A 115,343-nucleotide genomic window follows, 5' to 3' on the forward strand; every position below is an offset into this window, starting at 1 on the left:
TTATCCAGATATTCAAGTACAAAAACCAATTATTAAGGAGCATTTAAATATATACGCAGGTATAAATGGAAAATTAAAGACTAATACTTACAAAGAATTTACAGAAAACAATCCATATGTTTCTCCAACTTTATTTATGACTCAAACATCAGAAAAAAACAATGCTTTTATAGGGTTTAGTGGTGTTTTAAGCAACGATATTAGTTTTAATATTTCTGCAAGTATTAAGGAAGAAGAAGACAAGCCTTTATTTATTCGAAACAATTCGAAGTCTAATGGAGTTAACAACACATCAAATAGTCAACCTTTAAAAGGTTATGAATACGGAAACTCTTTTAATATTGTTTATGACGATATAAAAACAACGTCTTTCTTTGCAGAAATTGAATACGAATTTCCTAAGAGAATTACACTTGCTTCAAACGTTCAATTTAATAATTATTCCACTACCAATCAAATAGAAGCTTGGAACTCACCAACTTTACAAACTTCATTTATTGGTAAATATAAAAGTAATAAATGGTACGCAACTACCAATATTTTTTACCTAAATGATAGAAAAGATGTATTGTATAAAACAACATTTCCTTCAACATCAAATTCTATTCAAAAACTAGACTCTTTTATAGATGTTAACCTTAATGGAGGCTATCATTTTAACGATAGTTTCTCTGTTTTTATCAAATTAAACAATATCCTAAATAACAATTATGAGCGTTTTGCAAACTTTAATACCCAGGGTTTTCAAGCATTAGGTGGTGTTACTTACAAATTTGATTTCTAACTCAAATATTTTTAACTTTTTTATCGTTTCATTTATGTAGATTTATAGAATCTAAAACCTACCTAAAAAATGAAAAAAAGTACTCTTATTTTACTACTCTCTGTATTAATGATTTCTTGTTCACAAAAACAGGAAAAACTAGTAAATACAAAATTATTAACTATTGAAGAAAAGATTGATTCTACGAATCTTAAAAAGCTTTTTAATTCGGCATTAACAGAAGGCAAATCTTATGAATGGTTAAGAGATTTAACACAAAATATTGGTAGTAGATTATCCGGGTCTAGTGGAGCTGCAAAATCTGTTATTTGGGGAGAAAAACTCATGAAAGAAATTGGGTTAGATTCTGTTTGGTTACAACCAGTTATGGTGCCACATTGGGTTAGAGGTGAAAAAGAAATAGCTAATTACACCACAAAAAGCACTAAAAAAAATGTGCCAATTTGTGCTTTAGGTTTTTCTGTTGCAACACCAAAAAATGGTATTACTGCAGAAGTAATTGAAGTTAAAAGTATCGAAGAAGCAAAAGCTTTAGGTAGTAAAATGAAAGGTAAAATTGTTTTTTTTAATAGACCTTTTGATGACACATTGATTAATACATTTAGAGCCTATGGTGGTTGTGTAGATCAAAGAGTTAATGGAGCAAAGGTTTGTGGAGAATTTGGTGCTAAAGCAGTCATAGTAAGATCTATGACTAACTCTATTGACGATTATCCGCATACTGGTACAATGAGTTACGGAGATTTACCAAAAGAAAAACAAATTCCTACTGCTGCTATAAGTAGTAGAGCTGCCAATATTTTAAGCGTAGATTTAAAACAAAACCCTGAATTAAAATTTTACTTTAAACAAAGTTGTGAAACACTGCCAGACGCACCTTCTTTTAATGTTGTTGGCGAAATAAAAGGTAGTGAAAATCCAGAAAATATTGTAGTAGTTGGTGGTCATTTAGACTCTTGGGATTTAGGCGAAGGAGCGCATGATGATGGAACAGGAATAGTACAGTCTTTAGAAGTTGCTTATCTATTCAAAAAAAATAACATAAAACCAAAAAACACTTTAAGAGTAACTTTCTTTATGAATGAAGAAAATGGTACACGAGGTGCAAAAAAATATGCTGAATTAGCAAAACTAAATAAAGAAAATCATATTGGCGGTTTAGAATCTGATGCTGGCGGTCATACTCCAAGAGGTTTTTCTATTGATGCCAATACTGTTAATACTAAGTTGCTACAAAGCTGGAAAAAATTACTTTCTCCATACGGACTTCATGATTTAGACAAAGGAGGTTCTGGCGCAGATATTAGCCCTTTAAAAGGAGAAAATGTTACACTCGTTGGTTACAGACCAGATTCTCAACGTTATTTTGATTATCATCATACAAGTACAGATACTTTCGACAAAGTGAATAAGCGAGAACTAGAACTTGGAAGTGCTTCTATGGCGAGTATCATTTATTTAATGGATAAATATCTTTACAGTAACGAACCAGTAAAGCCATAAAAAATGGAAAATTTTATACTTATTCTAAGAATTGTTTTTGGTTTGTTTTTTGTTTATGCTGGTTTTATGCATTTTAAAAAACCAAAGTTCTTTAACGGTTTTATTCCAGATTTTTTACCCAAAATAACAGTAAATTACGTTTTTGGGGTAATTGAAATTATTCTAGGTCTGAGGTTGTTTTTTAATCAAACAACTAAAACAGCAGGTTTAGGAGTTTTTATTTTAATGATTCTTTTTTTACCATTACATATTTGGGACTTATTTAAAGAAAAACCAGCTATAGGTTCAAAGAAAAAAGCCATAATACGTGTATTTATTCAATTTATATTAATGTACTCAGCTTATCTAATTCACACAAAATCATGAGAAAAATTATTCTAACACTTGGTCTTATCGGTTTATTTACAGCTTGTAAACAACAAGAAAAAGCAGATTTAATTGTTATCAATGCAAATGCGTATACCGTAAATAAAAATTTTCAAAATGTAGAAAGTTTCGCTATAAAAGACGGTAAATTCATAGGTACAGGAACAAATAATGAAGTACAAAAAAAATACGAAACTTTAGAAACTATTGATGCAAAAAATCAAACGATAGTTCCTGGTTTCATAGATGCTCATTGTCATTTTTATGGTTTAGGCTTACAACAGCAAAAAGTAAATCTAAGAGGCACTAAAAGTTATGACGAAGTTTTAGAAAAACTTGTCGCTTTTCAAAAACAAAAGAATTCAACTTTTATAACGGGTCGTGGTTGGGATCAGAATGATTGGGAAGTTAAAGAATTTCCAACAAAAGAAAAATTAGATAAATTATTTCCAAAAATTCCTGTTGCAATTGGTAGAGTTGATGGACATGCTTTATTAGTAAATCAAGCGGCAATTGATTTATCAAGAATAACAAAAAACACAAAAGTATCTGGTGGTGAAATTATTATAAAAGAAGGAAAAATGACTGGTATTTTAATTGATGCTGCCATGGATTTTATTAAATTTCCAGAGACCTCAAAAAAAGAAGCTATTCAAGGTTTACTAGATGCCCAAAAAATTTCTTTTTCATATGGATTAACAACAGTTGATGATGCAGGAATTGATAAAAAAACGATTGAGTTAATTGATAGTTTACAGCAAGCAGGAAGCTTAAAAATGCGAATTTACGCAATGGTTTCTGGTGATGATCAGCAAGAAATAGATTATTACATTAACAAAGGTATCATAAAAACAAATAGACTAAATGTTCGATCTTTTAAAGTTTATGGTGATGGTGCTTTAGGCTCTAGAGGTGCTGCAATGCGTAAACCATATACAGATAGAAACAATCATTTTGGTGCAATGATTTACACTCCAAAAAGATATAAAGAATTAGCAAAGCAAATTGCTGCTTCAGATTTTCAAATGAATACTCACGCCATTGGAGATTCTACTAATACTTGGTTATTAAAAACATACAAAGAGGTCTTAAAAAATTCAAAAGATAGACGCTGGAGAATTGAGCATGCACAAATAATTGCTCAAGAAGATTTTAAAAACTTCGATAACATTTTACCTTCTGTACAACCTACACATGCTACATCAGATATGTATTGGGCAAAAGATAGAATTGGAAAAGAAAGAATGAAAGGCGCTTATGCTTATAAAAATTTACTTAATACTTATGGAAAAATTGCTTTAGGCACAGACTTTCCTGTAGAAAAAGTAAATCCGTTTTTAACTTTTTATGCTGCAACTATTAGAAAAGATTTAGAAAATTATCCAGAAAACGGTTTTCAAATGGAAAATGCTTTATCAAGAGAAGAAACTTTAAAAGGAATGACTATTTGGGCAGCTTATTCTAATTTTGAAGAAAATGAAAAAGGCTCTATTGAAGTTGGAAAGTTTGCAGATTTTGTAATTTTAAATCAAGACATTATGAAAATTGAAGGAAAAGAAATTCCAAAAACAAAAGTAGTATCTACTTTTTTAAATGGAGAGAAAGTTTATTAAAATAATCAAAGTATCTTCGTCAAAAATTTAAAAATTACAATTAATGAAATCTTATATTTACTTATTTATTTCCCTTTTTATTTTTACATCTTGTACTTTAGAAAACTCGATAGAACTAGAAACAGAAGCTGATATTATTCAATATATTTCAGATAATAATTTAAATGCTACAAAAAGTAGCACTGGTCTTTATTATGTAATTAATAATGAAGGAACTGGTACAAGACCAACTAGCAGTTCTAACGTAACCGTAGCTTATAAAGGTTATTTCTTAGACGGTGAAGTGTTTGATCAAAGTGATTCTGATGGAATATCTTTTGGTTTAAATCAAGTTATAAAAGGCTGGACAGAAGGAATTACTTACTTTAAAGAAGGTGGAGAAGGTATTTTATTAGTACCTTATAATTTAGGATATGGTCCTAATAATTATAGAACTATACCTGGTGGATCAGTATTAGTTTTCGATATTAAATTAATAAGTGTTAATTAAACACATTAAATTTTCACAAAAAAAGCGAAACTTAATAAGTTTCGCTTTTTTTATGAATTTATTGGCTTTATAAAATCACCTATTTTATCAACACCATTTTTTCCTAAATTCTTTATAAATGCAGAACCAATAATAGTTCCATTAGCATATTTACAAGCAGTTGTAAAAGTTTTTTTATCAGAAATACCAAAACCAATAATTAAATTGCTTTGTAAATTCATGTTTTTAATTCTCTCGAAATAAGTAATTTGATTGTTAGAAATATCTCCTTTTGCACCTGTAATAGAAGCTGATGCAACCACATAAATAAATGCTTTAGAATAAGAATCTATTTTTCTAATTCTTTCTTCTGATGTATGAGGTGTAATTAAAAACACATTCGTAATTCCGTATTTTTCAAATAACGCTTTATAGTGATTCTCAAATTCTACCATTGGTAAATCTGGAAGAATCACAGTATCAATTCCGCAATCAACTACTTTTTGGCAAAACTTATCTTCACCATATTTTAGCATTTGATTTAAATACCCCATTAAAACTAAGGGTGTTTTATTGGAGTCTTTTATCGTTATTAGCTGATCAAAAATAAGATCTAAATTAATTCCGTTTTCTAACGCTTTTTGACTACTATCTTGTATCGTTGGCCCATCTGCTAAAGGATCTGAATAAGGCAAACCAACTTCAATAAAATCTACACAACTTTTTTCTAATTCTGCAATTATTTTAGTTGTATCATCCAGTTTTGGGTATCCACAAGTAAAATATATAGACAATAGGTTTTTATCTTTTTTCTGAAATAATTCTTGAATTGAATTCATAGTTATAATATTTTGTCATTTCGAGTGATTTTCGATTTTAAGAGAAAATTGTATCGAGAACTTATTGCATCTCGATACTAATTTATTCATTCCTCATAAATTCACTCGATGTAACATAAGTTCTATTCTTCTAAATGTTTGATATAAGTACTTAAATCTTTATCTCCTCTTCCAGATAAATTAACCACCACAACTTGACCTTTTTTGAAATCTATTTTTGGTAAAACAGCCAAAGCATGTGCACTTTCTAAAGCAGGAATAATTCCTTCAATTTTCGTTAATTCATAAGCAGCTGCTAAGGCTTCTTTGTCAGTTGCATCCATAAACTTGGCTCTTTTAGAATCAAAAAGATATGCATGTAAAGGTCCAACTCCAGGATAATCTAATCCTGCAGAAATAGAATAAGGTTCTACAATTTGGCCATATTCATCTTGCATTAAAATGGTTTTAGAACCATGTATAATTCCTACCTCACCTAATTGAGAAGTTGCAGCACTTTCTCCAGAATTTACACCTAAACCAGAAGCTTCTACTGCAATTAATTCTACATCTTTATTATTCATATAGTGATAAAAAGCACCTGCTGCATTAGAACCTCCACCAACACAAGCAATAATTGTGTCAGGATTTTCTTTGCCAGTTTTTTCTTTTAATTGCCATTTCATTTCTTCTGAAATTACAGCTTGTAAGCGCGCAACCATATCTGGATATGGATGTGGACCAACTACAGAGCCAATTAAATAAAAGGTTTCTGGGTTTTGAATCCAATAACGAATTGCTTCGTTAGTTGCATCTTTTAAAGTTCTACTTCCACTTAAAGCAGGAACAACCTTTGCTCCTAACATTTTCATACGAGCAACATTTGGTGCTTGACGTTCTATGTCTTTTTCCCCCATAAAAACAGTACATTCTAAACCCATTAAAGCACAAACTGTGGCAGTTGCAACTCCATGCTGACCTGCACCTGTTTCTGCAATAATTTTAGTCTTTCCTAATTTTTTTGCGACTAAAATCTGACCGATTGTATTATTTACTTTATGTGCGCCTGTATGGTTTAAGTCCTCTCGTTTTAAATAAATAAAAGCGCCATATTTTTCTGATAAACGCTTTGCTAAATACAACGGACTTGGGCGACCAACATAATCTTTTAATAACGATTTATATTCTTCTTGGAATTCGTCAGATTCTAATATTTGAATATAATTATCTTCTAATTCTTTCACATTGGGGTATAACAATTCTGGGATAAATGCGCCTCCAAATTGTCCGTAATAACCATTTTTGTCTGGGTGAAATTTTGATTTCATATTGTCTTATAATTCTGTCATTGCGAGGTACGAAGCAATCTGTTATTGAATAAGCAGATTACTTCAGTCATACTTCCTTCGTAATGACGTTATTTTTAAATTCCTTTAACGCTTCTATTTTCTTTACTCCAGGTTTGCTTTCAAATTTACTATTTACATCTAGAGCATAAATTGACAAATCAGATTTCATTATTTTTTGCACTTCTTCAACATCATTTAAACCAATTCCTCCGCTTAAAAAGAAAGGTTTATCAAAAGGATATTTTTCTAAAACAGACCAATCGAATTTTGTGCCGTTTCCACCTCTTTCTTTTCCTTTTGTATCAAACAAAAAGAAATCTACAACCTCTAAATACGGTTTTAAAACATCAAAATTAAACTCATCTTTAATGCCGAAAACTTTTATAATTTCAACTTCGCTTTTTGAAATATAATGTTTGTTTTTTTGCTTCTTTATTGTCTTATTTTCTTCAACCTTTAGTTCTCTACTGCTCTCGAAATGACGTTTTAACTCTTGTATATATTCTACAGATTCATCACCATGTAACTGAATTGCATCTAATCTATATTCTTCAACTAAAGAAATTAAAATCTCTACATATTCATTTACAAAAACTCCTGTTTTTTTTATTGAATTTGAAAATTCTGGAATAATTCCTTCAAAATTTCTTTTTGATTTTTCATAGAAAATAAACCCTAAATAATCAGGTTGCAATTCAGCAACTTGTAGAATATTTTCTGTAAATTTCATTCCGCAAACTTTCAGTTTCATAGTATTATCTTTTTATCTCTTCGAGTGATTTTCTACTTTAAGGGGAAATTGTATCGAGAAACTATAATGTTCTTGTTACAAATTGTTCGTTCTTCAAAATTCTCTCGAACTTACATAACTTTATCTTATTTGACTTATGAATTCTTGACAAGCTTCACCTGGGTTTTCAGTTTTCATAAAATTCTCTCCAATTAGAAAACCTTGAAAACCAAATTCTTTTAATCCTGTTATAATTTTAGGATCAGAAATTCCACTTTCTGAAACTTTTAAACAAGTATCAGGAATTTGACCAGCTAATTTAATAGAATGCTCTAAATCAACCTCAAAAGTTTTTAAATTACGATTGTTGATTCCGATGATTTTATTATCTAAATCATTAATCTTATCTAAATCTTCTTGCGTATGCACTTCATATAAAACCTCTAAACCTAAATCTGTTGCTAAGTTTCCGTAGTTTTTGATTTCTGTAGCAGTTAAACAAGAAGCAATTAATAAAATTACATCTGCTCCAATTGCTTTTGCTTCAACAATCTGAAATCCATCAACAATAAAATCTTTTCTTAAAATTGGTTTTTGTTGATTGATAATTCTCGCTTCCATTAAATCTGCCATCGTACCGCCAAAGAAAGAAGTATCTGTTAAAATAGATTGTGCAGCAACATTAGCGTCTAAATAACCATTAGTTACATCAGCAATTGTTGCTTTGTCATTAATAATTCCTTTTGATGGAGATTGACGTTTATATTCTGCAATAATTCCTGTAGAACCAACTTCTAACAAAGATTTTTTTAAAGAAAAAATTTCTCTGCCAAAACTTGGACTTTTTACTAAATTCTGAACAGGAACTTCTGCTTTTATCTTTGCAATTTCCTTCTTTTTAAATGCGATTATTTTATCTAAAATTGTCATTTCTTATTTCTTCTGTCATTGCGAGGCACGAAGCAATCTGTTTTTCGATTTGTAGATTACTTCAATCGTTCCTCATTCGTAATGACGTTTTAATTATTTATTTAATTTTCTATTTCTCTGTTTTAAGAAAACGTAAACTATGATTCCAACAATAAAACCAACAATTGTATGTTTAAACAACTCTTTTGTTTGAATACCAACTGCCATTCCCATCAATAGAAAAGCTGGAATAATCAAAATTATGTTTTTCTTCTTTTTTGCCATTTTATTTTTTTGTCATTGCGAGGAACGAAGCAATCTCTTTTTTAATTTGCTAATTTAATCATCTCGATACAAATTTGTTCATTCTTCTCAAAATTCACTTGATGTGACATTACATTATTCTCATTATGTCAGTTCGAGTAAAATTTCTTTTTCAGAAATTTTGTATCGAGAACTTTTTATTTTAAAGACTCACTAGTTTCTCTAATGTTTGTTTAGCTTTTAATCCAAATAACGAATCTTTAGCTTCTGCAAAAGCAGTTTCGAAAGATTTAGTTTCATCAACAATTGTTAAAGCAAAAGCAGCATTGGTTAACACTACATTATTTTGTGCATCTGTTCCTTTTCCTTCTAAAATAGATTTAAAAATCTTTGCAGCATCTGCAACTGATCTTCCTCCAAAAATTTCTGATTGTTGAATTCTTTTCTGACCTAAATCTTCCGGATTTATAATTTGTTCTCCGTTTTTAGTAAAGAATTTAAATCCGCTTGTTAATGAGATTTCATCATAACCATCTAATGCATGTATAATTCCGTAATTGATATCTTCTTCTTGTAAAATGTAATTATACAAACGTGCAATTTCTAAATTAAAAGTACCTAACATGTGGTTTTTTGGCGAACTAGGATTTACCAAAGGCCCTAACATATTAAAAAATGTTTTTAAAGCCAAAGCTTTTCTTGTTGGTCCAACCGCTTTCATTGCTGGATGAAATTTTGGCGCATGTAAAAAACAAATATTTGCTTTTTCTAAATGTTCTTTTAAAACAGTTTCATCATTGGTAAAATTGTACCCAAAACTTTCTAACATATCAGATGAACCCGATTGAGAAGACACCGAATAATTACCGTGTTTTGCTACTTTTTGACCTGTTCCTGCAACAATAAATGATGTTAAGGTTGATATGTTGAATGTATCTTTTCCGTCTCCACCAGTTCCTACAATATCTATGGTGTTATAATCTGATAAATCTACTTTAATTGATAGTTCTTTTAAAGCATCTCTAAAACCTGCAAGTTCATCTGTTGTAATAGGGCGCATCATAAAAACAGTCATAAACGACGCTAAATGTGCATCATTGTATTTTTCTGCAGCAATATCTTTTAAGATTTGTTTTGCTTCAGATTTAGACAGTCTCTCGTGATTATATAATTTGTTTAAAATTGCTTTCATTTTATGCTGAATTTATTTCAGTATCTATGTTTGTCTGTTCGAGCGCAGTCGAGAACTTATTATTTACTATTTGCGTTGATAAAATTAGTCACCAATTGCTCACCAACATCTGTTAAAATAGATTCTGGATGAAATTGAACTGCTGAAATATTAAAACGCTTGTGTTCTATTGCTTGGATTAGCCCATCTTCATCTCTTGCTGTAACTACTAATTCTGATGGAAAATCGATGTCTGTTGCTGCCCAAGAATGGTAACGTGCAGCTAAAAATGTTTCCGGAACATCTTTAAAAATTTCTGCTTCATCGTTTACAACTCTCATTTCTGTAGCAACTCCATGAAAAACTTCTTCTAAATTTATAATTGTTCCTCCAAAAACTTCTGTAATTGCTTGTAAACCTAAACAAACTCCGAAAATTGGTTTGATACCTGCATAGGTTTTAATTACTTCTTTTAAGATTCCTGCTTCATCCGGAATTCCTGGTCCTGGTGATAACATAATCATATCGTAGTTTCCTACATCTGCAATACTGATTTCGTCATTTCTAAAAACTGCAAGGAATTTTCCTGTAATTTTTTCTACCATGTGCACCAAGTTGTAGGTAAACGAATCGTAATTATCTAAAATTAATATTTTCATATTTTTCTAATTGTCATTGCGAAGAAAGTTTTTTACTTTCTGTGGCAATCTGTTTATTGATTAAGAAATTACTTAGTCGTTTCAACCTCGTAATGGCTTAAAACTCACTTTTGCGTTAGGGATTGAAATGGCATCCTTTTTTCTTTTTCGGAAAAAAGATATAGTGGAAAGCCCGCTCGAACGCCCTAAATATTCTCTGCTAAAAACAACGCTTTTTTTAACGCTGCTAACTTATTATTTACTTCTTGTAATTCTTTTTCTTCATCAGAATGAATTACAATTCCTGCTCCTGCTTGATAATACAAAACGTTGTTTTTACTCACAAAACTACGAATTGCAATTGCTAAATTTACAGATCCATCCAAACCAATAATACCAACTGCTCCTCCATAAAACCCTCTAGATTGATTTTCATATTTGTCAATCAATTGCATTGCTTTGTATTTAGGCGCTCCACTTAACGTTCCTGCAGGAAAAGTATCTCCAACAATTTCTATTGGATTCCCTTTTAACTGACCAGAAACTGTTGAAACTAAATGAATCACATGACTGAAGTATTGTACTTCTTTAAAAACCTCAACCTCAACATTATTGGCGTGTTTACTTAAATCGTTTCGCGCTAAATCTACCAACATTACATGTTCTGCAGTTTCTTTTTTATCTGCTGATAATTTTTTTCCTAATAAAATATCTTTTGCCATATCGCCAGTTCTTCTAAATGTACCAGCAATTGGATTTATAGTTGCTTTACCAGCAGAAATTTTAATTTGTGCTTCTGGTGAAGACCCCATTAATTTAAAAGATCCATAATCGAAATAAAATAAATAAGGTGATGGATTTATAGATCGTAACGCTCTGTACACATTAAACTCGTCTCCTTTAAATTTCTGTTGAAATTGGCGAGACAATACCAATTGAAAAACATCTCCTCTTTTACAATGTGATTTTGCTTTCTTTACATATTCTATAAATTCTTCGCCTTTTACATTGGAAGTTTCATCGCCAACAATATCAAATTTTTGTGTATTAAAAGTTTGAGCATCTATTATTGTCTGAATTTCTTTGATACGAGATTCTGTTCCTTCTTCAATATTTTCTATTAAGGTCATTTCATCATTAAAATGATTGATAGCGATAATAAAACGATAGAAACTGTATTGCATTAATGGAATTGCAGAAGGAGCTTCTTTTACTTTTAAGTCGATATTTTCGAAATACTGAACAGAATCATACGTTGTATAACCATACAAACCATTAAATGATTTTAATTCTGAAGGACAATCTAAAGCTATTGTTTGACTATAATTTTCAAAAATTGAATTAAAACTTCTGCCAATTTTCTTTTTCTCTAATTCAATTCCTTTATGAGAAAAGCTTAAGTGATGATTTTCTGCTTTAATAGAAATAACAGGATCAATTGCTATAAACGTAAAACTTTCATCTTTACTGTGATAATCTGAACTTTCTAAAAGTAATGTATTTGCGTATTTATCTCTAAAACGTAAGTACAAACCTACCGGAGTAATTGTGTCTGCAATTGTAGTTTTAGAAATTGTTTTAAAGTTTATTTTTTTCATTATTCTATTATGTCATTGCGAAGCAAATTTTCTTTTGCTCTGGCAATCTGTTTGTTGATAAAGAGATTACTTCTTCGTAAACTCATCGTAATGACGCTTTGTAAAAAGCAAAAAGGCTTATCGTGAGATAAGCCTTTTTTAATATATTATATACATATAGGTTTTTTCTCACTTATTAGATAAGAGAGTTCCACCACCAAGTATTGTTTGTATTGTGTTTCATAATTGAGTTACAAATGTAGAAAGGGTTTTTAATTTGAACAAATTTTATTGTGTTTTTTTTCAGTAGGTTAGTTTTTTTTAAGTAAAAAATAAATCAATCGTTTTCGTACTTTCATTTTAAAACTAGAAAATCTCTAAAATCTACAAATTAAAACTAATTACTTAGTTTCTGTTTAAATAATAAATAAAAACTGTTTTATTTGTATTTCCAAACAGATGTTTGATTTGAATTTACTGAATTAATGAATGCACCAATAATTTATAATTTAAATTGTTGGTGTTTTTTCTCTTTTTTTGTTGAATCAATAATTAGACTTCAATATTTTATTAATATAATAAGTAATATTTAAAATCACAAAAAAGAAATTTTAGTCCCACTATTTCTACATATATTTGTTTTTTAAAGAATTTATAAAATGATAATTAATAATAACAATCGTAATTTCAATAATCCTAATTGTTAGGGTAAGAAGGTTGTTGTTTAAAATGTATACATAAAGCCTTCCGAATTCGGAAGGCTTTTTTTAAACCTAAAATTAAAGTAATGAGTAAAATAATGACGGTAGACATTCTGTCTAGTATTAAAGGAGCAAAACCATCAGATTCGGTTAACAAATTATTCGATGTAATAAAGAATGCAAATTCAGCTAATAATAACTCTTTTAATATAAATCATAATAATGCTGTTTCTTTAAATGAATTAAGAGAAGACATTGCTATAGATAGTTCTAAAGCAGAAAAAGAAATTATTATTGAAAATTTCCCAAGAGAAAAAGATGGATATTTAGTAGTTGCTAAAGTGATAGAAGAATAATATGGAATCGCAAATACATAAAATTCATCAACAATTGATGAACAAAGAAATTTCATGTACAAAATTAGTGCAAGAAAGGTTAGATTTATTAAAATCGAATACACACAATACGGTCAATTCACTTTTAGACACTTTGGCGTTAGGTTTAGCGGCAAAAGTAGATGCTAAAATTGCAAATGGACAAGAAATTGGCTTGTTAGAAGGAATACCGTTCGGAATTAAAGATGTGTACATGGTTCAAGGAACGTATACAACAGCAAGTTCAGATTTGTTGAAGAAATATAAATCGCCTTATACGGCAACAGCTATTCAGAAATTATTAGATGCAGGTGCAATACCGTTAGTAAAAGAAAATTGCGATTCTTTTGGACATGGTTCATCATCAGAAAATACCATTTTTGGAGCTGTTAAAAATGCAATAAATCCAGATTTAGTTTCTGGAGGTTCTAGTGGTGGTTCTGCGGTAAATGTAGCAAAAGACTTTACTGTATTTTCGATTGGTGGAGATACTGGTGGTTCTGTTCGTCAACCAGCAGGATATAATAAAATCTACGGATTAAAACCAACATACGGAAGAATTTCTCGTTTTGGTTTAATGGCATATACTTCTTCTACAGATTGTGTTGGCCCAATAACAAAATCTATAGAAGATATTAGGATTATTTTAAATGTAATGAGTGGTAAGGATATTAAAGATCAAACTACTTATCAATCTAAAACAATATCAGAACAAAATATTTTAAATGCTGATGGAATTAAAACCGTTGGATATTTTAAAAATTTCATTGAAACGGATGCAATTGATGTAAAAGTAAAAGCAGATTTTTTATCAGCAATTGAAAAAATAAAAGCCAAAGGAATTGAAGTTAAAGAGTTAGATTTCTTTGAATCGGATACCTTAGTTTCTACCTATTATACATTGGCAATGGCAGAAACGGCATCTAACTTATCTAGATTAGATGGTACCAATTACGGAAACAGAATAGAAGGTGCTAATTTAAAAGATACGTATTCTATAACAAGATCAGATAATTTCTCTGAAGAAACAAAACGTAGAATTGTTGGTGGTAATCAAGTATTATCTCAAGGTTTTTCTGATGAAATCTATTTAAAAGGATTGAATTTAAGAGATCAGATTTCTGAAAATTTTGAAAAAGATTTTAAAGAAGTCGATGTTATTTTATCACCAGTTACACCAAATTCACCACCAAAAATTGGCGATAGTTTAAAAGATCCATTAGCTATGTATTTGTCTGATGCGTATACGGTTGGGTTTAGTTTAGGACAATTACCAACGTTAACAGTGCCACAAGGAACAGAAACTGGTTTACAAATTACAGCCGCAAAAAATAACGAAGAACTTGTATTGAAGTTTGCTAACTTCTTAAAACACACAATATAATGGAACTAGATCAATTAAATAAATTGCTAAAAGCAAACGATTTAGAGTTAGTAATTGGGTTAGAAACTCACGTTCGATTAAACACAAAATCTAAGTTATTCTGTTCTTGTGCAAATCAAGAAATAGAGCAACCTAACCAGAATATTTGCTCTGTATGTACTGGACAAATGGGTGTTTTACCTTCAATAAATAAAGAAGCAATAACAAAAGCTATATATTTTGGTAAGGCAGTAAAATCTACTTTTAAAAACGAAGTAATTTCTTGGGATCGTAAACATTATGAATATCCTGATAATCCGAAGAATATTCAAATTACACAGTTTCATAATCCTGTAATTCCTGATGGGCAAGTTTCTTGCTTTAGAAATGATGGAAGTCAATTTACAGTGAATTTAACCCAAGTTCATATTGAGGAAGATGCTGCAAAATTGATGCACGAAAAGAAAGTTTCTTTAGTAGATTTTAACAAAGCAGGTGTTCCGTTAATTGAAATAGTTACAGAACCTTGTATTCGAAATATAGAAGATGCTTCTATCTATGCGCAATACATTCAAAGAATTGTTCAGAATTTAAAAATATCTGAAGCTAATTTAGAAAAAGGGGAATTTAAAAGTGATGTTTCTGTATCACTTAGAAAAAAGCACACTTATGGATTAAATCCAAGAACAGAAATCAAAAATTTAAATTCGTTTAAGTTTATGGTTGATGCTTTAAAGGAAGAAATCGAAAAACAATTAAATTATTACATAGAAAATAAAGCTTTTAGACCAGACCAAACTACGGTTTTATGGGATGCTGATTTAAAGCAAACCAAAACAATGCGTAAAAAGGAATTTGAAGCAGATTATCGTTTTATTTCTGAGCCAGATTTACCTTTTGTAAGCATAAAAAATGTTGTAGAAAGTATTGATGTTGATATTAGTTCTTTACCTTTTGCTGTAGAATCTATTTTAATAAAAGGAAAAGTTTTACCACAAGATGCTAAGTTTTTTACAGCAAACTCACTTCGTTCTGAAACTTTTGTTGCCATTAATAATGTTTTAAAAGACCCTTCTTTTGTTGCAAAAACTTTGGTAAATAATATTGGAGCAGATGAATATACAGATATTCATGATGTTAATCATTTAATAGAAATTTTTCAGTTGTTTAAAGCTGAAAAAATTACTGCTGTTTTAGTACAGAATGCAATTATTCGCTACTTAAAAGACAGAAAGTTTGATTACAATAAGTATTTTGAAGAAAATACCATTTCTGAGGAAAAAATTAAATTGGCAGTCATAAAGGTAATTACAGAAAACGAAGTTATTGCAAATGATATTAAAAATGGAAACCAAGGTAAAGCTGGTATTCTTGTAGGTAAAGTAATAGGAATTATTGGAAAAGGTGCATCTGGAAAAGTAATTCGTCAGGAAATCTTATCTTCTCTTTCTGGGGATGAAACAAGATCCAAGATTCAAGAATCAAGAAATCAGACAGATTTATCAAAAGACCCAAAGTCCAAAAATAAAAATGTAGAAGAAGAATTACAACAAGTTCCAATCATCATAAAAGAAGAGTATAGAACTCACAAAATATCAGATTTATCAGAAAAATCAATCAAAGAAGAAGTAACTTTATCTGGTTGGGTTTCTAGTGTAAGAGATCATGGAGAGTTAATTTTTATTGATTTACGTGATTCTAGCAATCAAATTTTTCAAGTTCGTTTAAGTAGAGAAACGTTTCCTAATTTAGATGAATTGGTAAAATTAAAACCAGAAACTGTAATTATGGTGACTGGTATTGTGGTTCAAAGAAATGAAGATGATTATAATGCTGGTTTAAGAACTGGAAAATTAGAATTAGAAACTGCAGCATTAGAAATTTTAAATCTATCTAAAACATTGCCTTTTGAAATAAAAAGAGCAATGAAAACAAACGAAACTACTCGTTTTCAATACAAGTTTTTAGATCATAGAAATGACGAAGTTCGCAAGGCAATTGTAAATCGTCATAAAGTAATAAAGTTATTACGTGATATTTTAGACGAAGAAGAATTTTTAGAAATAGAAACTCCGATTTTAACTGCAGGAACTGATGAAGGTGCAAGAGAATTTATTGTACCAACCAGAAAACAAGCAGGCTCTTTTTACACCTTACCACAAGCACCTCAACAATTTAAGCAGATGCTAATGGTTGGTGGATTTGAGAAGTATTTCCAAATTGCTCGTTGTTTTAGAGATGAAGATTCTAGAGGTGATAGACAACCAGAATTTACACAATTAGATATTGAAATGGCATATGCAAGTATGCAGCAGATTATCGATTTAAACACCAAAATGTTTAATGAAATTGTACTAAAAATTTATGGTAAAAAATGGATTTTACATCCTTTTGAAGTCATCACTTATAAAAACGCGATGGATAAATACGGTTGTGACAGACCAGATTTACGTTATGGCTTACAAATGCAAGACATTACAGAAATTGTAAGAGAAACTACTTTTCAAGTTTTCAGCAAACCAATTGATGATGGTGGAATTGTAAAATGTATTAAAGTTTCTGCAGAAGAACAAGGAAACAAACGTATGTCTAAAGGCCAGATTGAAAACTTAACTGCAATTGCACAACAAAACGGTTTAGGTGGTTTGGCATATATCATCGTAAATGAAAATGATTTACAATCACCAATTATTAAGTTTTTAGGTGAAAAAATTGCAGCAAATATTATAAAAGCAACAGATGCTAAAATTGGTGATATTGTATTTTTCTCTGCTGCAGATTATGCAACTGCAAATAAAGCTTTAGATGCTGTGCGTCAAGAAATGGGACGTATTTTAAAGCTGATAAATCCGAAGGAATTAAGACCTGCTTGGGTTGTAGATTTCCCAATGTTTGAAAAAACAGATGAAGGCAGATGGACCTTTACACACAATCCTTTTTCTATGCCAGCAATCTACGATTTAGAAAAGCACATGACAGGTGAAGGAGAAGAGATAGGAACCATTATTGCACAGCAATACGATTTAATCTTAAACGGTTATGAAATTGGCGGAGGTTCTGTTCGTGCTCATAAAGCAGAAATCTTAGAAGCAACCTATAAAAATATGGGTTATAATAAAGAAGAGATGATGAAAAGTGTGGGAACCATGTATAAAGCTTTCCAATACGGAGCGCCACCTCATGGAGGAATTGCCTGGGGAGTTGATCGTTTAATGATGATTTTAGAAAAGAAAGCATCCATTAGAGAAGTAATGGCATTTCCTAAAACAGGTTCATCAGAAGATTTATTATTCAATGCTCCTTCTATTTTATCTGATAAAAAAGTAGAAGAAATGAATGTGAAAATTATGAGAAAGTAATTTTTCTTTCAATTTTTTAAAAACATAAAAATCTCGCAAATGCGAGATTTTTTGTTTTATATTAGCTTAAAATCCCTATAAACACTATAAATGACAGATAGGTGACACTTAAATGACATGTAAAAAACCAAGAGTTGTGCATACATTTGTATCATCAAAACAGCTAAAATGAAACAGCAAACTATTAAAGAAAATTTATTGTATCAACGAAAGTTAAAAGGGTTTACTCAAGATCAACTTTCAGAAAAAACTACTGTGGGTGTTCGAACAATTCAAAGGATAGAAAAAGGTGTTGTTCAACCTCATTTACAAACTGTAAAACTACTTGCTGCTGGTTTAAATATAGAAGTCGAAGACTTAATAGTTATAGACAACCCAAATGAAGAAAAGATTGATAGAAAATGGATGCTTATACTCCACTCTATACCTTTTTTAGGTTTAATTATTCCTTTTGGAAATATTATTTTTCCAGTTTTTCTCTGGATTCAAAAATCTAAAGACAATAAAACTTACGACAAACACGGTAAAGCTATCATAAATTTCCATTTATCAATCAATATCTATTTTATTCTCTCATTATTACTATTCTTTCCGTTTCCTGGATTTAATTTCTTTTTAACAGGTGCAATTTTTCTATTTGGTATAATAACTACCATTATAAATATTATGTCTGCTACAAATACATCACAATACAAATACCCTCTTTCCATTTCCTTTTTAAAGTAGAAACAAACACCTTAAAAGATACCCTTTATTAATATGAACTAAAATAATTAGTTCTAATAACACCTGCATCAAAATGAAAGCAATAATAAAAAAACATCCAATTTTAACGAAATACATTTTCAGTATTTTAATACTATTCATAGCTCTTTTTATTTCTGGCTTACTAAATAAAGGTGTTATAAAACAATACTTCCCATATTCATCTGCAATCTGTCTTTTAATAGCTACTTGGGTTTTATTAAAATCTGACAATAAAAAGCTGAGTAGTTTTGGAATAGATTTTAAGACTAAGAACTTAAAATTCTTTCCTTTAGGAATTTTAATCGGAGCCCTAGTATTTTTATTTGCTAAATATTTAAGAGCACTTTGTTTTGGAGAAACTTTGAGTTTAAGCACAACCTTTAACTATAAAAACATTTTAAATGGTTTTTACATAATGTTACCAATGGTTGCTGTAGAAGAATTTCTTTTTAGAGGATACTTATTTAAGAAAACTATAGAAGTAAGTTCCATTCTAAAAGCTAATATTGTGTTTTCTATCCTATTTATGCTAGTTCATGTTTTTGATAGCGGAGTAATTAATAGCGTTCCAATGATTATTTTTACCGTAATTACAATTCCAGTAGGCCATTTACTGTTTGCAACCTCTTTTTTAAAATCTAAATCGTTATATCTACCTATTGGTATTCACTTAGGTAATAATTGGGGAACAAACCATTTAGTTCATAAATTAAATGATGGAAATAGCTTCTTTTATATTACAAATTCGGCTCGTTTTGATACTTGGCTTTCTTTTATCGTATTCATTTTACTATGGAATATATTTTATCTTTTAATAACATATATTATATGGAAATGGAAAGGATTTAACTATAATTAAACAAAATCCAAAATAGAAATATAACTTCTAAAGAGTTTTAATTAATTACAAACTTCAATTCTATATTAAAATTCTTAAAATCAAAAATAAAATCAATTTTAGACGATTTAAGACACTTTTTTGTTTTTAACAAATGTTGATAATTTTAAAAGTTAATCGCTAAAAAAGGCTCAAATAAAATGATAAATTCGTAAATTTGAGATTAAGAACCTCATTTTATCAAGATGAGTTTCATCAACCTTAAAATAAATAATTCACTTTTATAATGAGCGAAGAAAAAAACATAATTACTCTGCCGATAGTATTCAGGCATTAGAAGGAATGGAGCACGTAAGAATGCGTCCTTCAATGTATATTGGAGATGTTGGTATACGTGGTTTACACCATTTAGTTTACGAAGTTGTAGATAACTCAATTGATGAAGCAATGGGTGGTTATTGTGACACAATTGATGTAACAATAAACGAAGATAACTCAATAACAACCAAAGATAACGGACGTGGGATTCCTGTAGGAATCCATAAAAAAGAAGGCGTTTCTGCATTACAAGTTGTAATGACCAAAATTGGTGCTGGTGGTAAATTTGATAAAGATTCTTATAAAGTTTCTGGTGGTTTACACGGTGTTGGTGTCTCTTGTGTGAATGCATTATCTGAACATTTAACAGCAACAGTTCATAAAGAAGGGAAGGTTTGGCAACAAGAATATTCTAAAGGAAAAACTTTATACCCAGTAAAAACTATTGGAGATACAGATTTTACAGGAACGATTGTTACTTTCTTACCAGATACTTCAATTTTTCAGCAATCTACTGTTTATAATTACGAAACGTTAGCAACTCGTATGCGAGAGTTAGCATATTTGAATAAAGGAATTACAATTACTTTAACTGATAAAAGAAACACAGATGATGAAGGAAACTTTATTTCTGAAACGTTTCACTCTAAAGAAGGATTACCAGAATTTATCAAATATTTAGATTCTACTCGTGAGCAACTAACAGCTACCGTAATTTCTATGGAAGGTGAGAAAAATGGAATTCCTGTTGAAGTTGCCATGGTGTATAATACGTCGTATTCAGAAAATTTACACTCGTATGTAAACAATATTAATACACACGAAGGAGGAACACACTTATCTGGTTTTAGAAGAGGTTTAACTCATACATTAAAAAAGTATGCAGACGAATCTGGTTTATTAAAAAATGTAAAATTCGAAATTGCAGGTGATGATTTCCGTGAAGGATTAACAGCCATCGTTTCAGTAAAAGTTGCAGAACCACAATTTGAAGGACAAACAAAAACCAAATTAGGAAACAGAGAAGTATCTTCTGCAGTTTCTCAAGCAGTTTCAGAAATGTTAACTGACTATTTAGAGGAAAATCCTAATGATGCAAAAACGATTGTTCAGAAAGTAATTTTAGCAGCAACTGCTAGACACGCAGCACGTAAAGCCAGAGAAATGGTACAACGTAAAACTGTGATGAGTATTGGAGGTTTACCTGGTAAATTATCTGACTGTTCAGAAACTGATCCTGCTCAATGTGAAATTTTCTTAGTTGAGGGAGATTCGGCAGGCGGAACAGCAAAACAAGGTAGAGACAGAAACTTTCAAGCAATTCTTCCACTACGTGGGAAAATTTTAAATGTTGAAAAAGCAATGCAACATAAGGTTTTTGAAAACGAAGAAATCAAAAACATGTTTACCGCTTTAGGAGTTTCTATTGGAACTGAAGAAGATCCAAGAGCTTTAAACTTATCAAAAATAAGATACCATAAAGTAGTTATTATGTGTGATGCCGATGTAGATGGATCGCATATTGCTACCTTAATATTAACATTCTTCTTTAGATATATGAGAGAAATGGTTGAGCAAGGTTATATTTACATTGCTACTCCTCCATTATATTTAGTAAAGAAAGGACAAAAAAGAGAATACGCTTGGGATGACAATCAACGTGATTTAATTGCTCAAAAATTAGGTGGCTCTGTAAATATCCAAAGATATAAAGGTCTTGGAGAGATGAATGCAGAACAACTTTGGGACACTACTATGAATCCTGAATTTAGAACTTTACGTCAAGTTGTTATAGACAACGCCACTGAGGCAGATAGAGTTTTCTCTATGTTAATGGGAGACGAAGTTCCACCACGTAGAGACTTTATAGAAAGAAATGCAAAATACGCTAATATAGACGCGTAATAAGCTAATTTTCATACAGATTACACACACTTCTTTATAAGGAGTGTGTTTTTTTTATATATTAGCTTATAATACCAAACTTAACTTTACACAAGTATTAACCTAAATCAACTACAAAATGAAAAAGTTTATTTTAATTTTTATTAGCGTATTTGCCCTATCATTTAACACAAAAGCCCAGGATGGCTTCGAAAACATTTTATTGGCACCTTCTTCTGATTCTAACAAATTAATGCAAGCATATTTTGCTCCTGCAATGGAAGGATTTATATACTCAATGAATAACAGTTGGTATCATACAGCAAAAGTTCATAAAAAATTTGGTTTCGATCTTTCCATAGGATTAAGTGCTTCAATGGTACCAAGTGAAAAAGAAATGTTTAGTATTTCTGCTTTAGGCTTATCTAGTGCTTTAAGTACAAATGCTACTGAAGGCTCAACTTTTGCAGGACCAGATACACCAACAACATTTACCGTTTCTAAAACAGTAACAATTAACGATCCAACTTCTCCTGCTAACGGGCAATCGAGAACAGTAACTGCTAATTTTGAGACACCAGGTGGTGTTACTGGAGACCTTCCATTAAATGCTGTTCCAGCACCTGTTGCTCAATTTAATTTAGGTTTACCATTTAAAATGGAAGCTATGGTACGTTTTTTTCCTGAAACAGATTTAGGAGACGATGGTGGCTCTGCTAAAATGCTTGGTCTTGGACTAAAGAAAGAAATTACAAGTTGGTTTGGCCCCTTAGATAAACTACCACTACATGTTTCTTTATTAGCAGCTTATACTTCTATGGATGTAAATTATGCTTTTGCTGATGTAAATTCTGGAAATTTCCAAATGGCAAATGCTGCAGCAGTTTTTGAGTTACGTTCTTATACAGCACAAGCAATAGCTTCTCTTAACTTTCCTTTTATAAATGTTTATGGAGGTCTTGGTTATAGTAGCGGTACATCTAAATTTAAAATGACCGGTAGTTATGAAGGTCAATTTACATATTCTGAAGGAGGATTAACATACACATACGAAGAGTCATTAACCCCACCAAATATGGAGTTTGATGCTAGTGGTTTTTCTACTACTGTTGGAGCAAGAATAAGCTTAGGCTTTTTCAAAATATTTGGTAGCTACACATTGCAAGAATACAATACTATTTCTGCAGGTATCGCAATTAGTATTAGGTAACTAATACTAAAATAGAACAAAAAAAGACATCTAGTTTAGATGTCTTTTTTTTGTTTTTAAAGAGTTAAATCTTAGCTTATTTTTGTATTTTTGCTCCACTTTAAATTAACACAATTAAAAATATATTATATGAAAGTTACAGTTGTAGGAGCAGGTGCAGTAGGTGCAAGTTGTGCAGAATACATAGCAATTAAAGACTTCGCATCAGAAGTTGTTATTCTAGACATTAAAGAAGGTTTTGCAGAAGGTAAAGCAATGGATTTAATGCAAACAGCATCATTAAATGGTTTTGACACTAAAATTACTGGTAGCACAAACGATTATTCTAAAACTGCTGGTTCTGATGTATGTGTAATTACTTCTGGGATTCCTCGTAAACCAGGAATGACTCGCGAAGAGTTAATTGGTATAAATGCTGGTATTGTAAAAATGGTTTCTGCTAACTTAATAGAGCATTCTCCAAATACTATTATCATTGTTGTTTCTAATCCTATGGACACAATGACATATTTAGTTCATAAAACAACAAATTTACCAAAAAATAGAATTATTGGAATGGGTGGAGCATTAGATTCTGCACGTTTTAAATATAGATTAGCTGAAGCTTTAGGTGCACCTATTTCTGATGTTGATGGAATGGTAATTGGTGGTCATTCTGATAAAGGAATGGTACCTTTAATTGGTAAAGCAGTAAGAAATAGTGTTGTTGTTTCAGAATTTTTATCTGAAGAACGCATGGAGCAAGTAGTACAAGATACTAAAGTTGGTGGAGCTACACTTACAGGTTTATTAGGTACATCAGCTTGGTATGCACCAGGTGCAGCAGTTTCTGCAATGGTACAGGCAATTGCTTGTGATACTAAAAAAATATTCCCATGTTCTGCTTTATTAGATGGTGAATTTGGTTTAAACGATTTATCAATTGGTGTACCTTGTGTATTAGGTGCTAACGGAATTGAAAAAATAGTTGAAATCAGTTTAACTGATGCTGAAAAAGCAAAATTATCTGAATCTGCTGTTGGTGTTAAAGCTACTAACGGTTTATTAGAGTTATAATAAAAAGTATCTAGTTTTTAGTAATTAGATATTAGTAAATAGTAAAAATCCAACTCAAAAGAGTTGGATTTTCTATTTTTATCAAAACTCTTCTCTAAATTTAAGACAACCCAGAAATAACACCATTGTTATCAATGGTCATTCCTTCGGATGCTGGTATTGTTGGCAACCCCGGCATTCGCATCATTTTACCCAAAATAGGGATTACAAATTGTGCTCCTGCCGCTATTTCTATTTCTCTAACCGTTACCGTAAATCCTTCTGGCCTACCTATTAAAGAAGCATTATCAGAAAAAGATTTTTGAGTCTTAGCCATACAGATAGCAAAATCATTAAAACCTAATCTATCAATTCTTCTTAAATTTAGCTGTGCTTGTTTACTGTATTCTACATTTTTAGCCCCATAAATTTCTTTAGCAATAATTTCAATTTTATCAGTAATTGGAGATTTCCAATCATACAAAGCTGTGTATTGAGTTGCTTTGTTTTCTACAACATTTACAACGGCAGAAGCTAACTTTTTTGTTCCTTCACCACCTTTAGCCCATCCTTCAGACAAAACTGCTTCAACACCCAAACTAGCACATTTTTCTATAACAAAATTTACCTCGTCTTCAGAGTCTGAAATAAAAGAATTTATAGCTACTACAGGTTCGATATTATATTTTCGAATATTCTCTATATGCTTTTCTAAATTTTTAAACCCTTTAGTAACTTTCTCTAAACTTGGTGTATTATAATCAACTGTTTTTGCACCTCCATGATGACGTAAAGCTCTAATGGTTGCCACTAAAACCACACATTTAGGATTTAACTTTGCAAAAGCAGATTTTATGTTCAAAAATTTCTCTGCTCCTAAATCTGCACCAAATCCAGCTTCTGTTACTACATAATTAGATAATGACAATCCCATTTTAGTTGCAATTATTGTATTTGTTCCTTGTGCAATATTGGCAAATGGGCCTCCATGAATAATTGCTGGATTTTCTTCTAAAGTTTGAACTAAATTTGGTTTTATTGCATCTTTCAACAAAATAGCCATTGCATTTTCTGCTTTTAAATCTCTTGCAAATACTGGTTTATTTTCAAATGTAAAACCAATAAATATGTCACCTAACCGTTTTTTTAAATTTTCTAAATCTGATGCCATACAAAGAATAGCCATAACCTCAGAAGCTGGTGTTATATTAAAACCATCTTGCCTTGGAACTCCATTAGCAGTACCCCCTAAACCAATTGTAATATCCCGAAGAGCCCTATCATTCATATCGATAACACGTTTCCAAAGAATAGTTCTAGGATCTATATTTAAATTGTTTGTTTTACTCTGAATGTTGTTATCAATTAAAGCAGAAAGTAAATTATTAGCTTTCTCAACAGCATTAAAATCGCCTGTAAAATGTAAATTAATGTCTTCCATTGGTACAACTTGTGAGTTACCACCACCAGCAGCACCACCTTTTATTCCAAATACGGGACCTAAAGAAGGTTCTCTTAAAACAACAGTTGCTTGTTTTCCTATTTTATTTAACCCTTCGGTTAATCCAATTGATACAGTTGTTTTTCCTTCTCCAGCAGGAGTTGGTGTTAATGCAGTTACCAACACTAAATTATTTTTATCAACCTTAGCATCATCAATTAAAGACAATGGTAATTTAGCTTTGTACTTCCCATACATTTCTAAATCATCCTCATTTACACTTAATTTTTGAGCTATATTTTTTACATGAACAAGCTTTTTTGCTTGGGCTATTTGAATATCAGATAAATGCGTCATATATAATAATTAAAAATTTTATGAATTTATAAATTTAATATATTCATATTTAATAATATGACATAAAAACCTCTATTTTTATTAAAAAAATGAAGTATTCATAAAAGACAAATCAATTATCTATTCAAATAAGATTAATTTTTACAAGTTTACGCTTGTAATCTTTTTTATATATTTGGCTCATGAATTCAAAATGGTACTCTTGTACATTTTTTTTAATATTATTTATACTTTTTGGAGCATTTCAAGAAAAAGGTTCTACACCTAATCAAGAAATAGTTTTAGAATTTGTAAACACAAATATTAATAAACAAGAAATTAAAAACACCATTTCCGATGTAAAAGAAAAACTTCTAAAAGTTGGTGTAGAGAACATTTTAATTATAGAAACAAAAGAAGGGAAATTAAAAATTTCTTATTTCTGCACTCTTAATGTAGATAAGGTAAAACAAGCTCTAGAAAAAGAAGACTTACTTAGTTATAATAACCAGAAAGAGAATAAAGACAATAAGAGTTCTTCAAATAAATACAAAATTGATATTCATCAATTAAATAATGGCACTTTTATTTCTAGTTTAGACGATACATTTATATTTGAAATTAAATATAATTCAGATCGATTTAGTACAAAAAATTTAACAGCTTCCCTAAAGAACTTAGAAATAAATGGTGTAAATAAATTACACAAAACTGCTTTTAGAATAAGTCGAAACGATCCTTTTACTAAAGATCATACTTCATACAAAGAGCCGGAGGTAAGAGCTGGACCTAATTCTCATTTCACTAAAAATAATTAGTTATTGTTTATATTAAACTAATTAAAATCTTTTGAAAATCAATCTTATAATAAACAAAACAATCAATAAAATAATTGTCAAGTTTTTAGAGAAACTATATATTTGCTCGTTTTTTAAAAATTGACAACTAAACATATATAAAATGCAAAATAAAGGACTTATTAAAGTATTCGCTATCCTTTTTGGATTAGTGAGTTTGTACCAATTATCATTTACTTTCTTAGCAAACAAAGTTGAAAGTGATGCAGTGGATTATGCTGTGACTAAAGGTGCAGATAACAATGCAAGACAGAAAGCTGTTTTAGAAGGGAAATATATAGATAGTGTTGCCAACAAAGACATTATAAATTTAGGTATTGCAAAATATACTTATAATGATGTTAGAGATAAAGAAATGAATCTTGGTCTTGATTTAAAAGGTGGTATTAACGCAATTTTACAAGTTTCTGTAAAAGAAGTTTTAAAAAGTTTATCTAACGACTCAAAAAATGAATCATTTAACAATGCTTTAGCAGCAGCTGATAAAAGACAAAAAAGTAGTAATGCAAATTATTTAGACTTATTTTTTGAAGAATTTGAAAATATTGCAGGTACTACTAAATTAAGTGACCCTTCTATTTTTGGAACTAAAGCTTTAAGCGATAAAATTTCATTTGATGAAGCTAACGTTACAGTAAAAGAAACTTTACAAAACGAAATAGACAGTTCTATTGGTACTGCTTTTGAAGTATTAAGAAGTAGAATTGATAAATTTGGTGTTACTCAGCCAAACATTCAAAGAATTGGAAATTCTGGTAGAATTCAAATAGAATTACCTGGTGCAAAAGACATTGAGCGTGTAACCAAATTAATTACAAGTAAAGCCGAATTACAGTTTTGGGGAGTATATACAAATGCCGAAGTTCAAAACTTTTTCTTTGCAGCAAATGCTAAAGTAGCAGATTTATTAAAAGATACTTCTGTTTTAGAAACAGAAAAAGATTCACTTAAAAAAGATGATATTGATAACTTATTAGGTGAAGACTCAGACTCTACTAAGGTTCAAAAAAATCTTTTTACCTATTTATTTCCAAATGTTGCTCAGTCTCAAAACCAATTAAGTTCTGTAGTTGCGCAAGCTAGAGTATTAGATACGGCAACTGTGAACGACTTATTATCTAAAAAAGAAGTAAAAGCTTTATTACCATCAGAATTAAGGTATGCTAAATTTCTATGGAATTATAAATCTAACAAAGGTACAGATGGTACAGAATTAATTGAATTATATGCTATAAAAGGTAACAGAAATGACAAACCAACAATTGAGGGTGATGTAATTTTAGATGCAGGTCAGGTATTTGATCAATTAAACAAACCAGAAGTTTCTATGACAATGAATAGTTCTGGAACTAAACAGTGGGCAAAAATGACTGCAGATAATGTAGGTAACTTTGTAGCCGTTGTTTTAGACGATTATGTGTATACAGCACCTTCTGTTAACTTAGCAATTACTGGTGGTAGAACTTCTATTTCTGGAGGAACTATGACAGTTGCAGAGGCAGAAGATATATCAACAGTATTAAAAGCTGGTAAATTACCTGCAGCTGCAAGAATTATTCAAGCAGAAGTTGTAGGACCATCATTAGGTCAAGAATCTATAGATGCTTCTATTAGCTCATTTGGTTTAGCTATTTTATTAGTTTTAATATGGATGATTTTATACTATGGTAAAGCTGGTTTATATGCAGACATCGCTTTAGTGGTAAACATTTTATTTATTTTCGGAATTTTAGCTTCATTCAACGCTGTGTTAACATTACCTGGTATTGCAGGTATTATTTTAACAATTGGTATGTCTGTGGATGCGAACGTTATTATTTTCGAAAGAATTAAAGAAGGACTATTTAAAAAGAAAGGATTAAAGCAATCTGTTGAAGAAGGTTTCTCTATTAAAGGAGCATTATCTGCTATTATTGATGCAAATATTACAACATTATTAACAGGTATTATTTTATATATTTTTGGAACTGGACCAATTAAAGGTTTCGCTTTAACATTAATGATTGGTATTGCAACATCTTTATTTACTGCTGTTTTTATTACTCGTCTTTTAATTGACAGATCTGTAAACAAAGGTTCTAACTTAACGTTTAATACTTCTGTTTCTAAAGGATGGTTCCAAAACATAAGTGTTGAGTTCTTAAAAAAACGTAAAATAGCATACATTATTTCTGGAGCAATTATTGTTGCAGGTATCGTTTCTATTTTCTCTATTGGTTTAAAACAAGGTGTAGACTTTAAAGGAGGACGTTCTTACGTTGTACGTTTTGAGCAATCTATGAACGCAACAGAAGTTGCTTCTAACTTAAAAGAAGCATTTGGTACAGCTCCAGAGGTAAAAACTTATGGAGACGATAATCAATTAAAAATAACAACTGTTTATAAAATTGATGAAGAAGGACAGGAAGTAGATGAGCAAGTTCAAAATGCTTTATATACAGGTTTAAAATCTTATTTAGGAACAACAACTTATAATGACTTTAAACCAGGTTTTGAAAAAGAAGGAGCTGGTGTAATGAGTTATATGAAAGTAGAACCTACAATTGCCGATGATATTAAAACATCTGCATTATATGCTGTATTTGGTTCTTTACTTATCGTTTTCTTATACATCTTATTACGTTTTAGAAAAGTTTCTTTCTCTATAGGTGCTGTAGTTGCAGTTTTCCACGATGTATTAATAGTATTAGGTGTATTCTCAATTACATACAGTTTTATGCCTTTTGATATGGAAATTGGTCAATCTTTTATTGCGGCTATTCTAACAGTAGTTGGATACTCTCTAAATGATACCGTGGTAATTTTTGATAGAATTAGAGAGTTTACAGGTACGCACCCAAATTGGAAATATAGTGAGGTTGTAGATAAAGCTTTAAGTTCTACTTTAGGAAGAACAATAAACACTTCTTTAACTACATTATTAGTAATGTTAGCAATCTTTACATTTGGAGGAGATTCTATTAAAGGATTTATGTTTGCATTAATTGTAGGTGTAGCTGTTGGTACATACTCATCTTTATTTGTTGCAACACCAATTATGTTTGATACTTCTAAAAAAGAAGAAAAAATAACTAGTAGTTATACTAAATAAATTAAAACCGTTTTTAATTACTGAATATCAGATTAAAAACGGTTTTTTCATTTAAGATATAGCAACTATATTTGCACTCTTATGAAAATTATAAAACTTCACGATTTATATTTTAAACCTTTTATTAATGAAAAGGAAATTTCTGCAACCGTAAAACATTTAGCGCAACAGGTTAAAGAAGATTTACCTAAAGATGAAATACCAATATTTGTAGGTATTTTAAATGGCTGCTTCTTATTTGCTGCAGATTTTATAAGAGAATACAAAGGAAATTGCGAAGTCTCTTTTGTTAAGCTAGCATCATATAATGGAACTGCTTCTTCAGACAATGTAAAACATTTAGTAGGCATTAATGAAGATTTAACAGGAAGAACTGTTATTATTTTAGAAGATATTATTGATACCGGAAGAACATTACAAGAAATTTATAATATTTTTAGAGATAAAAACGTAAAACAACTAAAAATTGCTACTCTTTTCTTTAAACCAGATGTGTTTAAAAAAGAACTCCCAATAGATTATATCGGAAAAAGCATTGAAGATAAGTTTATTGTAGGTTACGGATTAGATTATAACGGTTTAGGAAGAAATTACCCAGCAATATATCAACTAACAACACAACCCAAAATGAAAAACATCGTATTATTTGGCCCTCCAGGTGCAGGAAAAGGAACGCAAGCAGAATTCTTAAAAGAGATGTATAATTTAGTACATATTTCTACAGGAGATGTTTTCCGTTTTAATATCAAAAATAAAACAGAACTTGGTTTACTAGCTAAAAAATATATGGACGAAGGAGATTTAGTGCCAGATGAAGTTACCATAAATATGTTAAAAGCAGAAGTTGAAAAAAATGCTGAAGCTAATGGTTTTATTTTTGATGGTTTTCCAAGAACACAATCTCAAGCAGAAGCTTTAGATACTTTTTTAGCAGAAAAAGGTGAACAAATAAACGGAATGATAGCCTTAGAAGTACCCGAAGATACTTTAGTAACTCGTTTATTAGAAAGAGGAAAAACTAGCGGTAGAACAGACGATACTGATGAAGCAAAAATTAGAAATCGTTTTAATGAATACAATACCAAAACTGCTATTTTAAAAGATTATTTTGATGGACAACAAAAATACTACGGAGTAAATGGAGTTGGTTCTATTGAAGACATTACACAACGTATTGCTAAGGTTTTTAATACACTTTAAGAGTGTAACTGTGTAATTTTGTTCTAAGAATTAATTACACAAATAAACTAACACAAGATTAAACAACTATTATGACTGAAGGAAATTTTGTTGACTACATAAAAATATATGCTTCCTCTGGTAAAGGCGGACAAGGTTCTGTGCACTTACACAGAGAAAAATTTATTACAAAAGGTGGTCCGGATGGAGGAGATGGTGGAAGAGGTGGTCACGTAATTTTGCGTGGGAACAAAAATATGTGGACTTTATTTCACTTAAAATTCAAGCGTCATTTTAGAGCAGAAGGTGGTGGTGCAGGTAGCGCTAGTAGAAGTACTGGACATGATGCAGAAGATGTTTTTATTGATGTACCGTTAGGTACAATTGTGAGAGACGCAGATACAGATGAAATAATTGTAGAAATTACAGAGGAACAAAAAGAAGTGGTTTTATTACGTGGTGGAAAAGGTGGTCTTGGAAACTGGAATTTTAAATCTTCTACTAATCAAACTCCAAGATATGCTCAACCTGGTATAGACGGTCAAGATGGTTGGTTTCGTTTAGAATTAAAGCTTTTAGCTGATGTTGGTTTGGTTGGTTTCCCTAATGCTGGTAAATCTACCTTATTATCTGTTTTAACAGCTGCAAAACCTAAAATTGCAGATTATGCTTTTACCACTTTAAAGCCAAATTTAGGTATTGTAGAACATAGAAATCATAGCACATTTGTTATTGCAGATATTCCTGGTATTATAGAAGGTGCAGCAGAAGGAAAAGGTTTAGGACATCGTTTTTTAAGACATATAGAACGTAACTCTGCTTTGTTATTTTTAATACCAGCAGATAGTGACGATATTAACAAAGAATATGATATTCTTTTGAATGAGCTTAAAAAACACAATCCGGAGTTATTAGATAAAGAAAGATTGTTAGCTATTTCTAAAACAGATATGTTAGATGATGAATTAAAAGCAGAAATTAAAGCTGAATTACCTAAAGGTGTTGAAGCTTTATTTATATCTTCTGTTGCAGAAATTGGATTGCAAGAATTAAAGGATAAACTTTGGAAAATGCTTAATTAAGCAAATCGAAAAATTTATTTAATAATAAAAAATGAGAAACCCTTTATTTAGGTTTCTCATTTTTTTTCAACACACAAAGCTTATTCATTTAGAACAATTCTAATTGGTAATGTATATTTTGTAGTTACAGGAATACCTCTCTTTATTGCAGGATAAATAGTGGATAACTTTATAGCACTCTGCTTTAATAAACTATCTAATTGAGGCAATTGGTCTTTTAAATTTTGGGTAGATGTTATTTCTTGAAAAGATATTTTCCCAGTATAATGTATTAAAATATCTACAAAAACTACTTCATTAATTGAATCTTTAATAGTTAATGGATATTTTTTTAATTCCTCTCCTATTTTTTGATGCATCGTACTTCTAAAACAATCCGATTTTTTTGATTTATCAATTAAAGAATCACATACTTTAAATGAAGGCGAAAAATCTACAGATGTAAAATCTACAATTGTATCTAGAGCTTGTAAATTATCACCTTTAGAATACGAAAAATAGTCACATGAAGTGAAAAAAATAATTAGTAATAAAAAAGAAAGAAAACGTTTAAACATAAATTTAATTTTTCTTTTCTAATTCTTTAGAATCACCTTCTACAATTAGAGTAAAAGGTATATTATATTTAACACCTACATCTTTTCCTCTTTGTTTACCTGGTTTCATTATTGGTAATAACTTCATAACTCTATTAACCTCCTCTTTTATTTTAGGATGTGGTGCTTTAGTATGTATATTTTTAACTTCGCCTGTTTTACTTATTAAAAAACCAATCAAAACTCTTTTTCTTCCCGCTGATAAGCCTAATTGATTAGGTAAATCTGCATTAAATTTTCTAATAAAATGCTGTTGAACTTTTTTACTAAAACATAATTTTAAATCCTGTTTTGTTCCAAAACAACCTGGATAAACAGGAACCTCTTCGATAATCATAAAAGAAACATCTTCAACAATTTCTTCTTCTACCATTACTTCTACCCCAGAAACATCATTATTAACTAAATCCTCATTTTTAGTTTCTAAAACTGGTAATTCTTCAACTTTCTTTTTATTTACCTTAATTTTAGCCTCGTAATTTTCTAACGCATCTAAATTCTCTGTAAACAATAATAACATGCTGTTATATTCTTCTAAGCTTTTATCCTTATTTAATTTAAAAAAAGCTGATAAGTATTCTTTAGATTTAGCATGCTTTTTTATCGAATAAAAAAATTAGCTCCAAAAATAGACATTTCTTGTTTTGAGATTCCTCCAAAGAATTCTTTAGCTTTGTTTAAATACTTTTCCGTTTTTAAAGTATCTTTTTCTACTAAACTCTTTTTTGCTTTTTTAAAATAAATTTCTGCAACAGCTTTTTTATCTTGAGAAAAAGAATTAAAAGTAAACAAGAACAATAAAATAAGTATATAATTTTTCTTCATAATCATTAAAAAATAAAACGCTTTAATTTAAAATAAATTAAAGCGTGAATTTAATAAATATTGTCGACTTTTACTCTAAGCTTTCACCTCTTAAAAAGTAATCCTTTTTAATATCTTTTATTCTTCTTCTAACAAAGGCAGAAATGCCTTCATCTGTATCATAAAAATTTTCTATATATTTTACATAATGTTTGTAAGCTATTTTCTTATCTTTATAATAATCGTCGGATATTTTTGCTAGTTGGTATAAAGCTCTATAATTTTGTCGATTCTCTTTATAAGCCAATTCAAAATATTTTATTGCTTGTTTAGGCTTTTTAATTTCAAAATGCACAGATGCTAAACCATAATATTCTTCATCTCTTTTAATTTTTCCTTTAAAAGTAGCAATCATATAATTTATTCTTGCTGCCATGTAATCCTTTTCTTTATAAGCAATATGACCTAAATAGGTGTTTGCCTTAAAAGCTTCAGAATCTTTAATAGATAGTTTTTTAAAATACTTTTTTGCTTTTTCTAAGCTATCTAAATTATAATATGCTTTACCTAACATAGTCATACTATACGTATCTTTCTTATCAATACTATCTAAATTTAATAATAGAGGCAAAGTTTCTTTATACTTTTTATCTTTGTATAATTGATTTATTTTTAATCTATTCAAATCTTTATGATTTTTATTTATAGCCAAACCTTTATCTACAAACAATTGTGTAGAATCTTTATCTTTCAATTTCTGAAAACTTTTTGCTAATCTTGCTATTGCTTTTAAGTGTAAAGTATCTTTCTCATAAGTATCAATAAAACTATTAATCATAGGATCTCTTTGTCCGTTTATAGCATAAGACAACCCTAAATGATAAGAATAATTGGCATTTAAAGTATCATTTTTAATTAAATATTTGAAAGTTGATATTGCTTTTTTAGGATTTCTTGTGATGATATACAGTTTTCCTAATTGATATTTTAAAACTAAATTTAATGAATCTTTTTCCAAGATTTCTTCATAAATTTTAACTGCCTTTTTAGTTTTTTTAAACGACGATAATTTTTTGCAAGTTTTAATTTTGCTTTATAATCGTTTGTAAATGTTAAAGATTTTTCAAGGAAAATGGTGGTGTTTTTATAACTATCTATAGATTCGTAAATAGTCGCTTTTTTATAGTTAGATAAAAAAGAAGGTTCCATTTTATCTAGTTCTTGTAGAGCTAATTTATACCTACCTTTTGCAAATAAACTATCCGAAACCGTAAAAGTCGAAGTTTGGGCTTCGACTTTTATAATACAAAATAATAGTACTATTAATAAATTCTTTTTCATAGATTCATTTTATTCTACTAATATAGTAAAAGGTATATTATATTTTACCGCTACTTTTTCCCCATCTTTAAGTTCTCCTGGTATCATTTTTGGCAAAGAGTTCATTACAGTTAATACCTCATTTTTAATATCTTCATGAGGTGCTTTTGCTTTTACATCAACTATAGCACCATGTTTATCAATTTTAAAACCAATAAAAACTCTTTTCTTTCCTTTACTTAAACCTAGAGTTTTTGGTAAATCTGCATTAAAATTTCTAGAAAAATGTTTTTGCACCATTTTAGAAAAACATTTTTTATCTCCAGTTTCACAACCTGGGAAAGTTGGTGCTTTATGGATGTTCATAAATGAAACTTCTTCAGTTTCTAATCTTACTTCACTTTTTACATCATAATTTAATTTTGGTTTTTTAGATTCATAATTAAACTCAGTTATCAATTTACCATCTTCAAAATTTAAAGCAACTACACTTTCTGGCAATAAACTTAAAATATCTACTTTTTGTCCTTTACTACTAAAACCGATAGTTTCTCCTAGCTCATTTTGTTTAATAAAATAAACCTCATTTTCAATTTTTATTTTACCTTGATATTCATTAAAAGTAGTTTCCGCTACATCATTTTCTGATTGTGTACATGCAACATAAAAAAGCATACTAGCTAATACAGGAATCAATAACAAATACTTTAATTGATTTGTTTTTTTCGATTTGTTTTTTGTCATCATAATAATTCTTTTTTTAATTAAACTTTGTTTGTAAAATTGATTGATAAACGAAATGTTTTCAACCTGAAAAAAGTTGGATAGTAAGTTGTTTATATAGGTTTCTTTTTCTTCTGTTTTTGCAACAACAGCATCAGAAATGTATTCGTGTACAAGCGTAATTCTTCTTTGATAGAAATAAATCATAGGGTTAAACCACATCACAATTTTTAAGAATTCAAAGAAAATTAAATCTAAAGAATGATTTTGTTTGCTATGCACTAATTCATGCTCAATTACTTTTTCTTGTTGATTTTTTGGTATTTCTTTTCCTAAAAAAATATATCTAAAAAATGAAAATGCTTTTGAAACTTTTGGAATAAATATTAATGTAAAATTAGAATTCTTTACAGTTTCATTTTTACGAATTAGATTGATAATTTTTATCAACTTCATCATAAAAATTAGAGAAAAAATTGATACTCCAATCCAAAATAACATTGTAAAAATTGTAAAAGAAGATTGTAACACACTTTCCTGAAATGTTTGTTGAATCGCTTTTTCTGGTGATAAAAAGATCTCTGGTAAATACACAATAAATTCTTGCGGAACAGCCTTTTGAAAACTTGGTATTCTTATAAATGGAATTAAAAAAGACAAAACTGGCGTACTTAATAAATACCATCTGTTTTTGATGAAAAATGTTTCTTTGCTTAAAAAGAAATCATAAATAGCCAAGAATAAAACTTGAAATAATATGACTTGAAGGATGTAGTTTATCATTGGTTTTATTTTTATATTATTGAGAAAGTAATAGGTAATACATACTTTGCTTTAATAGGTTTCCCATATTTTTCTCCATGAGTCATTTTTGGTAATAAACTCATTATTTTTATTACTTCATCCTTGATAATTTTACGAGAAGCTCTAACTTTTAAATCAGTAACATTTCCATTTAAATCAATATTAAATTCTAAATTAACCTTTTCTTTTCCTGGTCTTAAACCTAAATTCTTAGTTATTTTACTATTAAAATTAGTATCAAAATATTCTTGTAACTTCTCTAAGAAACAATCTGAATCTCTTTCTTCACATCCTGGAAAAGTAGGTGTTTTTTCTAATCTTGTAAATAAAAGTTCATCACCAATATCATCAGGATGAATAGAATTTAAGCCCTTAAAAACAACCCCAATACAAACCCTACCATTTGGCATTCTAAAAAATCTAGATTTGTTATTGTTTTTAAACTTAGGATTTTTTTAAGAGCAGCAATCAGTCTCCTGTTAAATACATTAAACTCTTCCTGTTCGTTTTTTGATAAATTTTGAAATAATATTTCTTCAACTTCTTCTGGAGGCTCATCTCCAAAATATGAATCTAAATAAGTTTCTTTGTTTCCTTTAAAACTAAATAATCTCCCTTTACTACTTCTATAAATTGATTGAAGTTTCATTTCTGATGAAATTTCTTTCTCAGAAGAATTCTCAGAACAAGAAGAATAAAATAACATACTTGCTAAAACAGGGATTAAAACCAAATACTTTAATTGATTCATTTTTTTAGATTTGTTTTTTGTCATCATTAATATTCTTTTTTTAATTAACGAATTCTTATGAAATTGATTGATAAACGATATGTTTTCAACTTGAAAAAAGTTGGATAGTAAGTTATTTATATACTGGTCTTTGCTTTCCGATTTAGCCACAATTGAATCAGAAATATATTCGTGTACAAGTGTTATTCTTTTTTGATAGAAATAAATCATAGGATTAAACCACATGGCTATTTTTAGAAACTCAAAAAATAAAAGATCTAAAGAATGTTTTTGTTTACTATGCACTAATTCGTGTTCTATAATTTTTGTTCTTTTCGATTCTGTAATTTCCTTACCTAAAAACACATAGTTAAAAAACGAAAATGCTTTTGTCTGATTTGGAATGAGAATCAACGTAAAATCTGAAAGTTTTTGAGCTTCATTTTTTCTAATTAAATTAAAAATCTTTACCAGTTTTATAAAAAATAATATTGAAAAAACTGCGACACCAATCCAAAATAAAATAGAAATATAGTTTATCGATTGATAAAAAGAAGTTTCAGTAATTACATTTTGAATTACTTTTTCTGGTGATAAAATAAGTTCTGGTAAATACACAATATATTGTTGCGGAACTTCTTTCTGAAACGTAGGTATTTTTATAAACGGAATTAAAAAAGACAAAACTGGTGTACTTAATAAATACCATCTGTTTTTGATGAAAAACGTTTCTTTGCTTAAAAAGAAATCATAAATAGCCAAGAATAAAACTTGAAATAATATGACTTGAAGGATATAGTTTATCATTGTTTTTTATTTATTGTTATTTTTTTACTCTGTCACTTCGAGTGATTCAGCTTTTTTTGCTGAATTGTATCGAGAAGTCATTTGTATTATCAAAAAGTACTCGATACAAATTTTTCGTTCCTAAAAATTCACTTGAACCGACAACACTGAACACTGTGACTGCCGTATAAAAACTTACTTTCCTTTATTCACTTCTTTTAAAATAGACTCTAATTCATTAACATCCATCTTATTTTCTTTCACAAAAAAGGAAACCATGCTTTTAAACGAACCATTAAAATAACCATTCATTAATTTGTGTAAACTTTGATTACTGTAAGTTTCTTTATCAATAATAGGATAATAAATATAGCCTCTACCTTTGGGTTTATGTGCAACAAATTCTTTGGTTTCTAAGATTCTAATAATGGTAGAAACAGTATTGTAAGCAGGTTTAGGAATTGGTAATTTTTCTATAACCTCTTTTACAGAGGTTTCGCCTAAATCCCATAAAACTTGCATTATTTGCTCTTCTGCTTTTGTTAATTGTTTACTCATAATTTTTATTTTTTACTTAACCAGAAAATTAAATTTCTAATAAATTGAATGTTATTTGGAGCTTGTTCAGCATGAAAACCGAACTTAAAAGTACCTGAGTTGTTAGTAATTGTTTGTGCAGTAAACATTGCTGCTTCTCCAAAAACAGCTATTTTTCCTTTTCCGAATTCTAAAATAGCCCCTTGATAACTGTTTTCTAAATCTGTACTCGGTGTATCATCATTAAATCTCCATGCAATTTCTGGAGCCAAACAATAATCTCCTTTTTTAAACTTTAAAATACCTTTTGCATTTTTAGGAATTGTAAATGATGAGCCTGTAAATGTGGTAATGTTATCTATTTTTTCTCCAAAAGTTCCATCAGAAATAACCGTGTTTAAAAAACGATTGTTTTTTATAGAAAAAACATCTGGAGCATTTCTATTTTCTTTCATTTGATAAGCAAAACCATCACAAAAGCTAAAACCAAAAGCATTTGCTAATTTATTTGCAGCACCAGAAAAAGGCATATGATCTGCAATTAATAATAATCTACCTCCTTTTTTAACCCATTTTTTTATAAAGCTGATATCTTCCTTTGAAAAAGCATTGTAAATAGGTTGTCTCCAATTGCGAATATTTTTTTGATTGATAGGATTAGAAATCACTAAAACATCATTTTTAAGTAATGCCTTAAAATCAATAATGCTATCTAATTGATAACCATCAGAAGTCATTAAATCTGCAAAAGGTTTAAATCGTCCATTTAGTTGATGAAAATTATGATGACTTTGATCAATAAAAATTCTCGCTCCTTTCCCTTTTTCAAACCTTGGATTTTCTATTTTAGGAATAATAATTTCATCTGCTCTTTGTTGAGAATAATTTACATCAACCATTAAAAGAGCTATTAAAAATAAAATTTTAGGCACTATTTTCTTCATTATTAACATATTCGATTACACAAATATAACTAAAAAATTAGTTTAAACTAATTTTTTAGTTACAAAGTAATTGTAACAAACTCACTTTTTGATCGTCAAACAAGTAAATTAAGTTATGGATATTTTATTTTTAACAGTAGGTTTTGTCTTTGTAATACTAGGTATTATTGGCGCTTTCTTACCAATATTACCAGGACCATTAACAAGTTGGATAGGTTTATTATTTTTGTATTTTACTAAGATTGTTCCAATAGATTATACCTTTTTAGGAGTTACCTTAGCTATTGCATTATTAATTTGGGTGCTAGATTATTTTATTCCTGCAATTGGTACAAAACGTTTTGGAGGCACAAAATACGGGGTTTATGGAACAACAATTGGTTTACTTATTGGCTTATTATCTCCTATTCCCTTCGGCATGTTATTAGGTGCTTTCTTTGGTGCTTTTTTTGGAGAATTACTATATGACAAAAAAGACACCAATAGAGCGTTAAAAGCTTCATTTGGTGCCTTTGTAGGCTTTTTAGCATCAGCAACTATTAAATTTTCTATAGCAACTGTTTATCTAATTTTATTTTTTATAAAATTCTGGGAGTATAAAAGTGAATTCTTTTAAGAAAACTACTCTTTCTCTGCCATTTTTTTAACGTAATCTGTAATAATTACAATTTGTGTAGGTCCAACTTTACCTTCAATAAATTTAGCATTTTCATGATCTAAAGAAATTCTACGCACTGCAGTTCCTTGTTTTGCAACCATACTTGAACCTTTTACTTTTAAATCTTTAATTAAAACTACAGAATCTCCAGCTTGTAAAATTGCACCATTTGCATCTCTATGTATAATTTTTTCACTTTCATCTAAATGATCTCCAGATTCTTTAGCAAAACGTAAATCGTCATCTTCTAAATACATCATATCTAATAAATCTTGAGGCCAACCTTCTTTTCTAAGACGAGATAACATTCTCCAAGCAACTACTTTTACAGCTCTGTGCTCAGACCACATAGAGTCATTTAAACAACGCCAATGGTTTGCTTCTGTTTCTTGTGGATTATCAATTTGAGTTACACAAGTTTCGCATGCCAACAAACTTCCATCATTTCCACCACCACCTGTAATTGTAGGTTTTACATCATAAACTGATAAATTAGTTGTTGATGCACATAGCTCGCACTTATTACCGCTCCTATTTTCTAAATCTAGTTGTAAACTCATCTTTCTTTTTTATTGATAAAAAGCAAAAGTACAGTATTAAATGCTAAAGTTTAATTAATTTAACTATGGAAAATTGAAGATTTTAAGTAATCCTAAAAATTAATTTAAAAGCCACGTAAATGCACAAATTCATTCCAAGATTTCCAACCAGTACTCTTTTGCTTTAAAAATATAGTTTTGGTAACGTCTTCTATATATTCTATTTTAGTATAACACTTTTCTTTTGCATTATATACTTCTAGTTTCTCTAAAGCCTTCTTTAACCTTACTCCACATCTAGTAAACTCAATCCAATCGCTAATTTTAGTTTTTCCATTATTAGGTGTACTTTCTTTACTGTGATTCTGAAATAATTGTTTTTGATAAGCTTCTATAACATCTAATGCATTATTATATTCATCTCTTGTAATAATCATAATATCCGTTAGTTTTAAAGTGATATTTTAATTTCTAAACTCTAAAAATATCTATGAAATAATAAATTAAATTGTTAGATCAGGAAATAAAATATCATACATAGAAAAATATTTTTCTTCTTCTAAATTTATTATTTAGAAGAAATCAAATATAAAAACGTATAAAGTATAAATTAATCAATTATAGATGAACTCAACTTTAAGTATAGATGAGTAATAGCAATATAACTATATAAGTGTCGATAAAAGGTAAAGCTAGTTAACCTCTAAAGAAGTAAATTTAAAACTCCTACCATCAAACAAACCTTGGTCTGATAATTTTAAAGACGGAATTACAAGTAAAGCCATAAAAGACAAACTCATATAAGGTGCACGTAATTTACTACCCATTTGTTTTGCCATTGTATCTAATTCTGCATATGCTTTTCCTATTTCTTCTGCAGGTTTATCAGACATAATACCTGCAACTGGTAACGAAACTATTTTTTCTTCGGATGTATTTACTGCACAAACGCCACCTTTATTAGCAATAATTAAATTTACAGCCTTACAAATAGCTTCATCAGAAACCCCAACTGCAATAATGTTATGAGAATCGTGCCCTACAGAACTTGCAATGACACCTTCTTTTAACCCGAAATTTTTTATAAAAGCAATTGCAGGTTTATCGTTTTTATAACGATTTACAACAGTCATTTTTAAAACATCGGTTGCTGTATTGGAAACTAAATTACCATTTTCAATTAAAGAATCTTCTTCAAGTTGATTGGTAACCAACTCGCCATCTAAAGCTTCAATAACTCTTATTTTTTCTGATGAAGAAACATATCTAAAATCTGATACTTTCTTTTTATCAGTATTAAAATTATTCAGCACTTCAAAATCTACAGATTTTACAAAAGATTCTCCTTCTTTTGCTACTAACTCTCCATTTATATAAGTTTCTAAAACATTAAATTTCTCTAAACTATCAACTACAACAAAATCTGCATCATCTCCTTTTTGTAAAAGCCCAACATCTAAATTATAATGTTTAACAGGATTTATACAAGCTACTTGCAATACTTTAAAAACGTTAATTCCTTTTGCAACCGCTCTTTCACACAACTGATTTATATGACCTAACAACAAATCGTCTGGATGTTTATCGTCTGAACAAAACATCATATTCTCAAAATGTACTGGTAATAAATCGATTAGCGCTTCGAAGTTTTTAGCTGCGGAACCTTCACGGATAATTACCTTCATTCCTTTTTGGAGCTTCTCTAAAGCTTCATCATAAGAAAAACACTCATGATCTGTAGAAATTCCTGCAGCAATATATTTAGTAACATCATCGCCTCTTAAACCTGGCGCATGACCATCAATTGGTTTGTTATTGTTTTTTGCGTGCTGAATTTTTGCTAAAACGGCTGCGTCATCAAACAAAACACCTGGGTAATTCATCATTTCAGCAAGATATTTAATGTCCGGATTTTCCATCATCAACTTAATATCATCAGCATCTATAATTGCACCTGCACTTTCAAAAGACGTTGCTGGCACACAACTTGGCGCACCAAAATTGAATTTCAACGGAACTTTTTTTCCGTTTTCAATCATAAACTCAACTCCTTTTACACCTAAAACATTCGCAATTTCATGCGGATCGGAAACCGTTGCAACGGTTCCATGTCTTACAGCAACTTTAGCAAATTCAGACGGAACCAGCATAGAACTTTCTATGTGAATATGTGCATCTACAAAACCTGGTAAAATATAGTTTTCTTTACTGTGATTGGATTCTCTAATAGCTAAAATCTTACCATTTACTACCTCAACTTCACCTTTAAAAATTTGTTTGTTTTGTATATCTACAATATTACCTTGTACAATCATTTGCTTTTAATTTCTATACAAATTTACAAAGAAAATCAGTTTTAAAACTGCTTATGTAGAAACTATAAAATTGAATGAATAATTTATTTTTATATATGTAATTCTCTAGTTTCACTCATAAATACACCTTCTTTTTTCAGTAAATTAAGAATAGGAACATACACTGATTTTTCTATAGGAATTTGAACTCCATTTCCTTTAACTGTTCCTTCTAGTATTAATTTAACCGCAATTGCAGCAGGCAATGCAACTGTTTTTGCAATAGATGTATATTTATCATTACCGTAATCTATCATTTTAGAAATAATGGTTTCCTTTTTGCCATTTTTATTAGAAATATTAAAAATATGCTGCATAATTACCATATCTCTTTCAGATTTGTTCATCATCATTTTATCAATCATTAAATCAGAAATAATATCAAAAGTTGAAGTATTTTCTTGAGAAATAATTTTAGTAGCATCTAATATCCCCAACCATTCAATTGCTTTTAAACCTAAATGAGAATCATCAATATTGAATCTATTTTTTATTTCATTTTTAAGATTATCTACTTTAAAATTATTTATTTCTGCTACAATTTGGGATAACGATTTTCCTTTTACCTTTAAAACATCGTATGTGGTTAAGTTTAAATTCTTCAACAAATCTAAAGCTGCACACCAACCTTTGTATCTAAAAGTACCTCTATACATTATTTTTACTTCCGGAATTTTATAAATATCTATGTATGGTAATGAATTTCTATTTGGGTACACTTCCATTTCCTCAATTTCAGGAAAATCTATTTTTAAAGGATTTTTAAATAAATTAGCTGTTTCTATTTCTACAATTTTATTGTTTTTAAGAAAAGTAGCATTATTATTACTTGCCATGACAACTCCTTTTGGAGACCAAGAAAACTTATATCGAAAAGGATTATTTGATGCTTCTGGAGCGCATAAAGCACCACAAAGTGAATAAAACTCATCAACTTTTCCGCCTTCTTCATGTACTCTATCAATAATTTCCATGGCTGTCATATGATCGAGTCCTGGATCTACTCCTATTTCATTTAACAGTAAAATATTAGCTTCTTTAGCTTGCGCATTCAATGCTTTCATTTCATCTGAAACATAAGAAGTTGTTACCATATTCTTCTTTAACTGAATGCATTTTTTTGCCACAGTTACATGATGTACATAAGGCAATAAACTAACTGTAATATCATGATTTATAATTAGATTATCTAATGCTTCTAAATCATCAATAGTCCAAGAAATTGCTTTTCCATTTCTATAGCCTTCTAAAACTTTTTCTGCTTTTTCTTTTGTTCTACTTGCAATTGTAACTGCAATACCATTGTTAAGCAGATAATGTACTATGGGCTTCACAACCATTCCTGCTCCTAATATTAAAACTTTCTTCATTTTTTATTCTAATTCTTTTTGATAAAAAAAAGGATTATCAAAAATTGACAATCCTTTCCCAATCAAATAATTAACAAAATAATTAATTTACTTCCGAGTTATTTTTTATTTCAGACAATGGTACTGGTAAATAACCATTGTTTGCTGTATTTAACGTTCTACCGGCTGTACTCATGGCTGCATCTAAAGTTCCCCATCTTCTTAAATCGAAAAAACGAGAAGACTCTAATTGAAACTCCATAGTTCTTTCATGAATAATCTGATTTTTTACTTCTGATTGTGAAACGGCAGTTGTTGCTGGCATTTTACCATGTGCAGCTCTTACCATATTAATTAATGTAATTGCTTCTGCAGTACTAGAGTTTTCGTTTAAGGCTTCTGCTCTCATTAATAAAACATCTGCATAACGCATTAAAGGCACATTTAAATCATCATTATAAACACCCCAAGTAACTTTAGGAATAAATTTTCTTAAAAACACTTTATTATCTACAGCATTTGCACTTCCATATTGATAATTTGATAAGAAATCCCAAGTATAACCTTGCATGTTTGGGTTATCGTTATAATAATCTCCTTTATAGTAAAGAGAAGCATACAATCTTTCATCATAACCACTATTTGTAGATATTTTTCCTTCTGATTTCATTTCTGTTAAAAGCCCTTGTGTTGCTTCTAAACCACCCCAACCATCGTACATTGGATCTGCAATAAACTTGTGTAAATTGGTTCTATTATAAGCATCTGCAGATGGTGAGTTAATTTGAATTTCGAAAATAGATTCTGATGAGTTTTGATTTGTCCCATCAAACATACTAACATAATTGCCTTCTAAACTATACGTTGCTAATTTTACAACTTCATTTAAAGCATCTGCTGCATTTTTATAATCGTCGGTTTCTGAAGCTTCTGTATCTCCTGCTTTATGTAAATATGCTTTACCTAAATATGCCAATGCAGCTCCTTTTGTTGCTCTCCCAACTTCTGAAGCTGGATAAGAAACAGGTAAATTTGCTGCTGCAGCTTCAAAATCCTTTAAAATCACAGTCCAAGCTTCTGCTCTAGTAGACAATGCTTTATCTAAATCTTCTTCACCAACGACACCTTCTCTAATAACAATTTGCTTATATAAGGTTAATAGTTTAAAATGATAATAGGCTCTTAAAAAAGTTGCTTCTGCAATAAATTGTTTTTTTTCTGCTGATGAAATATCAGCATCATCCATTAAATCTACATTTACAATTACCTGATTTGCATAATTAAGTCCGTTGTAATTTAACTTCCATAATAGATTTATAAAAGTATGTCCGTTTGTATAGGTCCCGTTAAACATAGACATCCAATGTGCATAATTATTACCATCTACTCCTGGTAACATATAATCGGAACGATACCATTCTACAACAGATCTTCCTTCTTGCCATCCGTCCCAAAAATTTTGTCTTGCTTCTAATTCTGAATAAGCTGTAGTTAACGCTGCTTTTGCATCTGCTGCATCTCTCCAAAATAAATTAGAAGATAATTGGTCTTTAGATTCTCTTGTTAAAAATTCATCATCATCACAAGAAACTAGGTTTGTTGCAAATAAGATAATTGCTATATATTTAAGTATGTTTTTCATCTTTAAAATGTTTAAAATTTAAGTTGTAATCCCATTATTACAGATTTATATTTTGGATATAATGTTCTGTCAATTCCCTGACTTAAAACACTACCTCCAACTTCTGGATCTAATCCATCATAACTTGTAGCCGTAAATAAATTCTGGCCTGTTACATACACTCTTAAGTTATCTACTTTCAATTTTTCAAGAATATTAGTAGGCAATGTATACCCTAATTGAACCGTTTTTAATCTTAAGTATGCGCCATTATGTAAAAAACGTGTAGACGCTCTGTTGTTCTGGTTTGGATCTCCTAATATTGCTCTAGGCATATTTGTATCAGTATTACTAGTTGTCCAAGCATTTAATACATTTGCCGTAAAGTTTCTTGGTGCATCTAAACCTTGCATTTCAAAAGCATTACCATCATAAATTTTATTTCCACCAACTCCTTGTAAAAATAAAGTAGCATCGAAACCTTTATATTCAAAGTTAAAATTGAAACTATATTCAAACTTTGGCAAACCTGTTCCTGAATAGATTAAATCTTCTGAATCTAAAACGTTATCTCCATTTTGATCTACAAAACGAATATCTCCAGGTTGTGCACCAGGTTGTAAAGTTCCGTTAGGATCGTGTGCAGTTATTTCTGCTTGATTTTGGAAAATACCATTAGCTTCTGTTAAAAAATAAGCACCAGCTTCATACCCTATTCTTGTGCTATTTACATAATGATCAGATCCATATTTTAAACCAACTCCAGCAACTTCTTGATCTGCATTAGACAAACTTGTAACTTCATTTTTAGTTGTAGAAAAAGCAGCATTAACGTTATATTTAAATTCATTTACTGAATCTGAATACCCTAATTCTAATTCTATTCCGCTATTTTTAAACTCACCAATATTTACAATAGGGTTGTTAATTCCTGCTGATGGAGAAACTTGTTTTCTAAATAGTAAATCTGATGTAAGACTCGAATAATAGTTTACAGAACCGTTTAATTTTCTATCTAACATGGCAAAATCTACACCTAAATTTGTAGATGTATTTGTTTCCCATCTTAAGTTAGGGTTATTTAAATCTCTAGTAATTGCACCTCTTGTTGCTGTACCACCAAAAACATAACCTCCATTATAATGATCTTTTCCTACTTCAATTAATGGCGAATATCCATAATAACTTAAACTAGAATCATTACCTGCTTGTCCCCAAGAGAAACGAAGTTTTAAAGAATTAAAAACGTCTTGGTCTTCCATAAAGCTTTCTTCGGATATTTTCCAACCTAAAGCAAAAGCAGGAAAAGTTCCAAATCTTTTATTTGCTCCAAATTTAGAACTACCATCTCTACGAACGCTTGCCTGAAATAAATAACGGTCTTTAAAAGAGTAATTTAATCTCGCAAATTGCGATGCCAATGCATATTCAGAATTTGTTCCTGTTGATGTTCTTGTACCATCTCCAAAAGCATTTATTGTTTTAAAGTTAGGATCAATTAAATCTGCTAAAACCTGATTACCATCAACCGTTTTATAACCATCTGCAACCGCATTTGTTTCTCTAAATGGTTCAAATATTCTAGAATATCCTAATAAAACATCAAAAGCATGATTTTCTATTTCTTTTTTATAGGTTACTAATGCCTCTGTTTGGGTTCTTTTAAATTGAGAATTGTATTCAGAAACCTGCCCAAACTCATGTGTACTTGCTACAATTCTTTGTGCTTGAAAACGTTTTGTAAACCCGAAAGTATAATTATTTGTAGTTGCTTGAGATACATTTAATTTTGCATTTAAACCCTCTAAAACCTCATAACCTAATGATAAGTTAAATAAGTTATATTGTAGTTTAGTTTCTCCTTCTACAAAATTATTAATTGCTAAAGGATTAGCATGATCTGGAAGAGATGCATCTGTAGCAAAACCATAACCACTTGCATTATTAGCATCGTTAATAGCAATTAATGGAGAAATATGGTACGTATCTCTTAAAGAAAACTTGTAGCCTTCTCTAATTGTTTCTGCATACGTAACACCACCATTTAATGAGAATTTTCCTTTTGTAAATCCTAAATTTAAGTTTAAAGATTTTTTACCAAAGTCTGAACCTAAAACAATTCCTTCTTCAGAAACATTGTTTGCAGCTAAACTGTAGTTTACATTTTCTGATGCTCCACTGATTCTAACACTATAATTTGTTTGTATTGCATCACTTAAAATTTCATTTAACCAATCTGTATTTGCTGCTGTTGGTGATGTTACAAATGTTGGTACAGTTGCTCCTGCATTTTCAAACATTTGTTTATGTACACTTTTATAACCTTCTGCATCTAATAAATTATACGATTTTCTTACCGAATTAAAACTTACATAAGAATCGAATTCTACTTTAACATCACCAACTCTACCTTTTTTTGTTGTAATAATTACAACTCCGTTGGCAGCTCTAGTACCGTAAATTGCAGCAGAAGAAACATCTTTTAAAATTTCTATAGATGCAATATTATTAGGGTCTATAAAGTAAGAGTTGGCTTGTACACCATCTACAATATATAATGGTTGATTGTTTCCATTAGTACCAACACCTCTAATTTTAATATCTACTTCAGATCCTGGAGAACCAGAAGATTTCACTACAGTAACACCAGCAACTCTACCTTGTAAAGCTTCTGTTGGGTTAGAAACTGCTACTTTATTTAATTCTTCAGATTTTACGCGTCCAACTGCTCCAGTTACATCACTCTTCTTTTGAGTACCATAACCAACAACAATAATTTCATCTAAACTTTCAGAATCTTCTTCTAAAATTACAGTAATTGTAGTTTGATTATCAATATTGATTTCTCTTTTCTTATAGCCTAAATAACTAAAAACTAATACTTTCTCGGTTTTTAATACTTTAATAGAAAATTTTCCGTCAAAATCTGTTTCTGTTCCTTTTAAGGAATTTCCTTTTACAATAACTGCAACTCCAGGAATTGGATTATTACTTTTATCTAAAACGGTTCCTTTTATTAAAACATCTTGTCCAAAGGAAGATATTGTTCCAAAGAAAAAGAATGCAAGCAGCAATAAATGTTTTGCTTGAAATAAGTAATTAAAGTGTAATTTTTTTTGCATCATAATAAAATTATTTTATGATCCAAATATTGCTAATTTAAGCGTAGATAACTAAAAAAACACCTTTACTCAACCTTTACAATGCAGCAAAAAACTAGTAAACAAAGGCATTTTCTCTTTTTAAGCTATTTTAACCAAAGTTCTTTTGATATCCCTATTTTACAAGAAAAATAGATAAAGAAAATATTGTTTTTAAATGTTTTCTAAAAACTTTACTAGATTATCTTTCTTTTCTAAATTTAATTTTTTTCTTAATCGATGTCTTCCTATTTCAACAGAATTTAAAGAGATGTTATTTAAGTTTGCAATTTCTTTTGAGCTTAATTTAAGTTTAACTTGCACTGCTAATTGAACTTCTTTTTCTGTAAGCTTTGGAAATTTTTCTTTTATTTTGAATAAAAAATCGCTTTGAAGTGTTTCTACATTCGTGTGAAATTTCTGAATATCTTCATTAAAATCGAACTTGAAAGTGTATTCTTTAATAAGTGTATTTACATCTTTTTTTAACTGATCTGAATTCGAGAAATTTAACCTTTTAAAAGAAGCAACTAAATCTTTATATATAGATGATCTTTGAGAAATAAATAACGCCAAGTTTGTTAACTCTTTCATTCTAAAATCTAATTTATGTTCTAAATTTTCTCTTAAAAGAGATTGTGTTTTTAATTTCTCTTTAGAAAGTTTTGTGCTCTGTTTATAAATTGCTTTTTTCTTTTTAATATTATTTCTTAAAAAGAAAATAATAAGCACTCCAATAATAACCAACAATACAAAACCAAAAATTAAATACTTCTTTTTTTGAGCTTCTAAATTTCTTTGTTTCTCTAGATATTTTATTTCTGTTTCACTACGTTCTGCTTCGTAGAGAATTCTCATTTCTGTTAATTTTTCACTTTCATTATTTGTAAAAACATCAGTTCTTGCTTCTTCATATTTCTTATAATTCTCTAGCGCTTTTTTATAATCGCCCATAGCATAATAGTAATTAGACCAGCCTAAATCGTTTTCTAAAATCCATTCTTTGTTCTCAACAAACTCCATAATAATTAATCGAGATTTGGTTAAAAACTGGGCACTTTTATTAAAATTACCTAGTTTTAAATTCACTTTAGAAAGTTCATTTAAAACCTGAACCATAATCTGATTGTCTTTAATTTTATCAGAAATTTCTAAAGATGCTTCTAAAAACTCTTTCGATAGTTTTAGTTCATCGAGTTTATAATAACAGATGCCAATGTTCTTCATGGTTTCTGCAATTCTTCCTTCTTTATTAAATTCTTTTTTTAACGCTAAAGATTTCTTGAAAAAAGTTAATGCTAAATAGTAATCTTCTTTTTTTGCATGTGTAAGTCCTATGCTATTGTAACTATAAGCAATTCGTTGAACATCATTAATTTTTTCATGAATTTTAAGTGTTTTTACATGATACTCTAAAGCTTTGTTATAATAACCAATATCATAATACAACCAACCAAGTGTTCTTAATGTAAATGCTAAATCATAATCGTCATCAATATTTTTTCTAACTTCTAAAGATTCTAACCCCAATTTTAGTGCTTTGTCATATATATTATTAAATAAATAACCCTGACAAAGATTTATAAGTGCGTATCCTTCTTGCTTTTTATTTTTAAACTCTAAAGACAGTTGTAAAGCTTCTGTTGCAAACTCTATGGTTCTATCAGGATTAATTACCCAATAAATCTCTGCAATCCTATTTAATAACGGGATGCGTTCTTGTTTTATAGATTGTGGTAATATTACCAGTAAACTATCTAATTCTAATTGAGAATCATTCGGATTTTCATCCCAAATATTTTTCTGTGCAAAAGCATTACTGCTAATTAAAACTAGTATTAACAACCACTGTTTCATCTCTAAAAATTTAAATTTTATCTTACCAACTGAAAAAGCATCAAATAAAATGAAAACCTTTAATTTGATAACTTTTTCAAACATAGCATAAATTCAAACAAATAATATCAGATTCACTAAAAGTGTAAGGTGATGTAAAGGTTTTTTTTATAAAATTTTCAAAAAATAAATCGAAATTTGTTGAAATCATTATTAAAACTTAATCTAAAGATGTTAAATAAACTTTCTTATTATAGTCTAACATTCCTTTTGTTGCTTTGCTTTCAGTGTAAAAAACCGGAACCAATTATTAAAAAAGAGTATTTAAACTTCAGTGAAAATATTTTAAACTATAAAATAAGTCCTGTTTCAAAATTTGATAAAAATGGATTGATGTTTTCTGATAAAGGAGCTTGGTTTGCCTATAGTTTTCCAAATTCAACTTCTAAAATAATTGGTTTTTCTGGGCCTTTTTTAATGACACAGCAAAACGGAATTTGGTCTAGTAAATCTTTAGTCAATTTAAATATAGAAAATATAAATTGGAATTCTCACACCATAAAAAGTTACAACAGCCATTTAGAACAAACTTTTTTATCAGAAAACATAGAACTAAAACAACAATTAGTTTTCAGTTCTGGTCATACAGCAATTATAAATTCTACCTTAAAAAATATTGGCAACACAGACAAAACAATTAATTATTCTTTTAAAAATGAGCCTTTACTTGCAGATGGTTTAATTTTTTCTTCGGATAAAAATAAGTTAACCCTAAATCCCACAAAAACAGATGCGGTTGGTCATGTTATTTTTCCTGATGAAATCTTGTTAAAATCGAATGACAGTTCTTATACTTCTAATACAATTCGTTTAGTTTTAAAACCAAATGAGACTAAAAGCTACACGATTTCTCAAAGTTTTGTTTTTAAAGAATATTTTTGGAATAATGAATTAAACACAATAAAAAATTCAGATTTTAAAACTGTTTTAGAAAAGAGAAAAGAAGAAAAAAATGCAGAATTAAAATCATTAATAGAAAATAGTAAACCACAATTCTCTACTGATACGTATGCAGAAGTATTAGCGAAAGCGCATTTAACCTTACAAAATAATTGGAGAATTCCTGCAGGCGAAATTAAAAACCAAGGTTTATTCCCTAGTTATCACTACAAATGGTTTCATGGCTTTTGGTCTTGGGATTCTTGGAAACATGCCGTTGGTTTGTCTTATTACAATACCGATTTAGCCAAAGAGCAGATGAAATTAATGTTTCACTTTCAAAGCAAAGACGGCTTTGTGGTAGATTGTGTGTACAGAGATACTTCTATAGAACCACATAATTATAGAGATACAAAACCACCTTTATCTGCTTGGGCAGTTTCAAAAATTTATGAAAAAGACAAGGATATTGAATTTGTAAAATTAATGTATCCAAAGTTAAAATTGTATCATGAATTTTGGTACAACAAAAGAGACCATGATAGAGATGGTTTATGCGAATACGGTTCTACAGACGGAAGCTTAATTGCTGCAAAATGGGAAAGCGGAATGGACAATGCCATTCGTTTTGACAACTCTAAAATCTTAAAAAATAGCGAAGGTGCTTATTCTTTAGATCAAGAGTCGGTAGATTTAAACGCTTATTTATATGCTGAAAAAATCTATTTATCAGAATTAGCTTTAATTTTAGCTAAAAACAACGAAAGTGAAGCGTTTAAAAAAGCGGCTGCTGTTTTAAAAACAAAGATTCAAACGCAGTTTTATGATACAAATGATGGTTGGTTTTATGACACTACTTTAGATGGAAAAACATTTATAAAAGGAGAAGGAAGCGAAGGGTGGACCGCACTTTGGGCAAATGCAGCAACACAAGAACAAGCCGAAGCAGTTAAAAATAAAATGATGGATCCTAAAAAATTCTACACCAAAGTTCCGTTTCAAACCATGAGTGCAGATCATGAAAAATTTAATCCTTTAAAAGGGTATTGGCGCGGACCAAATTGGTTAGATCAAGCATATTTTGGCGTAAAAAGTTTACGTAATTACGGTTTTAATGAAGATGCTGATAAAGCTACAGTTCAAATTTTAAAAGGTGCAGAAGGTGTTTTAGGAAAAGGAAAATCTATCCGTGAAAATTATCATCCTTTAACAGGAGAAGGTTTGTATGCAAAAAACTTTAGTTGGAGTGCAGCGCACATAATTATGTTACTACAAAAAGATTAAAATGGAATATAACGCAATAAAAATTACAACTCAAAAAGCGGAAGAAATTCTTTTTGATGTATTTAAAATAAAAGGAACAGCAACTAGTTTGCCTGGAGAAATCGATTTTAATTTTAGAATTAAAGTTGATAATTCAGAAGGTTATATTCTAAAAATATCGCGTCCAAATGAAGATGAAAACTATTTAGATTTTCAACAAAAATTATTACAATATGTTGCAGAAAATGGAGAAGATTTAATTGCTCCAAAAGTAGTGAATGAAAAAGAAGGAAAAGCAATTGCAACTATTAAAGACGATTTTGGAAACCACAGAAAAGTACGTTTATTAACGTGGATTTCTGGTAGGGTTTGGAGCTCTGTAAATCCGCAATTAAATAATTTACGTTTTAGTTTAGGTAAACAATGTGGTTTATTAACTGCTTCTTTAAAAGGTTTTAATCACAAAAAAGCAACAAGAGAATTTGTTTGGGATGTTGCACAATCTCTTTGGACAAAAGAGCATATTCATTTATTTTCTGATGAAAAAAAGAACTTATCACCTATTTTCAAAATGAATTTGAAGCAAAAAAAACAACGTATGATGCTTTAAGAAAATCGGTTGTGCATAATGATGCCAATGACAATAATGTTATTGTTTCGGAAGATTTAATCAATCCAACCGTAAAAGCAGCAATTGATTATGGAGACGCTATTTACACACAAATAATTAACGATTTGGCAATTGCTTGTGCATATGCAATTATGAATCATAATGATGTTTTAGAGACTTGTTTGCCCATCCTAAAAGGGTATCATAGTACTTTTCCGTTACAAGAAAATGAGTTAGCTCATTTGTACAATGCCATTGCAATGCGCTTGGTTATTTCTGTTACAAAATCTGCCATCAATAAAATTGAAGAACCCAATAACGAGTATTTATTAATTAGTGAACAACCTGCTTGGGAAGTGTTAAAAAAATGGAGAGCCATTCATCCGCAATTTGCAGAATATAGCTTTAGAATTGTGTGTGGATTTGTTGCGCATCCTAATGAAGAAAAATTCAAAAAATGGACTGCTAATAATACTTTTTTATTAACCGACTTGTTTCCAACCATACAAAGAAACAATACTCATCATTTAGATTTAAGTGTTTCTAGTAGTTGGACAGGGCATTTACAAGAATTTAACAATCTCGATTTATTTCAGTTTAAAATAAATCAACTCCAAAAAGAAGTTCCTACTAAAATTATTGCTGGCGGTTATATAGAACCAAGAGCTTTGTACACCTCCACTGCTTTCGATAAAATTGGAAATTATGGGCGAGAAAGTAGATGTATTCATTTAGGTGTAGATTTTTGGTTGCCTGCATTAACACCAGTTCATGCACTTTTGGGTGGCGAGGTAGTTATTGCTGTAAATAACGATAAAGAAAAAGAATATGGCGGATTGGTTGTATTAAAGCATACAATTGAAGATTTTGAATTCTACACTTTATACGGTCATAATACTGTAAAAAGTGTTTTAAGACATAAAGTTGGAGACACTATTTTAAAAGGTGAAAAAATTGCTGAATTGGCAAATTATCCTGAAAACGGAAATTGGGCGCCACATTTACATTTTCAAATTATGCTTTCTTTATTTGATTATAAAAATGATTTTCCTGGTGTTGCTTATTTAAAACAAATTGATGTTTGGAAAAGTGTTTGCCCAGATCCAAACTTATTGTTTAAATCGGATGCATTGTTTGAAAAAACAACACTTTCTAATGATGCTATTATCAACTACAGAAAACAGCATTTAGGGAAAAGTTTAAGCCTACAATATAAAACTCCCATTAAAATGGTGCGTGGCGCAGGTCAGTATTTAATGGATCAATTCGGACAAAAATATTTAGATACTGTAAATAATGTTGCCCATGTTGGCCATGAACATTATAAGGTGGTAAAAGCGGGTCAAAAACAAATGGCGTTGATAAATACTAATTCTAGGTATTTACATGAAAATATGAATGAATTAGCAAAAGAGCTGATTGAAACCTTACCCGAAGAATTAAATGTTTTGCATTTTGTGAATTCTGGTAGCGAGGCGAATGAACTTGCTATACGAATGGTAAAAGCAGTTACGGGAGAAAAAGATATGATTGCTAGTGAAGTTGGCTATCATGGAAACTCGAATATGGCAGTAGCTATTTCTTCCTACAAATTTGATGGAAAAGGTGGAAACGGAGCACCAGAACACACACAAATATTTCCGTTACCAGATGCTTTTAGAGGAAAGTATAGAGGGGAAAATGTTGCTCATAAATATGTAGCAGAAGTTAAAAACTGTATAGATAATATTCAGAAAAAAGGAAGAAATGTTGGCGGGTTTATTGTTGAACCTATTATTTCTTGTGGCGGACAAATAGAATTACCCGAAGGTTTTTTAGCCAAGTCTTACGAATTAGTTAGAAAAGCTGGCGGTATTTGTATTTCTGATGAAGTACAAACAGGTGTTGGTAGAATGGGGAAAACTTTTTGGGGTTTTCAATTGCATAATGTTGTGCCAGATATTGTAACCATTGGTAAACCTTTAGGAAATGGGCACCCAATTGCGGCTGTTGCTTGCACTCAAAAAGTGGCAGATACTTTTGCTAACGGAATGGAATATTTTAACACTTTTGGAGGAAATCCTGTTTCTTGTGCAATTGCCACCGAAGTTTTAAAAACTGTAAAAACAGAGAAACTACAAGAAAATGCATTAGAAGTTGGCGAGTTTTTAAAAGCTGAATTACTAAAACTTTCTAAAGAATTTCCAATAATTGGTAATGTACGCGGACAAGGGTTATTTCTAGGAATAGAATTGGTAGATGCCAACTTAAATCCGCTAGCAGCGCAAACAGATTATTTAGCAAACAGAATGAAAGATCACGGAATCTTAATGAGTACCGATGGTTTAGATTACAATGTTTTAAAAATAAAACCGCCAATTGTTTTTACAAAAGACAATGCAAAAGAAGTACTTTTTTACCTACAAAAAATTCTGACTGAAGATTTTTTACAACTTTAAAAAACAGCACATGAAATTTAAAATATATTACCTTCTAATAGTATGCCTAATTGCTAGTTGTAAAAAGGAAAATTTAAAATCCGTAGCAGCACAAAAAAACCATTTTAATCATCAAGTTTTTGAAGAAAATAAATTAGCGCCTAGAGCTACTTTTTTTGCTTTTGAAAATTCAACTCTTACTAAAAAAGAAAACTCATCTCGTTTTATGAGCCTGAATGGAGATTGGAAATTTAACTGGGTAAAAGATCCTAAAAAACGTCCTACAACTTTTCAAAATATCAATTTTGATGATACTGACTGGAAAACAATTTCGGTTCCTTCTAATTGGGAAGTTGTAGGTTATGGACATCCTATTTATTTAGACGAACGTTATCCATTTACTTCTAAATGGCCAGATGCACCAACAGATTACAATCCGGTTGGAACCTATAGAAAAGAGATTAATTTAGAGAAAAACTTTTTATCCGAAGATATTATCTTACATTTTGCTGGCGCTAAATCTGCAATGTATGTGTACATAAATGGCTATTATGTTGGGTATTCTCAAGGCAGTAAAACACCTGCAGAATTTAATATAAGTAAGCATCTTAAAACAGGCAAAAATAGTATTGCATTGCAAATGTTCCGTTGGTCTGATGCTAGTTATTTAGAGAGCCAAGATATGTTAAGAATGAGCGGAATTGAGCGTGACGTTTATTTGTATTCTAGACCAAAAGTTCATCTTTCTGATTTTCATGCAAAAACAACTTTAAACGATTCTTATAGTGATGGAATTTTTAACGGAACTTTTTCAATTACAAATGAAACGGATAAAGAGGTTAAAAAAGAAATTACAGTTGCGCTAAAAAATGAATTTAAAGAGACCAATACGGTTTCAATTGCTGCAAATTCAACATTCGTTTTTAAGGTTGATAAAATTATCAAAAACATAAAATCTTGGTCGGCAGAAATACCTAATTTATATGATCTAGAAATTACATTAAGTAGCAATCAGTTTATCAATAAAAAAATAGGTTTTAAAAGAGTTGAAATTAAAAATGCACAAGTTTTAATCAACGGAAAGCCTATTTACATTAAAGGTGTAAATAGACATGAAACAGACCCGTTTACGGGTCATGTAGTTTCTAAAGCTTCTATGGAAAAGGATATTAAGTTGATGAAAGAAAACAATATTAATGCTGTTCGTTCTTCTCATTATCCAAACGATCCGTATTGGTTAGATTTATGTGATTTGTATGGTTTATATGTTGTTGATGAAGCCAATATAGAAAGCCATCCTTTAGCAATTGATAAAGAAACACAAATAGGAAACGAAATGAGTTGGCTACCTGCACATTTAATGCGCACAAAACGCATGTACTTTAGAGATCGGAATCATGCTTCAATTTATTCTTGGTCTTTAGGGAATGAAGCTGGTGTTGGTGAAGTTTTTAGAACTACTTACAAGTGGTTAAAGCAACAAGATGATAATAGAATTGTACAATATGAACCAGCACACAAAGAAGATTATACAGATTTATATTGCCCAATGTATCCAAAACCTGAGTATTTAATTGAGCATGGAAAATCGAATTCTAACAAGCCTTCTATTATGATTGAATATGCTCATGCTATGGGAAATTCTGTTGGAAACTTACAGGATTATTGGGATATTATTGAAAAATACAACAATTTACAAGGTGGATTTATTTGGGATTGGGTAGATCAAAGTTTAGAATATAAAGATAAAAATGGGAAACCTTATTTAGCTTACGGACATGATTATCATCCTGATTTGCCTACAGATGGGAATTTTTTAAACAATGGTTTGGTTGATCCTTATAAAAATCCTCATCCACATTTATCTGAAGTTAAAAAGGTGTATGAACCTGTACAATTTAACTATTTAGGAAATGGAATTATAGAAATTGAAAACAAAAATTTCTTTGCCGATTTTTCTGATAAAACTTTAGAATGGAAACTATTAAAAAACGGAAAAGATTCTATTACAGGAACAGGAATTACTATAAATATAAAACCTCAACAAAAAACTAGTTGGAGAATTGAAAAATTCCCTTTACATCTTGATATAGAAAACGAGTATATTTTAGAGATTCGTTTAGTTCAAAAAACAGCAACTAAACTAATACCAAAAGGCCATGAAATTGGTTGGGATCAGTTTGTTTTAAATAAGAGAAAAACAAAAAAAACCAAATTAGAGCATCAGAAAAAAATAGAAATCACAAAATTGGATAACACTTTTAGTATTCAAAACAACAAATTTCAACTAAATATAAACGCGACTTCTGGTGAAATTATAAATTGGTCTTTTGAAGGAAATGAAATTACAAATCATCCAATTCAGCCTAATTTTTGGAGACCACCAACAGATAATGATTTAGGAAATGGCATGGATAAATGGGCAAAAAATTGGCAAGAAGCTAGTTATCATTACAAAGCTGAATTACTAGAAAAACCAATTTTGAATGATAAAGGTGTTAAATATACAGTTTCTTATCATTTACCTAAAAATGAAGCAACTGTAATTGTAAATTATTCTTTAAATACTGATGGTATTTTATCAATTAGTTATACTTTTAGTCCAACTAAAAAAGATTTACCAAATATACCAAGATTAGGAATGTATGTAACTTTAAACACTAATTTCGAGGATGTATCTTGGTATGGAAAAGGCCTAAATGAAAGTTATTGGGATAGAAAAACAGGAACTAAACTTGGAGTATATTCAGGTAAAGTAAAAGAGCAATTTCATGTATATGTTCGTCCACAAGAAACTGGTAACAAAACAGAAGTGAGATGGATGCAATTATCTTCAAAAAACTTACATTTAACAACTACAAGTTCAACATTGTTAAACGCAAGTGTTTGGCCTTTTAATATGAAAGAAATTGATTTTAATACAGATGATGCAACACAATCTGCATCTGGTTTAATACCAGTTACCAAAAAACATGGAGCAGATATTAAAATAGGAAATACAGTGCAATGGAACATCGATTTTTTACAAATGGGAGTTGGAGGCGATACTTCTTGGGGACGTTTAGTTCATCAAAAATATACCATTCCTGCAAATAAAAAATACAACTACACATTTTCAATAACACCTTCAAAAATATAAACTATGCAAATTTTAGCTTTCCTTTTTTTACAATCCTTGTTGCAGTAATTTCTTATTATGCAACTCGTAAAACCGATGAAGATTCTTCTGATGGATATTTTCTTGGAGGACGAAGTTTAACTGGTGTTGTTATTGCAGGGTCTTTATTACTGACTAATTTATCTACAGAACAAATTGTTGGTTTAAATGGTGCTGCTTTTAAAGAAGGAATTTTAGTTATGGCTTGGGAAACCTTGGCAGCAATTGCAATGGTTGTAACTGCAGTTGTTTTATTACCTCGTTATTTAAAAGGCGGTATTACTACAGTACCTCAATTTTTAGAAACTCGTTTTGATAAAATGACCAAAACAATAACCTCAGGTTTATTTTTATCTGGTTATGTAATTGTGCTTTTACCAATTGTTTTGTATTCGGGCTCACTTGCTTTAAACAGTATGTTTAACGTTCCAGAACTTTTAAATGTAAGTAAAACTACAGCTCTTTGGATTACAGTTTGGGGAATTGGAATTATAGGCTCTATTTATGCAATTTTTGGAGGCTTAAAAGCAGTTGCAGTTTCTGATACAATTAATGCAGTTGGTTTATTAGTTGGTGGAATGATGATTCCTATTTTTGGATTAATCTTAGTTGGTGAAGGTAGTTTTACTGATGGTATTTCAATATTATTAGAAAAAGCTCCAGAAAAATTTAATGTAATTGGTGATGCTAAATCTTCAATTCCTTTTGGAACTATTTTTACAGGAATGATGTTGGTTCAACTTTTTTATTGGGGAACAAACCAAGCAATTATACAAAGAGCCTTAGGTGCAAAAAACTTAAAAGAAGGGCAAAAAGGATTAATTTATGCTGCCTTTATTAAAATATTAGGGCCTTTAATTGTAGTTCTTCCAGGAGTTATTGCATTTTATCTTTTTGGCGAAACTTTAGAAAATCCAGATGAAGCGTATCCAGAATTGGTAAAAAAAGTATTGCCTCCTAGTTTGGTTGGTTTTTTTGCTGCAGTGTTATTTGGCGCTATTTTGTCTTCATTTAATTCTGCTTTAAATTCTTCTGTTACTTTATTTGGTTTGGATATTTACAAATCACATATCAATAAAGAAGCTACAGAAAAACAAGTAGTAAAAGCGGGTAAAAAGTTTGGAATTTTATTAGCAATAATCTCTATGTGTGTTGCTCCTTTAGTAATGTACGCAGGTAGTATTTTTGGATATTTACAAGAAGCAAACGGAATTTATAGTATTCCCATTTTAACGATTATTGTAGTTGGTTACTTCACAAAAAAAGTACCTGCTTCTGCTGCAAAATTCGGAATTATTTCTGGTTCCATTATGTACATAATCAGTCAGTTTATTTTAAAACCTTTTGTTTTTGGTAACGAAAATTATCCACATTTTTTACATGTAATGGCCATACTATTTGTTTTAAATATTGTAATTATGTTAGTTATTGGTAAATTAAAACCACGTAAAACTGCCTTTATATTGCCATATACTAAACAAGTAGATATCACTCCTTGGAAATATGTAAAATTAGCCGGAATTATTATCTGTATAATTGTTATTTATTCTTATTTGCATTTTTCATAAAAAAAAAAAAAAAAATGACCTAATTACCTTTTAAAATTGTTTTTTACAGTTCAATTTTATGAGGTCATTATAGAATATATGTCTTACATTTATAACATATAATTTTTAATGAAATACAGTCATGTCTAAAAATTTAATTTTATTCCTATTCTTATCAATTTCTATTCAATTAAACTCTCAAAAGAAAGCAGAAAATCCAACAAGTTGGGATGTAAATAACCCTCATAAAGATTGGCTCTATAACTCCTTCGAGTTAAATACAACAGAAGGGACTTGGATGAATTTAGATGTTTCTCCAGATGGAAAAACCATTATTTTTGATCTATTAGGAAACATTTATAAAATGCCAATTTCTGGCGGAACAACAACAGTTTTAAGATCTGGTTTGGCTTATGAAGTACAGCCAAGATTTAGTCCGAATGGAAAATACATTTCTTTTACAAGTGATGCTGAAGGCGGAAATAATATTTGGGTGATGAGCGCCGATGGTAAAAATGCAAAATCTATTACCAAAGAAAAATTCAGGTTATTAAACAATGCTGTTTGGACACCAGATGGAAAATCTTTAGTAGCTAGAAAACACTTTACATCTACACGTTCTGTTGGTGCAGGAGAAATGTGGCAATATCCACTTTCTGGTGCAGCTGGTTTACAACTTACAAAAAGAAAAAATGATCAGCAAGACGTAAATGACCCATCAATTTCACCAAACGGAAAATATTTATATTATGCAGAAGACATGTATCCTGGTGGATATTTTCAATACAATAAAGACCCTAACAAACAGATTTATGTAATTAATCAATATAATTTTGAAACCGGAGAAACTGAACGAATTACTGGAGGTCCTGGAGGAGCTGCAAGACCCGTAGTTTCTAAAAATGGTAAATTATTGGCTTTTGTAAAACGTGTTAGAACTAAATCGGTTTTATACATTCATGATTTAGAAACAGGAAAAGAATGGCCTGTTTATGAGAATTTAAGTAAAGATCAGAGTGAAGCTTGGGCGGTTTTTGGGGTATATCCTCATTTTTCTTGGATGCCAGATAGTAAAGACATTATTATTTGGGCGCAAGGAAAAATTAATCGAGTTAATATCGAAACAAAACAGATTTCAAATATTCCTTTTCAGGTAAGTCAAGAAATAAAATTAGCAAAAACACATCGTGTAAAAAGGAAAGTTTTTGAGACAGAATTTACTTCAAAAATGATTAAAGATGTACAGACTTCTCCTGATGAAAAAACAATCGTGTTTACTTCTTTAGGTCATATTTATAAGAAAGAATTACCAAACGGAATTCCTCAAAGAATTACTACTTTATCAGATTTTGAAGCGGAACCAAGTTTTTCTGCAGACGGAAATTCAATTTTATTTGTTACTTGGAATGATGAAAATTTAGGTGCCATTTATAAAGTAAATTTAGATGGTTCTGGTTTACAGAAATTAACACCTGAAAAAGGTATTTATAGAACTCCTTCTTTTAACAACTCAAATTCACAAATAGTATATAGAAAAGAATCTGGAAACGGAGATCAAGGATATGATTACACTAAAAAGACTGGAATATATATTGCAAATGTAGATGGATCATCAGCCAAAAGAATTTCTAAAAGTGGTGAGTTTCCAATATTTTCTGCAGATGACAAACGTATCTTTCTACAAACAGGAGGTTCTTTTTTTGGTGGTTTAACCAAAAAATTAAAAAGTGTAGATCTAAATGGTAAAGATGAAAGAAGTCATTTTTCGTCTAAACTAGCAAACAGATTGGTACCAAGTAAAGACAATAATTGGATTTCATTTATACATTTACATAAATTGTTTGTAGCTCCATTAATTATAAATGGAAGTGAGATTAATTTAGATCAAAATACAAAATCATTTAAAGTAGAGAGTTTGTCTAAAAATGCAGGAATCAACTTGCATTGGGCATCAAATAATAACAAAGTTTTTTGGACTTTAGGTGATACGTATTTTTCTAAATCTATCGTAAACAATACAACAGATCCTTTTGCTAAAACAAATTTAGCTGCGGATGAATCATCGGGAATTAAAATCAACTTAAAAGAAAAATCTGATGCTCCAGAAGGTAGAATTGCATTTAAAAATGCAAGAATAATTACCATGAAAGGAAATCAAATTATAAAAGATGGTACCATCATCATTCATAATAACAAGATTGAAAAAATAGGAAAAACAAATAAAATTACAATTCCTTCTGATGCAAAAGTGTATAACATGAATGGTAAAACAATTATGCCAGGTATAGTAGATGTACATGCACATGTTGGTGCTTTTAGAAGCGGTTTAAGTACTCAAAAACATTGGCAATTTTATGCAAATTTAGCGTTTGGTGTTACAACCTCTCATGATCCTTCTGTAAATACAGCAGCTGCATTTACATTAGAAGAAATGCAACGAAGTGGACAGTTGGTTGGACCAAGAATGTTTTCTACAGGTTTTATTTTATATGGTGCAGAAGGAGATTTTAAAGCGGTTGTAAACAATTTACAAGATGCAAGATTTGCCGTTTCTAGAACCAAAGCATTTGGCGCAAAATCTATTAAAAGTTACAATCAACCTAGAAGAGAACAACGCCAGCAAATTATGCAAGCTGCAAGAGAATTAAACGTAAATGTTGTGCCAGAAGGTGGTTCTAATTTCTACGCAAACATGAGTATGATTTTTGATGGCCATACAGGAATTGAGCACAATATTCCTGTAAACCCTGTTTATAAAGATGTTTTATCACTATGGAAAAATAGTGAAACAGGTTACACTCCAACTCTAATTGTAAATTACGGAGGAATGAACGGTGAGTTTGAATGGTATCAAAAAATGAATGTTTGGGAAAATAAAACATTACTAAAATATACTCCAAGATATGTTGTTGATGCACGTTCTAGACACAGAACAATGGTGCCAGAAGAAGAGTATAAAAACGGCCATATTTTAACCTCTAAAACGGTAACTGCATTAGCTAATGAAGGTGTAAAAGTAAATTTAGGAGCGCACGGACAATTACAAGGTTTAGGTGCTCATTGGGAATTATGGATGCTACAACAAGGTGGTTTATCTAATCATGAAGCATTAAAAGCTGCAACCATAAATGGTGCCGAATACATTGGGGTTGCAGATGAAATAGGTTCTTTAGAAAAAGGAAAATTAGCAGATTTAATTATTATGGATAAGAATCCTTTAGAGGATATTAAAAACTCAAATTCTGTAATCTATACAATGGTTAATGGTCGTTTATACGATGTAAGCACCATGAATGAAGTTGGTAATTACGATAAAAAAAGAGGTAAGTTTTATTTTGAATTGGAAGGTTACAACCAGGGTGTTCCTTTAAATTCTAAAACCAATAGTTTTACAATACCTACGTGTAGTTGTCATTAATCTATTTTTCTATTCCTTTGGGTATATAATTTTATCCAAAGGAATATCAAATTTATTAACATCTTCAATTTTTTTTATTGGCTCGAAAAAATTGAGCCCAATAATTGGTACATCTTTTCTGCATTTCGATAAAAAACGGTCGTAATATCCTTTTCCATAACCAACTCTATAATTATTCTTATCAGAAATTAACATTGGAACAAAGATTAAATCTAACTCAGATTCTGAAACTTCCTCTGTATTATTAGGTTCTGGAACTCCAAATTTATTAAGCATCAATTCCGTGTCTTCATCAAAGTAAAAATGAGATAAAGTATTGTTATTAAAATTACATTTACTTACTACAATTCGTTTCTTATTACTTCTAAAGTAATCTATTAACGGATTTGTATCGATCTCTTTAAATTTTCTCATTGAGAGAAATAAATGAACGATTTTAACTTTAGAAATATCTAAATCAAAAACTTGCTTATAAATACTCTCTTGAAAAAAAGTTATTTCAACATCAAGTAAACTATTTCGTTTCTCTTTATATTTTTTTCTAAGCTCTTCTTTTTTCATATTTCCAAATATATTAAGAAAATCTTTCTACAAAAAAAGGGTGCAAATTTAAACTTGTTCTTTTATCAGAAATAATTTCTGAGACTAATTTACCTGTTGCAGGTCCTAAACTCCAACCCATCATTGCATGACCTGTTGCTACGGTTACATTATGTATTTTTGATAAACGCCCAATATAAGGCAATCCGTCTGGAGAGCAAGGTCTTAATCCGCATGCTGCATTATCAATATCTGGTTGTAAAATTTTTAATCCGTTGTAGTATTTTTCTGCTGCTTTTGCAATAGCATTTACACGAATCGGATTCACTTTATTGTTAATTTTATCTACTTCCATTGTACCTGCAAAACGTGTAAAACCGTTCATAGGTGTTACTGCTACTTTTGCTTCAATTAAAATTGATGGTATTTTAATTCCTGTTTCTTGGGCAACATTAATTCGGTATCCTTTTCCTGCTTGAACAGGAATTTTAGTATTTAATTTCTTCATTAATTTTTGAGACCAAGCTCCTGAAGCAATTACAAACTCGTCTGATTTAATTTGAAGGTTATTGGTTTTAACTTCTGATATTTTATGATTAGAAACTGTAATTTCTAGGACTTCTTCATTATTTAGAATACTTACACCATTGTTTTGTAAATAAACCTTCATTTGCGACATAAACTCATTCGGAGTCATGTGTGCATCTGAGTGGTAATATACAGCTCCATTAACATTTAAACCTGCATTAGGCTCTATAGTTAGTACTTGTTCTTTAGTTAAATTTTCAACTTTTAACCCTTCTTTAATAGCTCGTTGTCCAGTATTCCATTCTTCTGCTCCAGCTTTTTCTGTTTGATAACACATTAACAAACCTTTACGCTGATAAAAGAAATTAAAATCGTTTGAAACTTTAATATCTTCGTACAATTCTTTACTAAACAAATTAATATCTTTAATTACTTTAATTGAGCTTTCTACTTTTTTTGGGTAGATGCTTTTTTAAAATACCAAGCCCATTTTAAAAAATCTAAATCTAATCTTGGTTTTACATAAAAAGGACTTTCTGAATTAAGCATCCATTTTATTCCTTTATTAATCATGCCTGGAGCCGCCAAAGAAATAATATGGCTGGGAGTAATAAAACCCGCATTTACATAAGAAGCACCAGATGAATAATCCGATTTATCGATAACAGTAACTTTATGACCTTCTTTTTGAAGATAATAGGCAGTACATAGACCAATAATTCCGCCACCAATAATAATTACACTTTTTGCCATTTACTTTGCTTATTTCATCAATTTATCTACAGTTATAATTCTAAAAGTATTAGAATTTACTGTTATTTTAATATTTTCTTCCTGATTAGAAATATAAAAATTCTTACCTATTTTTTGGTAGTTTTCTAAAGCTGTTTCTAACAATACCTTTTCTATAAGTTCTTCGCTTTCTTTTTTTGAAAAGTTAGTTCCTAACTTTTTATTTATTCTTTGGTAAACAAGTTCTGTATAACAATGCTTTTTTAGAATTTCGTTCTTGTTAATAATCATAAATCAAGTAAGTTATTATACGATTCTTATATTGAAATAAATTCAGTACAAGTAAGTTTTTAATAATTAATTTAAACTCAAATTACCTGAAAACCAAATGCATACGGATCATCTTCTGGATCAATCGTAATTGTATTATGTCCAAAAATTTTTGCCCAACCTTTTATACTTGGTACAATTGCTTTTTGTTCGACTAAAGTAGTTTCTTTTTCTACACAACCTACAAATTTACTTCCAATAAAACTCTCATGAATAAATTCTTCTCCTACTTTTAATTTTCCTTTTGCAAATAACTGTGCTAATCTTGCTGATGTTCCTGTTCCACACGGGCTTCTATCTATTGCTTTATCTCCATAAAACACCGCGTTTCTACCATGAGAAGTTGCGTCTATTGGGTTTCCTGTCCATAATAAATGAGTTACATCTTTTATGGTTACATTTTCTGGATGTATAAATTTATTTGGATATTTTTCGTTAATTCTATCTCTTACAACCTGTGAATATTGAATAATTTTTGATGCTGTAAAATCGTGAACTCCACTAAAGTTTTTCTGTGGATCTACAATTGCGTAATAATTTCCGCCGTAGGCAACATCAAAAGTAATTTCTCCTAATTCTGGGCAATCAACCGTTAAATTCTCTGCGGCTAAGTAGCTTTTTACATTAACTAATTTTACCCAATCTACTTTATTATTTGTTTGTTGATATTCGATTTCCACCAAACCTGCTGGCGCTTCCATTCTTATTTTCCCCGGAACTTTTGGTACAATTAAACCTTCTTCAATTGCAATGGTAATGGTACCAATTGTTCCGTGTCCACACATTGGCAAACAACCAGAAGTTTCTATAAATAAAATGGCAAAGTCGTTTTCTGGATTATGAGGTGGAAATAAAATACTACCGCTCATCATATCATGTCCACGTGGTTCAAACATTAAACCTTTTCGTATCCAATCGTATTCTTTTAAAAAATGCTGTCGTTTTTCACTCATGGTTTTACCAATAAGATTTGGCCCTCCACTTTTTATAACTCTTACGGGATTTCCACAGGTATGCGCATCAATACAAACAAAAGTGTGTTTACTCATTTTATTTAGTTCTAATTCCGTCTACAGTTCTAAAAATTCCTAAAGGGTTTTCGTTTTGTAATTCTTTTGGTAATAATTGATTTGGCCAATCTTGATAACTAAAAGGACGCACCCAACGTTTTATAGAATTGACACCAACTGCTGTAAATCTGCTATCTGTAGATGCAGGATATGGACCTCCATGAACCATAGATTCGCAAACCTCAACACCTGTTGGCACTCCATTAAAAATAATTCTTCCAACTCTATTTTGTAATGCTGAAATTACTTTTGAATTATCAGCAACTTCATTTTCATCAGAAATTACAGTTCCTGTTAATTGCCCTTCTAAATTGGCAATAATTTGTTCTAATTCAGCTTCATCTTCACATTTAACAATCATAGAAAATGGTCCAAAAACTTCTTGATGTAAGGTTGTGTTTTCTAAAAACTCTTTTCCTTCTACAACAACAACTGCTTGTTGTGCATAATTATTTTCCACATCAGATACATAATTTGCAACTACAGAAACATTGTTTTGAGAAACCACTTTCTCTTTATTACTGTTATATTCTTTTTTAATGTTTGGGTGCAACATACAAGAAGGATTTATCTCCATAATTTCTTGTGATAAATTGTTTACAAAAGCACTTAAAGCATCACTTTTAATTGCTAATAACAATCCAGGATTTGTACAAAACTGTCCGGTTCCTAAAGTAATTGAACCTGCATAGGTTTTTGCAATTTCTGTTTGTCTGTTTTCTAATGCTTTTGGTAAAATTACAACCGGATTAATACTCCCCATTTCTGCAAAAACCGGAATTGGTTCTTCTCTTTTTGCTGCTAAATCTAATAATGCTCTTCCTCCTTTTATGCTTCCTGTAAAACCAACTGCTTTTATTTTCGGATTTGTAACTAGTTGCTGACCAACTTCAATTCCACTAGAATTTAAATTAGAAAAAACACCATTTGGCATTCCTGTTTTTTCGGCTGCTTTAATAATTGCAGAAGCTACTAATTCTCCTGTTCCAGAATGCATTGGGTGTGACTTTACAATAACAGGACAACCTGCTGCCAAAGCTGCTGCAGTATCTCCACCTGCTGTAGAATATGCTAAAGGAAAATTACTTGCTCCAAAAACCACAACAGGACCTAATGGAATTAGCATTTTTCGAATATCAGATCTTGGCATTGGCTCTCTCTCTGGCATTGCAGTATCTATGGTTGCTTCTAACCAAGAACCTTCTGCAACTAAATTTGCAAAATTTCTTAATTGCCCAACTGTTCTACCTCTTTCTCCTTTTGCTCTTCCTTCTGGCAAACCTGTTTCTGAACAATATGTCTTTACCAACTCATCATCTAAAGCTAAAATTTCATCTGCAATTGTGTTTAGAAATTCTGCTTTTCTTTTACCTGAAATTGTTCTAAACTCCAGAAATGCTTTTGATGCTAAATCAACAGCTTGTTGAATTTCTTCTGAAGATGCTTCAGTAAAAACAATCTCATTTTCTGTATTTAATTCTGGATTGAATGTTTTGTATGTTTTGTTTCCTTTGGCTGATAATTTATTGCCTAAGTAATTTTTTCCTGTAGTCATTTTTACTTATTTTTTTAATATTTTATTAAAACTTACTCGTTTGTACGCAACTTTTTTTGATAGATCAACTGATTAAGTCTAAAACTTCAAGTCTTTTTTTTGCCAGCATATATCTTGCATTAACATCATCAATTTGATGTTGCGTTAATTTTTTACCAAAAGTACGCAGTCCTCCAACAACGTCATTTTGATGAATTCCCATAGCAAGTTTAAGATATTCCATAAGCAGTGGTTGAGCATCTAGATACGATAAGGAATTTAAAGCCTGAGAAATTTTGTTTGCTTTAGCCCATTCTCCATTTAAAACATATTCCTGCATAGTTATACTAGCTTTTGGAAAGATACAACCTACACCCGTAATTCCACCACATGCTCCAGCGAGTCCTGCATGTACAGTAACTGTATCTACTCCTGCCAAAATTTTTAAATCTTTGTTCTCTAACATCAGAGTTTCAATAATTGAAACATCAATAGTCGATATTTTAAGAGCAGATACTTTAGGCATCACAGAAAGTCTTAAAAGAAGGTCAGTTGAAAGTGCATGATAACCAGCTGCATCAGGATTATTATAAGGCATAATTTTTACGTCTACATCTTTTGCAGTTGCTTCAGAAAGTGCATAGTACTCATACATTTCTTTTTCAGAAGGAACTATCTTCGTTTTTGGTGGCATAACCATAACTGTATCAACTCCAACTGTAGCAAGTCCTTCAATAATTTTGACAAGTTCTTCCTTAGTTTTTGCTGAAGCTCCACTAATTAATGGAACATTATATTCTTTAGCAACCTCAGAAAGAGATTTCAATAAAGAAAGACGTTGCTTGGTGCTCAGGTAACTATTCTCTCCCAAAGTTCCAGAACCTACAAGTCCGCTCATTCTGCTTCCGCCCTTTCCTTGAACTTTTAAAATCCCTTGCAGCCTGTTTTTGTGTTGCATCAAGATCAATTTCAAGAGCGCCAGATTTTGACTCTTTCAGCCATGTAAACACTGCTGGCATTACACCTTCCCAATTAGATTTCATTTTGTTATATTTAATTGATATAAAATTATGAATTGCTATACATTTAAAATACTATTAAATTATTCATTTTTGATATTATATTATCCATAATTAATGTAATTTAAATATTTATGAATATTTTTGTATTAAATATTACAGCTTGAGAATTTGAGTTAATAATAATTATTTTTAGTATCTAAATTAGTTCTCGATACAATTTTTCGTTCCTCAAAATCACTCGAACTGACATTTTCTAAACAAATAGCAACAATGAAAGTTTACCCTTTTAAAATACCAAAACCTGAAAACAATGCTTTGATTTATCAGGAAGATATTGAGGTAGTTTTTTATGATAAATTGCATCAGCATAATGAAATTCAGATTAGTTTTATTGAGAAAGGAAATGGTACTTTATTAGTTGGAGATAGCATTTCTAATTATACTGAAAATGATATTTTTGTGATTGGGAGTAATTTATCGCACGCTTTTAAAAGTGATAAAAATACCCAAGAGGCTTCTAAAATGTTAAGTGTTTTTTTTACTGAAAATTCTTTTGGAGATGATTTTTTTAAATTGAATGAGTTTACTGAACTTAATAATTTCTTTTCTAAATCTTTACAAGGTTTACGAATAAACACTAATAAAAAGGAAATTATCAATTCCTTTTATCAACTTAAAAGAGCTTCTAAATTAGAACGTTTTATTTTGTTTTTAGAAGTTTTAAAACAAATAACAAACGCTGAATCTAAATCTCTTTCTAACTTTATTTACTCCAAAAATTACTCTGATTTAGAAGGAAAAAAATGCGAAATGTATTTGATTTCACAATAGAAAACGCTCATAAAACAATTAATTTAGAGGATGTTGCTAACGTTGCTAATATGACTAAAAATGCATTTTGCAAATATTTTAAGAAACGAACTAATAAAACATATATCAGTTTTTTAACAGAACTTCGAATTGAAAATGCTTGCAAGCTTTTGAATTCTAATAAGGATTTATCTATTGCTGAAATTGCTTTTAAATCTGGGTTTAATAATATCTCTAATTTTAATAGGAAGTTTAAGGAACTCAAAAAAGTTACTCCTTTGAAATATCGATGTATTTAAAAAGTTCTCGATACAATTTTGATAAAAAAATCAAATCACTCGAACAGACAAACTATTGAAACAAGTTCAGTTTAAAAATTACAAATTTTCTAATTCTTTCTGTGCTTTTTTAGTTAAACCACTCACTACTAAATCATAAGAATTATTAATAAGTTCAAATACCATTTTATCTGAAACATCACTCGTATTTATAGTAACTGTATTCCAATGTTTTTTACTCATATGAAACCCCGGATTTACACCTTCATATTCTCCTCTTAACTCTAATGCTTTTTCAGGATCACATTTTAAGTTAATACTTTCTTCTCCTTTTTCCCATTTTTCTAAACCAGAAAGTGCAAACATTTTATGCATTACTTTAAAAACAAGTGTTACATCATCAAAAGGAAAGTGTTCTGTTACTCCTTTTTTGGCAATACAAAAATCTCTTAGTTGCTCTATATGCATTTAAATTTTGTTTAAAAAAGCGTTTATTATTAGATTAAAAAGTATCTTTAACTATCAAATTTACAATTATTATTTAAATGGAAAATGATTTTTTAAAAAACACATCTCTCATAAGTTATTCTAAGAAAAACTATGAAAAAACGAGTTATTCATCTATTTCTGATGTTGTGCTTACCAATACAACACCATCTACAGAATGGTTAAATACGTATGGGTTAAATTTTAGAAACATTTTTAAAAAAATAATTATAAATAATAATTTAGACGATTTCTTGATTAAATTATTCATGAAAGAAGAGCATCCAAATAAAGTTATTTTACTTGACGATTTGGTGTTTATTAGTACTCGTGTTTTAAAAACTGAAAGTAAAGACTTAGATTCTGAACAAATGTTTTTTATCTTTTCTTCTGGGTTTCTATGGAGTATTCAAGAAAAAAGTGGCGATTACTTTAATTGGATTCGTGAGCGTTTAGAAGGTGATAAAGGAATTGTAAGGAAAAAGAAAGCTGATTATTTATTGTACTTAGTTTTAGAATCTATTGTTGATAATTATGAAGAAGCCTATCAAAAAAATGCTGATTTAAGTTCTGATAAATTAAATGCAGAAATTATAAAACCAACTCCTGAATTTACTTCTTTAGTGGAAAAAAGAAAACAGGAATTGTTCAACTTTAAAAAAGCAGCAATAAGTTTAAAAGACATGATTATAAAATTAGAAAAAATTAAAATTGCAGATTTTGACATTAAATATTATAGTGAATTAAAAGAACAAACCAGTAATTTAATTTCTAATATCGATTTTGAATTACAAGAGCTAGAAAGTAAAATAAACTTGATTTTTAGTATACAAGGTCACAGATTAAATGAGGTAATGAAAACATTAACCATTCTATCTGTAATTTTTATTCCGTTAACTTTTTTAGCTGGTATTTATGGTATGAATTTTGAAAATATTCCTGAGTTAAAGCTCAAATATGGCTATTTTATTCTCTTAGGAATTATGGTTTTGGTAACCGTTATTTCTATTTGGTACTTTAAACGTAAAAAGTGGTTTTAAAAATTAATTTAGTTTGTTTCTAAACTCAATTTTAAAGAACTTCGCTAACTACGTTTATAAAACATTAAAACGTTGCATAAACGTGTATACGTTACCCACAATTAAAAAAAATGAAGTACATCCAATTAACTTTAGTATTTTCTATCATATTTTTTGGATGTAATTCTTCAAAAAAGAGTATTCAGAACTCACCAAAATCAAATTACGATATTGAATTTATCGATTATTTATTTAAAGATTATGTTGGGAATAGACCAAGTGCAAGTGTCATTGTAATCAAAGACAATCAAATTGATTTTACAAAAAATTATGGTTTTGCTGATCTAGAGAACAACAAACTCGCTACATCTAAAACCAACTATCGAATTGCTTCTGTTACCAAACAGTTTACAGCAATGGCAATAATGATTTTAGTAAATCAAGACAAACTAGCTTACGAAACAACTCTTACCGAAATTTTTCCCGAATTCCCTGAATATGGAAAAGACATTACTATAAGACAACTCTTAACACATCGCTCAGGATTAGTAAAATACAATCGTTTTATTAAGAAAAACCAAACTGAACAAATGTTAGATAAGGACGTTTTAGATGGACTTTTAAAAACTGACAGTACATATTTTCAACCTAACACAAAATATGCTTATAGCAATACTGGCTATGCAGTATTAGCCCAAGTGATTGAAAAAATAACAGGAATATCATTTTCAGATTTTATGGAAAAAGAAATATTCCTTCCATTAGGAATGACAAATTCCACTATTCTTGTAAAAAACAGAGAAATTAAAAATAGAGCCTTCGGTTACATAGTAAAGGACACTTCAATTATTGCCAAAGACCAAAGTTTAACAAGTGCAATTCAAGGAGATGGAGGTGTTTACACTTCTATTTTAGATTATTACAAATGGGACAAAGCATTGTATTCAGATAAATTGATACCACAGGCTAAATTAGATGAGGCATTTTATAATTACAATGAAAAAGGAAAATCCACTGAAGATGGTTATGGATATGGTTGGATTGTTAATTATTTTAATGGAACAAAAATATTACAACACGGAGGTTCTTCTACTGGGTTTGGTAGTCACGTGATACGAATACCAAGCGAAAATATTTCTGTTGCAATTTTTACCAACAGGAACAAAAGAGGTCAAGAATTGCCCAATAGAGCAAAAGCCTTACTTAGTCATTTCACTAACGGGAAATTTCAAATGCCATTTGAAATTATTTTAGAAAAAGAAATTGACCTTAATGGAATAGATAGAGGAATAGATTTATATAACAAGATTAAAAGAGACACCGTAAACTATTCTGTGTCTAAAGGCGGACTTTTTAATTTTGGAATAAGCTATATCAATGCTAACAAAAACAATGATGCTTTAAAATTATTTTCGGTTCTACAAAGTGATTATCCAGACTATTTTGGTGGATATTATGGAAGTGCGGTAATTTACCAGCAAGAAAAAAACTCTAAAAAAGCAATTGAATATTACAAAAAAACAATATCACACAGTACCGAAAAAGAAAAATGGGCAGCAGACCATTCACAGAAAATGATTAATGAACTTTCGGAATAAAAACTGTGGGTAACAATGTGTATAATTCATTGCTAGTTATAGCCTACTTACGAAAGTCCTCGCGAATTTTCTGTTTAATTTTTATTTACTAAATTAGTGGCTCAAACACGCAACGAAATCATACACTAGACCGTTAGCGAATCTCAATAAACTCCTTCAAAACAACCAAACTCTCTTCAGGATTTTCTTCCATAGGAACATGACCAGAATTTTCTAAAACAACTAATTTAGAGTTTGGTAAAATGCTATCCATTTTTATTCCAACAGATTTTAAAGGAATCCAATTGTCTTTTGCTCCCCAAATTAATAAAGTTGGCGTTTGTATACTTTTAAGTTTGTTTAAATTAGTCTTTTCTCCTAACTTAAAATCTATTTTTGCTCTATCAATAAAAGCTTGTCTATTACCAACTCTTAAAGCCATTTTATGGTAACGAGTAACTAAATCATCGGTAATTTTTGTTTCATCTCCATACACTTCTTTCATATTCTTTTTAATGAAAATTTTTGGAGTTACATATAAAAATAGTGAGCTTAAAACAGGCGTTTTTGCCATTTTAAAAATAGCAGGTTGTGGTTTGTTTGTAGGTAAACCGCTTGCATCAACTAAAATCAATTTTTCTATTTTCTCTGGATGTTCTGCAGTATAATTCCAAGCAATATTTCCTCCTAAAGAATTTCCTGCTAAATAGAATTTATCAAGATTCATTTTCATTAAAAATTGATGTAAAAAATTCGTGTAACTTTTTATAGAATAATCCGCATTTTTGTTCGGTCCTGTAATGCCGAATGCAGGTAAATCCATTCTAATTACTCTATTAGTTTGTGTAAGTTCTGTAGTCCAATCATTCCAAGTATGTAAAGAAGAAGCTGTACCATGTATTAAAACAATCGGAAAACCTTTACCTTCATCTCTATAATGGACTTGCATTCCATCAACCTCAACAAACTTAGAATGCTCGTTTGCGTATTCTGCTTTTAAATCTTTTACAGAAATATCAGAATAAACAGCACCTTTAATCAGCAATAGTAAAACAACTAAAACAATGTAAAGAATATATTTTTTCTTAAAAGCTGCCTTCATAATTAGTTGATAAGTTACTTAATAATTTTATACAAAATAGGCTTACTTGGTGTAGCGTCATTCTCAAAAGGCGCAATCATTAAGTTTAATAAATACTCACCATCTTCAACCGAATTTGGTACATAAATAAACTCTGTAATGGTTGCATCCATTCTTAATTTGCCAGAAGTGTTCCAAAAAGCATTATGAGATAACAATTGCCCATCATCTTTTTCTTTATCAACAGAAGGCAAATCTATAAGCAAATGTTTTATGCCTTTTTCTTTTAAATAAATAGCAGCTTTTTCAGACAAATAAGTTGGATTTGTATTTGAATATTGCATTGATTTTTTCTCCTCTAAATTTGGCAAAGTTCTAATTACAATAGCATCTCTTTTCTTATTTCTTAAAGCAGTTTTTAACTGTTTTACTCCAATAATAAAATCTCCATTATGAAATAAAGGAGCAATTGTAACCACTTCTGCTAAAAAAATAAAATATTTTAAATTTTTATTTACAGAGTGTACTTCTTCTGTAATATGACCAACACATTCTGTGTGCGTTACATGCGAATGTGGATTGAAATGAATATTATTAAAATTTACAACAGCACCTTCAGATACTTTTATAATTTCGTTATCTAGTTCTTCTGGAAATATCTTTGGATCATCTACATACCAAGCATTTACATTTTGTTTTGAGGTATCTATTGGAATAGAAATATCTATAGGATCAGAAATATTTACTTCTATTTTTCTTGAATTATATTCTATAATTGCTTTCATGCTGAACTTGTTTCAGTATCTTTTAGATTAAACTAAATTATAATATATGATTTTATTATAAATCCAAATATAAGTTTTTAAAATTAGGGTTTACAGATTTTATTAAATTCCATTTCCAATTTTTATGCCAATTCTTTAATTGTTTTCTCTTTTAAAAGCATCGTGAAAATTAGTATATTTTTCAAAATATAATAACTCATTAACACTATATATTTTAGTAAATTTTGTTGCTTTTCCCTCTATATGTAATCCTATTCTTTCTTTTAAATATTTGGTAGCACTACTATATAAAACTGTTTTATTTTTATTAGAAAGCATATAAACATACCCTTCAATCACTTGATTTTTTTTTGAAATTATCAATTAGAAAATTGTTCAATGAAATTCAGATAACTGAGTAACAGATCCTGAAACTAGTTCAATGAAATTCAGATAACTGAGTAACAGATCCTGAAACTAGTTCAGGATAAATAGATCTGATGAAACTCCATCAGATAAAAACTTACCTTTTTGTGTGGTTTTTAAAACTTGGTTTTCAATATACAATAATTCTTGTTTAATATGTTTTTTAGATTGATTTTCTAAATATTCTACATAAGATAGGCCAAAATCATTTTTAATTTTCTCTAAAGAAACTCCCCAAATTGTTCTTAAACCTGTCATGATATATTCGTTATACCTGTCTGAAACTGATAAAACTTCTCGTTCTATTGGTAATTTATTTTCCTGAATGCTTTTTATATATTTAGCATTGTTTCTTACATTCCAACTTCGTTGTTTACCATCAAAAGAATGAGCAGAAGGACCAATACCTAAATAGCTTTTTCCTAACCAATAAGAAGAGTTGTTTTTACTAAAAAAACCTTCTTTACCAAAGTTAGAAGTTTCATAATGTATAAAATGAGCTTTATGTAATTCGTTAATTAAAATATTGAATTGCTCTTGCGCTTTTTCATCATCAACATTTTTAATTTTTCCTTTTGCAATTAACGTTTCTAAAGCCGTTTTTGGCTCTACAGTTAATGCATAACTAGAAATATGAGGAATCCCAAAACTCAAAGCAGTTTGTATATTCTGTTTCCATTCTTCGCTTGTACAATCTGGAACTCCGTAAATTAAATCGACAGATATATTTTTAAAATAGCGAGTTGCTATAGACAAACATTTCTTTGCTTCGTCTGAATTATGAGCTCTATTCATCAGCTTTAAATCTTTCTCAAAAAAAGATTGAATACCAATACTTAATCGGTTAATTGGCGACTTAGAAAGCTCTATTATTTTTTCTTCGGATAAATCATCTGGATTCGCTTCTAAAGTAATCTCTGGATTTTCTACTACCTTATGATTTTTATAAACAGCATCTATTAATTGCTGAATTTCTGAAATATTTAAAACTGTAGGTGTTCCGCCACCAAAATAAATGGTTTCTATAACATCATTATTAAGCTCGTTTCTTCTGATTTCTATTTCTTTTACAAGAGCAAAAATCATATCTTCTTTCTTCTTCAATGAAGTAGAAAAATGAAAATCGCAATAAAAACATGCTTGTTTGCAGAACGGAATGTGTATATATATTCCTGCCAAATTAGTTTACAGTTTTCAGTATCAGTTTGCAGTTTTATTGACTCCAAATTTACTAGGGTTATTAATCATATAATTTATTAATTTTCCAACTTCTAAATTTCCGGAAGACAAATTTTTATACATTTCTCTATCTATATAATTACATTTTAATGCGAACAAATCTGTAAAACTCATAATTTATTTTTTAAAACAACCTAAAAACTGCTACTGCTACTGAAAACTAAACATTATTTCTTAACACGTTTCTCATTCTGTTTTACAAAACTCGCCCAACCAGAATAATTTTTACCACCAACAACTCTACCTGAATTATAAAAATGACAAACTGCAGCAGCTAAACCATCTGTTGCATCTAAGTTTTTTGGTAACGTTTTTAAGTTTAATAAAGACTTTAGCATTAATGCAACTTGCTCCTTACTTGCACTTCCGCTTCCGGTAACTGCCATTTTAATTTTCTTTGGCAAATATTCTGTAATAGGTATTTCTCTAGATAAACCTGCAGCCATAGCAACACCTTGTGCTCTACCCAACTTTAACATAGATTGTACGTTTTTACCAAAAAAAGGTGCTTCAATAGCAATTTCATCTGGGTTGTAAGTATCTATCAATTCTATTGTGCGTTCAAAAATAAGTTTTAATTTTAAGTAATGATCATCATATTTTTTAAGCATTAATTCATTCATTTGAATAAATTCCATCTTTTTACCAACCACTTTTATGAGTCCGAAACCCATAATAGTTGTACCAGGATCAATCCCTAAAATAATTTTTTCTACAGCCACAATACTATTTTAACTATTAAAACAAAGCATTCATAATAGACTCTGCTTTATACCAAAGAATTATTGCGATAGCTAATAGTAAAACTAAGAATAAACCTTTAACTGGTTTAGCTTCTTTTTTCTACCAAATTTTCTTTTGAATTCCATATTATTCAGATTTAATTTTAGTTGCTCTTAACATTTCTCTTTTTCCAGGAGGACCAGGTAATCTTTCTACCATAAACCCAACTGCTTGCATTGCTCTTCTAACACTTCCTTTTGCAGAATACGTTACTAAAACTCCATCAACTTTTAAAGCATCAAACATTTTTTTAAAAATTTCTTCTGTCCATAATTGGGGTTGCACACGAGCTCCAAAGGCATCAAAATAAATTAAATTAAAAACATCTTTATCCTCTATATCTTCAAAGAACTGTTTTCTTTTTAAAAGTGAAAATCTGTCTGAAATTTGATGCTTCTCACCCCAAGAAACATCATGAATTTCATCAAACATATCGCTTTCTTTTTCTGCTTCTAATACAGAAATGAAATTCATTTTTTTACTTCTTCGGCAGTTACAGGATAAGCTTCTACACCAACGTAATCAATTTTTCTTTTGCTTGCTAAATACGTAATAAAGCAATTTAATCCGGTTCCAAAACCTATTTCTAAAATTGAAACTTCTTCGGTTTTAACTTGTTTTAATCCACTATTTATAAAAACATGATATGTTTCATTAATAGAACCATTTTTAGAATGGTATTGTTCATCCCAATCTGGTAAATGAATTGTTGAAGAACCATCTGAAGTAATTATAATTTCTCTTTTCACAATTAATGAATTAAAAGTTTTTTAATTTTTGGTATTGGACCAATACATGTTGTTTTATGGCAAGCAATACAACTGTTAATTGTATTATTATGTTTTACAGATAAAGAGTCTTTATTGGTAGTTGTTACCTGCTCATATGTTTTTAAATAAAAATCTGAAAAACCTTTAAATGCTGCATTTCTATCTGACGGATCGGTAAGTTTTGCTGTATGAATATTTACAAATTCTTCAGGAATACTGTTTGGCACTTTACCCTCTAAAATTAACGCCTTATTTTCTAAGTTAACAGCATACATTTTAAGCATTAAAGCAGCCATTTCTGACTGCTTATACATCTTACTTTCTTTAATAATAACTTTTTTTCTTTCTTCTGCGAACATCCAAAAAGAAACAAAAGCAAAACTATATGAAGTAAATTCTTCATTATTTTTTCATTAGAACTCCGTTTGCCTCAAAAGAAAATTCCATTTTTGGCTCAGTTATTTTTGCAATTTCTTCTTTACTTTTTCCTGCATCTTCTGCATAATGTTGTAATTCTTTTACAGAAGTTTCTTTTACAAATGCTTTACCTTCTATAATTACTTCTTTATTATTAGCATCTAAAGGCATAAAAAAACCATAGTCTTTAAAACGTACCATAGTTTCTGTAGAAGCATCTAAGGGTAATTTCATCCAACATCCTTTTTTAGAACAAACTTCTTTAATCGAAGAGGCAAATTTTGCATTAATAGTGTCTCCTACTTTTAAGCCTTTATATTTTGTAAGCATATCTGCAGCACTTAATGCAGCTTCATTTGTTATTTTATCTCCAAAAGAATCAAAAGCGATTACTTCTTTTTTTACTTCTAAAGGAGTCTTTTCTTTTTTACAAGCACCAAAAATTAATAGTGTTATTACACTAAATCTTATTAAATTTTTCATCTAAATTTTATTTGAATTAATCAATTTCAAAGGTAAGAAATTAAACAAGAAAATCGGTTATTTGCTATGTAAACAGATTAATAAATTATGTACATTTGTAATATAAATTTTTAGACTAAAAAAATGAAATCTAATATAGAAATTCAACGTATAGAAAAATCGAAAATAGATTCTGTAGATTTTGATAATTTACCTTTTGGTAGTGTATATTCAGACCATATGTTTGTTTGCGATTTTAAAAACGGCGAATGGCAAACACCAACTATAGAACCTTTTGCTCCTATTTCTTTAGATCCTTCATCAAAAATATTCCATTACGGGCAATCTATTTTTGAAGGAATGAAAGCATATAAAGATGCAAATGGAAACAAAATGCTTTTTAGACCTTTAGACAACTGTAAACGTCTAAACAAATCTGCAGAACGTTTAGTGATTCCTCAAATTCCAGAAGATATCTTTATGGATGGATTAAAGAAATTATTAGAAGTTGATAGCGATTGGATTCCTACAAACGAAGGTAGTTCTTTATACATAAGACCATTTATGTTTGCAACTGGTAACGGTTTTCATGCCTCTCCAGCAGATGAATATAAATTAGTTATTTGTACTGCACCTTCAGGAGCTTATTTTGCTGGTAAAGTAAAAGTTTTAATTGAAGAAAAATTTGCTCGTGCTGCAAATGGTGGTGTTGGTTTTGCAAAAGCTGGTGGTAATTATGCTGCACAGTTTTACCCTACTCAATTAGCAATAGATAAAGGTTACAACCAAGTAATTTGGACAGATGATAACACGCACCAATTTATTGAAGAAGCTGGAGCGATGAATATTTTTATAAGAATTAACGATACTTTAATTACGAGCCCAACTAGTGATCGTATTTTAGACGGAATTACTCGTAAAAGTATTTTACAAATTGCTGAAGACAATGACATAAAAACTGAAGTTAGAAAAATTTCTGTTGGTGAGGTTGTAGAAGCTGCACAAAACGGAAACTTAAAAGAAATGTTTGGAGCAGGAACTGCTGCTGTAATATCGCCAATTGCAGGTTTTGGATATAAAGAAAGTGATTTTGAATTACCAGAATTAGAAAATCCTTTTGCACAAATATTAAAGAAAAAAATTACTGATATACAAACTAACAAAACAGAAGATCCTTACGGATGGAGAGTATTTATATAGTTTTTAACAGTATAAAATAATTAGAAAGCATCAATTTAAATATTGGTGCTTTTTTTGTAGCTTTAAGAAAAATTATAAATGTTGTTTAGAGCGAGTTTTCTTATGGTATTATTTCTTATTACTACTTCATGCTCAGACAAAACTGATGTATTTAAACTTAAGCAAGAACAAGTACCTTTAAGTGAAAACATAAAAATAACAAGTAAAAATAAAGAAGACCTTAATTTAGATATTGGTCTTTGGATGTTTAATAAAAAAACACCTGAAATAAGCTCAATTGCAAATTGGATTGGTATTCAGCTAAAAGGCAAAGTAATTCTTGAGCCAATAAATATTATTTGGTTGGATTTTAAGGCAACTAATAAAGTTGAAGCAGAAGAAAACATTGTAAATTTTCTAAAAGCTAACAACTTTTTAATGAGGAGTGGTTCTTCAACTGGTTATTATGGTTTATTTGAAAATGATTATTGGATACCGCAATTCATGGAAACTTGGTCTGATAATGCAAACCCAACAACAATTAATAATCATGGTAGAATTTTTATAGCTCATGAAATAAAAGACAACTCAAATAACTCCTTTTTTGTTTCTACAGGAGCTTTTAGTATAGAAAACGAAAGTCATCACCTTATTTCTTTTCGCGATGCTTTAAAAGATTTTAAACCAGTAATAGATTGGTCTGTTTCTAATAATAGTTATCAAGCTAAAAACATAATTTTAAGTAGCAACTACACTACTGACGACCATAATGGCATAAAAATTTTTACACTAAATTAAAATAATGAAAGCAAACTTTTTATACTTACTTGTATTCCTTTTTACTATTAGTTGTTCTAAAAAAATTGAGCAAACTAAAAAGAACAATCACAAACAATACATTACCGTTTTAGGTACAGCACAAGATGGTGGTTATCCTCATATTGGTTGCCAAAGAACTTGTTGTGCTAATTTTTATAACGGCATAAATAAGAAAAAAATGTGGTAGCTTTAGGTTTGGTTGATTTAGAAAATAATCAAAAATGGATTTTTGAAGCTTCACCTGACATGCATACACAATTAGCCGATTTAGAGTTAAATCATCTAAAAAAAGAAAACATTATAGATGGCGTTTTTTTAACACATGCCCACATTGGACATTATACTGGTTTAATGTATTTTGGAAGAGAAGCTTATGGTAAAAGTAACATTAACGTATTTGCAATGCCTAAGATGAAATATTTTTTACAAAATAATGGCCCTTGGAGTCAATTAATCGATTTAAAAAATATTACTTTAAAAGATTTACAACCCGATTCTACAATGGTTTTAAACAGTAAATTAAAAACGACACCCTTTAAAGTACCACATAGAGACGAGTTTTCTGAAACGGTTGGCTATAAAATTAAAGGAACTAAAAAATCGGCATTATTTATACCAGATATTGATAAATGGAAAACTTGGGGTAAAAATATCATTGAAGAAGTTAAAAAAGTAGATTATGCTTTTTTAGATGCAACTTTTTTAAATCAGAATGAAGTTAAAAGAGCAATGTCTGAAGTTCCGCATCCTTTTATTCAAGAAACTATCAGCTTATTTAAAAACGAATCTTTAGAAACGAAAAACAAAGTTATTTTTATTCACTTTAACCACACAAATCCTACATTGCAAGAAAACAGTAAAGAACGACAAGCAATTGAAAAGCTAGGTTTTCGTTTTGCTAGTGAAGGTGATGATTATGAAATTTAAAAGGCTCTTTAATTTGTGAGTGTTTTTATAAAATATAATATTCTACTTCAAAAAAAATAACTTAGATATTACCCTTAAAAAAAATGGATTATTTGACAAAAGAAAAATATATTTCTCAATTAAAATTAAAATTTGAAAATTATTCTCAAATATCAGCAAATTCTTGGGCTCTATTAGAATCTATAATTACTTTTAAAGAAATAAATAAAGAAGAAATATTACTTAGAAATGGACAAATTGCAAAAAACATCTATTTTGTTTGCAAAGGAGCTTTAAGAGCATATATAACAGATTATGATGGAAATATTTACAATAAAAATATTTTTCTTGAAAATAATTTTGCTGGATCAACTGTTTCTTATCTTTTAAATACGCCTTCTAATTTTACTCTAGAAGCTCTAGAAAACACCATTCTTATCAGTATAGAATATAAAAAATACAGATACTTTATTGAAAATAATATTGATCTAAAAAATTTTTATATTGCTTATTTAGAAAATAATTGGGTTATTGAAAAAGAGCAAAGAGAAGTTTCTATCGTTATGGAAAATGCTACTAAAAGGTATTTAGAATTACTCTCAAAACACCCTAAAATAGACAAAAGAATTCAACAATTACACTTAGCATCTCATTTAGGAATTACTCCTACTCAATTAAGTAGAATTCGTAAAGAATTAAAAAATAAAAGCTAAATCAACATATGTAAATGCCAACTTTCATTTCTTCATATACTTTTGCCTTGTAAATTTAAAACAAAAGTATTATGAACTATCTAGAAAACTTAAAATGGCGCTATGCAACTAAAAAATTTGATACTTCAAAAAAGGTTTCATATAAAGACTTAGAAAAATTAAAAAAAGCAATACAATTGTCTGTATCTTCTTACGGGTTACAATTGTATAAAGTATTAATTATAGAAAATATTGCTTTAAGAGAAAGTTTAAAGCATTTTTCTTGGGGGCAAAATCAAATAACTGACGCTTCACATTTAATCGTTTTTTGCAATTATACGAATGTAGAAAATAAACATATAGATGGTTTTATAGAATTAACATCAAAAACACAAGATATAGATATTACAAACCTTAACGAATATGGAAGTTTTATAAAGGGAAAAATAAAACAAATGACACAGTCAGAATTGTTTAATTGGACTTCTAAACAAACTTACTTAGCTCTTGGAAACCTTCTCAATGCATGTGCAGATTTAAGAATAGATTCATGCCCAATGGAAGGTTTTGAATCTGAAAAATATAATGACATTTTAGGTCTTTCGGAACAAGGATTAAACGCAGCAGTAATTGCAACTATAGGTTATCGCTCTTTTGAAGACTATTCACAAAATCGTTCTAAGGTAAGAAAACCATTAAATAAATTATTCCAAACATTATGAATCATACCTCATTATCAATACTAGCAATATTAGGTGGCGTTTTTCTTGCTGCACAAGGCGGATTAAACTCTAACTTAGGCGTGTTACTAAAAAACCCATTATTAGCATCTGTAGCAGCATTTTTAGCAGCACTGTTTTTGCAATTGCTTTTGTTTTAATCAGTGTTAAAACTTCTTTAAATTGGGTAGAACTAAAACAAGTACCTGTTTATTTATGGTTTACGGGAGGTTTATTTAGTGTTTTAGGGATAAGTTTATACTATTATACAATTCCAAAATTAGGAATTTCAACAATGATATCTTTAGGGTTATTTGGTCAAATTTCATTTTCTATAATTGCTGGTCATTTCGGATGGCTAAATTTACCATTAGAGCCAATAACAGTTAAAAGAGGCTTAGGTCTTGTTATAATGATGTCAGGAATTATTTTAATAAATATAAAATGAAAGAAGCAACAAATACAATAAAAGAGAATATCAAAAACTTAACTTCTCTTTGGACAACAGCAGGAAATGCTTTTAACTCGCATCAAAAATTACAAAATTTTGAATATAGCGAAATTAAGAATTCTGAATGGCCTAATAGAATATGGTTTAATCAATACATTACTCAAGAAATAATAGATCAAATAAAAGAGAAAATAGCTGTTTCATCTTCAAAAATAACCGTACCTATTTGGAATATTTCTAACAAAAAACAAGATGTTATTCATGATGCTATTTTAGAACTTAACAACTTTAAGGTAAAGTTCGAACAAATTGGCATGTCGTTAAAAACATCAAGTTTACACAATCTATCAGAAAATGTAAAAATCAAACTCGTTTCTAATGATTTTGAGGCTAAAATTTGGTCTCAATTATTTAAAAATTCCTTTGGATATAAAATTAGTTGTGAGACGATAATTAACACCATCAAAGACATAAATTATTATATAGCTTATCATAACAATACAGCAATTGGCACTGCAGCAACACATATAACCAATAATATAATGGGTATTCATTCTGTTGGTATACCTCCAGAAATGAGAAGAAAAGGTTATGCAGAACAGATTATGAAATTATTAATAAATACTGGAGTAGAAAACAAGTATGAGCTTATAACTTTACAAGCTTCTAACATGGGAAAAAACATATATTTAAAACTTGGATTTAAAGAGGAGTTTTTGATAAAAAATTATATTCTACAGTAAAACAAAAAGGACAAACCTAAAAATTTGTGCTTCTTAACTTTAATTAAAGTTTAATAAAGAATTTAAAAAAATAACATCTTTTATTTTTCTAAAATTCTTGCAATATTAGGTTTAAAGTAATTTGGGCCCTTTAATACTTTACCATCTTCTCTATAAATTGGCATACCATCTTCATCTAATTTACTCATATTACTGCGTTGTATTTCGTTAAAAACTTCTTCTATTTTATCTTGCATACCATGTTCTATAATGGTTCCGCATAAAATATATAACATATCTCCTAAAGCATCTGCAACCTCAACCAAGTCATTGTTATTAGCAGCTTCTAAGTATTCTTCATTTTCTTCTTTCATCAACTCGAAACGCAATTTTTTTCTATCTTCTCCAATACTAGCAATTGGCTTGCTATTCATGTTTAATTTGAAAGCTTTATGAAATTCTGATACTGCTGCTATTTTATTTTTCATTATTTTATAAAAATTTTGTAAAAAGAATATCTATTCTAGAAGTTGCTCCAAAAACGATGACGTTCTTCATTAAATTTGTAATTTTGTCATCAACAATATATAGAAACTTTATGAAAACGAGAAGCTTCATAAAATCTATTATTACAAAACTTATAAAGAATGGTTTTAGGTGCTTATTTTACTACAGGAAGAATTATTTTTATCATTTTTTTTGTGATCGTTTTTGGTTCATTAATAGTTTGGAGCTATAAAAAAGATTTTAAAAATCATGAACGCTATTACAAAAATTCAGGAAAAAAAGTAGCAATTTATGGCGGAATAATTATTGCTGTTTTTGTAGCTATCCGATTTTTGTTTGGTAATTAAGTTTTTCCTTTGAGTAGTTTAGTCAATTTTATTTGGGTATTTAAAACAATCTGTAGTATGGTCGTTTATCATTCCAATTGCTTGCATATAAGCGTACATAACGGTTGAGCCCACAAACTTAAATCCTCGTTTTTTTAAATCTTTAGAAATCGTATCTGACAATGCTGTTGTTGCTGGCACATCTTCTCTTTTTTCAAATTTATTTACAATTGGCTTATCATTAACATAACTCCAAATAAATTTAGAAAAAGAACCAAACTCTTTTTGTACATCCATAAATAAACCAGCATTAGTAATTGCACTTTTTACTTTTAACTTGTTTCTAATAATACCAACGTCTTGTAATAAAGACTCGTATTTATCTTCAGAGTAATTTGCTATCTTTATATAATTGAAATTGTCAAATGCTTTTCTAAAATTTTCTCTTTTATTTAAAACAGTAATCCAACTTAAACCTGCCTGAAAGGTTTCTAAGATTAAAAACTCAAATAAAATAGCATCATCAAAAACAGGTTCTCCCCATTCATTATCATGATAATCTTGATACAATTTACTGTCTGTTACCCAAAAACACCTTTGCTTCATTTATTCTATTTTAAAGGATGAAATTAATGTTAAAAGAATTAAAAAACAATGGTTTATGGAATAATTTTTGCAACTTTACTTTTCATAAAACTTCTGATTATGAAACTTTTAAAACAAATACTTATTCTTTTAACATTTAGTACTGTTATTTTGGCTTGCGGATCATCATCACTAAAAAAAGTATCAGAAAAAGAGGAACCTGTAATAATTGAAAACGACAGTTTGGAATATCAAATTATAATTATTGATATTGGTTTTAACACTTTTTTAAATACTATAGCTAAACCAGAAGGATTTTATTCACAAGCATATTTGGAGGCTAGAAACAGAACCTGGGTTCTTGTATGGAATAATAGAGTTAGAAACCCTAGTCAATTCGACGCAAGTATTTATGAAAATATTATTGATTTTCAAGCAGGAATAAATTATGGCTATGAAGTAAATTATAAGCTTTTTAATTACTTTTTATTTGCTCAACAAAAATATAAAATGAATTTAGGAGGAGGAAATAGAATTAATAGAATTAATTAACTCTCTTTTGAAAACGTAAAAAACTATAATCAAATTTATTTTTATCATCAGCTTTAAAATCTTCTCTAGAAACTTCTTCCCATTTACCTAAATCTATTTCTGGAAAGTAAACATCTGCATCAAAATCTTTATGAACCAATGTTATATCTAAAGCATCTGCCAAGTCTTTTTTTATAGCATGAGTATAAATCTGAGCACCTCCAATAATAAAAATATGTTCATCTTCTTTTGCCAGTTCAATAGCTTCTTCTAAACTACCAGCAATTAAACAACCATCTTTAAAATAGTTATCATTTCTAGTAATAATAACTGTTGTTCTATTAGGTAAAGGTTTCCCTATAGATTCATAAGTGTTTCTACCCATTAATATATGATGACCAGTTGTAGTTCTTTTAAACCTTTTTAAATCTGCTGGTAAATGCCATATTAAATCGTTGTTTTTTCCTAAAGCATTATTTTTTGCAATTGCAGCTATAATAGTAATCATCTGTTCTCATTAATTTTATGCAAAATTAATGTAAATGTTTTGAGATTTGATGTTTTTAAGAGTTTTTGAAAAAAAAATGCAAAACGAATACGTTTTCGAAACCAAAAACTCTGAAAATCAAGCAAAAAGAAAATTCATTTATTTTTAAATTCTATAATTTAAAATATCTTTTTTTCTGAATAATTAATATTTTACACACCCATATTATGAAACTGATAATTCTTCTATTTAATAGATAGGTTTTGTTTGATTAAACATTGTTCTTCTCTACTTTTACAGCATAATTTAAAACACAAAATTATGTCGATTAAGAAACAATTTTTAAAAAGCAAACCTGTATGTAAAGTTACATTTACTTTACCTGCTGAAGAAGCAAAAAGTGTTGCAGTTGTTGGAAGTTTTAATGAGTGGAATACTGATGCAACTCCTCTTAAAAAATTAAAAAACGGGTCTTTTAAGGGTACTGTTGATTTAGAAACTGGAAGTTCTTATGAGTTTAGATATATTGTAGATGGTAAATATGTAAACGAATTAGAAGCAGATGGTTTAGCATGGAATGATTTTGCTGGAGCAGAAAACAGTCTTTTAAGTTTATAAAACAAAAAAAGAGCTTTCAAAATATTGAAAGCTCTTTTTACTATACTGCAACTGCTCCTTTTATATGTGGATGCGGATTATAATTTAACAACTCAAAATCTTCGAATTTAAAACTTTCAATATCTTTTATTGCTGGGTTTATTTTCATTTTTGGCAAAGGTCTAACTTCTCTAGATAATTGCAACTCTAACTGCTCTTTATGATTATTATAAATGTGAGCATCTCCAAAGGTATGGATAAACTCTCCAGCCTCATAACCACACACTTGAGCAATCATCATTGTAAACAAAGCATAAGAAGCTATATTAAAAGGAACACCTAAAAATATATCTGCACTTCTTTGGTATAATTGGCAAGACAATTTACCATCTGCAACGTAAAATTGAAAAAACGCATGACAAGGTGGTAAAGCGGCTTTACCGTTTGCAACGTTTTCAGAAAAAGAAACTGAAGTATCTGGTAAAACTGAAGGATTCCATGCAGAAACCATCATTCTTCTAGAGTTAGGATTATTTTTTAAAGTATCTATAACTTCTTTTAATTGATCTACCTCATCACTATTCCAGTTTCTCCATTGATGTCCATAAACTGGTCCTAAATCTCCATTTTCATCAGCCCAAGAATTCCAAATTTTTACACCATTTTCTTGTAGATAGTTAATATTTGTATCTCCTTTTATAAACCAAAGTAATTCGTAAATAATCGATTTTAAGTGTAACTTTTTAGTAGTTACCATTGGGAAACCTTCACTTAAATCATAACGCATTTGGTAGCCAAAAACACTCTTAGTTCCTGTTCCGGTTCTATCTCCTTTTTCGTTTCCGTTTTCTAAAACGTGTTTTACTAAATCGTGATATTGTTTCATTCGAAAATGTATTCGTTTATTCTTTAATTTATGCAACTCTAAACACTTATTGCATTTATCCGATAATCATTCCAGCAATAGTTGCAGACATTAGTGATGCAATAGTACCACCAATTAAGGCTTTCATTCCAAATTCTGATAAAACTTTTCTTTGTCCAGGTGCTAAAGAACCAATACCTCCAATTTGAATTCCTATTGAAGCAAAATTTGCAAAACCACATAACATATATGTCGCCATAATAATAGATTTATTGTATGTTAAATGAGTAGCACTTGCTATATTTTTTAATTCTGCTAATTGTATATATCCTACAAATTCACTTGCAGCTAATTTGATACCTAGTAATTGTCCCATTAAAGCCATATCTTCTTTAGCAACCCCAATTAACCACATTAATGGAGCAAAGATATAACCTAAAATTGCCTCTAAAGAAAAACTAGCGTATGCTGTATTTTCAGCCATCCAAGTATTTAAAGAAGTTACATCTCCTACCCAACCTAAAATACCATTAATCATTGCAATAAATGCAACAAAAACCAACAACATTGCACCAACATTCATAGCTAATTGCAATCCTTCTGTAGTTCCATTAGCAATAGCATCTAAGACATTAGATCCTATTTTTTCTGAAGAAACTTTTACATCCGTATTAATTTCTTCTGTTTGAGGATATAAAATTTTAGAAATCACAATAGCACCTGGTGCAGCCATTACAGATGCTGCTAATAAATGTTTCGCAAAATGTAACCTTAGCACAGGATCGTCTCCTCCTAAAAACCCTATATAAGCAGCTAAAACAGCTCCTGCAACTGTAGCCATTCCACCAATCATAACCAAAAGCATTTCAGACTTATTCATCTTTTCTAAATATGCTTTAATTAATAATGGCGCTTCTGTTTGACCTAAAAATATATTACCTGCAACAGATAGACTTTCTGCTCCCGAGATCTTTAAAACTTTTGTTAATGCCCAAGCCAAAACTTTCACTAGTTTTTGTATCAATCCTAAATAAAATAACAAAGATGTTAATGCCGAAAAGAAAATAATTGTTGGTAAAACTTGAAATGCAAATATGAAACCAAACTTATCCATATCTACAACTAAACCTTCAAAAAGAAATTTACTCCCTGCTCTTGTAAAGTCTAAAACACTTACAAAAACTCCTCCAATTGCTTCAAATATTTTTTGAATAAAAGGAACTTTTAAAACCCCAATTGCTATTGTTAATTGAAAAGCAACTCCTAAACCTACAGTTTTCCAATCGATTGCTTTCTTGTTTGAACTAAATAAAAAAGCGATTATTAATAAAGAAATCATTCCTAAAACCCCTCTCCATAAAGTACTAAAAGAAAACCCTTGGCTTGGAATAATTTCAGTTACAGCAGAAACTGTTTCAGTATCTTGAGAAAAAATTGAAATAGAAAATAAACAAAAAACAACTAAAAGTATTTTTTTCATAATCAGTATTTATTTTATGAACGCTTACTAATTTCGTCCCTAATTTTAGCAGCCATTTCGTAGTTTTCATCTTCAACTGCGTTATTTAATTGATTGTGTAATTCTTTAAGAGTTAAACTCGAAAAATTATCATCATCTTGTTTTACAATCTCTTCAAGTTCTAGAGATATTTCGGTAGATTCTTGTTGATTTTCTAATTCCAACTCTTCCTCTACTTTTAAATAAATACCCGCTTTATCTAAAATGTTTTCATACGCATAAATAGGCGCATTAAAACGAACTGCAATTGCTATTGCATCTGAAGTTCTTGTATCTATCACTTCTTCTTTACCCTCTTTTTCACAAACAAGACTTGAAAAGAAAACTCCATCAACTAATTTATGAATAATTACTTCTTTTATATTTATTTTAAAACGATCTGAAAAAGTTTTAAATAAATCGTGCGTAAGAGGTCTTGGAGGTCTAATTTCGGTTTCTAAAGCAATTGCTATAGACTGTGCTTCGAAAGCTCCAATAATAATAGGCAAAGTCCTTGTTCCTTCCATTTCACTCAAAACCAATGCATAAGCACCACTTTGAGTTTGACTGTAAGAAATTCCTTTAATGGTAAGTAGTATTAAACTCATATATCCGTCAACAAAATATAAAAAAGTATATTTTAAACTTAATTGTTTACTTTTTAGTGGGCACAATTTAATAAAAATAATAGATTGAAAACTTTTATTTCATTAGTTTTTAAAAAAGAAAAAACCTACTAGCTATTAGACCAATAGGTTTTCATTTAAAAAACAATGTTTGAATATTTGAATTAAGCTTGTTTAAATGCTTTTAACTTCTCAATTAATTTAGGCACAACCTCAAATGCATCACCAACAATACCATAATCTGCTGCTTTAAAGAAAGGAGCTTCTGGATCTGTATTGATAACTACTTTTACTTTAGAAGCATTAATTCCTGCTAAATGCTGTATTGCTCCAGATATACCGATAGCAATATATAAATTAGAAGCAACTGGCTTACCTGTTTGACCAACATGCTCTCCATGTGGACGCCAACCTAAATCTGAAACTGGCTTAGAACATGCTGTTGCAGCTCCTAATACATCTGCTAATTCTTCTATCATTCCCCAGTTTTCAGGCCCTTTTAGACCTCTTCCTGCAGAAACGACTGTATCAGCATCAGCAATTGTAATTTTTCCTGTAACTTTTTCTATATTTTCTGACTTTACACCTAAATCTGAATCAGATATTGACGCTTCAAAACTTACTATAGTTCCAGAAACCGAATTTTCATGAATCCCATAAGAATTTTTAGCTACACCAATTACTTTCTTATCCGTAGAAATTACAGTATTTGAAAAAGCTTTATTTGAAAAAGCTTTTCTTTTTACTGTAAAAGGGCTTGTAGCACTTGGTAAAGCAACTACATTAGATGCATAACCAGCATCTAAAGCTACAGCTACCATAGGAGCAACAAATAAACCATCAATACTAGAATCTAAGATTACTACTAATGAACTTTCTGCATCAGCAACTTGTTTAATTACTGAAGTATACGCTTTTGCGTTAAAAGTTGATAAAGAATCATTAGACACAGAAACTACTTTATCTGCTCCATATGTATACAACTCTTCATTATTATTCGCATTTATTGTTAAAGCAACTAAATTACTTCCTAATTGTTCAGCAACTTTTTTTCCGTAAGAAACTACTTCAAAAGCACTCTTTTTGAATTTTCCTTCTGCTGAATCTGCAAAAACTAAAACTGACATAAAATTTTATTTTTAAAATTTTTCCTGAACTAGATTCAGGAACTTTATATTTTTATTACTAATCTTATTTAGAATGATACTGAAACAAGTTCAGCATGATTTAATTTTTAATTAAATCACTTTCGCTTCGTTATGCAACAAGTTTATTAACTCATCTATATTATCTGCGTCTACTAATTTTACAGCTCCTTTAGGTGCTGGTTTTTCAAATGAAGCAGTTAAAGTTGCATTTTCTGCTGCTACGGGTTCAACTACATTTAAAGGTTTTTTACGTGCCATCATAATACCACGCATATTAGGAATACGTAAATCTTTTTCTTCTACGATCCCTTTTTGACCCGCTACAACTAGAGGTAAAGTTGTGCTCAAAGTTTCACTTCCTCCATCAATTTCTCTAGATAATGAAACAGAAGTTCCATCAATTTCCATACCTACACATCCATTTACAAAATTGTAATCTAATAAAGAAGCTAACATCCCAGGAACCATTCCTCCATTATAATCGATAGATTCTCTTCCTGCTAACACTAAATCATAACTTCCATTTTTAACAACTTCAGCTATTTGTTTAGCTACAGATAAACCATCAGTAGCATCCATATTTACACGAATTGCATCATCAGCACCAATTGCTAATGCTTTTCGTAAAGTTGGTTCTGTAGAAGCATTCCCTACATTTACAACAGTTACACTTGCTCCTTGTTTTTCTTTAAACCACATAGCTCTTGTAAGGCTAAACTCATCATAAGGATTAATTACAAATTGCACTCCATTTGTATCAAACTTCGTGTCGTTTTCTGTAAAATTAATTTTTGAAGTGGTATCAGGAACATGACTAATACATACCAATATTTTCATAAATTCTATTTTTAATCATTTTTTCTGGTACGAAATTACGTCTTTTTTTAAAAAATACTATGCATGCATAGTATTTTTTTGATTTATTATCATATTCCGAAATCGATTGAGTGTTTTTTATCATATTTTCAATGATATTCTAAAAGTGAAGCAAAAAAAATGATAATTAATTCCTTACTTTTGCGGATAAGGATAAACAACTAGAATTTAAGAATACATGAAAACAGTTCAATTCAGAGAAGCTATTTGCGAAGCAATGAGCGAAGAGATGCGTAGAGATGAAAGCATTTATTTAATGGGTGAAGAAGTTGCTGAGTACAATGGCGCTTACAAAGCTAGTAAAGGAATGTTAGACGAATTCGGTGAGAAAAGGGTTATAGACACCCCAATTGCTGAACTTGGTTTTGCAGGTATTGCTATTGGTTCTGCTATGAATGGTAATAGACCTATTGTAGAGTATATGACTTTTAACTTCTCTTTAGTTGGTATTGATCAAATTATAAATAACGCTGCCAAAATAAGACAAATGTCTGGAGGCCAATTTAATTGTCCAATCGTTTTTAGAGGACCAACAGGTTCTGCGGGTCAGTTAGGTGCAACACATTCACAAGCTTTCGAAAATTGGTTTGCAAACACTCCTGGTTTAAAAGTTATTGTGCCATCTAACCCTTATGATGCAAAAGGATTATTAAAAGCTGCAATTAGAGATGATGATCCAGTTATTTTTATGGAGTCTGAGCAAATGTATGGTGATAAAATGGAAATTCCAGAAGGAGAATACATTATTCCTATTGGTGTTGCAGATATTAAAAGAGAAGGTACAGATGTAACTATTGTTTCTTTTGGTAAAATAATTAAAGAAGCTTACAAAGCTGCTGATGAATTAGCTAAAGAAAACATCTCTGTTGAAATTATTGATTTAAGAACTGTACGTCCTATGGATCATGCTGCTATTATTAATTCTGTTAAAAAAACAAATCGATTAGTTGTATTGGAAGAAGCATGGCCTTTTGGAAGTATTGCTACAGAAATTACATACAGAGTACAAGATCAAATATTCGATTATTTAGATGCACCTGTAAAAAGAATTACTACAGCAGATACTCCTGCTCCTTATTCTCCTGTCTTATTAGAAAAATGGATTCCTAATTCTAATGATGTTATTAAAGCTGTTAAAGAAGTTATGTACATATAATTTATAAAAGCATATTATAAAAAAGCCCTACTCAAAACAGAATAGGGCTTTTTTATTGAACCTAAAACACCTTTTTAAGCCGAAAACCATTCCGTAAATTATATGTTAAAACCTAACATAAATCTTAATTTATGTTTATTTTTGCACAGAATTTATAAATAGAAAGAAAGGACAATTATGACCAAAGAGGAAAAAAGTAAATTAACTTTTGACGTTTTAATAGAAATACCAAAAGGAAGTAGAAATAAATACGAATACGATTTTACATTACATAAGATACGTTTTGATAGAATGTTATTTTCATCTATGATGTATCCTGGAGATTATGGTTTTATTCCAGAGACATTAGCTTTGGATTCAGATCCATTAGATATTTTAGTTTTAGGCCACCAACCAACTTACCCAATGGTTGTTATGGAAGTTAGACCAATCGGAGTTTTTTACATGACAGATGAAAAAGGACCAGATGAGAAAATAATATGTGTGCCAGTTTCAGACCCTATATGGAATAACAAAACTAATATTACAGACATTAACCCACATAGACTTAAAGAAATTGAGCATTTCTTTAAAGTATATAAAGATTTAGAAAAGAAAAAAGTAGATACAGGAGGTTGGGGAGACGCTACAGCTGCAATAAATATATATCATGAATGTGTAAAACGTTATGATGAAAGTGAACACAAAAAGAAGAGAACTTTCACTATATAATTACAACATCATTAATATAATGTTAAAAAATTGAACCATCTTTAATTAAAGGTGGTTTTTTTATCACTTTGATTTTATTACATTTACGGCCGTTTTAAACTAATCAAATTAAATATTATATATGGAATCAATGATGATTTACATGCCTATTATTATGGCAGTAATTGGCTTAATCTACATGGTAGTAAAGCAAAAATGGGTAATGAAACAAGATGCAGGTGATGGTAAAATGAAAGAAATTTCTGACCACATCTATGAAGGTGCTTTAGCTTTTTTAAATGCTGAATATAAATTACTAGCAATTTTTGTTGTAATAGTAAGTATCTTATTAACAATAGTTTCTTTTGTAGTTCCAACTACTCATATTCTTATTGTTGTAGCTTTTATATGTGGCGCTGTATTCTCTGCTTTTGCAGGAAACATAGGAATGAAAATTGCTACTAAAACCAATGTAAGAACTACTCAAGCAGCTCGTACTAGCTTACCGAATGCTCTAAAGGTATCTTTTGGTGGTGGAACAGTAATGGGACTTGGTGTCGCCGGATTAGCAGTATTGGGCTTAACAGTATTTTTTATCATTTTTTATAATTACTTTATGGGAGGTGCAGAAGGAGTTTTTTCTGTAGATAAAATGACTATTGTTTTAGAAACCTTAGCTGGTTTTTCTTTAGGAGCAGAATCTATTGCATTATTTGCTAGAGTTGGCGGAGGAATCTACACTAAAGCTGCTGATGTTGGAGCAGATTTAGTTGGTAAAGTAGAAGCAGGTATACCAGAAGACGATCCAAGAAACCCTGCTACAATTGCAGATAATGTTGGTGACAACGTTGGTGATGTTGCCGGTATGGGAGCCGATTTATTTGGTTCTTACGTTGCTACAGTTTTAGCAGCTATGGTTCTAGGAAACTATGTTATAGAAGATATGGGTGGAAGCATTTCTGATGCTTTTGGTGGAATTGGACCAATCTTATTACCAATGGCAATTGCTGGTGCAGGAATCATCATTTCTATTATTGGAACAATGTTGGTGAAAATTAGCTCTAATGAGGCTAAAGAAGACCAAGTAATGGGTGCTTTAAATAAAGGAAACTGGACATCTATTGTTTTAGTTGGTCTTTCATGTTATGGTTTAGTAACCTGGATGTTACCAGAAACTATGAAAATGGAATTTTTTGGAGAAGGTTTACAAGAAATCTCTTCTATGAGAGTTTTTGCTGCTACATTAGTAGGTTTAGTTGTTGGTGCAGTAATTTCTTCAGTTACTGAATATTATACAGGATTAGGAAAATCTCCAATCTTAAAAATAGTTCAACAATCTTCTACTGGAGCAGGAACAAATATTATTGCTGGTTTAGCAACAGGTATGATTTCTACTTTCCCATCTGTATTATTATTTGCTGGTGCAATTTGGGCTTCTTATGCTTTTGCTGGTTTTTACGGAGTTGCTTTAGCTGCTTCTGCAATGATGGCTACTACTGCTATGCAGTTAGCTATTGATGCTTTTGGACCAATTTCTGATAATGCAGGTGGTATTGCAGAAATGAGTGAACAAGACCCAATAGTAAGAGAAAGAACAGATATTTTAGATTCTGTTGGTAATACAACTGCAGCAACCGGTAAAGGATTTGCTATTGCTTCAGCAGCATTAACATCATTAGCATTATTTGCTGCTTATGTAACTTTTACAGGAATTGACGGTATTAACATTTTTAAAGCACCCGTATTAGCAATGTTATTTGTTGGAGGAATGGTGCCTGTTGTATTTTCTGCATTAGCAATGAATGCAGTAGGAAAAGCTGCTATGGAAATGGTACAAGAAGTTAGACGCCAGTTTAGAGATATTCCAGGAATTATGGAAGGAACTGGAAAACCAGAATACGATAAATGTGTTGCAATTTCTACACAAGCATCTTTAAAAGAAATGATGTTACCAGGTTTATTAACAATCGGATTTCCATTAATAATTGCATTTGTGCCAATGATTTTTGGAATGAATAATTTAGCAATTGCTGAAATGTTAGGTGGTTATATGGCTGGTGTTACTGTTTCTGGTGTACTTTGGGCAATCTTCCAAAACAACGCTGGTGGAGCTTGGGATAACGCAAAAAAATCTTTCGAAGCTGGTGTAGAAATCAACGGAGAAATGACTTATAAAGGTTCTGAAGCGCACAAAGCTGCTGTAACTGGAGATACCGTTGGAGATCCTTTTAAAGATACTTCTGGACCATCAATGAATATCTTAATTAAACTTACTTGCTTAATTGGTTTAGTAATAGCACCTATTTTAGGAGGTCATTCATTAAACGAATCACATAGCGAAGAAATTAAGAAAGAAGTAAAAGTTTTAATTAAAAAAACTTCTGGCGATCTAGCAATGGCAACAATTACTACTTCTAAAACTGAAAATGGTAAAACAATTACTGATATTCAGAAAATTGAAGGAACTATTGCTGACATTGAAAAAAAGCTAAAGAGGCTGGAGAAATTGTTTCTGTTGACATTATAAAGAAAGCTGATAAAATTATTAAAGAAGTAAAAGTTGAGGTTGAATCTAAACAATAATCAACTTAACTTTGAAACATAAAAAAAGCATCCTTATTAGGATGCTTTTTTTATGTTTTATATACTTTAAAAGTAAAATTCCCTTTTGTATTTTTTTTGAGAAATTTGATTGATTGACTTTTCTAACAACTGCAAAAACCTTGGATAACCAACAGTAACTTGGCAATCTCTCATTAATACAATTAATTTTCCAGAAGAAGTTAACATTTAAAACAAATTGAAATGAGAAACTCATCAATAAAACCAAGGTAATTAAGACTTTTTTTGAAATATATAAAAGACCAAAAGCAATAATCCCAATATTAATGCTCATAAAACTCAAAGAAAGATCACAGAAATTGTATTTAAATTCTCCAAAACAGTTTCTAATCCAAAAATTCCACCTCTAATATTTCCTGCTTGATATAAGCCGTTTACAATTACAATTGCAGATAAAATTAAAAATGGTAATAAACTGTTTAAAAAAAGGAATCTCAATTTCTTCTCTAATAACTTCATACAATCCTTTTTGAGAAATAACACCCAATCTTGCAGCTATTTCTTACAAAACAATAGTAGCTATTACTGACTAAAACATTACCAATAATAAATTGAAACCAAATTTTACACCCGCTAAAGCACTTAGAGTAACAGTTTCTAAGTTAATAAATGCGACTGCTACTAAAGTTCCTGTGCCAATATTTTGAAACCATTATTTTATCATGAAATATTATTTATTAATAAATATACTTCTAAAAATAAAGAACACATAGAATGAGTTATTTTCTTATACAAAAGAAGTAAACTGTTAAGCAGAAAAGTTAGGTATCAATTATAATTAACAACTATAGAGTTAATCAGTTTTTTGACAAAAAACTAAAAACGCTTTATATTTGCTATTCCAAAAATCTAGGATTTATGCTCTTTAAATCAAAATCTCATATAAAAATATATCTTTTTATATTTTTTTCTCAACTTACATTTTTCGCCCAAGAAACTATTGTCATTTTTGCAATTAATGACCCTCACAGTGAAATAGAAAATTTTTCAAAAATCAAGCCACTAATTGATGCTGAAAAAGCTAACAATCAAAAAGTGTATTTTGTAGCTGCTGGAGATTTATTTTCAGGGAATCCAATTGTAGATTATCATGAGAATAAAGGATATCCAATGATAGATATGCTTAACAAAACGGATTTAGACGTTAGTGTTATTGGTAATCATGAGTTTGATTATGGTCAAACAATACTAAATGAACGTTTAGCTCAAGCAAACTTTCCTTTTATTTGTGATAATATTTCTGGTGGAACTGGTGAATTAGGCGATGTAAAAGGAAGTACAATAATAACCAAAGATGGGTTTTCTATAGCATTTGTAGGTGTTGTAGAAACTGGAAGCCCAGGAGGTTATCCTTTAACACATCCAAAAAAATTGAAGGATTATCATTTACAGAAGGTTTAGACAGTTTTGAAGCTTATAAAAATCTTAAAACCACAGATGATGTAGATTTAATAGTCGCACTTACACATTATGGTGGTTCTAAAGACAATCAAATTCTTAACAATCATAGTTTTGTAGATTTAGTCATTGGTGGTCATACTAACCAAGAATATGGCACTTCATATGCTAATGGATACAAAGTAATGTCTGGTGGTAATTTAAATAAAATTTCAAAAACTACATTAACTGTAACAAATAAAAAAATAACAAATTTTGAATTTGAACTTATTAATTTAAATGACAATCGTCTGACTGTTGATGATAATTTATCTAATACTATTAGTAACTATTATAATAATCCTGAATTTTACACAAAAATAGGCTCTTCTTTATCTAGTTTATCAAAAACCTCTACAGGATGTTTTTATACAGATGCACTTCAAGTAATTTCTGGTTCTGATATGGTTGTTCAAAATTTCGGAGGAATTAGAGATATAATATATAAAGGCGATTTAACTCCATTTTCTATTTATTCAATAGATCCTTTTGGTAATGGTTTCGATACATTTACAATGAGCGTAACAGAGTTTAGAAACTTTTTAAACCAATATTCAAGTAGTTATACTTATTCTTTAGACTCAAGTTTTGTAATTAGAAAAGATGAAAATAATGAGTATATTTTTTATAAAAATGGAATATTACTTGAAAACTCTGACCAAGTTACACTTAGTCTTAATGATTATATTAGTAATGTATTTCCCAACTTGTTTCCTAAACCTCCTAGCTACACATTTCCATTAACAACAGCAAATTATATAATCGAGTATTTATCTGATTATATTTCAACACCAATTGATTATGCAAATTGTAATCAAGGAAATAGCACTTTAAATGTAAATGATATTTTTCATAAACCTATTATTAAAATATATTCAACTTATATAGAAATTAACTCAGAAGAGAATCATTTTAGCTCTGAAATTTATAACATTACCGGACAACTAATTTATAAGTCTGTTAATTCTAATAAAATTGATATTGAATTTCTGACAAGAGGGGTCTATCTTTTTAAATTGAATTATGAAAATAACACTCAATTTAAAATTCAAAAATTTATCAAATAATTAAAAAAGGATTAGATCTTTCTAAAAATAAAAAAACACCTCAAAATAGAGGTGTTTTCAAAAAATTTAATAACGAATCTATAATTAATCTGCAAAACGTTGAGGACCACCTCTACGAATATCTTCATTAGCAACTTCTTCAAACTGAGTGAAATTATTTCTAAATGCGTTTGATAATTTAAACGCTGTTTTATAATATTCCTCATCATTATTCCAAGTTGCTCTCGGACTTAACAATTCTGTTGGAACACCAGGACAAGATCTTGGTTGTGCGACTCCAAAAACAGAATGAATATGATAGTCTTCATATCTATAACTTCCTAAATCGCCATTTAAAACAGCAGAAATCATAGCTCTAGTATATTTTAAAGGCATTCTTCTACCAACTCCGTATTGACCACCAGACCAACCCGTGTTAATTAACCATACGTTTACACCTGCTTCTTTCATCTTCTTACTTAACATTTCTGCATATTTTGTAGGATGCAAAGGCATAAAAGGTGCACCAAAACAAGCTGAAAAACTTGGTGTTGGTTCTTTAATTCCTGCTTCTGTACCAGCTACTTTTGCTGTATAACCAGAAATAAAATGATAAGCAGCTTGATTTGGAGTTAATTTAGATATTGGAGGTAAAACACCAAAAGCATCTGCAGTTAAAAAGAAGATATTCTTCGGATTTTCTCCAATTGATGGTTCTTTTATATTATCTATATGATAAATAGGATAACTAACTCTTGTGTTCTGAGTTATTGAAGTATCTGCAAAATCAATAGCTCCTTTATCGTCCATTACCACATTTTCTAATATTGCGCCTTTTTTAATTGCACCGAAAATTTCTGGTTCTTGTTCTTGCGATAAATTAATCACTTTTGCATAACAACCACCTTCAAAGTTAAAAACAGTATTTTCTGCTGTCCAACCATGTTCATCATCACCAATTAAACTTCTATCTGGATCTGTAGAAAGTGTTGTTTTTCCCGTACCAGATAATCCGAAGAAAATTGCAGTATCACCATCTTTACCAACATTTGCAGAACAATGCATTGGTAATGTATTTTTATAAACTGGAAGTATAAAGTTTAACGCAGAAAAAATTCCTTTTTTAATTTCACCTGTATAACCTGTACCACCAATTAAAGCGATTTTCTTGGTGAAATTTAAAATTGCAAAATTATGCTGACGAGTTCCATCTAATTCTGGATCTGCCATAAAACCTGGTGCATTAATTACTGTCCATTCTGGAGAAAAACCTTTCAATTCTTCTTCTGTTGGTCGTAAAAACATATTGTAAGCAAACATATTGCTCCAAGGATATTCGTTTACAACTCTAATATTTAATTTGTAATTTTCATCTGCACACGCATAAGAATCTCTAACAAAAATTTCTTTTTCTGAAAGATAATCTGTTACTTTATTATAAAGTGCATCAAATTTAGTTGCGTCGAATGGAAGATTTATATCGCTCCACCAAACTTCATCTTTTGTAATATCATCTTTTACAATAAATCTGTCTTTTGGCGAACGACCAGTAAACTCACCAGTATTAACAGCTATTGCTCCTAAAGATGATTCGACTCCTTGTTCTTTTTTTAACGTCTCCCCATGTAAGTCACTAGAACTTAACTGATAACGAACCGTTGCATTTTTGATTCCTAGACTATTTAACGAAATCGATTTCGTATTTGTATCTACCATATCAATATTTTTTGTTTTTTTAGTATTTGACAAAATTAAACAATATTTTAAGATAAGGTAATTTTTGAGTAAAAATTATTATAATTTTACTTCTTCACTCGTTTCTTTGCGAATATTACAATCATTGAAAACCAACCAACTATAAAAAACAAACCTCCTAAAGGTGTAATAAACCAAATAGATTTTGCAGTTAAATTTGTAAGCTGAATAACATAGATTGAGCCTGAGAAAAATAGAATTCCAACAAAAAACAAGTAACTTATTGTATTTTTTTGTTTTACAGAAAAGCCTTCAAAAATATTCACAAATAAAAGAACAATAACATGATACATTTGATATCTAATTGCAGTATCATAACTTAATAACTGACCTGAAGTTAATATATCTTTCAAAGCATGTGCGCCAAAAGCTCCTAATATTACTGCGGACAATCCTAAAAAACAAGTAATTATTAAATTTTTAAACATTTTAAGCTGTTTTTGTTAAATTTTAAACAAATATAGTATCTTCGTTTATACAAAAATACATCTTTCTTTTTATGAAAAACATTCTGATAATTGGCGCAGGAAAATCAAGTTCATCTTTAATTCAATATTTATTAAATAAATCTGAAGCAGAAAACCTTTTCTTAACAATTGCTGATATTTCAACTGAAAACGCATTAAAACTAATTAATAATCATAAAAATGCTAGTGCTATAACATTAGATGTATTTAATGAAAAAGAAAGAGAACAAGAAATACTTAAAAATGATATTGTTATTTCTATGCTTCCTGCTCGCTTTCATACAGAAGTAGCAAAAGACTGTGTTAAACTAGAAAAGCATATGGTTACAGCATCATATATTTCAGAAGAAATGAAATTACTTGATAAAGCTGTTAAAGAAAAAGGGCTAATTTTCATGAATGAAATTGGTTTAGACCCTGGCTTAGACCATATGAGTGCAATGCAAGTTCTAGATAGAATTAGAGATAAGAATGCCAAAATGTTACTTTTTGAATCTTTTTGTGGTGGATTAGTTGCTCCAGAAAGTGACAATAACTTATGGAATTATAAATTTACTTGGAATCCAAGAAATGTTGTTTTAGCAGGTCAAGGTGGTGCTGCAATGTTTATACAAGAAGGTACTTACAAATACATACCATATCATAAATTATTTAGAAGAACAGAATTTTTAAACATAGCTGGCAGTGGACAATTTGAAGCGTATGCTAATAGAGACTCTTTAAAATATAGGAATGTATACGGGCTTAATAATATACCAACAATGTACAGAGGAACTATTAGAAAAATGGGATTCTCTAGAGCCTGGAACATTTTTATTCAGCTTGGTATGACCGATGATTCTTATACTATAGAAGATTCAGAAAATATGAGTTATCGTGATTTTGTGAATTTATTTTTAGCATATTCTCCCTCAGATTCTGTTGAATTGAAACTACGTTCTTATTTAAAAATAGATCAAGATGATTTAATGTGGGCTAAACTAGTAGAGTTAGACTTATTTAATCCTAAGAAAAAAATAGGGTTAACAAACGCTACTCCAGCAAAAATATTACAGAAAATTCTAGAAGATTCTTGGACATTACAAGAAGAAGATAAAGATATGATTGTAATGCAACACTTATTTGGTTACGAATTAAATGGAGAAAAAAGACAAATAGAAAGTAGCTTAGTTGTAGAAGGAGAAAATCAGACTTACACTGCAATGGCTAAAACAGTAGGATTACCAGTTGCAATTGCAGCATTAAAAATTTTGAAAGGAGAAATTACTACTCCTGGTGTTCAGCTACCAATAACTAAAGAAGTATATGAACCAATTTTAAAAGAATTAGAAAATTACGGAATCATTTTTAAAGATAAAGAAGTGCCATATTTAGGCTATAACCCTAATAACGTTGTTGGTTAATTACATTTTTAAATAAAAATCTTTTGTTAAGTTTATATAATCTTCTGTATATAGATGACGACCTTTTTCTATAATTAAATGCTCTTTTATAATCTCTTTTGAGTGAAAAGAAAACTCCAATAAACTCCTTTTTACATTAGAGGATAAATTTCCTTGAACATGACAACATCTATTTAAAATTAAATTATATTTTTTTGCATTTTCGATAAAATTAATTTCTTCTTTAAAAGGAATTATAACTGCAAATCTTCCATTTAAAGATAAAATTTTAGAAACCCCTTTTATTAAATTCTCAAAAGATAAAGAACTCGTAAATCGAGCTTTATTTCTACCTACACTATTACTCTCATATTCATCAGTGTAAAATGGAGGGTTAGAAACAATAAAATCATAGGTTTCTTCCTCCTCATTCATTTCCTCGGCAAATTCCTGAAAAGAAGCATTGTAACAATACAAACGATCTCCCCAATCTGACCTTTCAAAATTCTCTACAGTTTGTTCATAAGCATTATCATCTATCTCTACAGCATCTATTGTTAAAGCATCACATCTTTGAGCAATCATTAAAGAAATAACTCCAGTACCAGAACCAATATCTAAAATTGAATTTGGAAAATCTGCTAAAGAACACCAAGCACCTAACAAAACAGCATCTGTGCCTACTTTCATTGCTGTTTTACTTTGCTCAACAGAAAACTCTTTAAATTTGAAAGGTTTCATACTTTATTATAAATTAGTTAAAAGTAATTAATTGACTTTTAATATATTTGTTAAAAATATTGATTATGAAAAGATTAGCATTTCTTGTAGTTCTATTTTCATTTTTTTCTTGTTCTTCTGAAGTATCACTAACACCAGAAGAGATAAAAGAATTATCTACAAAAGATATAGAAATTATTTTTACCACTACAGAACCAAACTATGATGAAGTTATGATTACTTATTATGATTTTGACATTGGTACAGACGTTGCAAAAGCTTATGTTTTTAAATATGATGTAGATGATAATCCATTACCTATAAAAATAGTTTTTGACAATTACGAACACGATTTTCTAAGAGGTGAAGGTTTTAGAAATAATTTTAGTGATGCAGAATTAAAAGTTCAACTTTTTATTGATGAGGAATTAATTTTAGAGGAAACTAGCAAAGGAACTGCAAGTACATTTGCAAAAGTAGATTTTAATTATGATCTCTAAAAAATTATTTTGCAGAAAGGAAGGAACTAACAAAATTCTTATAAACCCTCTGTTTATCTATGTTTCAAAATATATGAATTTTTACTGACACCTAATTAGTCCCATAAAATTTAATCTCTAATATACTTATTTACTATATCTAATTGAATCCCAGAGTATTCAGAAAATTCATCTACAGTTATAAATTGATGAGGTTCTTTATCCAAAAAACTTTTTATATCACTTAAAAGCTTACGCCCATAACGCTCACTACGCCCTGTGATGCGTTGAATGTCTTTTGGGTATATGCAAGCTCTTTTTTGAATCATAATACTCTATCTATGCTTTAACCATACTTAAGCCATATCTATAATTATATGATGTATGGTAATAATGCGTTGTTAAAATGTTGACAACACGATAGTGTTATCAATATTTTAATGACGTTTTAGGTTGTTTCGGAATGTATGACCAAAAACGGAATTTGATTTTTTATCGACTGCCATAAAGTTACGTGATTTGATGTATTAATCAAAAAAAGTAAAATTATGGCAAAACAAACCGGAATTATTAAATTAAAAGGAACTATCGGAGGTATTTCTTTTTATAAAACTGCAGATGGACATCTTGCTCGTGAAAAAGGAGGTGTTGACAAAAACAGAATCCAGAATGATCCTGCGTTTCAAAGAACGCGTGAAAATGGTTCTGAATTTGGAAGAGCTGGAAAAGGAGGTAAAGTATTACGTAATGCAATTCGTGTGCTTTTGCAAAATGCAAAAGACAGAAGAGTTGTATCTCGTTTAACTAAAATTTTGGTTGCAATTATCAAAACCGATGTTATTAATGAAAGAGGTTTCAGAACTTTACAGCAAGGAAATTTAAACCTTTTAGAAGCGTTCGAATTTAACTTGAATGGAAAATTAGGTGCTACTTTATTTGCTCCATTTACGAAAGCATTTGATAGAGTTACTGGAGAAGCTACTATTGATTTAGTTGCTTTTTCTCCAACTGTTAGAATTGCAGCACCAGCTGGAACAACTCATTTTAAAGTTGTAATGGGTGCATCAGAATTGGATTTTGAAAATGAAACCTCAACTTTTGAAAATGATGAAACTGCAATTTTACCATTTACAGTTGCAAATACAGCTGCTATTGCATTATCTGCTTCAATTACTGCAAACTCAACTTTACCTGTTGTACAAGTTTTAGGAATAGAGTTTTATCAAGAGGTAAATGGACAAATGTATTCTTTAAAAAACGGTACATATAATGCACTTTCTATAACCATTATTGACAAACCATAAGTATGGAGTTGTTACTTCAAAGGGCTTATTTTAAAGAGGGTACTAATGGTACTCTCTTTTCTTCTGATAAATTTCTTTGCCATACAATTGAATTACCCTGGAATAATAACAAACGAAATATCTCTTGCATACCAGAAGGAGAATATCAAATTGTACCAAGATTTTCAAAACGATTTCAGCATCATTTGATTTTGAAAAATGTGAAAGGTAGAAGCTTTATTTTATTTCATCCAGCAAATGATGCTTTAAAAGATTTACAAGGCTGTATTGCACCTGTAACCTATTTAAATGGAATTGGTAGAGGTGTTTATTCCAGAAATGCAATGCAGAAATTACTATCATTAGTATATCAAGCTAAAGACCGAAAAGAAAAAATAATATTAACTATTAAATCACAGAATTATGAAAATTATAGAACGTTATAAAAAACCAACTCCGAAATTCTTTAGAATTTTAAGAAATATCGGTATTGCTTTGGCTACTGCAGGTGGAGCAATTATTGCAGCTCCTGTTGCAATACCAGCTACTATTGTAACCATTGCAACTTATATGACTGTTGCAGGAACTGTTGCAACAGCTGTAAGTCAAGCTGTAGTTTCTGATAAAAAAGAAAATTCAGTAGTAGATACAAATCAAAAAAATAATTGATATGAATTTTCAATTACCTCATCAAAATTTGAGTGCTGGTGTTTTAGGTGGTACATTTTTATCTGCAATTACTCATATTGGTTCAGAAGATATTATTACTACTATTGTTTTAGCTATTTTGGGGGCAATTGTAAGTTTTATTGCTTCTGTAATGATGAAACTTTTTGTAAAAACTATAAAAAAACAGCGTAAAAAGTAATTTTTAAAAAATCAGTATCGAGAAAAGGATATTTATATTTTAAATGTCCTTTTTTTAGTTTTTTACTTAACGAAATGAGACAAACAAAGAATTTTGATAAAGAAACTAAATGAATTTAGCAGAATTTTTGTGCAGGAGAATGAGATAAGGAAAAAATATCAACTAATATTATCGTTTTTAAAGATTGATAAACAGAGGTGGGTTTGAGCGTGGAGTTTATCAATCTTTAAAAATGTTAGCCCAATGGCGATTGAATGAAAATTATTAAAGACGAAGTACGTAGTGCGCTGGCAGAAGCGAAAATAAGTGTGTATTTTTTTATTTGTTCTGTACTATTTTTCTAATTGTTTTTGTAAAAAGTAAATGCCTCGATAAATGTATTTTTTTTAATAAGTTTCTACGTTTACAAATTGTTTTTAATATTGGATTAGCATTTACTTTTGTGAAAACAATATTATCCTATTTTCTTACAAATAAAAAAATATACTCTTATTGGCTTTTTCTTGATTTTATAGGTGCTTTAGAACTTCTTTTATAAACTTAAATTACATTAGTTTTATCAAAGTTAATTGCACACTACCAATAAGCACTTATAAAAACAACGCAACAAAGACTGAATGTTGTTAAAATAACTAAACTTTATTAGTAATTATGGATGTGAGCGTTGGAAGAGTGGCTATTTTACATAATGGCGTTATAGTGCCTGGAATTTATGGAAGAGCAGTATAACTGCGCATTATGTAACTTAGCTTTGAGAGTTTTGTGTTTTATGAAATAATATAAACGCGTTGCTTTTTAGAGTTGTGTAATGAGTTTGCGAATGGAACAAGCTCTAAAATGCAATAACCTATAGAATATTAAAACGCTAAACTTGCATTGGCGCGCGGAACAAACCAAAAGACAGAGATTTTTTGCTTTTGCAACAAACTGGATTTTGGTTTGTGGGGAATTTAACTATTATCAAGTAACTTATGATGTAGTTTTATATTTTCAATTTCATAAACTTTTGTAGCAATGCATTCTAATTTATCTGGATTGAAAATCGCTAAATTATAACCTTCAGCAAATAATGAACTCTGATATTCTACACCATCAAAACCTAATGATTTTATATATTCACAGATATATTGAGTGGGAATGTAATCCAATGTTTTATCCTTTTTTCTTATTGGAAGTGATAATTCTTTTTGTAAAGTATAAATAAAAGGTAAATATTCTATGTAACTCTTTATATCCTCTCTTTCAGACCAATAAATAGGATCTGTTTCAATATTTCTAAAACTAATAACTTTTAACTCTTTCTTTACTTCAAACTCACCAATTGTAACATAATCAAAGATGGTACTTCTTGTTTCATATAATGCAGTTTCTAAAGAGTTTGCTATATATAAATATGATATTCCTTTAGGATTTGCTCTACCAGCTGTAGCTAATTCTGGTTTAGGAGGATTACCCATATTATTTTTATCAAAACCTATTTTATCAGAAATTCTTGACCTGTAAAAAGTTTCATCAACATTAATATCTCTGATTAAACTACTTTGTATAATTGATTTAAAAATTTCAAAGTTTAAAGAATTACTCGCAAAATAACGGTTTGCGAATTTAATTTCTTTTTTAAAATCATTCCAAATATTGTGAATCTTTGTTTCTTCCTGAAGAATATTTGATGATACTTGATTTTCAAATAAATGATTGAAATCTTCGATTTCATCTATGAAAATAGATTTAAAAAGAAACTTATTATCAACAACTAAATCTGTTGTAAGGTTAAAGTTTTTTTTAATAGAAGCAGAAATATCAAGTTTAGATTTACTATCAATGTCATAAAGAGAAAATATATTTCTAAAATAATCTGCTAATTCTTTTGCTAAATAAATTGAAACATTATCAGATTTACAGAAGTCGCATTTACCTTTTTTATTATAAGAATCGATAATACTTTTTAGGTATATACTATTGAAACAATTTACACAACAATTCATAATTAAATCTTATCTATAATTAATTCGATATGATTCATTATTGATAGTTTTTTTAAGGTACCTAATCCAGGAAAGTGACCACGATTATGAAGGTCTTTATATATTTCTACTGCTTTGGTATTTATATTATTGTTTTCACACCAATTTACAAGTTTTTCAAGTGCTTCTGCGAATTTACCTCCTATATCAGATACATCACCATTTGAGTCAGATACAAAATGTTTTACCATTATTTTACCTGATGCATTAATGTAAGATAAATGCATTGCAACAGCTCTTGGTAAAAAACCTGAATCTGAATAGTTGTCACCAACTGTTAAAAAGTCAGAGAAACCAAAAAACCCTTCATCTTTATAAAAAATGTACTCTTCAGAAAAAGGACTTTCACCAACTTCAAGGTAATCTGCATTTCTTGGCATATCTCTAAAATAATCATCTAATGAAATTCTACTATCTTCAGAAAATAATCTATAATAACGCCTACTTGTATGACTAAAGTAAATAATATTGTAAACAACGTTTATGTTATTTTGAATTTCTGTGATGCTAACCTCTGATATTTCAGAATTATGAATTAAAGTGACACCCTTACAGTTTAATTCTAAATTATTTATACTTTCAATTAAAGCTGGAATTTGCTCTTCTATTTTTGAATCAATAATTATTGCAATTTGATAGTTGCTGTAATGTCCCAAAACTTCTTTAAGAAGTTCTATGATTTTATCCCTTTCACCAACTAAACCACCAACTTTAGGGTTAATAATAACACTAAAATTTACATTTTTTGTTGCTAAAGTTTTTAGCGCAGATTTTAATGTTGAAGAACCTTTGATTGGTTCAATTACAGGTGAGATTTTAGCAGGAAAATTTGGAAGTAATCCACATAATTCACGTAATGCGATTAATTCAAATTGTTTACCTCTGACATATGGGAAATACATAGCTTACTTTTTTTATAAAGAAAATCTTCTAATTCAATGAAATCTTTTTTTGAAAAATTTAAAGTGTAACAGATATGTTTTAATGAATCTGGGACTAAATCATCGTTAAATAATTCTGGATTAGAAATATTTCTAAATTTTAATTCTTTGATAACTAATTTTTGAAACTCTAAAATATCTACTTTTTTTGAAAGTTTAAAACACTCTCTAAAAATTAGTGTGTTAGGAACTACAGGAATTGCTCCAAAATGTTTTTTCAGTAAACTAATATATTCATTTTTTCTTAAACTCTTGAATAGTGTTTCGTGGGAAAATGAAAAATTTTGTTCTGCTTTTTTAATAGTTTTAAGCGCGTTTCTTTTTGTTAATTCAATTAAACCAATTTCTGTGTTATGAAACTTAACTAATAGATTAGGAATGTGTTTTGAATTTGAAACCACATAGATTTTATCAGCAAATTTTTTATAATCTGCTAATTGTTTATCCAATTTATCTAAACCATCTAATTCAGTTTTTATTTCATAAACACGAGCTACACCATTTAAAATAACAAAGTCTGCTATTGAATTACCAATTTTAAATTCTGATAGTGCTATTGAATTTTTTAAGCTATACTTTTTAAGAAGTTTTTGATTTAAAAGGATGTTTTTATAAATATATTCATTTTTGTAAGTACCTAAAAGTGATTTGTAAATAGCATTAATGACTTCAAAGTTAGTGGTAGAATCTGATATTTTAGTGTGTTTGTTAATACGATAAAATGTATCAAAATAATTCTTATCCTTTACTATTTTTTTAAAATTAGCAGGAGATAGAATTTGTGATAAATTCCTTAAACTTTCTATATTTTTAGCTACTTGCATTATTTTACAAAGTTAACAATTTACAAAATTTAAACTAAATGATTAAAAAACTATTTTCGCTTATCTAAACTATTTTTATCAAAAGCAATCAAATTAAATAATTCACGCATTCTGGAACGTACACGAATCCCATATCTACTCTCTAATTCTTGTGCATTTAAGTTTGTAGTGGTGTGTGTTCTAATTTTACGTTTTAAGAATAAATCATAGCGAGACAAGAGTATTTCTCCCATTACATTGCAATCTTTACCAAAATGTCTCCCTATGGTTTCTACACCTAAATCATCAAAACAATAAAAGCCATTATTTCCATAATCTTCAATAATTTTAAAACCGCTTTTATTAAAACTGAAAGTGATATTTCTTGCAGGGATAAGACTATGTTGATTTTGATGAGGTACAATAAAAGGTAATAATTGCATCAAACTGGTTTTACCACAACCTACAGGACCAGATAATAAAATTCCTTTGTTTGGATTTATCTTTAATTTTCTGCAAGTTTCAAAATCACGAATGAAATAAATACACAGTTTATATAAAATTGCCTCATCTTCAGTATAAATTTTAAAATTCTTACCAAACAATAATTTACCTTTTGCTTCTAAATAGATTAACATTTTTTGAAAATCGTATATTATTTGATTTCCCTTTTGTTCGCCCAATTGAAATTGCACACTTCCTTCTTGAATGATATGTGGTTGTATTTTAATCATAAAGGTTCGTTGTAATTTTTATTTTTACTGGTCTTTAGGTTGTCTTGATTTTGGCTAACTGATTTTTGTGTTTCTTTATTTTTTATTTCTTCAGCTTTTATTATCCAATTTTTTGCTGTTGCTTGCCAATTGACAATTTTTGTTTTACCACCAACTTTCCAACCAATGCCCTGGTAATGATTAAAGAATTTTTGAGCTTCAATTATTGGCCATTTTTCTTTTTCAAAAAAAACAACAACTTCTTTTTCATTTTTAGGCTGGTCAAGTTTATTAATGTTTTTATTGTTTCTATTAGTTTGTATATGTTTATTTATAGATACCAGTGCTTGTCCAGTACTTGTCTCGAATTTGAACATCTTAATTTTACTTCCTTTATAAGGGTTATGTGATGGATAATAAATTATATATTTCCAATGACTTAATTCTTTGATACACTTATGATAGGTTGATTTAGATCCAATTTTTGAAAAACGCATTACCTCTTCACGATTTATATAAAATTCTTCTAAAAATCGATTGTTATTCCAAATTTGAAATAATGCTACATACAGGCTAATGTGTGTCGGATTTAAACGATAGTCTTTTGAGAATTGATAGAATACACCTTTAAGATGTTTTATAAAATTTACGTTTTGCATAAAGTAAGATTTCTCGACTACGCTCGAAATGACAGAAGTTTTTTAATTAATGACTGAATTAATGAGATACTGAAACAAGTTCAGTATGCCACGAGTGTCAAAACTTATTATGAATGCGATTTTCTTCTAAAACCTTTACAATTTCTTCATAGTCATAGTAAATAACACCACCTACTTTTGAATAAGGAAGTGTACCGTTAATTCTTAAGTTTTGTAAGGTTCCTGGAGAGATGCTTAATAAATCTCTGACTTCTGGAGATTTTAACCACTTTTTTGGCGCAAAACCAGATTGATGGTTAATCATTGCTTTGATGTCTTCTAATAATTCTTCTTTAAATTCTCTTAAATCTTCTGTAGTGATAATTGATGTTGGCATTTGTAAACGATTTTTAAAAGAAGAAGCTACTGAATGTCCCCCAACATTATTAGTAACTTCTTCTGATTAATTTGACTTTCGTTGGCAAACTTCTAAAGAATTTTTAGATTGATTTCGGTAGTTCTACGTAACTACGAAAAGTTTTTATTTGTCTTTTTCCCACTGCTATTATCTTTTTTTTGTTGTGTTTTGGTAACAAATGATACTTTACTATTTTGAAATTATTGTTTTCGTAGTTACGAAGAGGTTACGTGTTTAGATGCCATCATCATATTCTAATTTTGTTTGAAAATCTTCCACTAATTTTTTGAGAAATTTTGTTCTTTCTGTACTTCTATTTTTAATATCTGAATATATTTTATAGTGATTGGAAACCTCAATATTAAAGAGTGATGAAAAAATATTTACTAATGCCTTTGTATTGATATTACCTGTATTTATAGCGCCAGATACTTTTAAAACATACACTAATTCAATTAAATCTGTTTTTGAAGCTGTCCAATTCAATGGGCTTTTACCTATTTTATTATTATCATCAAATTTACCTGAAGCAATGTTTTTTAGTTTATTTATTTCTTGTTTGTAGAAATTTGTTAGTAAATCATAAGCAATTACCTCTGCAGCTAACTTATCGTGACTTGTGTAAAATTCTGAATCTAAATAGATAGAAATATCAATTGAAAACAAATCTAATTGTTTGTTCTCTCGAAGAAAATATAAATGATCTAAAAAAGTACTATTGTGTTTATAATATTGATAAAACTTTAAATTTTTACGTTTTTTTGATTCTAACTTTTTTAGTTCGTTTTTGAAATAATTTTTAAGTATTGAATTTGTTGCATTTGGTTTGTTTACGTGATATTTTAAAAGACAATTATAAAAAATAAAATCAGCATAGATATTGGGTTTTATATGTTTAAAAAAATCTATTTCTTCATCACTATCTTTAAATTTATTATTTCTGATGTAAACCCTTAAATCATTCAAGACTTGTTTGGCTAATTCTAACTGAAGATTTAGTTTTTCAATATTGTTTATTTTTTCATTAGTGTATTTTTTTTGCTGAACATAATACTGCTCAACAAGAGGGATGTTGTTTTTCATTTTCTTGCAATTATTTAGTTTTTTTCTTTTTTATATTTTCATCTTTATTTCTTTAGCAAAAAAAAGATATAGCAGTTGCCATATCTTTTTAATTTTGAATTGTTAATATTTTTTTTAAAGAACTTTTAAACTGGTTAAAAGACTAACTTTTTAGTCTCACTCCCTATAGTGTAGGTAATAGAAAAGTTAAAGGTTTTTAAATTAGCTTCTAGATGAGCTTTAGATTTATTGTTTAACCATGAAATGCCTAAGCTCTCTTTAGAAACGTCATTAATTTTTATTTGACCAGAAAATGCTTTTAAAGTATTTCTTAATCGCATTATCTTTAGTTGATTTTTAACAAGTTCTGTTTGCAAAGCTTGTTCTATTTCTTGCTCAGAAAGTGTTGTTCTGTTAATTTCTTTATGAGCACCACTACCACCTTTATCTGCGGCTTTATAGTTGTTTTTACCAGCAAAAATATCTAAATACCAAACTTGAGGAATACCTGGCATAAACATTTGAATAGCTCTTGCAAGTAATAATTTTTTTTCATCTTCACCCAAAGCACTAAAAAAAGTGGCATTAACTTGATAATAAGATATCTTTTTACCTGATGGGTCGTATAGATTTTTTACTCTTCCTCCACGCTCTATAATGGTATTCATTATCGATTCAATTTCAGAATCTTCTAATAGTCCCTTGTTATAACTGCCATTAACTTCTTTCCCTTTTAAGTCTAAAACAGGAATTCCATCATGACAACCTAACATATTTACAGTTTTATATTTTTTGGTTATAATTTCGTTAATCCAAGTTAATAAAGCTGTATTATTTGCTGTTTCAAGGGTGTGAATCATTAAGCCAGGTAAGAAAAAATCATAAATGGGATAGTTTTCTTTTGCTACTTCATTATGTAGGTTTAACCCATATTCTGCATGAATTTCTGGTAATAGAATTAAATCGTTCTTTTTAGCAATTTGGTTAATTCTCTCTAAGTACTGCCAAGTACCGGGTTTATTAAAAAAATTAGTTTGTCCAACTTCTTTATGTAAGTATGCAAATGCATCTAATCTTAAAATAGAGCATCCAAAACTTTTTACTTTGGCTAAAGTTTCTTCATAAAACTCCCAAACTAATTCAGATTTTGCATTCACATCCATTTGACCTAAAAACGAACTTTTTCTATAAACTAATTTAAGTACTTTTTCTTTATACTGTTCTAATTCATTAAATTGAAAAGTTTTTAAATCTAAATTATTATCGATTGCGAAATTTACTTTTTCGCAAATTAATATAGCATTATTTACACTTAACCCCTTAATAGAAGTTAAGTCTT

Annotated in this window: 112 protein-coding genes and 3 pseudogenes (2 of these 115 cut by a window edge); 50 read left to right on the top strand and 65 right to left on the bottom strand. The window is 29.6% G+C overall.

Annotated elements, in window-relative coordinates; translation table 11 throughout:
- From N5A56_RS10430 to N5A56_RS10450, 5 genes are all read left to right on the top strand, one after another.
- A protein-coding gene (locus N5A56_RS10430; protein WP_265725401.1) for a hypothetical protein crosses the window boundary here: on the top strand, nucleotides 1-784 show its end. It extends 998 nt beyond the left edge of the window; only the last 784 of its 1,782 coding nucleotides appear in the window; its start codon lies off the left edge, out of view; it ends in the stop codon at nucleotides 782-784.
- Between the two features lie 69 nt (nucleotides 785-853).
- On the top strand, nucleotides 854-2,287 hold the full coding sequence (locus N5A56_RS10435; protein ID WP_265725402.1) for a M20/M25/M40 family metallo-hydrolase: 1,434 nt from the start codon (nucleotides 854-856) through the stop codon (nucleotides 2,285-2,287).
- A gap of 3 nt (nucleotides 2,288-2,290) precedes the next feature.
- A complete protein-coding gene (locus tag N5A56_RS10440; RefSeq protein ID WP_265725403.1) occupies nucleotides 2,291-2,653 on the top strand; it encodes a MauE/DoxX family redox-associated membrane protein in 363 nt (120 codons plus the stop codon).
- On the top strand, nucleotides 2,650-4,266 hold the full coding sequence (locus tag N5A56_RS10445) for an amidohydrolase (protein ID WP_265725404.1): 1,617 nt from the start codon (nucleotides 2,650-2,652) through the stop codon (nucleotides 4,264-4,266). Before N5A56_RS10440 ends, N5A56_RS10445 begins: the two co-directional genes overlap by 4 nt.
- 43 nt (nucleotides 4,267-4,309) lie before the next feature.
- A complete protein-coding gene (locus N5A56_RS10450; protein ID WP_265725405.1) occupies nucleotides 4,310-4,756 on the top strand; it encodes an FKBP-type peptidyl-prolyl cis-trans isomerase in 447 nt (148 codons plus the stop codon).
- A 50-nt stretch (nucleotides 4,757-4,806) separates the two neighbouring features.
- Here N5A56_RS10450 and trpA read toward each other — a convergent pair whose 3' ends face one another.
- The 8 genes from trpA to N5A56_RS10490 all read right to left on the bottom strand — a co-directional run bounded on the left by trpA (nucleotide 4,807) and on the right by N5A56_RS10490 (nucleotide 12,212).
- Nucleotides 4,807-5,574 carry a tryptophan synthase subunit alpha gene (gene trpA / locus N5A56_RS10455; protein ID WP_265725406.1) on the bottom strand — a complete coding sequence of 256 codons (768 nt, stop codon included), beginning with the start codon at nucleotides 5,572-5,574 and terminating at the stop codon, nucleotides 4,807-4,809.
- 122 nt (nucleotides 5,575-5,696) lie between these two features.
- On the bottom strand, nucleotides 5,697-6,881 hold the full coding sequence (gene trpB, locus N5A56_RS10460) for a tryptophan synthase subunit beta (protein ID WP_265725407.1): 1,185 nt from the start codon (nucleotides 6,879-6,881) through the stop codon (nucleotides 5,697-5,699).
- Nucleotides 6,882-6,948: 67 nt separating this feature from the next.
- Nucleotides 6,949-7,653, bottom strand: a complete 705-nt coding sequence (locus tag N5A56_RS10465) for a phosphoribosylanthranilate isomerase (RefSeq protein WP_265725408.1) — start codon at nucleotides 7,651-7,653, stop codon at nucleotides 6,949-6,951.
- Between the two features lie 120 nt (nucleotides 7,654-7,773).
- Nucleotides 7,774-8,562 carry an indole-3-glycerol phosphate synthase TrpC gene (trpC, locus tag N5A56_RS10470; RefSeq protein ID WP_265725409.1) on the bottom strand — a complete coding sequence of 263 codons (789 nt, stop codon included), beginning with the start codon at nucleotides 8,560-8,562 and terminating at the stop codon, nucleotides 7,774-7,776.
- Between the two features lie 93 nt (nucleotides 8,563-8,655).
- Nucleotides 8,656-8,826, bottom strand: a complete 171-nt coding sequence (locus tag N5A56_RS10475) for a hypothetical protein (protein ID WP_265725410.1) — start codon at nucleotides 8,824-8,826, stop codon at nucleotides 8,656-8,658.
- Nucleotides 8,827-9,007: 181 nt separating this feature from the next.
- Nucleotides 9,008-9,997 (bottom strand): anthranilate phosphoribosyltransferase, encoded by a 990-nt coding sequence (gene trpD / locus N5A56_RS10480; RefSeq protein WP_265725411.1) that lies wholly within the window; start codon nucleotides 9,995-9,997, stop codon nucleotides 9,008-9,010.
- Between the two features lie 59 nt (nucleotides 9,998-10,056).
- Complete coding sequence (locus tag N5A56_RS10485) at nucleotides 10,057-10,635, bottom strand: anthranilate synthase component II (RefSeq protein WP_265725412.1); 579 nt, start codon at nucleotides 10,633-10,635, stop codon at nucleotides 10,057-10,059.
- 185 nt (nucleotides 10,636-10,820) lie between these two features.
- Complete coding sequence (locus N5A56_RS10490) at nucleotides 10,821-12,212, bottom strand: anthranilate synthase component I family protein (RefSeq protein WP_274270386.1); 1,392 nt, start codon at nucleotides 12,210-12,212, stop codon at nucleotides 10,821-10,823.
- Nucleotides 12,213-12,978: 766 nt separating this feature from the next.
- Between N5A56_RS10490 and N5A56_RS10495 the strand changes: the two genes are divergently transcribed.
- The 8 genes from N5A56_RS10495 (at nucleotide 12,979) to N5A56_RS10530 (ending at nucleotide 24,041) form a co-directional block, all read left to right on the top strand.
- The gene (locus N5A56_RS10495) at nucleotides 12,979-13,248 is read left to right on the top strand and encodes an Asp-tRNA(Asn)/Glu-tRNA(Gln) amidotransferase subunit GatC (RefSeq protein ID WP_265725413.1); all 270 of its coding nucleotides are present in this window, start codon (nucleotides 12,979-12,981) and stop codon (nucleotides 13,246-13,248) included.
- Between the two features lies 1 nt (nucleotide 13,249).
- Nucleotides 13,250-14,650, top strand: a complete 1,401-nt coding sequence (locus N5A56_RS10500; protein ID WP_265725414.1) for an amidase family protein — start codon at nucleotides 13,250-13,252, stop codon at nucleotides 14,648-14,650.
- Nucleotides 14,650-17,988, top strand: coding sequence for a bifunctional amidotransferase subunit GatB/aspartate--tRNA ligase AspS (gene gatB/aspS / locus N5A56_RS10505; RefSeq protein ID WP_265725415.1), 3,339 nt, complete (start codon nucleotides 14,650-14,652; stop codon nucleotides 17,986-17,988). Before N5A56_RS10500 ends, gatB/aspS begins: the two co-directional genes overlap by 1 nt.
- 168 nt (nucleotides 17,989-18,156) lie before the next feature.
- Nucleotides 18,157-18,714 (top strand): helix-turn-helix domain-containing protein, encoded by a 558-nt coding sequence (locus N5A56_RS10510; RefSeq protein ID WP_265725416.1) that lies wholly within the window; start codon nucleotides 18,157-18,159, stop codon nucleotides 18,712-18,714.
- Nucleotides 18,715-18,787: 73 nt separating this feature from the next.
- Nucleotides 18,788-19,594, top strand: coding sequence for a CPBP family intramembrane glutamic endopeptidase (locus N5A56_RS10515; protein ID WP_265725417.1), 807 nt, complete (start codon nucleotides 18,788-18,790; stop codon nucleotides 19,592-19,594).
- A gap of 252 nt (nucleotides 19,595-19,846) precedes the next feature.
- Nucleotides 19,847-21,796, top strand: a complete 1,950-nt coding sequence (gene gyrB / locus N5A56_RS10520) for a DNA topoisomerase (ATP-hydrolyzing) subunit B (RefSeq protein ID WP_265726132.1) — start codon at nucleotides 19,847-19,849, stop codon at nucleotides 21,794-21,796.
- Between the two features lie 118 nt (nucleotides 21,797-21,914).
- Complete coding sequence (locus N5A56_RS10525; RefSeq protein WP_265725418.1) at nucleotides 21,915-22,985, top strand: DUF6588 family protein; 1,071 nt, start codon at nucleotides 21,915-21,917, stop codon at nucleotides 22,983-22,985.
- Nucleotides 22,986-23,114: 129 nt separating this feature from the next.
- A complete protein-coding gene (locus N5A56_RS10530; protein ID WP_265725419.1) occupies nucleotides 23,115-24,041 on the top strand; it encodes a malate dehydrogenase in 927 nt (308 codons plus the stop codon).
- A 100-nt stretch (nucleotides 24,042-24,141) separates the two neighbouring features.
- On the opposite strand, the gene N5A56_RS10535 is transcribed toward N5A56_RS10530, so the two are convergent.
- Nucleotides 24,142-25,818 (bottom strand): formate--tetrahydrofolate ligase, encoded by a 1,677-nt coding sequence (locus tag N5A56_RS10535; protein ID WP_265725420.1) that lies wholly within the window; start codon nucleotides 25,816-25,818, stop codon nucleotides 24,142-24,144.
- A 182-nt stretch (nucleotides 25,819-26,000) separates the two neighbouring features.
- On the opposite strand from N5A56_RS10535, the gene N5A56_RS10540 reads away from it, so the two are divergent.
- From N5A56_RS10540 to obgE, 4 genes are all read left to right on the top strand, one after another.
- Nucleotides 26,001-26,615, top strand: coding sequence for a hypothetical protein (locus N5A56_RS10540; protein WP_265725421.1), 615 nt, complete (start codon nucleotides 26,001-26,003; stop codon nucleotides 26,613-26,615).
- A 142-nt stretch (nucleotides 26,616-26,757) separates the two neighbouring features.
- Nucleotides 26,758-29,745, top strand: a complete 2,988-nt coding sequence (gene secDF / locus N5A56_RS10545; RefSeq protein ID WP_265725422.1) for a protein translocase subunit SecDF — start codon at nucleotides 26,758-26,760, stop codon at nucleotides 29,743-29,745.
- Nucleotides 29,746-29,826: 81 nt separating this feature from the next.
- Nucleotides 29,827-30,945 (top strand): adenylate kinase, encoded by a 1,119-nt coding sequence (locus N5A56_RS10550; RefSeq protein WP_265725423.1) that lies wholly within the window; start codon nucleotides 29,827-29,829, stop codon nucleotides 30,943-30,945.
- Nucleotides 30,946-31,016: 71 nt separating this feature from the next.
- Nucleotides 31,017-32,006 carry a GTPase ObgE gene (gene obgE, locus N5A56_RS10555; protein ID WP_274270387.1) on the top strand — a complete coding sequence of 330 codons (990 nt, stop codon included), beginning with the start codon at nucleotides 31,017-31,019 and terminating at the stop codon, nucleotides 32,004-32,006.
- Nucleotides 32,007-32,086: 80 nt separating this feature from the next.
- Here the strand turns inward: obgE and N5A56_RS10560 are convergent, their stop codons facing one another.
- The 10 genes from N5A56_RS10560 to N5A56_RS10605 all read right to left on the bottom strand — a co-directional run bounded on the left by N5A56_RS10560 (nucleotide 32,087) and on the right by N5A56_RS10605 (nucleotide 39,250).
- A complete protein-coding gene (locus N5A56_RS10560) occupies nucleotides 32,087-32,563 on the bottom strand; it encodes a hypothetical protein (RefSeq protein ID WP_265725424.1) in 477 nt (158 codons plus the stop codon).
- A 4-nt stretch (nucleotides 32,564-32,567) separates the two neighbouring features.
- Nucleotides 32,568-33,122: an energy transducer TonB gene (locus N5A56_RS10565; RefSeq protein ID WP_265725425.1), complete on the bottom strand. Its 555-nt coding sequence runs from the start codon at nucleotides 33,120-33,122 to the stop codon at nucleotides 32,568-32,570.
- Nucleotides 33,123-33,202: 80 nt separating this feature from the next.
- Nucleotides 33,203-33,433, bottom strand: a complete 231-nt coding sequence (locus tag N5A56_RS10570; RefSeq protein ID WP_274270388.1) for a hypothetical protein — start codon at nucleotides 33,431-33,433, stop codon at nucleotides 33,203-33,205.
- A 64-nt stretch (nucleotides 33,434-33,497) separates the two neighbouring features.
- Nucleotides 33,498-34,424 carry a tetratricopeptide repeat protein gene (locus N5A56_RS10575; RefSeq protein WP_274270389.1) on the bottom strand — a complete coding sequence of 309 codons (927 nt, stop codon included), beginning with the start codon at nucleotides 34,422-34,424 and terminating at the stop codon, nucleotides 33,498-33,500.
- Nucleotides 34,406-34,747 carry a hypothetical protein gene (locus N5A56_RS10580; protein ID WP_274270390.1) on the bottom strand — a complete coding sequence of 114 codons (342 nt, stop codon included), beginning with the start codon at nucleotides 34,745-34,747 and terminating at the stop codon, nucleotides 34,406-34,408. Before N5A56_RS10580 ends, N5A56_RS10575 begins: the two co-directional genes overlap by 19 nt.
- 9 nt (nucleotides 34,748-34,756) lie before the next feature.
- Complete coding sequence (locus tag N5A56_RS10585; protein WP_265725428.1) at nucleotides 34,757-36,232, bottom strand: M56 family metallopeptidase; 1,476 nt, start codon at nucleotides 36,230-36,232, stop codon at nucleotides 34,757-34,759.
- 11 nt (nucleotides 36,233-36,243) lie between these two features.
- Nucleotides 36,244-36,663: an energy transducer TonB gene (locus N5A56_RS10590; protein WP_265725429.1), complete on the bottom strand. Its 420-nt coding sequence runs from the start codon at nucleotides 36,661-36,663 to the stop codon at nucleotides 36,244-36,246.
- A complete protein-coding gene (locus tag N5A56_RS10595; protein WP_265725430.1) occupies nucleotides 36,618-37,790 on the bottom strand; it encodes a M56 family metallopeptidase in 1,173 nt (390 codons plus the stop codon). The genes N5A56_RS10590 and N5A56_RS10595 overlap by 46 nt, the downstream gene beginning before the upstream one ends.
- Nucleotides 37,791-37,964: 174 nt before the next feature.
- The gene (locus N5A56_RS10600; protein ID WP_265725431.1) at nucleotides 37,965-38,327 is read right to left on the bottom strand and encodes a BlaI/MecI/CopY family transcriptional regulator; all 363 of its coding nucleotides are present in this window, start codon (nucleotides 38,325-38,327) and stop codon (nucleotides 37,965-37,967) included.
- A gap of 5 nt (nucleotides 38,328-38,332) precedes the next feature.
- Nucleotides 38,333-39,250, bottom strand: coding sequence for a hypothetical protein (locus N5A56_RS10605; RefSeq protein WP_265725432.1), 918 nt, complete (start codon nucleotides 39,248-39,250; stop codon nucleotides 38,333-38,335).
- Nucleotides 39,251-39,365: 115 nt separating this feature from the next.
- Here N5A56_RS10605 and N5A56_RS10610 point away from each other — a divergent pair, with 115 nt between their 5' ends.
- On the top strand, nucleotides 39,366-39,866 hold the full coding sequence (locus tag N5A56_RS10610) for a DUF456 domain-containing protein (RefSeq protein ID WP_265725433.1): 501 nt from the start codon (nucleotides 39,366-39,368) through the stop codon (nucleotides 39,864-39,866).
- Nucleotides 39,867-39,871: 5 nt separating this feature from the next.
- On the opposite strand, the gene N5A56_RS10615 is transcribed toward N5A56_RS10610, so the two are convergent.
- The 7 genes from N5A56_RS10615 to N5A56_RS10645 form a co-directional block, all read right to left on the bottom strand.
- Nucleotides 39,872-40,468 carry a PhnA domain-containing protein gene (locus N5A56_RS10615; RefSeq protein WP_265725434.1) on the bottom strand — a complete coding sequence of 199 codons (597 nt, stop codon included), beginning with the start codon at nucleotides 40,466-40,468 and terminating at the stop codon, nucleotides 39,872-39,874.
- 104 nt (nucleotides 40,469-40,572) lie between these two features.
- Nucleotides 40,573-40,884: a hypothetical protein gene (locus tag N5A56_RS10620; RefSeq protein ID WP_265725435.1), complete on the bottom strand. Its 312-nt coding sequence runs from the start codon at nucleotides 40,882-40,884 to the stop codon at nucleotides 40,573-40,575.
- 255 nt (nucleotides 40,885-41,139) lie between these two features.
- The gene (ade, locus tag N5A56_RS10625) at nucleotides 41,140-42,762 is read right to left on the bottom strand and encodes an adenine deaminase (protein ID WP_265725436.1); all 1,623 of its coding nucleotides are present in this window, start codon (nucleotides 42,760-42,762) and stop codon (nucleotides 41,140-41,142) included.
- Nucleotides 42,763-42,851: 89 nt separating this feature from the next.
- On the bottom strand, nucleotides 42,852-44,171 hold the full coding sequence (locus tag N5A56_RS10630) for a saccharopine dehydrogenase C-terminal domain-containing protein (RefSeq protein ID WP_274270391.1): 1,320 nt from the start codon (nucleotides 44,169-44,171) through the stop codon (nucleotides 42,852-42,854).
- 82 nt (nucleotides 44,172-44,253) lie between these two features.
- Nucleotides 44,254-45,792: a RagB/SusD family nutrient uptake outer membrane protein gene (locus N5A56_RS10635; protein ID WP_265725437.1), complete on the bottom strand. Its 1,539-nt coding sequence runs from the start codon at nucleotides 45,790-45,792 to the stop codon at nucleotides 44,254-44,256.
- Between the two features lie 11 nt (nucleotides 45,793-45,803).
- Nucleotides 45,804-48,896, bottom strand: coding sequence for a SusC/RagA family TonB-linked outer membrane protein (locus N5A56_RS10640; protein WP_265725438.1), 3,093 nt, complete (start codon nucleotides 48,894-48,896; stop codon nucleotides 45,804-45,806).
- A 189-nt stretch (nucleotides 48,897-49,085) separates the two neighbouring features.
- Nucleotides 49,086-50,768, bottom strand: a complete 1,683-nt coding sequence (locus N5A56_RS10645; protein WP_265725439.1) for a tetratricopeptide repeat protein — start codon at nucleotides 50,766-50,768, stop codon at nucleotides 49,086-49,088.
- Nucleotides 50,769-51,140: 372 nt separating this feature from the next.
- Between N5A56_RS10645 and N5A56_RS10650 the strand changes: the two genes are divergently transcribed.
- The 6 genes from N5A56_RS10650 to N5A56_RS10675 all read left to right on the top strand — a co-directional run bounded on the left by N5A56_RS10650 (nucleotide 51,141) and on the right by N5A56_RS10675 (nucleotide 64,098).
- On the top strand, nucleotides 51,141-52,970 hold the full coding sequence (locus N5A56_RS10650; protein ID WP_265725440.1) for an MGH1-like glycoside hydrolase domain-containing protein: 1,830 nt from the start codon (nucleotides 51,141-51,143) through the stop codon (nucleotides 52,968-52,970).
- A 1-nt stretch (nucleotide 52,971) separates the two neighbouring features.
- The gene (locus N5A56_RS10655; RefSeq protein ID WP_274270392.1) at nucleotides 52,972-53,559 is read left to right on the top strand and encodes a phosphotransferase; all 588 of its coding nucleotides are present in this window, start codon (nucleotides 52,972-52,974) and stop codon (nucleotides 53,557-53,559) included.
- 11 nt (nucleotides 53,560-53,570) lie between these two features.
- Nucleotides 53,571-55,997, top strand: coding sequence for an aminotransferase class III-fold pyridoxal phosphate-dependent enzyme (locus tag N5A56_RS10660; RefSeq protein WP_274270393.1), 2,427 nt, complete (start codon nucleotides 53,571-53,573; stop codon nucleotides 55,995-55,997).
- 10 nt (nucleotides 55,998-56,007) lie between these two features.
- The gene (locus N5A56_RS10665; protein ID WP_265725442.1) at nucleotides 56,008-59,115 is read left to right on the top strand and encodes a glycoside hydrolase family 2 TIM barrel-domain containing protein; all 3,108 of its coding nucleotides are present in this window, start codon (nucleotides 56,008-56,010) and stop codon (nucleotides 59,113-59,115) included.
- Nucleotides 59,112-60,701, top strand: coding sequence for a solute:sodium symporter family transporter (locus tag N5A56_RS10670; protein WP_265726133.1), 1,590 nt, complete (start codon nucleotides 59,112-59,114; stop codon nucleotides 60,699-60,701). Before N5A56_RS10665 ends, N5A56_RS10670 begins: the two co-directional genes overlap by 4 nt.
- 121 nt (nucleotides 60,702-60,822) lie before the next feature.
- On the top strand, nucleotides 60,823-64,098 hold the full coding sequence (locus N5A56_RS10675; RefSeq protein WP_265725443.1) for an amidohydrolase family protein: 3,276 nt from the start codon (nucleotides 60,823-60,825) through the stop codon (nucleotides 64,096-64,098).
- 9 nt (nucleotides 64,099-64,107) lie between these two features.
- Here the strand turns inward: N5A56_RS10675 and N5A56_RS10680 are convergent, their stop codons facing one another.
- From N5A56_RS10680 to N5A56_RS10705, 7 genes are all read right to left on the bottom strand, one after another.
- Nucleotides 64,108-64,659, bottom strand: coding sequence for a 5-formyltetrahydrofolate cyclo-ligase (locus N5A56_RS10680; protein WP_265725444.1), 552 nt, complete (start codon nucleotides 64,657-64,659; stop codon nucleotides 64,108-64,110).
- A gap of 13 nt (nucleotides 64,660-64,672) precedes the next feature.
- Nucleotides 64,673-65,581, bottom strand: coding sequence for an NAD(P)/FAD-dependent oxidoreductase (locus N5A56_RS10685; RefSeq protein WP_337994790.1), 909 nt, complete (start codon nucleotides 65,579-65,581; stop codon nucleotides 64,673-64,675).
- Nucleotides 65,582-65,613: 32 nt separating this feature from the next.
- On the bottom strand, nucleotides 65,614-65,919 hold the full coding sequence (locus tag N5A56_RS17445; RefSeq protein WP_337994791.1) for an FAD-dependent oxidoreductase: 306 nt from the start codon (nucleotides 65,917-65,919) through the stop codon (nucleotides 65,614-65,616).
- A 9-nt stretch (nucleotides 65,920-65,928) separates the two neighbouring features.
- Nucleotides 65,929-66,189: a DUF3781 domain-containing protein gene (locus tag N5A56_RS10690; RefSeq protein ID WP_265725446.1), complete on the bottom strand. Its 261-nt coding sequence runs from the start codon at nucleotides 66,187-66,189 to the stop codon at nucleotides 65,929-65,931.
- Between the two features lie 77 nt (nucleotides 66,190-66,266).
- Complete coding sequence (locus N5A56_RS10695) at nucleotides 66,267-67,277, bottom strand: 4-hydroxyproline epimerase (protein WP_265725447.1); 1,011 nt, start codon at nucleotides 67,275-67,277, stop codon at nucleotides 66,267-66,269.
- 1 nt (nucleotide 67,278) lies between these two features.
- A complete protein-coding gene (locus N5A56_RS10700; protein ID WP_265725448.1) occupies nucleotides 67,279-68,853 on the bottom strand; it encodes an aldehyde dehydrogenase (NADP(+)) in 1,575 nt (524 codons plus the stop codon).
- Between the two features lie 64 nt (nucleotides 68,854-68,917).
- A complete protein-coding gene (locus N5A56_RS10705; RefSeq protein WP_265725449.1) occupies nucleotides 68,918-69,790 on the bottom strand; it encodes a dihydrodipicolinate synthase family protein in 873 nt (290 codons plus the stop codon).
- A gap of 334 nt (nucleotides 69,791-70,124) precedes the next feature.
- On the opposite strand from N5A56_RS10705, the gene N5A56_RS10710 reads away from it, so the two are divergent.
- Nucleotides 70,125-70,685, top strand: a complete 561-nt coding sequence (locus N5A56_RS10710) for an AraC family ligand binding domain-containing protein (RefSeq protein WP_337994792.1) — start codon at nucleotides 70,125-70,127, stop codon at nucleotides 70,683-70,685.
- A 50-nt stretch (nucleotides 70,686-70,735) separates the two neighbouring features.
- On the top strand, nucleotides 70,736-70,963 hold the full coding sequence (locus tag N5A56_RS17450) for a helix-turn-helix domain-containing protein (protein WP_337994843.1): 228 nt from the start codon (nucleotides 70,736-70,738) through the stop codon (nucleotides 70,961-70,963).
- A 78-nt stretch (nucleotides 70,964-71,041) separates the two neighbouring features.
- Here the strand turns inward: N5A56_RS17450 and N5A56_RS10715 are convergent, their stop codons facing one another.
- Nucleotides 71,042-71,410 (bottom strand): MmcQ/YjbR family DNA-binding protein, encoded by a 369-nt coding sequence (locus N5A56_RS10715; RefSeq protein WP_265725450.1) that lies wholly within the window; start codon nucleotides 71,408-71,410, stop codon nucleotides 71,042-71,044.
- Nucleotides 71,411-71,487: 77 nt separating this feature from the next.
- Here N5A56_RS10715 and N5A56_RS10720 point away from each other — a divergent pair, with 77 nt between their 5' ends.
- Nucleotides 71,488-72,468, top strand: coding sequence for a CorA family divalent cation transporter (locus N5A56_RS10720; RefSeq protein ID WP_265725451.1), 981 nt, complete (start codon nucleotides 71,488-71,490; stop codon nucleotides 72,466-72,468).
- A 110-nt stretch (nucleotides 72,469-72,578) separates the two neighbouring features.
- The gene (locus N5A56_RS10725; protein WP_151675489.1) at nucleotides 72,579-74,045 is read left to right on the top strand and encodes a serine hydrolase domain-containing protein; all 1,467 of its coding nucleotides are present in this window, start codon (nucleotides 72,579-72,581) and stop codon (nucleotides 74,043-74,045) included.
- Nucleotides 74,046-74,178: 133 nt separating this feature from the next.
- On the opposite strand, the gene N5A56_RS10730 is transcribed toward N5A56_RS10725, so the two are convergent.
- The 9 genes and pseudogenes from N5A56_RS10730 to N5A56_RS10770 all read right to left on the bottom strand — a co-directional run bounded on the left by N5A56_RS10730 (nucleotide 74,179) and on the right by N5A56_RS10770 (nucleotide 79,987).
- A complete protein-coding gene (locus N5A56_RS10730; RefSeq protein ID WP_265725452.1) occupies nucleotides 74,179-75,126 on the bottom strand; it encodes an alpha/beta fold hydrolase in 948 nt (315 codons plus the stop codon).
- A gap of 14 nt (nucleotides 75,127-75,140) precedes the next feature.
- Entirely contained in the window at nucleotides 75,141-75,890 is a 750-nt protein-coding gene (locus tag N5A56_RS10735) for a cyclase family protein (RefSeq protein ID WP_265725453.1), read from the bottom strand.
- 135 nt (nucleotides 75,891-76,025) lie between these two features.
- Entirely contained in the window at nucleotides 76,026-76,253 is a 228-nt protein-coding gene (locus N5A56_RS10740) for a GIY-YIG nuclease family protein (RefSeq protein WP_265725454.1), read from the bottom strand.
- A 93-nt stretch (nucleotides 76,254-76,346) separates the two neighbouring features.
- On the bottom strand, nucleotides 76,347-77,474 hold the full coding sequence (gene hemW, locus N5A56_RS10745) for a radical SAM family heme chaperone HemW (RefSeq protein ID WP_265725455.1): 1,128 nt from the start codon (nucleotides 77,472-77,474) through the stop codon (nucleotides 76,347-76,349).
- Between the two features lie 21 nt (nucleotides 77,475-77,495).
- A complete protein-coding gene (locus N5A56_RS10750) occupies nucleotides 77,496-77,648 on the bottom strand; it encodes a four helix bundle protein (RefSeq protein ID WP_265725456.1) in 153 nt (50 codons plus the stop codon).
- A 53-nt stretch (nucleotides 77,649-77,701) separates the two neighbouring features.
- A complete protein-coding gene (gene ruvC, locus N5A56_RS10755; RefSeq protein ID WP_265725457.1) occupies nucleotides 77,702-78,256 on the bottom strand; it encodes a crossover junction endodeoxyribonuclease RuvC in 555 nt (184 codons plus the stop codon).
- Nucleotides 78,257-78,404: 148 nt separating this feature from the next.
- Nucleotides 78,405-79,066: pseudogene (gene mnmC2, locus N5A56_RS10760) on the bottom strand (tRNA (5-methylaminomethyl-2-thiouridine)(34)-methyltransferase MnmC2).
- A gap of 2 nt (nucleotides 79,067-79,068) precedes the next feature.
- Nucleotides 79,069-79,401, bottom strand: coding sequence for a hypothetical protein (locus N5A56_RS10765; protein ID WP_265725460.1), 333 nt, complete (start codon nucleotides 79,399-79,401; stop codon nucleotides 79,069-79,071).
- An 88-nt stretch (nucleotides 79,402-79,489) separates the two neighbouring features.
- Complete coding sequence (locus N5A56_RS10770) at nucleotides 79,490-79,987, bottom strand: DUF4920 domain-containing protein (protein WP_265725461.1); 498 nt, start codon at nucleotides 79,985-79,987, stop codon at nucleotides 79,490-79,492.
- Nucleotides 79,988-80,110: 123 nt separating this feature from the next.
- Here N5A56_RS10770 and N5A56_RS10775 point away from each other — a divergent pair, with 123 nt between their 5' ends.
- From N5A56_RS10775 to N5A56_RS10810, 8 genes and pseudogenes are all read left to right on the top strand, one after another.
- Nucleotides 80,111-81,166 carry a branched-chain amino acid aminotransferase gene (locus N5A56_RS10775; protein WP_265725462.1) on the top strand — a complete coding sequence of 352 codons (1,056 nt, stop codon included), beginning with the start codon at nucleotides 80,111-80,113 and terminating at the stop codon, nucleotides 81,164-81,166.
- 102 nt (nucleotides 81,167-81,268) lie between these two features.
- Nucleotides 81,269-81,943, top strand: coding sequence for a hypothetical protein (locus N5A56_RS10780; protein WP_265725463.1), 675 nt, complete (start codon nucleotides 81,269-81,271; stop codon nucleotides 81,941-81,943).
- Between the two features lie 4 nt (nucleotides 81,944-81,947).
- Entirely contained in the window at nucleotides 81,948-82,151 is a 204-nt protein-coding gene (locus N5A56_RS10785) for a hypothetical protein (RefSeq protein ID WP_274270394.1), read from the top strand.
- On the top strand, nucleotides 82,145-82,891 hold the full coding sequence (locus N5A56_RS10790; protein WP_274270395.1) for an MBL fold metallo-hydrolase: 747 nt from the start codon (nucleotides 82,145-82,147) through the stop codon (nucleotides 82,889-82,891). The genes N5A56_RS10785 and N5A56_RS10790 overlap by 7 nt, the downstream gene beginning before the upstream one ends.
- An 83-nt stretch (nucleotides 82,892-82,974) precedes the next feature.
- Complete coding sequence (locus tag N5A56_RS10795; RefSeq protein ID WP_265725465.1) at nucleotides 82,975-83,583, top strand: Crp/Fnr family transcriptional regulator; 609 nt, start codon at nucleotides 82,975-82,977, stop codon at nucleotides 83,581-83,583.
- 71 nt (nucleotides 83,584-83,654) lie between these two features.
- The gene (locus tag N5A56_RS10800; RefSeq protein ID WP_265725466.1) at nucleotides 83,655-84,284 is read left to right on the top strand and encodes an NAD(P)H-dependent oxidoreductase; all 630 of its coding nucleotides are present in this window, start codon (nucleotides 83,655-83,657) and stop codon (nucleotides 84,282-84,284) included.
- A 74-nt stretch (nucleotides 84,285-84,358) separates the two neighbouring features.
- Nucleotides 84,359-84,729: pseudogene (locus N5A56_RS10805) on the top strand (DMT family transporter); the annotation flags it as partial.
- Entirely contained in the window at nucleotides 84,726-85,475 is a 750-nt protein-coding gene (locus N5A56_RS10810; protein WP_265725467.1) for a GNAT family N-acetyltransferase, read from the top strand. The pseudogene N5A56_RS10805 and the gene N5A56_RS10810, both read left to right, overlap by 4 nt.
- A gap of 80 nt (nucleotides 85,476-85,555) precedes the next feature.
- On the opposite strand, the gene N5A56_RS10815 is transcribed toward N5A56_RS10810, so the two are convergent.
- Nucleotides 85,556-85,942, bottom strand: coding sequence for a nucleoside triphosphate pyrophosphohydrolase family protein (locus N5A56_RS10815; protein ID WP_265725468.1), 387 nt, complete (start codon nucleotides 85,940-85,942; stop codon nucleotides 85,556-85,558).
- A 159-nt stretch (nucleotides 85,943-86,101) separates the two neighbouring features.
- Here N5A56_RS10815 and N5A56_RS10820 point away from each other — a divergent pair, with 159 nt between their 5' ends.
- Nucleotides 86,102-86,308, top strand: coding sequence for a hypothetical protein (locus N5A56_RS10820; RefSeq protein WP_265725469.1), 207 nt, complete (start codon nucleotides 86,102-86,104; stop codon nucleotides 86,306-86,308).
- 18 nt (nucleotides 86,309-86,326) lie between these two features.
- On the opposite strand, the gene N5A56_RS10825 is transcribed toward N5A56_RS10820, so the two are convergent.
- The gene (locus N5A56_RS10825) at nucleotides 86,327-86,893 is read right to left on the bottom strand and encodes a DNA-3-methyladenine glycosylase I (protein ID WP_265725470.1); all 567 of its coding nucleotides are present in this window, start codon (nucleotides 86,891-86,893) and stop codon (nucleotides 86,327-86,329) included.
- 99 nt (nucleotides 86,894-86,992) lie between these two features.
- On the opposite strand from N5A56_RS10825, the gene N5A56_RS10830 reads away from it, so the two are divergent.
- Nucleotides 86,993-87,424 (top strand): DUF6146 family protein, encoded by a 432-nt coding sequence (locus N5A56_RS10830; RefSeq protein WP_265725471.1) that lies wholly within the window; start codon nucleotides 86,993-86,995, stop codon nucleotides 87,422-87,424.
- On the opposite strand, the gene N5A56_RS10835 is transcribed toward N5A56_RS10830, so the two are convergent.
- Nucleotides 87,417-87,911 carry a dihydrofolate reductase gene (locus N5A56_RS10835; protein ID WP_265725472.1) on the bottom strand — a complete coding sequence of 165 codons (495 nt, stop codon included), beginning with the start codon at nucleotides 87,909-87,911 and terminating at the stop codon, nucleotides 87,417-87,419. The two genes, N5A56_RS10830 and N5A56_RS10835, sit on opposite strands and share 8 nt — an antisense overlap.
- A gap of 300 nt (nucleotides 87,912-88,211) precedes the next feature.
- On the opposite strand from N5A56_RS10835, the gene N5A56_RS10840 reads away from it, so the two are divergent.
- Nucleotides 88,212-88,508 (top strand): isoamylase early set domain-containing protein, encoded by a 297-nt coding sequence (locus N5A56_RS10840; protein WP_265725473.1) that lies wholly within the window; start codon nucleotides 88,212-88,214, stop codon nucleotides 88,506-88,508.
- Nucleotides 88,509-88,548: 40 nt separating this feature from the next.
- Here N5A56_RS10840 and N5A56_RS10845 read toward each other — a convergent pair whose 3' ends face one another.
- The 5 genes from N5A56_RS10845 to N5A56_RS10865 form a co-directional block, all read right to left on the bottom strand.
- Nucleotides 88,549-89,373, bottom strand: a complete 825-nt coding sequence (locus N5A56_RS10845; RefSeq protein WP_265725474.1) for a thymidylate synthase — start codon at nucleotides 89,371-89,373, stop codon at nucleotides 88,549-88,551.
- A gap of 55 nt (nucleotides 89,374-89,428) precedes the next feature.
- Nucleotides 89,429-90,832, bottom strand: a complete 1,404-nt coding sequence (locus N5A56_RS10850) for a NupC/NupG family nucleoside CNT transporter (protein WP_265725475.1) — start codon at nucleotides 90,830-90,832, stop codon at nucleotides 89,429-89,431.
- A 14-nt stretch (nucleotides 90,833-90,846) separates the two neighbouring features.
- Nucleotides 90,847-91,458 (bottom strand): bifunctional nuclease family protein, encoded by a 612-nt coding sequence (locus tag N5A56_RS10855; protein ID WP_265725476.1) that lies wholly within the window; start codon nucleotides 91,456-91,458, stop codon nucleotides 90,847-90,849.
- Between the two features lie 182 nt (nucleotides 91,459-91,640).
- Nucleotides 91,641-92,603, bottom strand: coding sequence for an electron transfer flavoprotein subunit alpha/FixB family protein (locus N5A56_RS10860; protein ID WP_265725477.1), 963 nt, complete (start codon nucleotides 92,601-92,603; stop codon nucleotides 91,641-91,643).
- A 111-nt stretch (nucleotides 92,604-92,714) separates the two neighbouring features.
- A complete protein-coding gene (locus tag N5A56_RS10865; RefSeq protein ID WP_265725478.1) occupies nucleotides 92,715-93,461 on the bottom strand; it encodes an electron transfer flavoprotein subunit beta/FixA family protein in 747 nt (248 codons plus the stop codon).
- A gap of 217 nt (nucleotides 93,462-93,678) precedes the next feature.
- Between N5A56_RS10865 and N5A56_RS10870 the strand changes: the two genes are divergently transcribed.
- The 3 genes from N5A56_RS10870 to N5A56_RS10880 all read left to right on the top strand — a co-directional run bounded on the left by N5A56_RS10870 (nucleotide 93,679) and on the right by N5A56_RS10880 (nucleotide 97,873).
- The gene (locus tag N5A56_RS10870; protein ID WP_265725479.1) at nucleotides 93,679-94,656 is read left to right on the top strand and encodes a pyruvate dehydrogenase complex E1 component subunit beta; all 978 of its coding nucleotides are present in this window, start codon (nucleotides 93,679-93,681) and stop codon (nucleotides 94,654-94,656) included.
- 177 nt (nucleotides 94,657-94,833) lie between these two features.
- A complete protein-coding gene (locus N5A56_RS10875) occupies nucleotides 94,834-95,367 on the top strand; it encodes an inorganic diphosphatase (RefSeq protein ID WP_265725480.1) in 534 nt (177 codons plus the stop codon).
- Nucleotides 95,368-95,488: 121 nt separating this feature from the next.
- A complete protein-coding gene (locus N5A56_RS10880; protein WP_274270396.1) occupies nucleotides 95,489-97,873 on the top strand; it encodes a sodium-translocating pyrophosphatase in 2,385 nt (794 codons plus the stop codon).
- Nucleotides 97,874-97,995: 122 nt separating this feature from the next.
- Here N5A56_RS10880 and N5A56_RS10885 read toward each other — a convergent pair.
- Both N5A56_RS10885 and N5A56_RS10890 read right to left on the bottom strand, forming a co-directional pair.
- Nucleotides 97,996-98,133 (bottom strand): annotated as a pseudogene (locus tag N5A56_RS10885) (allophanate hydrolase subunit 2 family protein); the annotation flags it as partial.
- Nucleotides 98,134-98,247: 114 nt separating this feature from the next.
- Entirely contained in the window at nucleotides 98,248-98,427 is a 180-nt protein-coding gene (locus N5A56_RS10890; protein WP_265725482.1) for a hypothetical protein, read from the bottom strand.
- Between the two features lie 399 nt (nucleotides 98,428-98,826).
- On the opposite strand from N5A56_RS10890, the gene N5A56_RS10895 reads away from it, so the two are divergent.
- On the top strand, nucleotides 98,827-99,369 hold the full coding sequence (locus tag N5A56_RS10895; RefSeq protein ID WP_274270397.1) for a metallophosphoesterase: 543 nt from the start codon (nucleotides 98,827-98,829) through the stop codon (nucleotides 99,367-99,369).
- A 182-nt stretch (nucleotides 99,370-99,551) separates the two neighbouring features.
- Nucleotides 99,552-100,472, top strand: coding sequence for a 5'-nucleotidase C-terminal domain-containing protein (locus tag N5A56_RS10900; protein WP_274270398.1), 921 nt, complete (start codon nucleotides 99,552-99,554; stop codon nucleotides 100,470-100,472).
- Between the two features lie 84 nt (nucleotides 100,473-100,556).
- On the opposite strand, the gene pckA is transcribed toward N5A56_RS10900, so the two are convergent.
- Nucleotides 100,557-102,167, bottom strand: coding sequence for a phosphoenolpyruvate carboxykinase (ATP) (pckA, locus tag N5A56_RS10905; RefSeq protein WP_265726134.1), 1,611 nt, complete (start codon nucleotides 102,165-102,167; stop codon nucleotides 100,557-100,559).
- Between the two features lie 86 nt (nucleotides 102,168-102,253).
- On the bottom strand, nucleotides 102,254-102,634 hold the full coding sequence (locus tag N5A56_RS10910) for a DUF423 domain-containing protein (protein WP_265725484.1): 381 nt from the start codon (nucleotides 102,632-102,634) through the stop codon (nucleotides 102,254-102,256).
- Nucleotides 102,635-102,705: 71 nt separating this feature from the next.
- Between N5A56_RS10910 and N5A56_RS10915 the strand changes: the two genes are divergently transcribed.
- Nucleotides 102,706-104,076: a saccharopine dehydrogenase family protein gene (locus N5A56_RS10915; protein ID WP_265725485.1), complete on the top strand. Its 1,371-nt coding sequence runs from the start codon at nucleotides 102,706-102,708 to the stop codon at nucleotides 104,074-104,076.
- Here the strand turns inward: N5A56_RS10915 and N5A56_RS10920 are convergent, their stop codons facing one another.
- Nucleotides 104,077-104,796 (bottom strand): tRNA1(Val) (adenine(37)-N6)-methyltransferase, encoded by a 720-nt coding sequence (locus tag N5A56_RS10920; protein ID WP_265725486.1) that lies wholly within the window; start codon nucleotides 104,794-104,796, stop codon nucleotides 104,077-104,079.
- A 65-nt stretch (nucleotides 104,797-104,861) separates the two neighbouring features.
- On the opposite strand from N5A56_RS10920, the gene N5A56_RS10925 reads away from it, so the two are divergent.
- Nucleotides 104,862-105,275 carry a hypothetical protein gene (locus tag N5A56_RS10925; RefSeq protein ID WP_265725487.1) on the top strand — a complete coding sequence of 138 codons (414 nt, stop codon included), beginning with the start codon at nucleotides 104,862-104,864 and terminating at the stop codon, nucleotides 105,273-105,275.
- A gap of 110 nt (nucleotides 105,276-105,385) precedes the next feature.
- Here the strand turns inward: N5A56_RS10925 and N5A56_RS10930 are convergent, their stop codons facing one another.
- Nucleotides 105,386-105,583 (bottom strand): hypothetical protein, encoded by a 198-nt coding sequence (locus N5A56_RS10930; RefSeq protein WP_265725488.1) that lies wholly within the window; start codon nucleotides 105,581-105,583, stop codon nucleotides 105,386-105,388.
- Nucleotides 105,584-105,802: 219 nt separating this feature from the next.
- Between N5A56_RS10930 and N5A56_RS10935 the strand changes: the two genes are divergently transcribed.
- The 4 genes from N5A56_RS10935 to N5A56_RS10950 are packed head-to-tail and all read left to right on the top strand — an operon-like array spanning nucleotide 105,803 to nucleotide 107,405.
- Entirely contained in the window at nucleotides 105,803-106,558 is a 756-nt protein-coding gene (locus N5A56_RS10935) for a hypothetical protein (RefSeq protein WP_265725489.1), read from the top strand.
- A gap of 2 nt (nucleotides 106,559-106,560) precedes the next feature.
- Nucleotides 106,561-106,983: a DUF5675 family protein gene (locus tag N5A56_RS10940; RefSeq protein WP_265725490.1), complete on the top strand. Its 423-nt coding sequence runs from the start codon at nucleotides 106,561-106,563 to the stop codon at nucleotides 106,981-106,983.
- Entirely contained in the window at nucleotides 106,961-107,206 is a 246-nt protein-coding gene (locus N5A56_RS10945; RefSeq protein ID WP_265725491.1) for a hypothetical protein, read from the top strand. Before N5A56_RS10940 ends, N5A56_RS10945 begins: the two co-directional genes overlap by 23 nt.
- A gap of 1 nt (nucleotide 107,207) precedes the next feature.
- Nucleotides 107,208-107,405, top strand: coding sequence for a hypothetical protein (locus N5A56_RS10950; protein WP_265725492.1), 198 nt, complete (start codon nucleotides 107,208-107,210; stop codon nucleotides 107,403-107,405).
- A 950-nt stretch (nucleotides 107,406-108,355) separates the two neighbouring features.
- On the opposite strand, the gene N5A56_RS10955 is transcribed toward N5A56_RS10950, so the two are convergent.
- The 8 genes from N5A56_RS10955 to N5A56_RS10990 all read right to left on the bottom strand — a co-directional run.
- Nucleotides 108,356-109,390 (bottom strand): RES family NAD+ phosphorylase, encoded by a 1,035-nt coding sequence (locus N5A56_RS10955; protein WP_274270399.1) that lies wholly within the window; start codon nucleotides 109,388-109,390, stop codon nucleotides 108,356-108,358.
- Between the two features lie 2 nt (nucleotides 109,391-109,392).
- Entirely contained in the window at nucleotides 109,393-110,331 is a 939-nt protein-coding gene (locus tag N5A56_RS10960) for a sce7725 family protein (RefSeq protein ID WP_274270400.1), read from the bottom strand.
- A complete protein-coding gene (locus N5A56_RS10965) occupies nucleotides 110,292-111,194 on the bottom strand; it encodes a sce7726 family protein (RefSeq protein ID WP_274270401.1) in 903 nt (300 codons plus the stop codon). Before N5A56_RS10965 ends, N5A56_RS10960 begins: the two co-directional genes overlap by 40 nt.
- 50 nt (nucleotides 111,195-111,244) lie before the next feature.
- On the bottom strand, nucleotides 111,245-111,907 hold the full coding sequence (locus N5A56_RS10970) for a P-loop NTPase family protein (protein WP_265725497.1): 663 nt from the start codon (nucleotides 111,905-111,907) through the stop codon (nucleotides 111,245-111,247).
- Nucleotides 111,904-112,545, bottom strand: a complete 642-nt coding sequence (locus N5A56_RS10975) for a hypothetical protein (RefSeq protein ID WP_265725498.1) — start codon at nucleotides 112,543-112,545, stop codon at nucleotides 111,904-111,906. The genes N5A56_RS10970 and N5A56_RS10975 overlap by 4 nt, the downstream gene beginning before the upstream one ends.
- 97 nt (nucleotides 112,546-112,642) lie before the next feature.
- Entirely contained in the window at nucleotides 112,643-112,921 is a 279-nt protein-coding gene (locus N5A56_RS10980; protein ID WP_026775378.1) for a helix-turn-helix domain-containing protein, read from the bottom strand.
- A 255-nt stretch (nucleotides 112,922-113,176) separates the two neighbouring features.
- Nucleotides 113,177-114,025 (bottom strand): RteC domain-containing protein, encoded by an 849-nt coding sequence (locus N5A56_RS10985; RefSeq protein ID WP_265725499.1) that lies wholly within the window; start codon nucleotides 114,023-114,025, stop codon nucleotides 113,177-113,179.
- Nucleotides 114,026-114,159: 134 nt separating this feature from the next.
- Nucleotides 114,160-115,343 carry the 3' portion of an alpha-amylase family protein gene (locus N5A56_RS10990; protein ID WP_265725500.1) on the bottom strand. It continues 556 nt past the right edge of the window, so the window shows 1,184 of its 1,740 coding nt (coding positions 557-1,740); its start codon lies beyond the right edge, outside the window; the stop codon is at nucleotides 114,160-114,162.

The sequence above is a fragment of the Polaribacter ponticola genome (genome assembly GCF_026191475.2).
Classification (GTDB): domain Bacteria; phylum Bacteroidota; class Bacteroidia; order Flavobacteriales; family Flavobacteriaceae; genus Polaribacter; species Polaribacter ponticola.

Coding starts and splice junctions, on each gene's coding strand:
- N5A56_RS10435 (WP_265725402.1), top strand. CDS start 854: ATGAAAAAAAGTACTCTTATTTTACTACTCTCTGTATTAATGATTTCT.
- N5A56_RS10440 (WP_265725403.1), top strand. CDS start 2,291: ATGGAAAATTTTATACTTATTCTAAGAATTGTTTTTGGTTTGTTTTTT.
- N5A56_RS10445 (WP_265725404.1), top strand. CDS start 2,650: ATGAGAAAAATTATTCTAACACTTGGTCTTATCGGTTTATTTACAGCT.
- N5A56_RS10450 (WP_265725405.1), top strand. CDS start 4,310: ATGAAATCTTATATTTACTTATTTATTTCCCTTTTTATTTTTACATCT.
- trpA (WP_265725406.1), bottom strand. CDS start 5,574: ATGAATTCAATTCAAGAATTATTTCAGAAAAAAGATAAAAACCTATTG.
- trpB (WP_265725407.1), bottom strand. CDS start 6,881: ATGAAATCAAAATTTCACCCAGACAAAAATGGTTATTACGGACAATTT.
- N5A56_RS10465 (WP_265725408.1), bottom strand. CDS start 7,653: ATGAAACTGAAAGTTTGCGGAATGAAATTTACAGAAAATATTCTACAA.
- trpC (WP_265725409.1), bottom strand. CDS start 8,562: ATGACAATTTTAGATAAAATAATCGCATTTAAAAAGAAGGAAATTGCA.
- N5A56_RS10475 (WP_265725410.1), bottom strand. CDS start 8,826: ATGGCAAAAAAGAAGAAAAACATAATTTTGATTATTCCAGCTTTTCTA.
- trpD (WP_265725411.1), bottom strand. CDS start 9,997: ATGAAAGCAATTTTAAACAAATTATATAATCACGAGAGACTGTCTAAA.
- N5A56_RS10485 (WP_265725412.1), bottom strand. CDS start 10,635: ATGAAAATATTAATTTTAGATAATTACGATTCGTTTACCTACAACTTG.
- N5A56_RS10490 (WP_274270386.1), bottom strand. CDS start 12,212: ATGAAAAAAATAAACTTTAAAACAATTTCTAAAACTACAATTGCAGAC.
- N5A56_RS10495 (WP_265725413.1), top strand. CDS start 12,979: ATGAGTAAAATAATGACGGTAGACATTCTGTCTAGTATTAAAGGAGCA.
- N5A56_RS10500 (WP_265725414.1), top strand. CDS start 13,250: ATGGAATCGCAAATACATAAAATTCATCAACAATTGATGAACAAAGAA.
- gatB/aspS (WP_265725415.1), top strand. CDS start 14,650: ATGGAACTAGATCAATTAAATAAATTGCTAAAAGCAAACGATTTAGAG.
- N5A56_RS10510 (WP_265725416.1), top strand. CDS start 18,157: ATGAAACAGCAAACTATTAAAGAAAATTTATTGTATCAACGAAAGTTA.
- N5A56_RS10515 (WP_265725417.1), top strand. CDS start 18,788: ATGAAAGCAATAATAAAAAAACATCCAATTTTAACGAAATACATTTTC.
- N5A56_RS10525 (WP_265725418.1), top strand. CDS start 21,915: ATGAAAAAGTTTATTTTAATTTTTATTAGCGTATTTGCCCTATCATTT.
- N5A56_RS10530 (WP_265725419.1), top strand. CDS start 23,115: ATGAAAGTTACAGTTGTAGGAGCAGGTGCAGTAGGTGCAAGTTGTGCA.
- N5A56_RS10535 (WP_265725420.1), bottom strand. CDS start 25,818: ATGACGCATTTATCTGATATTCAAATAGCCCAAGCAAAAAAGCTTGTT.
- N5A56_RS10540 (WP_265725421.1), top strand. CDS start 26,001: ATGAATTCAAAATGGTACTCTTGTACATTTTTTTTAATATTATTTATA.
- secDF (WP_265725422.1), top strand. CDS start 26,758: ATGCAAAATAAAGGACTTATTAAAGTATTCGCTATCCTTTTTGGATTA.
- N5A56_RS10550 (WP_265725423.1), top strand. CDS start 29,827: ATGAAAATTATAAAACTTCACGATTTATATTTTAAACCTTTTATTAAT.
- obgE (WP_274270387.1), top strand. CDS start 31,017: ATGACTGAAGGAAATTTTGTTGACTACATAAAAATATATGCTTCCTCT.
- N5A56_RS10560 (WP_265725424.1), bottom strand. CDS start 32,563: ATGTTTAAACGTTTTCTTTCTTTTTTATTACTAATTATTTTTTTCACT.
- N5A56_RS10565 (WP_265725425.1), bottom strand. CDS start 33,122: ATGTTATTATTGTTTACAGAGAATTTAGATGCGTTAGAAAATTACGAG.
- N5A56_RS10570 (WP_274270388.1), bottom strand. CDS start 33,433: ATGATTATGAAGAAAAATTATATACTTATTTTATTGTTCTTGTTTACT.
- N5A56_RS10580 (WP_274270390.1), bottom strand. CDS start 34,747: ATGAAAAAGAATTTATTAATAGTACTATTATTTTGTATTATAAAAGTC.
- N5A56_RS10585 (WP_265725428.1), bottom strand. CDS start 36,232: ATGATAAACTACATCCTTCAAGTCATATTATTTCAAGTTTTATTCTTG.
- N5A56_RS10590 (WP_265725429.1), bottom strand. CDS start 36,663: ATGCCAAATGGTAGGGTTTGTATTGGGGTTGTTTTTAAGGGCTTAAAT.
- N5A56_RS10595 (WP_265725430.1), bottom strand. CDS start 37,790: ATGATAAACTATATCCTTCAAGTCATATTATTTCAAGTTTTATTCTTG.
- N5A56_RS10600 (WP_265725431.1), bottom strand. CDS start 38,327: ATGAGTAAACAATTAACAAAAGCAGAAGAGCAAATAATGCAAGTTTTA.
- N5A56_RS10605 (WP_265725432.1), bottom strand. CDS start 39,250: ATGAAGAAAATAGTGCCTAAAATTTTATTTTTAATAGCTCTTTTAATG.
- N5A56_RS10610 (WP_265725433.1), top strand. CDS start 39,366: ATGGATATTTTATTTTTAACAGTAGGTTTTGTCTTTGTAATACTAGGT.
- N5A56_RS10615 (WP_265725434.1), bottom strand. CDS start 40,468: ATGAGTTTACAACTAGATTTAGAAAATAGGAGCGGTAATAAGTGCGAG.
- N5A56_RS10620 (WP_265725435.1), bottom strand. CDS start 40,884: ATGATTATTACAAGAGATGAATATAATAATGCATTAGATGTTATAGAA.
- ade (WP_265725436.1), bottom strand. CDS start 42,762: ATGATTGTACAAGGTAATATTGTAGATATACAAAACAAACAAATTTTT.
- N5A56_RS10630 (WP_274270391.1), bottom strand. CDS start 44,171: ATGAAGAAAGTTTTAATATTAGGAGCAGGAATGGTTGTGAAGCCCATA.
- N5A56_RS10635 (WP_265725437.1), bottom strand. CDS start 45,792: ATGAAAAACATACTTAAATATATAGCAATTATCTTATTTGCAACAAAC.
- N5A56_RS10640 (WP_265725438.1), bottom strand. CDS start 48,896: ATGATGCAAAAAAAATTACACTTTAATTACTTATTTCAAGCAAAACAT.
- N5A56_RS10645 (WP_265725439.1), bottom strand. CDS start 50,768: ATGAAACAGTGGTTGTTAATACTAGTTTTAATTAGCAGTAATGCTTTT.
- N5A56_RS10650 (WP_265725440.1), top strand. CDS start 51,141: ATGTTTTCTGATAAAGGAGCTTGGTTTGCCTATAGTTTTCCAAATTCA.
- N5A56_RS10655 (WP_274270392.1), top strand. CDS start 52,972: ATGGAATATAACGCAATAAAAATTACAACTCAAAAAGCGGAAGAAATT.
- N5A56_RS10665 (WP_265725442.1), top strand. CDS start 56,008: ATGAAATTTAAAATATATTACCTTCTAATAGTATGCCTAATTGCTAGT.
- N5A56_RS10675 (WP_265725443.1), top strand. CDS start 60,823: ATGTCTAAAAATTTAATTTTATTCCTATTCTTATCAATTTCTATTCAA.
- N5A56_RS10680 (WP_265725444.1), bottom strand. CDS start 64,659: ATGAAAAAAGAAGAGCTTAGAAAAAAATATAAAGAGAAACGAAATAGT.
- N5A56_RS17445 (WP_337994791.1), bottom strand. CDS start 65,919: ATGGCAAAAAGTGTAATTATTATTGGTGGCGGAATTATTGGTCTATGT.
- N5A56_RS10690 (WP_265725446.1), bottom strand. CDS start 66,189: ATGATTATTAACAAGAACGAAATTCTAAAAAAGCATTGTTATACAGAA.
- N5A56_RS10695 (WP_265725447.1), bottom strand. CDS start 67,277: ATGAGTAAACACACTTTTGTTTGTATTGATGCGCATACCTGTGGAAAT.
- N5A56_RS10700 (WP_265725448.1), bottom strand. CDS start 68,853: ATGACTACAGGAAAAAATTACTTAGGCAATAAATTATCAGCCAAAGGA.
- N5A56_RS10705 (WP_265725449.1), bottom strand. CDS start 69,790: ATGCAACACAAAAACAGGCTGCAAGGGATTTTAAAAGTTCAAGGAAAG.
- N5A56_RS10710 (WP_337994792.1), top strand. CDS start 70,125: ATGAAAGTTTACCCTTTTAAAATACCAAAACCTGAAAACAATGCTTTG.
- N5A56_RS17450 (WP_337994843.1), top strand. CDS start 70,736: ATGACTAAAAATGCATTTTGCAAATATTTTAAGAAACGAACTAATAAA.
- N5A56_RS10715 (WP_265725450.1), bottom strand. CDS start 71,410: ATGCATATAGAGCAACTAAGAGATTTTTGTATTGCCAAAAAAGGAGTA.
- N5A56_RS10720 (WP_265725451.1), top strand. CDS start 71,488: ATGGAAAATGATTTTTTAAAAAACACATCTCTCATAAGTTATTCTAAG.
- N5A56_RS10725 (WP_151675489.1), top strand. CDS start 72,579: ATGAAGTACATCCAATTAACTTTAGTATTTTCTATCATATTTTTTGGA.
- N5A56_RS10730 (WP_265725452.1), bottom strand. CDS start 75,126: ATGAAGGCAGCTTTTAAGAAAAAATATATTCTTTACATTGTTTTAGTT.
- N5A56_RS10735 (WP_265725453.1), bottom strand. CDS start 75,890: ATGAAAGCAATTATAGAATATAATTCAAGAAAAATAGAAGTAAATATT.
- N5A56_RS10750 (WP_265725456.1), bottom strand. CDS start 77,648: ATGAGTTTTACAGATTTGTTCGCATTAAAATGTAATTATATAGATAGA.
- N5A56_RS10765 (WP_265725460.1), bottom strand. CDS start 79,401: ATGTATAAGCAGTCAGAAATGGCTGCTTTAATGCTTAAAATGTATGCT.
- N5A56_RS10770 (WP_265725461.1), bottom strand. CDS start 79,987: ATGAAAAATTTAATAAGATTTAGTGTAATAACACTATTAATTTTTGGT.
- N5A56_RS10775 (WP_265725462.1), top strand. CDS start 80,111: ATGAAATCTAATATAGAAATTCAACGTATAGAAAAATCGAAAATAGAT.
- N5A56_RS10780 (WP_265725463.1), top strand. CDS start 81,269: ATGGTATTATTTCTTATTACTACTTCATGCTCAGACAAAACTGATGTA.
- N5A56_RS10785 (WP_274270394.1), top strand. CDS start 81,948: ATGAAAGCAAACTTTTTATACTTACTTGTATTCCTTTTTACTATTAGT.
- N5A56_RS10795 (WP_265725465.1), top strand. CDS start 82,975: ATGGATTATTTGACAAAAGAAAAATATATTTCTCAATTAAAATTAAAA.
- N5A56_RS10800 (WP_265725466.1), top strand. CDS start 83,655: ATGAACTATCTAGAAAACTTAAAATGGCGCTATGCAACTAAAAAATTT.
- N5A56_RS10810 (WP_265725467.1), top strand. CDS start 84,726: ATGAAAGAAGCAACAAATACAATAAAAGAGAATATCAAAAACTTAACT.
- N5A56_RS10815 (WP_265725468.1), bottom strand. CDS start 85,942: ATGAAAAATAAAATAGCAGCAGTATCAGAATTTCATAAAGCTTTCAAA.
- N5A56_RS10820 (WP_265725469.1), top strand. CDS start 86,102: ATGGTTTTAGGTGCTTATTTTACTACAGGAAGAATTATTTTTATCATT.
- N5A56_RS10825 (WP_265725470.1), bottom strand. CDS start 86,893: ATGAAGCAAAGGTGTTTTTGGGTAACAGACAGTAAATTGTATCAAGAT.
- N5A56_RS10830 (WP_265725471.1), top strand. CDS start 86,993: ATGAAACTTTTAAAACAAATACTTATTCTTTTAACATTTAGTACTGTT.
- N5A56_RS10835 (WP_265725472.1), bottom strand. CDS start 87,911: ATGATTACTATTATAGCTGCAATTGCAAAAAATAATGCTTTAGGAAAA.
- N5A56_RS10840 (WP_265725473.1), top strand. CDS start 88,212: ATGTCGATTAAGAAACAATTTTTAAAAAGCAAACCTGTATGTAAAGTT.
- N5A56_RS10845 (WP_265725474.1), bottom strand. CDS start 89,373: ATGAAACAATATCACGATTTAGTAAAACACGTTTTAGAAAACGGAAAC.
- N5A56_RS10850 (WP_265725475.1), bottom strand. CDS start 90,832: ATGAAAAAAATACTTTTAGTTGTTTTTTGTTTATTTTCTATTTCAATT.
- N5A56_RS10855 (WP_265725476.1), bottom strand. CDS start 91,458: ATGAGTTTAATACTACTTACCATTAAAGGAATTTCTTACAGTCAAACT.
- N5A56_RS10860 (WP_265725477.1), bottom strand. CDS start 92,603: ATGTCAGTTTTAGTTTTTGCAGATTCAGCAGAAGGAAAATTCAAAAAG.
- N5A56_RS10865 (WP_265725478.1), bottom strand. CDS start 93,461: ATGAAAATATTGGTATGTATTAGTCATGTTCCTGATACCACTTCAAAA.
- N5A56_RS10870 (WP_265725479.1), top strand. CDS start 93,679: ATGAAAACAGTTCAATTCAGAGAAGCTATTTGCGAAGCAATGAGCGAA.
- N5A56_RS10875 (WP_265725480.1), top strand. CDS start 94,834: ATGACCAAAGAGGAAAAAAGTAAATTAACTTTTGACGTTTTAATAGAA.
- N5A56_RS10880 (WP_274270396.1), top strand. CDS start 95,489: ATGGAATCAATGATGATTTACATGCCTATTATTATGGCAGTAATTGGC.
- N5A56_RS10890 (WP_265725482.1), bottom strand. CDS start 98,427: ATGAAGTTATTAGAGAAGAAATTGAGATTCCTTTTTTTAAACAGTTTA.
- N5A56_RS10895 (WP_274270397.1), top strand. CDS start 98,827: ATGCTCTTTAAATCAAAATCTCATATAAAAATATATCTTTTTATATTT.
- N5A56_RS10900 (WP_274270398.1), top strand. CDS start 99,552: ATGTCTGGTGGTAATTTAAATAAAATTTCAAAAACTACATTAACTGTA.
- pckA (WP_265726134.1), bottom strand. CDS start 102,167: ATGGTAGATACAAATACGAAATCGATTTCGTTAAATAGTCTAGGAATC.
- N5A56_RS10910 (WP_265725484.1), bottom strand. CDS start 102,634: ATGTTTAAAAATTTAATAATTACTTGTTTTTTAGGATTGTCCGCAGTA.
- N5A56_RS10915 (WP_265725485.1), top strand. CDS start 102,706: ATGAAAAACATTCTGATAATTGGCGCAGGAAAATCAAGTTCATCTTTA.
- N5A56_RS10920 (WP_265725486.1), bottom strand. CDS start 104,796: ATGAAACCTTTCAAATTTAAAGAGTTTTCTGTTGAGCAAAGTAAAACA.
- N5A56_RS10925 (WP_265725487.1), top strand. CDS start 104,862: ATGAAAAGATTAGCATTTCTTGTAGTTCTATTTTCATTTTTTTCTTGT.
- N5A56_RS10930 (WP_265725488.1), bottom strand. CDS start 105,583: ATGATTCAAAAAAGAGCTTGCATATACCCAAAAGACATTCAACGCATC.
- N5A56_RS10935 (WP_265725489.1), top strand. CDS start 105,803: ATGGCAAAACAAACCGGAATTATTAAATTAAAAGGAACTATCGGAGGT.
- N5A56_RS10940 (WP_265725490.1), top strand. CDS start 106,561: ATGGAGTTGTTACTTCAAAGGGCTTATTTTAAAGAGGGTACTAATGGT.
- N5A56_RS10945 (WP_265725491.1), top strand. CDS start 106,961: ATGAAAATTATAGAACGTTATAAAAAACCAACTCCGAAATTCTTTAGA.
- N5A56_RS10950 (WP_265725492.1), top strand. CDS start 107,208: ATGAATTTTCAATTACCTCATCAAAATTTGAGTGCTGGTGTTTTAGGT.
- N5A56_RS10955 (WP_274270399.1), bottom strand. CDS start 109,390: ATGAATTGTTGTGTAAATTGTTTCAATAGTATATACCTAAAAAGTATT.
- N5A56_RS10960 (WP_274270400.1), bottom strand. CDS start 110,331: ATGTATTTCCCATATGTCAGAGGTAAACAATTTGAATTAATCGCATTA.
- N5A56_RS10965 (WP_274270401.1), bottom strand. CDS start 111,194: ATGCAAGTAGCTAAAAATATAGAAAGTTTAAGGAATTTATCACAAATT.
- N5A56_RS10970 (WP_265725497.1), bottom strand. CDS start 111,907: ATGATTAAAATACAACCACATATCATTCAAGAAGGAAGTGTGCAATTT.
- N5A56_RS10975 (WP_265725498.1), bottom strand. CDS start 112,545: ATGCAAAACGTAAATTTTATAAAACATCTTAAAGGTGTATTCTATCAA.
- N5A56_RS10980 (WP_026775378.1), bottom strand. CDS start 112,921: ATGCCAACATCAATTATCACTACAGAAGATTTAAGAGAATTTAAAGAA.
- N5A56_RS10985 (WP_265725499.1), bottom strand. CDS start 114,025: ATGAAAAACAACATCCCTCTTGTTGAGCAGTATTATGTTCAGCAAAAA.